Origin of the sequence: Streptomyces sp. NRRL WC-3605 (assembly GCF_001509795.1) — a bacterium.
Taxonomy (GTDB): domain Bacteria; phylum Actinomycetota; class Actinomycetes; order Streptomycetales; family Streptomycetaceae; genus Streptomyces; species Streptomyces viridochromogenes.
The window spans coordinates 112,127-225,096 of the sequence record NZ_LLZN01000002.1; the positions used below are offsets into that span (position 1 = coordinate 112,127).

94 protein-coding genes and 1 pseudogene (2 of these 95 running past the window's edge) are annotated in these 112,970 nt (G+C 72.9%); 35 read left to right on the forward strand and 60 right to left on the reverse strand.

The window, feature by feature from the left end; genetic code table 11:
- The 5 genes from ADL34_RS02600 to ADL34_RS02620 form a co-directional block, all read right to left on the reverse strand.
- Nucleotides 1–261, reverse strand: the 5' portion of a protein-coding gene (locus ADL34_RS02600; protein ID WP_062669820.1) for a DUF5947 family protein. 336 nt of this gene lie to the left of the window's left edge; 261 of the gene's 597 nt are visible here — the first part of the coding sequence; its start codon is at nt 259–261; the stop codon falls past the left edge of the window.
- Nucleotides 258–821: a NifU family protein gene (locus ADL34_RS02605; protein ID WP_062669822.1), complete on the reverse strand. Its 564-nt coding sequence runs from the start codon at nt 819–821 to the stop codon at nt 258–260. Before ADL34_RS02605 ends, ADL34_RS02600 begins: the two co-directional genes overlap by 4 nt.
- A complete protein-coding gene (locus tag ADL34_RS02610; RefSeq protein WP_062669824.1) occupies nt 814–2,607 on the reverse strand; it encodes a nickel-dependent hydrogenase large subunit in 1,794 nt (597 codons plus the stop codon). Before ADL34_RS02610 ends, ADL34_RS02605 begins: the two co-directional genes overlap by 8 nt.
- A 67-nt stretch (nt 2,608–2,674) precedes the next feature.
- Nucleotides 2,675–3,763 (reverse strand): hydrogenase expression protein HypE, encoded by a 1,089-nt coding sequence (locus ADL34_RS02615; protein ID WP_062669827.1) that lies wholly within the window; start codon nt 3,761–3,763, stop codon nt 2,675–2,677.
- A 1-nt stretch (nt 3,764) separates the two neighbouring features.
- Nucleotides 3,765–5,204 (reverse strand): hypothetical protein, encoded by a 1,440-nt coding sequence (locus ADL34_RS02620; RefSeq protein WP_062669829.1) that lies wholly within the window; start codon nt 5,202–5,204, stop codon nt 3,765–3,767.
- A 222-nt stretch (nt 5,205–5,426) separates the two neighbouring features.
- Between ADL34_RS02620 and ADL34_RS02625 the strand changes: the two genes are divergently transcribed.
- Nucleotides 5,427–5,687, forward strand: coding sequence for an EF-hand domain-containing protein (locus ADL34_RS02625; RefSeq protein WP_062669831.1), 261 nt, complete (start codon nt 5,427–5,429; stop codon nt 5,685–5,687).
- A gap of 76 nt (nt 5,688–5,763) precedes the next feature.
- Here ADL34_RS02625 and ADL34_RS02630 read toward each other — a convergent pair whose 3' ends face one another.
- Nucleotides 5,764–9,138 (reverse strand): pyruvate carboxylase, encoded by a 3,375-nt coding sequence (locus ADL34_RS02630; RefSeq protein WP_062669833.1) that lies wholly within the window; start codon nt 9,136–9,138, stop codon nt 5,764–5,766.
- Nucleotides 9,139–9,374: 236 nt separating this feature from the next.
- On the opposite strand from ADL34_RS02630, the gene ADL34_RS02635 reads away from it, so the two are divergent.
- Together ADL34_RS02635 and ADL34_RS02640 are read left to right on the forward strand one after the other, a co-directional pair.
- Nucleotides 9,375–11,447, forward strand: coding sequence for a SpoIIE family protein phosphatase (locus tag ADL34_RS02635; protein WP_079034285.1), 2,073 nt, complete (start codon nt 9,375–9,377; stop codon nt 11,445–11,447).
- A 174-nt stretch (nt 11,448–11,621) separates the two neighbouring features.
- Nucleotides 11,622–14,072 carry a SpoIIE family protein phosphatase gene (locus ADL34_RS02640; RefSeq protein WP_062669835.1) on the forward strand — a complete coding sequence of 817 codons (2,451 nt, stop codon included), beginning with the start codon at nt 11,622–11,624 and terminating at the stop codon, nt 14,070–14,072.
- Between the two features lie 75 nt (nt 14,073–14,147).
- On the opposite strand, the gene ADL34_RS02645 is transcribed toward ADL34_RS02640, so the two are convergent.
- Nucleotides 14,148–15,782 carry a sigma-70 family RNA polymerase sigma factor gene (locus tag ADL34_RS02645; RefSeq protein ID WP_062669837.1) on the reverse strand — a complete coding sequence of 545 codons (1,635 nt, stop codon included), beginning with the start codon at nt 15,780–15,782 and terminating at the stop codon, nt 14,148–14,150.
- A 388-nt stretch (nt 15,783–16,170) separates the two neighbouring features.
- Here ADL34_RS02645 and ADL34_RS02650 point away from each other — a divergent pair, with 388 nt between their 5' ends.
- Nucleotides 16,171–16,962, forward strand: coding sequence for a thioesterase family protein (locus ADL34_RS02650; protein WP_062669839.1), 792 nt, complete (start codon nt 16,171–16,173; stop codon nt 16,960–16,962).
- Between the two features lie 13 nt (nt 16,963–16,975).
- Here the strand turns inward: ADL34_RS02650 and uppS are convergent, their stop codons facing one another.
- Together uppS and ADL34_RS02660 are read right to left on the reverse strand one after the other, a co-directional pair.
- Nucleotides 16,976–18,742, reverse strand: a complete 1,767-nt coding sequence (gene uppS, locus ADL34_RS02655; RefSeq protein ID WP_062669841.1) for a polyprenyl diphosphate synthase — start codon at nt 18,740–18,742, stop codon at nt 16,976–16,978.
- Between the two features lie 433 nt (nt 18,743–19,175).
- Nucleotides 19,176–20,159 carry a helix-turn-helix transcriptional regulator gene (locus ADL34_RS02660; protein ID WP_062669842.1) on the reverse strand — a complete coding sequence of 328 codons (984 nt, stop codon included), beginning with the start codon at nt 20,157–20,159 and terminating at the stop codon, nt 19,176–19,178.
- Between the two features lie 225 nt (nt 20,160–20,384).
- Here ADL34_RS02660 and ADL34_RS02665 point away from each other — a divergent pair, with 225 nt between their 5' ends.
- Together ADL34_RS02665 and ADL34_RS02670 are read left to right on the forward strand one after the other, a co-directional pair.
- Complete coding sequence (locus tag ADL34_RS02665) at nt 20,385–23,777, forward strand: S8 family serine peptidase (protein ID WP_234374934.1); 3,393 nt, start codon at nt 20,385–20,387, stop codon at nt 23,775–23,777.
- Between the two features lie 239 nt (nt 23,778–24,016).
- Nucleotides 24,017–25,402, forward strand: coding sequence for an MFS transporter (locus ADL34_RS02670; protein ID WP_062669846.1), 1,386 nt, complete (start codon nt 24,017–24,019; stop codon nt 25,400–25,402).
- Nucleotides 25,403–25,459: 57 nt separating this feature from the next.
- On the opposite strand, the gene ADL34_RS02675 is transcribed toward ADL34_RS02670, so the two are convergent.
- From ADL34_RS02675 to lnt, 4 genes are all read right to left on the reverse strand, one after another.
- Nucleotides 25,460–27,400: a helix-turn-helix domain-containing protein gene (locus tag ADL34_RS02675; protein ID WP_062669848.1), complete on the reverse strand. Its 1,941-nt coding sequence runs from the start codon at nt 27,398–27,400 to the stop codon at nt 25,460–25,462.
- 89 nt (nt 27,401–27,489) lie between these two features.
- A complete protein-coding gene (locus ADL34_RS02680; protein ID WP_062669850.1) occupies nt 27,490–28,299 on the reverse strand; it encodes a 3-hydroxybutyrate dehydrogenase in 810 nt (269 codons plus the stop codon).
- Nucleotides 28,300–28,354: 55 nt separating this feature from the next.
- The gene (locus ADL34_RS02685) at nt 28,355–28,834 is read right to left on the reverse strand and encodes an NUDIX hydrolase (RefSeq protein WP_062669852.1); all 480 of its coding nucleotides are present in this window, start codon (nt 28,832–28,834) and stop codon (nt 28,355–28,357) included.
- A 72-nt stretch (nt 28,835–28,906) separates the two neighbouring features.
- Complete coding sequence (gene lnt / locus ADL34_RS02690; protein ID WP_062669854.1) at nt 28,907–30,517, reverse strand: apolipoprotein N-acyltransferase; 1,611 nt, start codon at nt 30,515–30,517, stop codon at nt 28,907–28,909.
- Nucleotides 30,518–30,776: 259 nt separating this feature from the next.
- On the opposite strand from lnt, the gene ADL34_RS02695 reads away from it, so the two are divergent.
- Nucleotides 30,777–31,844 (forward strand): O-antigen ligase family protein, encoded by a 1,068-nt coding sequence (locus ADL34_RS02695; RefSeq protein ID WP_062669856.1) that lies wholly within the window; start codon nt 30,777–30,779, stop codon nt 31,842–31,844.
- A 10-nt stretch (nt 31,845–31,854) separates the two neighbouring features.
- On the opposite strand, the gene ADL34_RS02700 is transcribed toward ADL34_RS02695, so the two are convergent.
- Both ADL34_RS02700 and ADL34_RS02705 read right to left on the reverse strand, forming a co-directional pair.
- Nucleotides 31,855–32,397 (reverse strand): hypothetical protein, encoded by a 543-nt coding sequence (locus ADL34_RS02700; protein ID WP_062669857.1) that lies wholly within the window; start codon nt 32,395–32,397, stop codon nt 31,855–31,857.
- Nucleotides 32,398–32,502: 105 nt separating this feature from the next.
- The gene (locus ADL34_RS02705; protein WP_062669859.1) at nt 32,503–33,288 is read right to left on the reverse strand and encodes a glutamate racemase; all 786 of its coding nucleotides are present in this window, start codon (nt 33,286–33,288) and stop codon (nt 32,503–32,505) included.
- Nucleotides 33,289–33,327: 39 nt separating this feature from the next.
- On the opposite strand from ADL34_RS02705, the gene ADL34_RS02710 reads away from it, so the two are divergent.
- Nucleotides 33,328–34,521 (forward strand): glycosyltransferase, encoded by a 1,194-nt coding sequence (locus ADL34_RS02710; protein WP_062669861.1) that lies wholly within the window; start codon nt 33,328–33,330, stop codon nt 34,519–34,521.
- Nucleotides 34,522–34,533: 12 nt separating this feature from the next.
- Here ADL34_RS02710 and ADL34_RS02715 read toward each other — a convergent pair whose 3' ends face one another.
- A complete protein-coding gene (locus ADL34_RS02715) occupies nt 34,534–35,829 on the reverse strand; it encodes a TerD family protein (protein WP_062739758.1) in 1,296 nt (431 codons plus the stop codon).
- Nucleotides 35,830–36,128: 299 nt separating this feature from the next.
- On the opposite strand from ADL34_RS02715, the gene ADL34_RS02720 reads away from it, so the two are divergent.
- The 4 genes from ADL34_RS02720 to ADL34_RS02735 all read left to right on the forward strand — a co-directional run bounded on the left by ADL34_RS02720 (nt 36,129) and on the right by ADL34_RS02735 (nt 40,712).
- A complete protein-coding gene (locus tag ADL34_RS02720) occupies nt 36,129–36,566 on the forward strand; it encodes a DUF6643 family protein (protein WP_062667811.1) in 438 nt (145 codons plus the stop codon).
- Nucleotides 36,567–36,607: 41 nt separating this feature from the next.
- A complete protein-coding gene (locus ADL34_RS02725; protein ID WP_062667812.1) occupies nt 36,608–37,435 on the forward strand; it encodes an MOSC domain-containing protein in 828 nt (275 codons plus the stop codon).
- A 123-nt stretch (nt 37,436–37,558) separates the two neighbouring features.
- Entirely contained in the window at nt 37,559–38,164 is a 606-nt protein-coding gene (locus ADL34_RS02730) for a hypothetical protein (RefSeq protein ID WP_062668173.1), read from the forward strand.
- Nucleotides 38,165–38,273: 109 nt separating this feature from the next.
- Nucleotides 38,274–40,712 (forward strand): right-handed parallel beta-helix repeat-containing protein, encoded by a 2,439-nt coding sequence (locus ADL34_RS02735; RefSeq protein WP_062667813.1) that lies wholly within the window; start codon nt 38,274–38,276, stop codon nt 40,710–40,712.
- A gap of 26 nt (nt 40,713–40,738) precedes the next feature.
- Here the strand turns inward: ADL34_RS02735 and ADL34_RS02740 are convergent, their stop codons facing one another.
- The gene (locus tag ADL34_RS02740; protein ID WP_062668174.1) at nt 40,739–43,066 is read right to left on the reverse strand and encodes a hypothetical protein; all 2,328 of its coding nucleotides are present in this window, start codon (nt 43,064–43,066) and stop codon (nt 40,739–40,741) included.
- Between the two features lie 289 nt (nt 43,067–43,355).
- Here ADL34_RS02740 and ADL34_RS02745 point away from each other — a divergent pair, with 289 nt between their 5' ends.
- Nucleotides 43,356–44,183 carry a DeoR/GlpR family DNA-binding transcription regulator gene (locus ADL34_RS02745; RefSeq protein WP_062667814.1) on the forward strand — a complete coding sequence of 276 codons (828 nt, stop codon included), beginning with the start codon at nt 43,356–43,358 and terminating at the stop codon, nt 44,181–44,183.
- Between the two features lie 60 nt (nt 44,184–44,243).
- Nucleotides 44,244–44,723, forward strand: a complete 480-nt coding sequence (locus ADL34_RS02750; protein WP_062667815.1) for an SRPBCC family protein — start codon at nt 44,244–44,246, stop codon at nt 44,721–44,723.
- 19 nt (nt 44,724–44,742) lie between these two features.
- Here ADL34_RS02750 and ADL34_RS02755 read toward each other — a convergent pair whose 3' ends face one another.
- Nucleotides 44,743–45,867, reverse strand: coding sequence for a PLP-dependent cysteine synthase family protein (locus tag ADL34_RS02755; RefSeq protein ID WP_062667816.1), 1,125 nt, complete (start codon nt 45,865–45,867; stop codon nt 44,743–44,745).
- Between the two features lie 324 nt (nt 45,868–46,191).
- Between ADL34_RS02755 and ADL34_RS02760 the strand changes: the two genes are divergently transcribed.
- Nucleotides 46,192–46,515, forward strand: a complete 324-nt coding sequence (locus ADL34_RS02760) for a hypothetical protein (RefSeq protein ID WP_062667817.1) — start codon at nt 46,192–46,194, stop codon at nt 46,513–46,515.
- 184 nt (nt 46,516–46,699) lie between these two features.
- Nucleotides 46,700–47,242, forward strand: a complete 543-nt coding sequence (locus ADL34_RS02765; protein ID WP_079034126.1) for an ATP-binding protein — start codon at nt 46,700–46,702, stop codon at nt 47,240–47,242.
- Nucleotides 47,243–47,283: 41 nt separating this feature from the next.
- On the opposite strand, the gene ADL34_RS02770 is transcribed toward ADL34_RS02765, so the two are convergent.
- The 4 genes from ADL34_RS02770 to ADL34_RS02785 all read right to left on the reverse strand — a co-directional run bounded on the left by ADL34_RS02770 (nt 47,284) and on the right by ADL34_RS02785 (nt 50,316).
- Nucleotides 47,284–47,565, reverse strand: a complete 282-nt coding sequence (locus ADL34_RS02770; protein ID WP_062667820.1) for an SHOCT domain-containing protein — start codon at nt 47,563–47,565, stop codon at nt 47,284–47,286.
- A 122-nt stretch (nt 47,566–47,687) separates the two neighbouring features.
- Nucleotides 47,688–48,131: an RpiB/LacA/LacB family sugar-phosphate isomerase gene (locus tag ADL34_RS02775; RefSeq protein WP_062667821.1), complete on the reverse strand. Its 444-nt coding sequence runs from the start codon at nt 48,129–48,131 to the stop codon at nt 47,688–47,690.
- Nucleotides 48,132–48,303: 172 nt separating this feature from the next.
- The gene (locus ADL34_RS02780; protein ID WP_079034127.1) at nt 48,304–49,548 is read right to left on the reverse strand and encodes an ROK family protein; all 1,245 of its coding nucleotides are present in this window, start codon (nt 49,546–49,548) and stop codon (nt 48,304–48,306) included.
- Nucleotides 49,549–49,674: 126 nt separating this feature from the next.
- Nucleotides 49,675–50,316, reverse strand: a complete 642-nt coding sequence (locus tag ADL34_RS02785) for an alpha-ketoglutarate-dependent dioxygenase AlkB family protein (RefSeq protein WP_062668176.1) — start codon at nt 50,314–50,316, stop codon at nt 49,675–49,677.
- Between the two features lie 80 nt (nt 50,317–50,396).
- On the opposite strand from ADL34_RS02785, the gene ADL34_RS02790 reads away from it, so the two are divergent.
- Nucleotides 50,397–51,530 (forward strand): methyltransferase, encoded by a 1,134-nt coding sequence (locus ADL34_RS02790; RefSeq protein ID WP_062667822.1) that lies wholly within the window; start codon nt 50,397–50,399, stop codon nt 51,528–51,530.
- A 6-nt stretch (nt 51,531–51,536) separates the two neighbouring features.
- Here the strand turns inward: ADL34_RS02790 and ADL34_RS02795 are convergent, their stop codons facing one another.
- Together ADL34_RS02795 and ADL34_RS02800 are read right to left on the reverse strand one after the other, a co-directional pair.
- Nucleotides 51,537–52,406, reverse strand: a complete 870-nt coding sequence (locus ADL34_RS02795; protein WP_062667823.1) for a class II fructose-bisphosphate aldolase — start codon at nt 52,404–52,406, stop codon at nt 51,537–51,539.
- Between the two features lie 144 nt (nt 52,407–52,550).
- The gene (locus ADL34_RS02800) at nt 52,551–53,432 is read right to left on the reverse strand and encodes an SIS domain-containing protein (RefSeq protein WP_062667824.1); all 882 of its coding nucleotides are present in this window, start codon (nt 53,430–53,432) and stop codon (nt 52,551–52,553) included.
- A gap of 131 nt (nt 53,433–53,563) precedes the next feature.
- On the opposite strand from ADL34_RS02800, the gene ADL34_RS02805 reads away from it, so the two are divergent.
- Both ADL34_RS02805 and ADL34_RS02810 read left to right on the forward strand, forming a co-directional pair.
- Nucleotides 53,564–54,343, forward strand: coding sequence for a DeoR/GlpR family DNA-binding transcription regulator (locus ADL34_RS02805; protein WP_062667825.1), 780 nt, complete (start codon nt 53,564–53,566; stop codon nt 54,341–54,343).
- An 89-nt stretch (nt 54,344–54,432) separates the two neighbouring features.
- Nucleotides 54,433–56,268, forward strand: coding sequence for a glycoside hydrolase family 15 protein (locus ADL34_RS02810; RefSeq protein ID WP_062667826.1), 1,836 nt, complete (start codon nt 54,433–54,435; stop codon nt 56,266–56,268).
- 3 nt (nt 56,269–56,271) lie between these two features.
- Here ADL34_RS02810 and ADL34_RS02815 read toward each other — a convergent pair whose 3' ends face one another.
- Complete coding sequence (locus tag ADL34_RS02815) at nt 56,272–57,237, reverse strand: hypothetical protein (RefSeq protein ID WP_062667827.1); 966 nt, start codon at nt 57,235–57,237, stop codon at nt 56,272–56,274.
- A gap of 197 nt (nt 57,238–57,434) precedes the next feature.
- Between ADL34_RS02815 and ADL34_RS02820 the strand changes: the two genes are divergently transcribed.
- Nucleotides 57,435–57,650, forward strand: coding sequence for a heavy-metal-associated domain-containing protein (locus tag ADL34_RS02820; RefSeq protein ID WP_062667828.1), 216 nt, complete (start codon nt 57,435–57,437; stop codon nt 57,648–57,650).
- Between the two features lie 62 nt (nt 57,651–57,712).
- A pseudogene (locus ADL34_RS02825) lies at nt 57,713–59,974 on the forward strand (heavy metal translocating P-type ATPase).
- A 66-nt stretch (nt 59,975–60,040) separates the two neighbouring features.
- Here the strand turns inward: ADL34_RS02825 and ADL34_RS02830 are convergent.
- The 8 genes from ADL34_RS02830 to ADL34_RS02865 all read right to left on the reverse strand — a co-directional run bounded on the left by ADL34_RS02830 (nt 60,041) and on the right by ADL34_RS02865 (nt 69,196).
- Nucleotides 60,041–60,493, reverse strand: a complete 453-nt coding sequence (locus ADL34_RS02830; protein WP_062667829.1) for a phospholipase — start codon at nt 60,491–60,493, stop codon at nt 60,041–60,043.
- Nucleotides 60,494–60,674: 181 nt separating this feature from the next.
- Complete coding sequence (gene polX, locus ADL34_RS02835; protein WP_062667830.1) at nt 60,675–62,438, reverse strand: DNA polymerase/3'-5' exonuclease PolX; 1,764 nt, start codon at nt 62,436–62,438, stop codon at nt 60,675–60,677.
- A 77-nt stretch (nt 62,439–62,515) separates the two neighbouring features.
- A complete protein-coding gene (locus ADL34_RS02840; protein ID WP_062667832.1) occupies nt 62,516–63,757 on the reverse strand; it encodes a DegT/DnrJ/EryC1/StrS family aminotransferase in 1,242 nt (413 codons plus the stop codon).
- 168 nt (nt 63,758–63,925) lie between these two features.
- The gene (locus ADL34_RS02845) at nt 63,926–65,053 is read right to left on the reverse strand and encodes a GNAT family N-acetyltransferase (protein WP_062667833.1); all 1,128 of its coding nucleotides are present in this window, start codon (nt 65,051–65,053) and stop codon (nt 63,926–63,928) included.
- Nucleotides 65,054–65,246: 193 nt separating this feature from the next.
- Nucleotides 65,247–65,657: a VOC family protein gene (locus ADL34_RS02850; RefSeq protein ID WP_062667835.1), complete on the reverse strand. Its 411-nt coding sequence runs from the start codon at nt 65,655–65,657 to the stop codon at nt 65,247–65,249.
- Nucleotides 65,658–65,751: 94 nt separating this feature from the next.
- Nucleotides 65,752–67,650: a molecular chaperone HtpG gene (gene htpG / locus ADL34_RS02855; RefSeq protein WP_062667837.1), complete on the reverse strand. Its 1,899-nt coding sequence runs from the start codon at nt 67,648–67,650 to the stop codon at nt 65,752–65,754.
- A 103-nt stretch (nt 67,651–67,753) separates the two neighbouring features.
- Nucleotides 67,754–68,464, reverse strand: a complete 711-nt coding sequence (locus ADL34_RS02860; protein WP_062667839.1) for a class F sortase — start codon at nt 68,462–68,464, stop codon at nt 67,754–67,756.
- A gap of 117 nt (nt 68,465–68,581) precedes the next feature.
- Nucleotides 68,582–69,196, reverse strand: a complete 615-nt coding sequence (locus ADL34_RS02865) for a hypothetical protein (protein ID WP_063892250.1) — start codon at nt 69,194–69,196, stop codon at nt 68,582–68,584.
- 315 nt (nt 69,197–69,511) lie between these two features.
- Between ADL34_RS02865 and ADL34_RS02870 the strand changes: the two genes are divergently transcribed.
- On the forward strand, nt 69,512–70,609 hold the full coding sequence (locus ADL34_RS02870; protein ID WP_062668177.1) for an acyltransferase family protein: 1,098 nt from the start codon (nt 69,512–69,514) through the stop codon (nt 70,607–70,609).
- 12 nt (nt 70,610–70,621) lie between these two features.
- Here the strand turns inward: ADL34_RS02870 and ADL34_RS02875 are convergent, their stop codons facing one another.
- The 3 genes from ADL34_RS02875 to ADL34_RS02885 form a co-directional block, all read right to left on the reverse strand.
- On the reverse strand, nt 70,622–71,218 hold the full coding sequence (locus ADL34_RS02875) for a TetR/AcrR family transcriptional regulator (protein ID WP_062667843.1): 597 nt from the start codon (nt 71,216–71,218) through the stop codon (nt 70,622–70,624).
- A 19-nt stretch (nt 71,219–71,237) separates the two neighbouring features.
- Complete coding sequence (locus tag ADL34_RS02880; protein ID WP_062667845.1) at nt 71,238–73,301, reverse strand: discoidin domain-containing protein; 2,064 nt, start codon at nt 73,299–73,301, stop codon at nt 71,238–71,240.
- A gap of 144 nt (nt 73,302–73,445) precedes the next feature.
- Nucleotides 73,446–74,222, reverse strand: a complete 777-nt coding sequence (locus ADL34_RS02885) for a class I SAM-dependent methyltransferase (protein WP_062667847.1) — start codon at nt 74,220–74,222, stop codon at nt 73,446–73,448.
- 256 nt (nt 74,223–74,478) lie between these two features.
- On the opposite strand from ADL34_RS02885, the gene ADL34_RS02890 reads away from it, so the two are divergent.
- Nucleotides 74,479–76,362, forward strand: a complete 1,884-nt coding sequence (locus ADL34_RS02890) for a glycoside hydrolase family 5 protein (protein WP_234374929.1) — start codon at nt 74,479–74,481, stop codon at nt 76,360–76,362.
- Here ADL34_RS02890 and lpdA read toward each other — a convergent pair.
- From lpdA to ADL34_RS02910, 4 genes are all read right to left on the reverse strand, one after another.
- Entirely contained in the window at nt 76,352–77,764 is a 1,413-nt protein-coding gene (gene lpdA / locus ADL34_RS02895) for a dihydrolipoyl dehydrogenase (RefSeq protein WP_062667851.1), read from the reverse strand. The two genes, ADL34_RS02890 and lpdA, sit on opposite strands and share 11 nt — an antisense overlap.
- A 145-nt stretch (nt 77,765–77,909) precedes the next feature.
- On the reverse strand, nt 77,910–78,794 hold the full coding sequence (locus ADL34_RS36000; protein WP_062667853.1) for an SCO2400 family protein: 885 nt from the start codon (nt 78,792–78,794) through the stop codon (nt 77,910–77,912).
- 178 nt (nt 78,795–78,972) lie between these two features.
- Entirely contained in the window at nt 78,973–80,451 is a 1,479-nt protein-coding gene (locus ADL34_RS02905; protein WP_062667855.1) for a glutamate-cysteine ligase family protein, read from the reverse strand.
- 198 nt (nt 80,452–80,649) lie between these two features.
- Complete coding sequence (locus tag ADL34_RS02910) at nt 80,650–81,813, reverse strand: VanZ family protein (protein WP_062667857.1); 1,164 nt, start codon at nt 81,811–81,813, stop codon at nt 80,650–80,652.
- A 303-nt stretch (nt 81,814–82,116) separates the two neighbouring features.
- Here ADL34_RS02910 and ADL34_RS02915 point away from each other — a divergent pair, with 303 nt between their 5' ends.
- The gene (locus ADL34_RS02915) at nt 82,117–83,415 is read left to right on the forward strand and encodes a sensor histidine kinase (RefSeq protein ID WP_079034130.1); all 1,299 of its coding nucleotides are present in this window, start codon (nt 82,117–82,119) and stop codon (nt 83,413–83,415) included.
- A gap of 37 nt (nt 83,416–83,452) precedes the next feature.
- On the opposite strand, the gene ADL34_RS02920 is transcribed toward ADL34_RS02915, so the two are convergent.
- Both ADL34_RS02920 and ADL34_RS02925 read right to left on the reverse strand, forming a co-directional pair.
- Nucleotides 83,453–84,109 (reverse strand): response regulator transcription factor, encoded by a 657-nt coding sequence (locus ADL34_RS02920; RefSeq protein WP_062667859.1) that lies wholly within the window; start codon nt 84,107–84,109, stop codon nt 83,453–83,455.
- A gap of 82 nt (nt 84,110–84,191) precedes the next feature.
- A complete protein-coding gene (locus tag ADL34_RS02925) occupies nt 84,192–84,926 on the reverse strand; it encodes a DUF3152 domain-containing protein (protein ID WP_234374930.1) in 735 nt (244 codons plus the stop codon).
- 222 nt (nt 84,927–85,148) lie between these two features.
- On the opposite strand from ADL34_RS02925, the gene ADL34_RS02930 reads away from it, so the two are divergent.
- Both ADL34_RS02930 and ADL34_RS02935 read left to right on the forward strand, forming a co-directional pair.
- Nucleotides 85,149–86,366, forward strand: coding sequence for an MFS transporter (locus ADL34_RS02930; protein WP_079034132.1), 1,218 nt, complete (start codon nt 85,149–85,151; stop codon nt 86,364–86,366).
- A 111-nt stretch (nt 86,367–86,477) separates the two neighbouring features.
- Entirely contained in the window at nt 86,478–86,762 is a 285-nt protein-coding gene (locus tag ADL34_RS02935) for a DUF6332 family protein (protein ID WP_062667863.1), read from the forward strand.
- Here ADL34_RS02935 and ADL34_RS02940 read toward each other — a convergent pair.
- The 3 genes from ADL34_RS02940 to ADL34_RS02950 form a co-directional block, all read right to left on the reverse strand.
- Nucleotides 86,723–87,388: a response regulator gene (locus ADL34_RS02940; RefSeq protein ID WP_062667865.1), complete on the reverse strand. Its 666-nt coding sequence runs from the start codon at nt 87,386–87,388 to the stop codon at nt 86,723–86,725. The two genes, ADL34_RS02935 and ADL34_RS02940, sit on opposite strands and share 40 nt — an antisense overlap.
- On the reverse strand, nt 87,385–88,650 hold the full coding sequence (locus ADL34_RS02945; protein WP_107115626.1) for a sensor histidine kinase: 1,266 nt from the start codon (nt 88,648–88,650) through the stop codon (nt 87,385–87,387). Before ADL34_RS02945 ends, ADL34_RS02940 begins: the two co-directional genes overlap by 4 nt.
- Before the next feature lie 92 nt (nt 88,651–88,742).
- A complete protein-coding gene (locus tag ADL34_RS02950; RefSeq protein WP_062667869.1) occupies nt 88,743–89,435 on the reverse strand; it encodes a TetR/AcrR family transcriptional regulator in 693 nt (230 codons plus the stop codon).
- A 171-nt stretch (nt 89,436–89,606) separates the two neighbouring features.
- Here ADL34_RS02950 and ADL34_RS02955 point away from each other — a divergent pair, with 171 nt between their 5' ends.
- A complete protein-coding gene (locus ADL34_RS02955; RefSeq protein WP_062667871.1) occupies nt 89,607–90,056 on the forward strand; it encodes a nitroreductase family deazaflavin-dependent oxidoreductase in 450 nt (149 codons plus the stop codon).
- 19 nt (nt 90,057–90,075) lie between these two features.
- Here the strand turns inward: ADL34_RS02955 and ADL34_RS02960 are convergent, their stop codons facing one another.
- Nucleotides 90,076–91,314, reverse strand: a complete 1,239-nt coding sequence (locus ADL34_RS02960) for a geranylgeranyl reductase family protein (protein ID WP_062667873.1) — start codon at nt 91,312–91,314, stop codon at nt 90,076–90,078.
- Between the two features lie 133 nt (nt 91,315–91,447).
- Here ADL34_RS02960 and ADL34_RS02965 point away from each other — a divergent pair, with 133 nt between their 5' ends.
- The gene (locus tag ADL34_RS02965) at nt 91,448–92,803 is read left to right on the forward strand and encodes a dipeptidase (protein WP_062667875.1); all 1,356 of its coding nucleotides are present in this window, start codon (nt 91,448–91,450) and stop codon (nt 92,801–92,803) included.
- A gap of 41 nt (nt 92,804–92,844) precedes the next feature.
- Here ADL34_RS02965 and ADL34_RS02970 read toward each other — a convergent pair whose 3' ends face one another.
- The 3 genes from ADL34_RS02970 to ADL34_RS02980 form a co-directional block, all read right to left on the reverse strand.
- The gene (locus ADL34_RS02970; RefSeq protein WP_062667877.1) at nt 92,845–93,888 is read right to left on the reverse strand and encodes an NUDIX hydrolase; all 1,044 of its coding nucleotides are present in this window, start codon (nt 93,886–93,888) and stop codon (nt 92,845–92,847) included.
- A gap of 145 nt (nt 93,889–94,033) precedes the next feature.
- Nucleotides 94,034–94,363, reverse strand: coding sequence for a hypothetical protein (locus ADL34_RS02975; protein WP_062667879.1), 330 nt, complete (start codon nt 94,361–94,363; stop codon nt 94,034–94,036).
- A 31-nt stretch (nt 94,364–94,394) separates the two neighbouring features.
- The gene (locus ADL34_RS02980; RefSeq protein ID WP_062667881.1) at nt 94,395–95,387 is read right to left on the reverse strand and encodes a TIGR01777 family oxidoreductase; all 993 of its coding nucleotides are present in this window, start codon (nt 95,385–95,387) and stop codon (nt 94,395–94,397) included.
- 183 nt (nt 95,388–95,570) lie between these two features.
- On the opposite strand from ADL34_RS02980, the gene ADL34_RS02985 reads away from it, so the two are divergent.
- On the forward strand, nt 95,571–97,583 hold the full coding sequence (locus tag ADL34_RS02985; protein WP_199835514.1) for an NPCBM/NEW2 domain-containing protein: 2,013 nt from the start codon (nt 95,571–95,573) through the stop codon (nt 97,581–97,583).
- 51 nt (nt 97,584–97,634) lie between these two features.
- On the opposite strand, the gene ADL34_RS02990 is transcribed toward ADL34_RS02985, so the two are convergent.
- On the reverse strand, nt 97,635–98,588 hold the full coding sequence (locus ADL34_RS02990) for an ROK family protein (protein ID WP_062667883.1): 954 nt from the start codon (nt 98,586–98,588) through the stop codon (nt 97,635–97,637).
- A 173-nt stretch (nt 98,589–98,761) separates the two neighbouring features.
- On the opposite strand from ADL34_RS02990, the gene ADL34_RS02995 reads away from it, so the two are divergent.
- Nucleotides 98,762–99,859, forward strand: a complete 1,098-nt coding sequence (locus tag ADL34_RS02995; protein WP_199835515.1) for a LacI family DNA-binding transcriptional regulator — start codon at nt 98,762–98,764, stop codon at nt 99,857–99,859.
- 6 nt (nt 99,860–99,865) lie between these two features.
- Complete coding sequence (locus ADL34_RS03000) at nt 99,866–100,699, forward strand: hypothetical protein (RefSeq protein WP_062667884.1); 834 nt, start codon at nt 99,866–99,868, stop codon at nt 100,697–100,699.
- A 147-nt stretch (nt 100,700–100,846) separates the two neighbouring features.
- Here ADL34_RS03000 and ADL34_RS03005 read toward each other — a convergent pair whose 3' ends face one another.
- From ADL34_RS03005 to ADL34_RS03025, 5 genes are all read right to left on the reverse strand, one after another.
- A complete protein-coding gene (locus tag ADL34_RS03005) occupies nt 100,847–102,145 on the reverse strand; it encodes a DUF6986 family protein (RefSeq protein ID WP_062667887.1) in 1,299 nt (432 codons plus the stop codon).
- Nucleotides 102,146–102,341: 196 nt separating this feature from the next.
- Nucleotides 102,342–103,304 (reverse strand): electron transfer flavoprotein subunit alpha/FixB family protein, encoded by a 963-nt coding sequence (locus ADL34_RS03010; protein ID WP_062667889.1) that lies wholly within the window; start codon nt 103,302–103,304, stop codon nt 102,342–102,344.
- Between the two features lie 51 nt (nt 103,305–103,355).
- Complete coding sequence (locus ADL34_RS03015) at nt 103,356–104,144, reverse strand: electron transfer flavoprotein subunit beta/FixA family protein (RefSeq protein WP_062667891.1); 789 nt, start codon at nt 104,142–104,144, stop codon at nt 103,356–103,358.
- 242 nt (nt 104,145–104,386) lie between these two features.
- Complete coding sequence (locus tag ADL34_RS03020) at nt 104,387–104,896, reverse strand: flavin reductase family protein (RefSeq protein ID WP_062667894.1); 510 nt, start codon at nt 104,894–104,896, stop codon at nt 104,387–104,389.
- A 209-nt stretch (nt 104,897–105,105) separates the two neighbouring features.
- Nucleotides 105,106–105,519, reverse strand: coding sequence for a thioredoxin family protein (locus ADL34_RS03025; RefSeq protein WP_062667896.1), 414 nt, complete (start codon nt 105,517–105,519; stop codon nt 105,106–105,108).
- Between the two features lie 76 nt (nt 105,520–105,595).
- On the opposite strand from ADL34_RS03025, the gene ADL34_RS03030 reads away from it, so the two are divergent.
- Nucleotides 105,596–106,012, forward strand: coding sequence for a DUF4395 domain-containing protein (locus ADL34_RS03030; protein WP_062667898.1), 417 nt, complete (start codon nt 105,596–105,598; stop codon nt 106,010–106,012).
- A 187-nt stretch (nt 106,013–106,199) separates the two neighbouring features.
- Nucleotides 106,200–106,934 carry a lysophospholipid acyltransferase family protein gene (locus ADL34_RS03035; RefSeq protein ID WP_062667900.1) on the forward strand — a complete coding sequence of 245 codons (735 nt, stop codon included), beginning with the start codon at nt 106,200–106,202 and terminating at the stop codon, nt 106,932–106,934.
- A 232-nt stretch (nt 106,935–107,166) separates the two neighbouring features.
- Here the strand turns inward: ADL34_RS03035 and ADL34_RS03040 are convergent, their stop codons facing one another.
- The 3 genes from ADL34_RS03040 to ADL34_RS03050 are packed head-to-tail and all read right to left on the reverse strand — an operon-like array spanning nt 107,167 to nt 110,431.
- Nucleotides 107,167–108,237 (reverse strand): threonine aldolase family protein, encoded by a 1,071-nt coding sequence (locus ADL34_RS03040; protein ID WP_062667901.1) that lies wholly within the window; start codon nt 108,235–108,237, stop codon nt 107,167–107,169.
- The gene (locus ADL34_RS03045; RefSeq protein WP_062667903.1) at nt 108,234–108,983 is read right to left on the reverse strand and encodes an SDR family oxidoreductase; all 750 of its coding nucleotides are present in this window, start codon (nt 108,981–108,983) and stop codon (nt 108,234–108,236) included. Before ADL34_RS03045 ends, ADL34_RS03040 begins: the two co-directional genes overlap by 4 nt.
- A 50-nt stretch (nt 108,984–109,033) precedes the next feature.
- Complete coding sequence (locus ADL34_RS03050) at nt 109,034–110,431, reverse strand: DUF6421 family protein (protein ID WP_062667905.1); 1,398 nt, start codon at nt 110,429–110,431, stop codon at nt 109,034–109,036.
- A gap of 389 nt (nt 110,432–110,820) precedes the next feature.
- On the opposite strand from ADL34_RS03050, the gene ADL34_RS03055 reads away from it, so the two are divergent.
- Entirely contained in the window at nt 110,821–111,504 is a 684-nt protein-coding gene (locus tag ADL34_RS03055; RefSeq protein ID WP_062667907.1) for a glycerophosphodiester phosphodiesterase, read from the forward strand.
- Between the two features lie 24 nt (nt 111,505–111,528).
- On the opposite strand, the gene ADL34_RS03060 is transcribed toward ADL34_RS03055, so the two are convergent.
- Nucleotides 111,529–112,080: a GNAT family N-acetyltransferase gene (locus ADL34_RS03060; protein WP_062667909.1), complete on the reverse strand. Its 552-nt coding sequence runs from the start codon at nt 112,078–112,080 to the stop codon at nt 111,529–111,531.
- A gap of 71 nt (nt 112,081–112,151) precedes the next feature.
- On the opposite strand from ADL34_RS03060, the gene ADL34_RS03065 reads away from it, so the two are divergent.
- Nucleotides 112,152–112,544 carry a VOC family protein gene (locus ADL34_RS03065; RefSeq protein ID WP_062667911.1) on the forward strand — a complete coding sequence of 131 codons (393 nt, stop codon included), beginning with the start codon at nt 112,152–112,154 and terminating at the stop codon, nt 112,542–112,544.
- A gap of 6 nt (nt 112,545–112,550) precedes the next feature.
- Here ADL34_RS03065 and ADL34_RS03070 read toward each other — a convergent pair whose 3' ends face one another.
- Nucleotides 112,551–112,970, reverse strand: the 3' portion of a protein-coding gene (locus ADL34_RS03070; protein WP_062667913.1) for a MarR family winged helix-turn-helix transcriptional regulator. 117 nt of this gene lie beyond the right edge of the window; only the last 420 of its 537 coding nucleotides appear in the window; its start codon lies beyond the right edge, outside the window; its stop codon occupies nt 112,551–112,553.

Consider the following 112,970-nt stretch of genomic DNA (forward strand, 5'->3'; position numbering starts at 1 on the left):
GAGGACGTCCGTGGCGACCTCGGGAAGCCGGACCCGGCGGCGCGGGACCAGCCGGTACCGGCCCTCGCCCGCGCCACCCCGGTCGAACAGCACCGAGCAGGGGCCGCAGACGCAGCGCACCCGCTCCTCGTCGGCGTCGTGGAGGTGCGGGTGGTCCTCGGGGACCGGCGCCGCGCACAGCTCGCACGCCTCCGCGTCCGCCGAGGCCGCGCGGGCGGCCGTGGTGCGGATGAGCCGGGCCAGGGCGCCGCCGCTGGTCACGGCGCGCTCCGGTGGGTCAGGGTGGCCAGCGGCACGAAGGCGGGCGCGGACCGTTGTGCGGCGGGGTCCGGCACCGGTTCGACGTCCGTCAGCTCCGGGGCGGCGGCGAGCACGGCGGCCCGTACGGCGCCGGTGACGTCGGCTCCGCCGCTGCCGCAGCCGGAGCCGCAGCCGCCGCCCTCCGTCAGCCGCACCCGGGCGACGCCGTCCTCCACGCCGGCCCACTCGACGTCGCCGCCGCGTTCGCGGACGGCGGGGCGCAGCCGTTCGACGGCGCGGGCCGCCCGGCGTTCGGGGGGTTCGGGGTGGATGTCGTGCAGCACCAGCAGGTGCCCGAGCAGTTCGTCGTCGGCGAGGCGTGCGGCGAGGGCGGCGTCGGCGAGGTCCAGGACACGGGCCAGCGCCTCGCCGTAGACCTCGGTCAGCAGGCCCACCGCCTCGGTGGCGGGGCGCGTGACGGGTCCGGGCGTGGACTCCAGGCCCTCCAGGAGTTCGTCGAGCCGGGCGAGGCGGGCCTCGACGTCCGGGTCGGCCAGCCGGGCCGCGCCGGGCTCATCCATGGCTCGCCCCGTAGGTCGGGGAGTGCATCGTGGTCAGGGTCTTGCCCTTGCCGACGTACATGTGGACGCCGCACGGCAGACAGGGGTCGAAGCTGCGGACGGTGCGCATGATGTCGACGCCCTTGAAGTCGTCGGGGCCGTTCTCCTCGAAGATCGGCTGTCCCTGGACGGCGTCCTCGTACGGGCCGGGGGTGCCGTACATGTCGCGGGGGCTGGCGTTCCACGGGGTGGGCGGGTACGGGTGGTAGTTGGCGATCTTCTTGTCCTTGATCACCAAGTGGTGGGAGAGGACGCCGCGCACCGCCTCGTGGAAGCCGCAGCCGATCGCCTCGTCGGGCACCTCGTAGTTCTCGAACACCTTGGTGTCGCCGGAGCGGACGAGGCCCATGGCCTCCTCGAGGAACTGCAGCGACATGGCGGCCGCGTAGGCGACGAAGTAGGGCCGGGCGCGGTCCCGTTCGATGGTGTTGCTCCACTTGGGGATGCGCCATTCCAGCGTGGTCTCCGGCAGGCTCTCGCCCTTGGGCAGGGAGATGCGGACGCTGTCGCCGGTGGCCTTGACGTACGGGGTGTCGACGATGCCGCTGAGCGCGGTGGACCACAGACGGGCCAGCGGGCCGCCGCCGGTGTCCAGGGCGAGGTGGTCGCCGGTGCGCGGGTCGAGCCAGCGCGGGCTCATCACCCAGCTGTAGTTGCCGTCGAAGTCGCGCTTCTGCGGGACCGGGACGGTCGTCTGGTTCCAGGGGTGGCGCATGTCGACGGGGTTGCCGAGCGGGTCGCGGGTGACGAAGGGGTCCTCGTTGACCCAGTCCTCGTAGAAGGAGCTGCCGAGCATGATGCGCAGGCCGAGGTTGATGTCGACGAGGTTGTTGGTGACGAGTTCGCCGTCGACGACGATGCCGGGGGTGACGTACATCGCCTTGCCCCAGGTGTTCATCGTCTCGTAGCGGTAGTCGACGACCTTGGGGTCCTGGAAGGCGCCCCAGCAGCCGAGCAGGACGCGGCGGCGGCCGACCTCCTCGTAGCCGGGCAGGGCCTCGTAGAAGAAGTCGAAGACGTCGTCGTTGAGGGCGACGGCCTTCTTGATGAAGTCGATGATCCGCATGAGCCGGCTGAGGTAGTCGGTGAACGCGGTGGGCTGGGGCATCGTGCCGACGCCGCCCGGGTACAGCGTGGAGGGGTGGACGTGCCGGCCCTCCATCAGGCAGAACATCTCGCGGGTGACGCGGCTGACCTTCAGGGCCTCCTTGTAGATCTCGCCCTCGAAGGGGTTGAAGGCCCGCATGATGTCGGCGATGGTCCGGTACCCGTGGATGTCGCCGCGGGGCGCCGCGGTGCGTTCGGCGCGGGCCAGGACCCCGGGGTTGGTGGCCTTGACCATCGCCTCGCAGAAGTCCACGAAGACCAGGTTGTCCTGGAAGATCGTGTGGTCGAACATGTACTCGGCCGCCTCGCCGAGGTTGACGATGTGCTCGGCGAGCATCGGCGGCTTGACTCCGTAGGCCATCTGCTGGGCGTAGTCGGAGCAGGTGGTGTGGTTGTCGCCGCAGATACCGCAGATGCGGGACGTGATGAAGCCGGCGTCGCGGGGGTCCTTGCCCTTCATGAACACCGAGTAGCCGCGGAACAGCGACGAGGTGCTGTGGCATTCGACGACTTCCCGGTTGGCGAAGTCGATCTTCGTGTAGATGCCCAGGTTCCCGATGATGCGGGTGATCGGGTCCCAAGACATGTCCACGATCTGTGGCGGCTTGCGCTCCGTCGCGCGGGCCTCGGTGGTCGTCATCTGCGGTACTGCCCCTCGCTGTCGGTGTTCGTGAGTGGGTGGTGGCGGGTCGGGGGGTGACCCGGTGTCAGGGCCGCCAGTGCGGGTCGTAGCCGCTGGTCAGCTTGCGCTTGTTGTGCCGCCACCTGGGTTCGTGGTTGACGAGTTCGTTGGTCATCCCGCGCAGGCGGCGGATGACGGCGCCGTACGGCTTGATGGCGAGCGAGGACAGGGTGCCGCCGGGCGGCTCGTCCATGAACGGCATGAAGGCGTCCGGGAAGCCGGGCATCGTGCAGCCGATGCAGATGCCGCCCACGTTCGGGCAGCCGCCGATGCCGGCCATCCAGCCCCGCTTGGGCACGTTGCAGTTGACGACCGGGCCCCAGCAGCCCGTCTTGACCAGGCACTTGGGCGAGTTGTAGTCCTTCGCGAAGCTCGCCTGCTCGTAGTACGAGCCTCGGTCGCAGCCCTCGTGGACGGTCTTCCCGAACAGCCACTGCGGGCGCAGCATGTGGTCGAGCGGCGGCGGGGGCGCCGAGCCGGCCGCGTGGTACAGGACCCAGACCAGGGTCTCCATGAAGTTCTCCGGCTGGATGGGGCAGCCGGGCACGTTCACCACGGGGAGGCCGCCCTGCGAGCGGTAGTCCCAGCCCAGGTAGTCGGCGAGGCCCATGGAGCCGGTCGGGTTGCCGGCCATGGCGTGGATGCCGCCGAAGGTGGCGCAGGTGCCGGCCGCGACCACCGCCCACGCCTTGGGCGCGAGCTGGTCGATCCACGAGTTCAGGGTCTGCGGCTCGCCGGTCTCCGGGTCGTTGCCGAACGACGTCCAGTAGCCGTCGCCCTCGATGATGTTCTGGTTGGGGATCGACCCCTCGATGACGAGGATGAACGGGGCCAGGTCGCCGCGCGCCGCCGCCCGGTAGGGGGCGAGGAAGTCCTCACCGCCCAGGCTCGGCGAGAGCACCTTGTTGACCAGGTTGACCTTCGGCAGTCCGGGGATCAGGCCCAGCACCAGGTCCTCGATGGACGGCTGGTCGGCGGCGGTCAGGGAGACCGTGTCGCCGTCGCAGCTCATGCCCTCGGAGATCCACAGGATGGTGATCTCGTCGAAGCCCTGCCGGTCCTCGCCGCGCGCGGGTTCGCCCGCGACCTCGGTGGTGCTGCTGTGCGTCGTCATGTCATGCCTCCGCCGCTGGGGTGTCGGACGGTGCGGGCTCCAGCGGCTCGAGTTCGTCGGGCCGGAAGTAGTGGAAGCGGCCGTACCAGGTGTGCAGTTCGGATGCGGGATCGTCGTCGAGGGTGACGGCGAGGTGCACGCTGCCGTCCACGTCGTGGAAGACGGCGGCCACCTCGGCCGTCCGGCCGGCCAGGAACATGTCCTGCGCGTCCGCGCCGCGTCCCCGGGGGCGCAGCCGCACCCGGCTGCCGCCGCCGAGGCACACGCCGTCGACGAGCACGGTGTCGGTGGCCGGGGACAGGCCGTCGTCGCCGCCCTCCTGCCACCACGCCGGACGCTCGCCGGGCGGGGCGGCCGGGCGGGCCGGGGTGAGGGAGCGGACGGCGCCGTGCAGCCGGGCGAAGACCTCCGGCGGCATGGTGTCGACCCGGTCGAGGATCGCGGCGGCCCTGGGGTCGGTGGCGCGTGCCTCGCGCTTCTCCTCGTCCGTCAGCAGCATGGTGCGCAGGGTGAGGATCTCGTCGATCTCGGCCGCGTCGTGCAGGTCGCCCGGGCTCTCCGGTGCCACCTGCGGGTGGTCGGGCAGGATGATCGGCGCGGACAGCACGACGCGGGCGGTGGGCGGGTCGTCGCCGAGGACGGGGAAGGTGAACTCGTTGCGGCAGGCGCGGGCCTCGTCGTGCAGGGCGGCGGGCGGGTCGATCAGGGAGACGAACTCGACGCCGTCGCCGCCGATCAGCGTGTGGGTGGCGATGAACGCGCCGCGCAGGGCCTCGTCGCGCCCGGTCCGGGGGCTGAGGGCGACTCCCGTGTGGGTGGTGCGCACCTGGAGCCGGACCAGGTCGGGGGCGATCCGCTCGGCGGTGACGGTCACGGTGCCGCGCAGTTCCTCACGGACGCGCACCACGCGCCCGGCGTCCCCGGGCAGCGGTTCGGTGTCCGTGCCGCCGGGGGCGCCCACGCGGACGGTGGTGCCCTGGACGGCCCGCTCGTCGAGTCTCAGGGTGAGCGCTGCCTCGCGAGGCACGGCCTCGTCGAACGTCAGGTGCACGGTGCCGTCGCCGGTGCGAAGGGACGGCACGTCCCGGTGCGCGCCGTCCGGGCCGGTCTCCTGGACCTGTTTGCGCCGCATCTGCAGGAAGCGCAGCCGGACGTGCACCGACGCGTCCGGGCGCGTGGTGCGCAGCAGGCACTCGGTGCGCTGGTACCAGGAGTCGGCGGAGCCGGACACGGTCGGTGTGACGGGGCCGTCGGCCTCCACCCAGTCGCGGGGGAAGAGCACGCCGAACTGCCAGCGGACCCGGTTCTTGGCGGAGGACCGGCGGTACGGGTAGAGCAGGTAGCCCTCGTAGAGGACGGCGTCGGCGACGGCGCCGATCCGCTCGAAGTCCTCCTGGGGCGCGGTCGCCGTGACGGTGCTCGCCACCGGTCCGTCCGCCATCCTGCCTCCTCGGGTGCGGGTGCACGCGGATCCCTTCCACCACGGAAGCACCGCTCACCCGGCCTCGCCCCTCCGGCTCACTCCAGGAGGGGCATTCGGGTGACGCGGGGGCCGGCGGCCGGGGCGCGGCCCGATACCCACGGGAGCAACCGGCGGGCGGGGGAACACGTCTTCGTACGGGCGAGGGACCGTCCGGCTCCCCGCGACAGGAGGACGTGCACCATGAGCGACAAGGCACGGCGGCTGTTCGAAGCTCTCGACCTCGACGACAGCGGGACGCTGACCCGCGCGGAGGTCATCGTCGCGCTGCGGTCCAAGGGCCCTTCGCTGGCCGCGTCGGGGGATCTGCCGCCCTGGGGCCTGGGGGACGAGAACGCTTCGTCCGCGCTGTTCGACGCAGCCGACCTGAACGGCGACGAGGTGGTGACGCTGGAGGAGTTCGCGGCGGTGGTCGACCGCCGGTTCGGCTGGCGGGACCAGTGACGGCGGCGCCCCGCGCGGGATGACTCCCCGCGCGGGGCGCTCGGTCGTACGGCGGTACGGCGGTACGGCGGTACGGTCAGGCGAGTTCCACCAGCAGGTCGCCGCCCTCCACCTGCTGGATCCTGCCGATGGCGAGCCGCGCGACCCGGCCGGACTTCCCGGCGGTGATCGACGCCTCCATCTTCATGGCCTCGATGGTGGCGACCGTGGCGCCGGCCTCCACCTCGTCGCCCTCGCTCACCGTGAGGGTGACCACGCCCGCGAACGGGGCCGCGACATGGCCCGGGTTCGACCGGTCGGCCTTCTCCGTCACCGGGACGTCCGAGGCGGCGGCCCGGTCCCGGACCTGGATGGGCCGCAGCTGGCCGTTCAGGGTGGACATCACGGTGCGCATACCGCGCTCGTCGGCGTCGCCGACGGCCTGCAGCTCGATGAGCAGCCGCACCCCGCGCTCCAGGTCGACGGCGTACTCCTTGCCCGGCCGCAGGCCGTAGAAGAAGTCCTTGCTGTCCAGGACGCTGGTGTCGCCGTAGGAGTCGCGGTGCGTCTCGAACTCGCGCGTCGGGCCGGGGAACAGCAGCCGGTTCAGTGTGGCGCGCCGGTCCTTGGCCAGGCCCTCGCGGTCGTCGGCGCCCAGTTCCGCGACCGGCTTGGCCTCGGCGCGGCCCTGGAGCGCCTTGGTGCGGAACGGCTCGGGCCAGCCACCGGGCGGGGTGCCCAGCTCGCCGCGCAGGAAGCCGATGACGGAGTCCGGGATGTCGAAGCGGTCGGGCGACGCCTCGAAGTCGGCCGGGGAGACGCCGGCGCCCACCAGGTGCAGCGCGAGATCGCCGACGACCTTCGAGGAGGGGGTGACCTTGACGAGCCGGCCGAGCATCCGGTCCGCGGCGGCGTACATCGCCTCGATCTCCTCGAAGCGGTCGCCGAGTCCGAGGGCGACGGCCTGGGTGCGCAGGTTGGAGAGCTGCCCGCCGGGGATCTCGTGGTGGTAGACCCGGCCGGTCGGCGAGGCGAGGCCGGCCTCGAAGGGGGCGTAGACCTTGCGGACGCTCTCCCAGTAAGGCTCCAGGTCGCCGACCGCCTGGAGGTCGAGGCCGGTGGGCCGCTCGGAGTGGTCGGTGGCGGCGACGATCGCCGACAGCGACGGCTGGGAGGTGGTGCCCGCCATGGACGCCACGGCCCCGTCGACCGCGTCGGCGCCCGCCTGGATCGCGGCGAGGTAGGTCGCGAGCTGGCCGCCCGCGGTGTCGTGGGTGTGCAGGTGCACCGGCAGCTCGAACTCGCGGCGCAGCGCCGACACCAGCTTCGCCGCGGCCGGGGCCCGCAGCAGTCCCGCCATGTCCTTGACGGCCAGGACGTGCGCGCCCGCCTCCACGATCTGCTCGGCGAGGCGCAGGTAGTAGTCCAGGGTGTACAGGCGCTCCGACGGGTCGGACAGGTCGGAGGTGTAGCACAGCGCCACCTCGGCGACGGCCGTCCCGGTCTCCCGTACGGCCTCGATGGCCGGGCGCATCTGGGAGACGTCGTTGAGGGCGTCGAAGATGCGGAAGATGTCGATGCCGGTGGCCGCCGCCTCCTGCACGAACGCGTCGGTGACCTCGGTGGGGTACGGCGTGTAGCCGACGGTGTTGCGGCCGCGCAGCAGCATCTGCAGGCAGATGTTCGGCACGGCCTCCCGCAGGGCCGCCAGCCGCTCCCACGGGTCCTCGGCGAGGAAGCGCAGCGCCACGTCGTACGTCGCGCCGCCCCAGCACTCCAGGGACAGCAGTTGCGGCAGGGTGCGGGCCACCACGGGGGCCACGGCGAGCATGTCCTTGGTGCGCACCCGGGTGGCGAGCAGCGACTGGTGGGCGTCGCGGAACGTGGTGTCGGTGATGCCGATGGTCGGTGAGGACCGCAGCCAGTGCGCGAATCCCTCGGGGCCGAGTTCTGCGAGCTTCTGGCGGGAGCCCGGGGCCGGGTCACCGGCCGGGAGCGGGGGCACCTTGGTCAGCGGGTCGAGCAGGTCGGGGCGTTCGCCGTGCGGCTTGTTGACGGTGACGTCGGCGAGGTACGTGAGCAGCTTCGTGCCGCGGTCGGCGGAGTGGCGGGCGGTGAGCAGGTGCGGGCGCCGCTCGATGAACGACGTGGTGACCCGGCCGGCCTGGAAGTCGGGGTCGTCGAGGACCGCCTGCAGGAAGGGGATGTTGGTGGCCACGCCGCGGATGCGGAACTCGGCCACGGCGCGCCGGGCGCGGCCCACGGCGGCAGGGAAGTCCCGGCCCCGGCAGGTCAGTTTGACCAGCATGGAGTCGAAGTGGGCGCTGATCTCCGTACCGGCGTGGGTGGTTCCGCCGTCGAGCCGGATGCCGGAGCCGCCCGGTGAGCGGTAGGCGCTGATGCGGCCGGTGTCGGGGCGGAACCCGTTGGCGGGGTCCTCGGTGGTGATCCGGCACTGGAGGGCGGCGCCGCGCAGGGTGATCGTCTCCTGGGCGAGGCCGAGGTCGGCCAGGGTCTCGCCGGCGGCGATGCGCATCTGCGACTGCACCAGGTCGACGTCGGTGACCTCCTCGGTCACGGTGTGCTCGACCTGGATGCGCGGGTTCATCTCGATGAAGACGTGGTTGCCGTCCCGGTCGAGCAGGAACTCCACGGTGCCCGCGTTGCGATAGCCGATCTGCCGGGCGAAGCGGACGGCGTCGGCGCAGATGCGGTCGCGCAGCTCCGGGTCGAGGTTGGGCGCGGGAGCCAGCTCGATGACCTTCTGGTGGCGGCGCTGCACGGAGCAGTCCCGCTCGAACAGGTGGATGACGTCGCCCTGGCCGTCGGCGAGGATCTGCACCTCGATGTGGCGGGGCTCGACGACGGCCTTCTCCAGGAAGACGGTGGAGTCGCCGAACGCCGACGCCGCCTCGCGGGACGCCGCCTCGATGGCCTCGCGCAGCTGGGCGGGCTCCTCGACGCGGCGCATACCGCGCCCGCCGCCGCCGGCGACGGCCTTGACGAAGACGGGGAAGCCGACGTCGTCGGCGGCACGGACGAGTTCGTCGACGTCGGTGGAGGGCGCCGACGAGCCGAGCACGGGGACGCCGGCCTCGCGGGCGGCGGCGACCGCCCGGGCCTTGTTGCCGGTCAGCTCCAGGATGTCCGCGCTGGGGCCGACGAACGTGATGCCCGCCTCCTCGCAGGCCCGCGCCAGGTCGGGATTCTCGGACAGGAAGCCGTAGCCGGGGTAGACGGCGTCCGCTCCGGCGCGGCGCGCGGCGCGGACGATCTCCTCGACGGAGAGGTAGGCGCGCACCGGGTGCCCGGGCTGTCCTATCTCGTACGCCTCGTCCGCCTTCAGCCGGTGCAGGGAGTTGCGGTCCTCGTGCGGGAAGACGGCGACGGTGCGCGCGCCCAGCTCGTAGCCCGCGCGGAACGCGCGAATCGCGATCTCCCCGCGGTTGGCGACCAGCACCTTGCGGAACATTCTTGATCCCTTCGGCCGGAGACTGAGCACCCATGGTGTCGGGGCGATCGTTTCCACGCTATGTGAGCCGGGCCACTGAGGGGCGGCCCGGCACCGGCCGGCCGGCATGCCCGTACGCGAGGGACAGGACCGGCCCCGGGGGTGTCCGATGCCGCGAGCCAGGCATGAATTGTCGGATACGCCCTACTCTGTTCCTGAGCCTCCTGTCGTCGCGGGAGGTGTGAGCGAGGTGCCTCATGGCCGGCGCGATTGACCACGGTGTGCCGACGCACGGCGCGATCGGTGACCCGACGGGAGCGCTCACGTCCGCGACCGGCCACGCCGGTGTCTTCGGGGACCTGCTTCCGCTGGCCCTGTGGGTCGCCGACGGCGACGGGCTCCTCGTGGAGTGGTCGCTGGCCGCGCAGGATCTGCTCGGGCACACACCGGAGCAGATGCTGGGGCGGGACGCCAAGCTGGCGCTCGTCCCCGAGGAGAACCACCGGCTCGCGGACCGGCTGGCCGGCTCGGTGCGGACGGGCGCGGCGGTGGTGGCGCGGCTGCCCGTGCGCCACCGCGACGGCAGCCTCGTCGACATGGAGATGTGGCACTGCCCGATCCCGGACGCCCACGGCCGCACCGGCGTCCTGGCCATCGCGGCGGACACCTCCGCCGTGGAGGGGATGCGCGACGCGCTGGCGGCGCTGGAGGGGCTCTTCGAGCAGTCCCCCGTCGGGCTGGCGATGCTCGGACCCGATCTGCGGTTCCTGCGGGTCAACGAGGCGCTGGCCCGGATGGACGGTGTCCCGGCCGCCGACCACGTCGGCCGGAGCGTCACGGACGTCGCGCCCGGAGCTGCCGCTCTGGAGACGGTGATGCGAGGAGTCCTGGAGAGGGGCGAGGCGGTGGTGGACCACCGGCACACCTCGTCCGCCGCGGACCCGGCACGGCGGCGGACCTGGTCGTGCTCCTACGCGCCGCTGCTCGGCACGGCCGGCCGGCGGGTCGGCGTGATCGCCTCGCTGATCGACGTGACCCGTGAGCAGCGCGCCCAGCTGGAGGCCGGGCGGGCCCGGCGGCGCCTGGACCTGCTCGCGGAGGCGGGCGCGCAGATGGGCTCGACCCTGGATCTGCGGCAGACGGCCGAGGAGGTCGTCCGGGTGCTGGTGCCACGGCTGGCCGACTCCGCGGACGTCCAGCTGCTGGAGGAGACGCTCGCGCCCGACGAGACGGCCGCGTCCGCGCACGGGGTGGTCCGCCGGGCGGCCGCGTCCTTCACCGATCCGCTGGCACCGGCGGAACAGCTCGCGGTCGACATGATGCAGCAGGTCCCGCGCGGCTCGGTGTACGAGCAGGTCATCGAGGCCGGCCGGGCCATGAACCTGTATCTCGCCGACATCGGGCCGCTGATCCCCGCGCCGGAGGCCGAACCGCTGCGCGCGTACCTGCACGCCAGGGTGGGCTCGGCGCGGCTGGTGCCGCTGGTGGCCCGCGGGACGGTGCTCGGCGCGGTGATCGTGACGCGGACGAGGGACCGCGAGCCGTTCGACGACCAGGACACGCTGCTGATCGACGAGCTGATCGCGCGGGCGGCGCTGAACATCGACAACGCCCGCATGTACAGCCGGGAGCGGGACGCCGCGCTCACGCTGCAGCGCAGCCTCATGGACCCCTGTCTGCCGGACGTCGACGGCCTGGAGCTCACCGGTCGCTATCTGCCGGCCGGCGAGCACGAGGTCGGCGGGGACTGGTTCGACGCGATCGCCCTGTCGGGCGGGCGGACCGCGCTGGTGATCGGGGACGTGATGGGGCACGGCATCCACGCGGCGGCCGTCATGGGCCAGCTGCGCACCGCCGTACGGACCCTGGCGCGCCGCGGCACCGCCCCCGAACAGGTGCTGCGGTACCTGGACGCCGTCGTGGCCGATCTCGGCGAGAACGAGATGGCCACCTGTCTGTACGCCGTGCACGATCCGGTCTCGGGGCACTGCCTGATCGCCAGCGCGGGGCATCCGCCGCCGCTGGTGGCGGACCGGGGCACGGTCGCCTTCCTGGACGGCCCGGCGGGCCCGCCGCTGGGTGTGGGCCGGCAGGACTGGCGGGTGCAGCATCTGCGTCTGGAGCCGCGGAGCCTCCTGCTGGCGTACACCGACGGGCTGATCGAGACGCGGGGCACCGACCTGGAGCAGGGCATGGGACGGCTGGCGCGGGCGGTGCGCGATCCCGGCCGGCCGCTGGAGCGGATCTGCGACGACCTCCTGGCGGACCTCGTGCCCGGCACGGCCGACGACGACGTGGCCGTGCTCCTCGCGCGGGCCCTGCCCAGGTGAGACGGCACGGACCGGCCGTCACCCGACCGAGGCAGCCCGGCTGTCGTGATCAAGCACGGGGTGGACACTCGGCTGATACTGAGAGGGAACGCTGCAAGGCCAGGCATACGGAACGGCAGCAGCGCCCGTGCGCCGGGGCCTCGGGCCCCGCGTACGGCGCGAGATGGGTGGGCGATGCACGACACATCCCCTACGTCGCTCAGTGAGAGTCCGGAGGACCCGTTCTCGGTGCTCCGGTCCGCAGCGGCCGTGCTGGACCGGCGTGGACGGGTGGTGGCCTGGAGCGAGCAGGCGACCCGGCTGCTGGGGTACGGGGCGGACGAGGCGCTTGGCCGGCACGTGTGGGAGTTCCTGGTCGACGCCGGTGACGAGGGTGTCGTCGCGGAGGCCGCCCGCTCCTGTCTGCGGGAGCACGGCTGGTTCGGGCTGCTGCCCGTGCTGCACCGCTCGGGCCGCCGGCTGCACGTGGGGTTCCGGGCCCGGCGGGTGCAGCGGCTGGGCGGCGGGGACGAGTGGCTGCTGGTCGGCTCGCTCGCCCATGAGATCACCCAGTGGGAGATCGACCGAGCGGTGCTGGACGGCTTCTTCCTGCGCTCCCCGATCGGGGTGGTGGTGCTCGGGCCGGATCTGCGGGTGCTGCGGGTGAACCAGGCGATCGCCCGGTTCGGCGGGCTGCCGGCCGACGCCTACCGGGGCCGGCGCGCCGGCGAGTTCCTGCTCGGTCCGGTCGCGGACTGGGTGGAGGGCAAGCTCCAGGCCGTCCTGGACACCGGCCGGCCCCTGATCTTCGCGGAGCAGCGGTGCCGGCTGCTCGGCGAGCCCCACAAGGAGATCGTGATCTCCGTCTCCGCCTTCCGGATGGAGGACCCGACCGGCCGGGTGCTGGGCGTCACCGAGATCGTCGAGGACGTCACCGACCGCCACCGGGCCCGCCGGCGGCTCGCCCTGCTCAACCAGGCCGGCACCCGGATCGGCAGCACCCTGGACGTGGCCCGTACGGCGCGCGAGCTCGCGGAGGCGGCAGTGCCGGAGCTGGCCGACGCCCTCTCGGTGGATCTGCTGGAACCGGTGACGCGCGGCGAGGAACCGGAGCCGGACAGCATGGGTCCGCTGCGCCGGATGGCGGCCCGCGCGGTCCGGCCCGAAGGAGTGCGGCTGATGTACCCCGAGGGCCACCAGTTCTTCTTCCCGCCGGACACCGCTCCGCACCGCTGTCTGGCCGAGCGGCGGCCCGTGCTGCTGCCCGCCCTGGAGTCGGGCTCGGGCTGGATCACCTCCGAGCCGGAACGGGCCCGGCATGCGCTGGAGGCCGGTGTCCACTCGCTGATCGTGGTCCCGCTCGCCGCCCGCGGTGTGGTGCTCGGCGTGGTCTGCCTGTGGCGCTCGCAGCGGCCCGAGCCCTTCGAGGCGGACGACCTGACCCTCGCGGAGGAGTTCGCGGCCAGGGCCGCCGTCTGCATCGACAACGCCCGCCGCTACACCCAGCAGCACCAGGCCGCCGAGGCGCTGCAGCGCAGTCTGCTGCCCGGCGAGATGCCGGAGCAGCCGGCCGTCGAGACCGCGCACCGCTATCTCCCGGCGCGGGCCTCGACCGGGGTGGGCGGCGACTGGTTCGACGTCATCCCGCTCTCGGGGCTGCGCGTCGCCCTGGTGGTGGGCGACGTCGTCGGGCACGGCATGCACGCCTCCGCCACGATGGGGCGGCTGCGGGCCGCCGTGCACACCCTCGCCCATCTCGACCTGGCGCCCGACGAGGTGCTGTCCCGGCTGGACGACCTGGTGGACCACCTCGCCACCGAGCAGCGGCAGGCGGACGCCAACGCCCCCCAACTCGTGGGCGCCACCTGCCTGTACGCCATCTACGACCCGGTCTCCCGGCACTGCGCGATGGCGCGCGCCGGGCATCCGCCGCCGACCGTGCTGGGCCCGGACGGGGAGGTGCGGGACGTCGCCGTGCCCGCCGGACCGCCGCTCGGCCTCGGCGGGCTGCCGTTCGAGAGCGCCGAGTACGAGCTGGCGGAGGGCAGCCTGATCGCGCTGTGCAGCGACGGCCTGCTGCTCGCCGGCGACCGCGACATCGACGAGGGCCTGGACCTGCTGCGGACCACGCTGGCCGGCGCGTCACCGTCGCTGGAGCACACCTGCAAGGCGGTGGAGGACGCCATGCTGCCCGGCCGCCCCGACGACGACGTCACCCTGCTGCTGGGCCGCACCCGCGTCCTGCCGGACGGGAACGTGGCCACCTGGGAGCTGTCGGCCGAGCCGACGGCCCCCGGGGACGCCCGGGCGCTGGTGCGGGGCCGGCTGGCCGAGTGGGGCCTCGACGAGGAGCTGGCGTTCACCACGGAGCTCATCGTGAGCGAACTGGTCACCAACGCCTACCGGTACGCCGGCGGTCCCGTGCAGCTGCGGCTGATCCGGGACGGGCACCTGATCTGCGAGGTCTCCGACTCCAGCAGCACCTCGCCGCATCTGCGCCAGGCCAGCAGCACCGACGAGGGCGGGCGCGGCCTGTTCCTGGTGGCCCAGCTGGCGGAGCGGTGGGGCACCCGCTACGGCCGCAACCGCAAGACGATCTGGACCGAACAGCCCCTCACCGCGAACGGCGGCGCGCTGAGCCTGTGACCGGGTCCGGCGGTCTGCGAACTGCGGGCTGCGGGCTGCCGACTGCGGGCTGCGGACGCCGAGCTGGGGCCGCAGTCAGAGCTTGGCGCCGAAGTTCTGGGTCCACCACGGACCGCCGGGACCCTCGTGGACGCCGATGCCGATGTCCTTGAACGAGCAGTTGAGGATGTTGGCCCGGTGACCGGGGCTGTTCATCCAGGACTCCATCACGGCTTCGGGGGTCTGCTGCCCCATCGCGATGTTCTCGCCGTACGTGGACCAGCGGTAGCCGGCGGCCGTGATGCGCTGCCCGGGGTCGGCGCCGTCGGGGTTGGTGTGGTCGAAGAAGCCGCGGGCCGCCATGTCCTCGGAGTGCCTCTGCGCCGACTTGTCGAGCAGGGAGTCCTCGGCGAGGGGGCCGCATCCGGCGGTGGCCCGCTCCTTGTTGACCAGGGCGACGACCTGGGCGACCGTGCCGGACGGGGCCTCCTGCGCCTGGGGGGCGGCGGCCGCCTTGCGGGACGCCCGGGTGGGAGCCTGAGTGGTCGGCGCGGCCTGCTCCGTCTTCTTCGCGGACGCGGAGGGGGACGCCTTCTTCGAGGGCTTGGCGGACGCCGACGGAGACTTCGAGGCCGAGGCGGACGCGGACGCGGAGTCGGAGGTGTTGACCGGGCTGGGCTCGACGAGCTCGTCCGGTACGGCGGCGCCGGCTCCGCGCGCGGCGGCCGGTTCCTCCCGGCCGGTGCCGGGGACGGAGTCGAAGTACCAGAGGCCGCCGCCCGCCACGCAGGCGGCCACGACGGCGCCTCCGACGGCGCGGCGCCGGTTGCGGCGGCGCCTGCGGACCTCGCTGCGGGAGGCGGTCCGGCTGCCCGTGGCCCGATGCCCGCCGTGTCCGGTGGAGCCGAGCGTGGAGGCCGATCCGGCCGGGACCAGATCGGCGGCCGAGCGGACGCGGTCGAGCAGCGCGGGGGCCGCGGCCACCAACGCCAGTCCGGCGAGGAGTCCTTCGGCGGGCATCAGCCCGCTCCACAGTCCGGAACAACGCGCACAACCCCGGGCATGCCGGGCTATTCGCTTGCGCCACAGCGCCGAGGGACGGCCGTCCCAGGACGCGAGCAGGCCGTGCAGCTCCTCGCACCGGGGGCGCGAGTCGAGTGCGCGCACGACCACGCGGGCGGCCTCCAGCTGCGCCTTCATCCGCTGCACCCGTACCGCCGTGTGCTGCGGGGACAGCTCCAGCGCCTGCGCCACCTCCGCGCGGGTCAGCTCGCCGGCGCACTCCAGCCACCAAAGCGACAGCAGGCCCCGGTCGTCGGGCTCCAGCCAGCGCGTGGCGCGCGCGGTCTCCCGGCGCTGCCCGGACAGCTGGAGCCGCACCATGGTCAGGTCCACGAAGTCGGCGCCCGGGTCGGCGAGTTCCCGCGCCTCCTCCACCCCGCCGGGGGCGCCCTGCCGGGCGTGCCAGTGGGCGCGCACCTGGTTCATGGCGATCGCCACGAGCCAGGAGCGGAAGCTCTCGGGCGTACGCAGCCCGTCGAGGGCGTCGAGGGCGCGCAGCATGGTCTCCTGCACGACGTCGTCGACGTCGACGGAACCGTTCAGAGCACGGCCCACGATGTTGTAGACCAGCGGGAGGTACGCGCCGACCAGGGCGTCCTGGGCCTCCGGGTCGCCGTCGCGGGCAGCGGTGACCAGGGCCGTCAGTTCCCTCGTGCGCTCTGTACTCATCAATGCTTCCCTGTCCTCGACGCCGGACGGTGGTGTCCGATACCTGGGAGATCGCTCGGCGGGCCTCGGATAACGGTTCTTCGAGAAGATTTCGCCGGACCGTTCTCCGGACGGGGCTCGGTGGGACTGGAAGGTGTCGGACGGTTCAGGCCGCGCGCTGTCCGAGAGACTCACGAGCGCCGCCCGGACGCGCAATGGGCAACATCACACCGGGGGCGGAGTACACGGGAACGTCATCGAATCTCCCGAATGAGGCGGTCGGCAGCGCGGTTTCCGATATGCGCACCCGGCCGGGAGGGGGCCCGACGGGTGCGAACTACGCTGACCGCACACCGGCTTGCCGAGCCTGGACCCGGCAGCCCCTCGCACCCTGGGGAGCAGACCCGCTGTGACGCCCGACAGCTACTTCGAAGCCATCGACGACCGCCGCTACAAGCCGACGCCGCACGTGGGCGGCGCCTGGCACCGCGACGAGCAGCACTTCAGCCCGCTGGGCGGGCTCGTCGTGCACGCCCTCGACCGGTATCGCGCGGCGTCGCCGGACGACGGTCTGGTACTCGCCCGCATCAGCTACGACATCCTGGGCCGGCTCGCCGTGGACGAGTGCGAGATCGAGGTGGAGACGGTCCGTCCCGGGCGCACCATCCAACTGCTGGAGGCGGTCGTGCGGATCGCCGGCCGCCCGGTGCTGCGGGCCCGCGCCTGGTACCTGCTGGCCCTGGACACCTCCGAGGCCGCGGGCGGCACGGCCGACCCCCTCACCCCGCCCGGGACGCTAGAGCGGTGGCCGATGTCCGAGCTGTGGTCCGGCGGCTACATCGCCTCCCTGGACGTCCGTCCCGTCGCACCGCCCCGGGCGGGCCGGACGACGGCCTGGGTGTCCACGCCGCTGGACCTGGTGGCCGGGGTGCCCGTCAGCCCTCTCGCCTCGTATCTGGCGCTGGTCGACACCGCCAACGGCATCGCCGTCCTGCGGCCGCCGTCGGAGTGGATGTTCCCCAACGTCGATCTGACCGTCCATCTGCACCGGCAGCCGCGCGGCCGCTGGACCGGGCTGGACACCACGGTCTCCTTCGGCCCCTCCGGGCAGGGGCTGACCAGCACCGTCCTGCACGACGTCGACGGCCCCGTCGGCACCGCGCAGCAGATCCTCACGGTCCGGCCCCAGCCCGGGACTTGAGCCCCGCCGTGCCTCAGGCGCCGTCGCGGGGAGCGGTGGCGGGCGCGCGGGGCGCGGGTTCGGCGGCGCCGTGCCGGCGCTGGCGGCGCGTGTACTCGACGACGGCCCGCCACAGGTCGCGCCGGTCGACGTCGGGCCAGTGGTCCGGTGTGAAGTGGAGTTCGGCGTAGGCCGCCTGCCAGGGCAGGAAGTTCGAGGTGCGCTGCTCGTTGCCGGTGCGCCACAGCAGGTCGACGTCCGGCATGTCCGGCCGGGGCAGGTGCTCGGCGAAGTCCTTCTCGCCGATCAGGTCCGGGTCGAGCCGGCCGCTGCGCACCTGCCGTGCGAGGGCCGCGGCGGTCCGGGCGATCTCGTCACGGCCGCCGTAGTTGACGCAGGTCGTCACCGTCAGTCCGGTCCGGTCCCGCGTGCTGCGCTCGCGCATGTCGAGCAGGTCGACCAGGTCCTGCGGGAGGCTGTCGGCGCGGCCGTGCCAGCGCATCCGGACGTCGAGGTCCTCGAAGGGGTAGGCGCGGGTCTCCTGGCGCAGGAGGTCGAGGATCGCGCCGGTCTCCTCGGGGTCGCGTTTCCAGTTCTCGGTGGAGAAGGCGTACAGCGTCAGATGCCGCAGGCCGATCTCCAGGGCGCCGTGGACGACTTCGCGCACGGCGGCGGCCCCGGCGCGGTGCCCCTCGTGCCGGGGCAGGCCGTGGCGCTGCGCCCAGCGGCCGTTGCCGTCCATGATCACGGCCACGTGCGCCGGCATCCGGTCGGCCGGGATCTGCGGCGGCCGCTCCCCGCTGGGATGCGGTGGCGGGCTGCGGAAGGCCGGGCGGCGCAGGGGGCGGGGAGGGGCCGACGAGAGATGCGGCTCGACACAGCGCGCGGGCGGCGCCTGCACGGGGGTCAGGGACCAGGCGAGGGCCGCGCGCGCCCGGGCGGGGGCGAGCAGGCGGGCGGTGGTGAGCAGCGCGGGCCGGGGCCGGGCGCGCAGCAGGGCGGGGCCGGCGGCGTCGACGGCGTCGAGCTGGGCGAGCAGCAGGTCGGCCATGGCGCCGACGACCGTCGCGGGGCCGGGGTGCATCCCGCGGGTCAGCGCGGGCTGGGTCACCCACTGACGGCCGAGCTCCGTGAGGTGGGCGACCAGGTCGGCGACGGCGGGGCTCCAGCGCAGGCCGGCGAGGTCCTCCTCGGCTCCGGGGCAGCGGTCGAGGGCTTCGGCGGGCAGCAGGAGGTCGCCCTGCGGGAGGTCGGCGGACAGGTCGGTGAGGATGTCGGTGAGGCGCATCCCGTCGAGGAACCACTCGTAGGACTCCTGCCTGTCCAGGCGCAGGGCGACGGGCACGCCGGCCCGGTCGGAGAGGTCACGGACCTGCTCGAACCAGGGCAGCAGATTGCCCCGGCCCCAGGCGCGCCAGCCGCTCCAGTCGGTGAAGCGGCGGCCGTGCGCGTCGACCGCGACCTCGGTCATGGCGTCGTGCAGCCCGGTCAGGTCCAGTCGCCAGCGGGACGCGGTGTCCACCAGGGCACGGCGGACCGGGTCGGGGCTGGTCCCGGTGGTGAGTTCGCGCTGCAGGGCGTCGATCCACCGCCGGGTCCGGGCGGCCCGCTCACCCGCGGTCGCCGTACGGTCGTCGGCGAGGTCGTCGATGGCGTTGGCGGCGGCCCACAGGGCCCAGCAGGCGGGGCGCAGCGCGGCGGGCACGAGCTGGATCAGCGCGTACTCCGCCGGGTCCTCGCGCCGGGTGCGCTCGCGGCACAGCCGGTACGCCGACCGCAGCGCCGGGTCGTCACCGATCACCGCCGCTACGGATCTGGTCGAGCGGTGGGCCGTTCGCGGGGCGTGCCGCCGCCGGCCTGAGAAGGTGAAGAACACGCAGTTCCCAACGAGAGCGGCACGCCGAGGTTTTTCCGCCGCCCAACGAGGTCTGGGTGGGCGCGAGTTGTCAGGGCGGGCGGGAGGCGGGGGCGGCGGCCGGGGCCGCGGGTGAGGGGCGCGGAGGTCGGGCCGGGCGCGAGCCGAGGGCTTAGGGCAGTGGAGCCCGGGCCTGCACGACCTGTGACGGCGACACGCGCAGGGCAAGCATCCGCACCCTCACCGCACCGCACCGCACCCGTCGGCTGCGCGGTGCCGGGACGCCGTTGGCGCCGTGGACGCCGTGATCGACGTCGTCGCCGTGACCGCCGGTGTCGCCGTCACCCCGGTTCCCCGGGACGGACCCGTGTTCCCCAGCTCAGATCCAGCCCCGGCGTGTGGCCTCCATGGCCAGTTGGAAGCGGGTCTGCGCGCCGAAGCGCCGCAGGAGCCGGGTGATGTGCCGCTGCACGGTGCGTTCGCTCCACCCCAGGGCGCGGCCCGCCGACTTGTCGGTGGCTCCCGAGGCCAGCAGGGTCAACAGTTTCTCCTCCTCCGGTGTCAACCGCTCGGGGAGGTCCTCGGCCGTGGGCGGTGCCGACGGCCGGATCTGCACGCTCCGTTCCCACACCGCCTCGAACAGGGCGACCAGCGCGTCGAGCAGGGGCGACGGATGGATGACGTAGGAGGCGGTCACGGCGTTGTCACCGGGGCGCAGCAGGGGGAGCATGGCGATCCGTTCGTCGGATATCGCGAGCTTGGTCGGCAGTCCGGTGGCGATACGGGCCTGCTCCCCCAGGCGTATCCCCGCCGACACGTCCTCCAGCCACCCCGGTAGCTCCAGCACCGAACTGTCGTAGAGAACGCGGTACTTGACGCCCCTGGCGAGCAGTTCGAGCTCGACCGGGTTGGGTTCGGAGTGGCCGGCCGCCGCGGCGTACGGCGGGCAGTCGAAGCCCCGTACCTGCGTGCGGGTCGCCCGCTGCATCTGCGCCCAGTTCCGGTTGACCTCGTCGCGGCCGGAGATGACCTCCACGAGTTCACCGGGGTGCGCGAAGCGGCTGCCCGCGCGATACAGGGACATCAGTCCCGAGAGATGGGAGCGTACGCCGTTCAACGCCCGCTCCCGCTCACGCAGTACGGCCTCCAGGGCGCTGTCGGGCGGCAGCGCGGCATAGACGACGGGACGTCCCTGCGCGGTGGAGGCGAGACCGAGGTCGACCAGGGACCGCAGGGCCCGGGCGGTGACGCGCGGGGGGAGGTTGCAGTCGGCCGCGAGGTCGGCGGCGGTGGCGCGGGCCCTTCGGATCAGGGCGTCGTACACGGCTTCGTCCCGCTCGTCCAGGCCGATCGACTCGAGCACGGCGTGTGCCCTCCCTCCCTGTTGCCGACACCTGTCGTCTTCCTGCCGGCTGACGCAAAGTCGCCGCCGGACGATCTTGTCAGGAGTTCACGGCGGATGTCAGCGTTCTCGAGCCACGTGATCGGCTCGACCCCACGACGCGGACACGCGTCGCAGAAGGAGTGCCCCATGCCGCTCCCGGCCCGTCCGCCCCGCGGGCAACACCGGTACAGATCGCTGTTGTCCGTGCTCGGCATATGCGCCACCGCACTGACCGCCGCTCCTGCGATGGCGCAGGACTCCCCTCCCGGCCCGTCCGCCGCGGCGGCCGCCCGATCGAAGATCGACCCCGCGGTGCTCAAGCGGATGAACGCCGCCGAAGCACGCGGCGACGGACGCGTCGAGGCGGCCGTCGTCCTGCGCGCGAGCACCGCGAAGCTCGCCTCGGGCGCCACCGGCGCCGAAGTGCGCCGCGCACTCGCCCGGGACACGAAGACCGGCCAGGCACCGGTGACCGACCTGGTCGAGGCCCGGGGCGACCGGGTGCTCAACACGTTCTGGCTCAAGAACATGATCCTGGTGAAGGCCACGCCGGACACGCTGCGCGAACTCGCGGCGCTCTCCCCGGTCGAGCGGGTCATCCCCAACTTCACCCTGGAGACCCCGCCCGGTGAGACCGTGGACAAGGGCGCCAAGGCCGTCGCCCGTGCCACGACCGGGGCCACCACCTGGGGCCTGGCCAAGATAGGCGCCGACAAGGTGCGGTCCGACGGCAGGATCACCGGCGCCGGAGTCCGCGTCGCCGTCCTCGACACGGGCATCGACGCCGGCCATCCCGATCTCGCGGGCAAGCTGACCAGCGCCGACCCCACAGACCCCACCCACCCGGGCGGCTGGATCGAGTTCGACGCCGACGGCCGGCCGGTTCCCGGTTCCGTGCCGCACGACAGCGCGTACCACGGCACCCATGTGGCCGGTACCGTCGCCGGCGGTGACGCCTCCGGCACCCGCATCGGCGTGGCACCGGGCGCCGATCTGATGGGCGGGCTCGTGATCCCCGGTGGCCGCGGCAGCCTCGCCCAGGTCATCGCCGGCATGCAGTGGGCGATCGCCCCCTACGCCGCCGACGGCACCCCCGCAGGGAAGCCCGCCGACGTGGTCAGCATGTCCCTCGGCTCCGACGGCTACGCCGACGAACTCGTCGAGCCGGCCCGCAACATCGCGCGCGCCGGCATCTTCCCGGCGTTCGCCATCGGCAACGAGTGCCTCCAGGGCTCGGCCAGCCCCGGCAACGTCTACGAGTCCGTCTCGGTCGGCGCGACCGACGCCGACGACAACGTTGCCGACTTCTCCTGCGGCGAGGTCGTCCACAAGAGCAACTGGAGTGCGCCGCCCGCCGAGTGGCCCGACACCTATGTGGTGCCCGACGTCTCCGCCCCCGGTGTCGACGTCCTGTCGGCGCTCCCCGACGGCGGCTACGGCACGCTCGACGGCACCTCGATGGCGACCCCGCACGTCTCCGGGACCGTCGCCCTGATGCTCCAGGCCCAGCCGGACCTGACCGTCGACGAGGCTCTCGCCATCCTGTCCGGCACCTCCCACGCCGACGACCGCTACGGCACGCTGCCCAACCCCCGCTACGGCCACGGCCGTATCGACGCGTACGCGGCGGTGAACGAGGCCGCCCTGCGCAGCGGGGTCCGCGGCACGGTCACCGACGAGCGCAGCGGAAAGCCTCTGGCGGGCGTCACCGTGGCGCGCGCCGACACCGGCCGCACGGTCACCACGGACGCATCGGGCCGCTTCTCGCTCCGCCTCGCGCCGGGCACCCACGAACTGAAGCTGTCGCGCTTCGGGTACGTGGACACCACGACCCGGCAGCGGGTGCGCGCCGACCGCTACACCGACGTCGCTCTGGAGCTGACCCGCACCCGGTGGGCCACGGTCAGCGGGACGGTGACGTACGGCCCGACCGGGACGACCGTGCCGGGCGCCACCGTGACGGTCCAGGACGTACCGGACACGCTGTCGGCGGTGACCGACCGGAAAGGCCGCTACACCATCCACGACGTGCCCGCCGGTGAGTACCAGGTGGCGGCGACCGCCCCCGGCATCTCCCGGTCCCGGCCGCTGGCGGTGACCGTGGACGGCCGTTCCGGCGCCCGGCACGCCGATCTGGCGCTGCCCCGCCCGCCGGCCACCGAACGCGTGTCCGTGACGAGTCAGGGCAAGCAGCCGAACAGTGACGCCTGGTGGGCCGACCTGAGCGACGACGGCCGGGTCGTCGCGTTCGCCAGCCCCGCCTCCAACCTGGTGCCCGATGACACCAACGGCACGCTCGACATCTTCGTCGCCGACCGGGACAAGCAGACCACCGCACGCGTGTCGGTGGCCTCGGACGGCACCCAGGGCGACGACTTCTCCCTGACCCCGACGCTCAGCGCGGACGGCCGGTACGTCGGGTTCAGCAGCGGCGCCACCAATCTGGTGCCGGGCGACACCAACCGGGAGACGGACGCCTTCGTGCACGACCGGACGACCGGGGTCACGGAGCGGGTGTCGGTGGCCTCCGACGGCACGCAGGCGAACGGCCTGACCTCGGCCCCGTCGCTCAGCTCCGACGGGCGCTACGCCGTCTTCAACAGTGAGGCCGACAACCTGGTGGCCGGGGACACGAACGACACCACCGACGTGTTCCTCCACGACCGCAAGACCGGCACCACCGTCCGTGTCTCCGGAACGGCCGACGGCGCACCGGGCAACGGCCCCTCCCGGGAGCAGACCATCAGTGCCGACGGCCGGTACGTCGCCTACCAGAGCACCGCGGACAACCTCGTCCCGGGCGACACCGACGGCACCGCCGACATCTTCGTGTTCGACCGCCTGACGGGCACCACGACCCTGGTCGACGGGCCCGACGGCGCGAACACCGCGCCGCGCATCAGCGGCGACGGCAGCACGGTCGCCTTCGACAACGACTGGCGGCTCCTCGTCCACGACCTGCGCACGGGGAAGAACGAACGGGTCGACGTCGCCGGCGACGGCACCCCGGGCGACCAGTGGGCCTTCGCGCCCTCCCTGAGCGCGGACGGCACGAAGGTGGCCTTCTACAGCTACGCGTCCAACCTCGCCCCCGGCGACGCCAACGGGCAGACGGACGTGTTCGTGCGCGACCGGAAGGCGGGCACCACGATCCGGGTGTCGGACGGTCCCGACAAGGCGGGCGGGGACGGCATCTCCGCGCTTCCCGCCCTCAGCGGGAACGGGCGGTACGTCGCCTTCGAGAGCACGTCGGCGAACCTCGTCGGCGCCGACACCAACCGCCACTCGGACGTCTTCGTCCACGACCTGGTCGCCGGCCCCGAGGCCCGCTTCGCGCCGAACGACCTGTCGGTGACGCCGTCCCGGGCCCGCCCCGGGGCACCGGTGCGGGTGTCCGCCCGGGTGAAGAACGTGGGCGAGGCGAAGGGGACGTACACCGCGGTCCTGACGGTGGCGGGTGAGCCGGAGCAGCGGCAGGCCGTCACGGTCCGTCCCGGTGAGGAGGTGACGGTGCGGTTCACCGTCCGCCGCGACACCGTGGGCACCTACTCCGTCGGAATCGGCGCCCTGACCGGAGAGTTCGCCGTGCAGCGCTAGCGCGGCCGGCGGCTCCTGACGCGGCACCGACTGCCGCCCGCGACCATCGGTCGCGGGCGGCAGTCATGTGTATGTGGTATCGCCGACGCGGTCACGAGCTCCCCGTCCGCTCCGATATGGCGACCGCGCGCATAGCTCGACCGGAAACTATGGGGTCCTACCACATACGCCTCTGACCTGCCCGTTCCTACGGTGTGGCGACACGTAAACATCCCGTCGAACGTCAGGAAGTGGTGCCGATGTCGTCGCCCGCGACTGCTCCGCCCGCCCCGAACAACCTCAAGCGCATCGTCGCCGCGTCCCTCATCGGCACCACCATCGAGTGGTACGACTTCTTCCTCTACGGCTCCGCCGCCGCCCTCGTCTTCAACAAGCTGTTCTTCCCCGAGGAGGATCCCCTGGTGGGCACCCTCCTCTCCTTCCTCACCTACGCCGTGGGCTTCGCGGCCCGGCCGCTGGGCGCACTGGTCTTCGGGCACTACGGCGACCGGCTGGGCCGCAAGAAGCTGCTCGTGCTGAGCCTGCTGATGATGGGCGGGGCCACCTTCGCGATCGGTCTGCTGCCGACGCACGCGAGTGTGGGCAGCGCGGCCCCCGTGCTGCTGACGGTCCTGCGCCTGGTGCAGGGCTTCGCGCTGGGCGGCGAGTGGGGCGGTGCGGTACTGCTGGTGTCCGAGCACGGGGACGCGCGCCGGCGCGGCTTCTGGGCGTCGTGGCCGCAGACCGGGGCGCCCGCCGGGCAGTTGCTGGCGACCGGTGTGCTCTCGCTGCTGACCGCGGTGCTGTCGGAGAGCGCCTTCGGCAGCTGGGGCTGGCGGGTGCCCTTCCTGCTCTCCGGCGTGCTGGTGATGGTCGGTTTGTGGATTCGTCTCTCTGTCGACGAATCCCCGGTGTTCAAGCAGGCGTTGGCGCAGGCCGAGGCCCGCAAGAGCTCCGCGGCCGCCACGGCGGAGAAGATGCCGCTGGTCGCCGTGATGCGCCATCACTGGCGGGACGTACTGGTGGCGATGGGCGCGCGCATGGCGGAGAACATCAGCTACTACGTCATCACCGCGTTCATCCTCGTGTACGCCACGACGTCGGCCGGCGTGTCCAAGCAGACCGCGCTGAACGCGGTGCTGATCGCCTCCGCGATCCACTTCGCCGTGATCCCGGCCTGGGGCGCGCTGTCCGACCGGCTCGGCCGCCGTCCCGTCTACCTGATCGGCGCGGTCGGGGTGGGCCTGTGGATGTTCCCCTTCTTCTCCCTCATCGACACCGGCGGTTTCGGCAACCTGCTCCTCGCGGTGACCGTGGGCCTGGTGCTGCACGGCGCCATGTACGCGCCGCAGGCCGCGTTCTTCTCGGAGATGTTCGCGACCCGGATGCGCTACTCCGGTGCCTCCATCGGCGCCCAGTTCGCCTCGGTCGCGGCGGGCGCGCCCGCTCCGCTGATCGCCACCGCGCTGCTGAAGGAGTACGACAGCTCCACGCCGATCTCCCTGTACGTCATCGCGGCCGCGCTGCTGACGGTGGTCGCCATCGTCGTGGCCAAGGAGACCCGCGACCGGGATCTCACGGACCTCGATCCGTCGGACGGACAGGTGCCCGCCAAGGCCCCGGCGGCCGGCGCGCCCCTCGTCTGACACGGTCGACGCCCTGTCGGGCCGGCCCCCGTACCCCGCACGCCGGGGGTACGGGGGTCAGCGCCGTGCGGGTCCGGATAGGCGGTGCAGCCGCAGCGCCAGCTGGATCTCCAGGGCGCGGGCCGGGCTCTGCCAGTCGTCGCCGAGGAGACGGCCGACGCGCTCCAGGCGCTGGGCGACGGTGTTCACATGGACGTGCAGGTCGTCCTTGGTGCGGGCCGGGCTCATCCCGCAGGCGAAATAGGCGTCGAGGGTGCGCAGCAGGTCGGTGCCGCGGCGTTCGTCGTAGGCGACGACCGGGCCGATCGTGCGGCCGACGAAGCCCGCGACGTCCCGGTCGCCGGCGAGGAGCAGTCCGAGGAACCCGAAGTCCTCGGCGGCGGCGCCGTCCCCGGGGCGGCCGAGCAGCCGCAGGGCCTCCAGGCAGCGGCGGCCCTCCTCGTAGCCGGCGGCCACGGCGTCCGGGTGGGCGGCCAGGTCCTCGACCGGGGCCGACGCCCCGACGGTGACCGCCTCGTGGACGGCCGTGCCCAGGTGGCGAGCGGTGCGGCGGGCCAGAGCGGTGGCGGTGTCGTCCCCGGTGAGGGGGAGCAGGAGCACCGTGCCGCCGTCGCGGGCGGCGGCCAGGCCGTGCCGGGTCGCGGCGAGGTGGGAGGCGGCGGACCACAGGCGCCGGCGGGCGTCCGCCTCCTGTTCGGCGTCGGCGGCGACGGCGTCGAGGCGGGCAGCGAGGACGACGTGCCGGGCGTCGAGGTCGGCGTGCAGCCGGGCGGCGCGCTCGCGCAGCAGGCGCGGGTCGCGGTCGCGGGCGTCGAGCAGGTCGTCGAGCAGTTCGCCCCGGACGCGCTGCTCGGCCTCGGCGGCGGAGCGCCGGGCGAGGAGCAGCAGCGAGGTGACGGTCGCCGCCCGCTCCAGGGTGCTCTGGTCGACGGGGTCGAGGCCGGGCTGACCGCGCAGCACGAGGGCGCCGAGCAGTTCGCCGCCGGCCACGACCGCCGCGATCCAGTCGTCGCCGTACCGGACGGCGTGCCCCTCGGCGCGGGACGCCTCCAGGGCGGTGGCCGGGACGGCGGTGGCCTCGGTGAAGTCGACGGTGCCGTCGAGCACTTCGGAGACGGCGGCCGCCACGTCGTGCACCCCGCCGCCGTGCAGCACGAGCTGCGCGAGCCGGTCGTGGACGTCGGAGGCCCGCTCGATGACTCCGCTGCGGTCCCGGATGATCTCGTTGGCCCGCTCCAGGTCGGCGAGGGCCGAGCGGGTCTCGGAGAGCAGGTTGGCCGTGTCGATGGCGGCCGCGGCGAGCGCGGCGAAGGAGCCGAGCAGCGCGATCTGCTCGCGTTCGAAGACCCGGGCGCGCCGGTCGGCGGCGAAGAGGACGCCGATGACGTGGTGCCCCAGCGTCAGCGGGACGCCGAGGATGGCGACCAGTCCCTCGTCGCGGACCCCGGCGTCGATGGCCAGGGTGTGCTGGAACCGGTCGTCCTTGAAGTAGTCGTCGGTGACGTAGGGACGGGCGGTCTGGGCGACGAGCCCGCCGAGGCCCTCCCCCATGCCGAGCCGCAGCTGCTGGAAGCGGGCCGCGACCGAGCCTTCCGTCACTCTCATATAGGTGTCGCCCCGGGCCGGGTCGTTGAGGCTGAGGTAGGCGACGTCTGTGCCGAGGAGGGACCGCGCGCGCTGCACGATGGCCTGGAGGACGGCGTCGAGGTCACGCAGCCCCGCGAGGTCGTGGGCGGTCTCGAAGAGGGCCGACAGCTCGGCCTCGCGTCTGCGCCGGCCCTCCAGCTCCGAGCGCACGCGCAGCGCGAGCAGCTTGGCCTGTTCCAGGGCGACGATCTGCTCGGTGGGCCGGCCCTCGGCGCGGGCGAGCAGCACCGGCTGCTCGTAGGCGTCGGCGGACGCGCCCCTGGCCAGCAGTTCGAGATACGGGGTCTCGGCACCGGCCGGGGGCGCTCCGGCGGCGGAACGCTCGGTGGGCTGCACGTGATCGCGGGACATGCCGACAGGATTGCTCATCGCACCGCCACCTCGTCAGCCCTGTGGACAACTCCGGTTTCCGCCGGTCCGGGGCGTCGCCGTGCCACGGCTCAGTGCGCGGTCCAGCCGCCGTCGATGACGAGCGAGGTCCCGGTGACGAAGGACGCCTGCGGGGTGCACAGGTACGCCACCGCCTCGGCGACCTCCTCCGGTTCGATGAGCCGCTTGACCGCGCTGTCCTGGAGCATCACCTCGGCCAGGACCCGCTCCTCGGGGATGCCGTGCGCCCGGGCCTGGTCGGCGAGCTGCTTCTCGACCAAGGGGGTGCGCACATAGCCGGGGTTCACACAGTTCGAGGTCACCCCGTGGGAGGCGCCCTCCAGGGCCGCGACCTTGGACAGGCCCTCCAGCCCGTGTTTTGCGGCCACATAGGCCGACTTGAACGCGGAGGCGCGCAGCCCATGGACGGAGGACACGTTCACGATCCGGCCCCAGCCCTGCCCGTACATATGAGGCAGGGCGCCGCGGATGAGCCGGAACGGCGCCTCCAGCATCACGGTGAGCACGGTGTGGAAGGTGTCCGGCGGGAACTCCTCCAGGGGGCGCACCAACTGGAGCCCGGCGTTGTTCACCAGGACGTCGGTGTCGGCGGCGGCCTGCTCGGCGGCGGCGAGGTCGGTGAGGTCGAGGACGTGGGGCTCGACGGCACCTCCCAGGTCCTGGGCGTGTTCGGCGAGCGACTCCAGGCCGGCCGCGTCCCGGTCGACCGCTCTGACCTTGGCCCCCGCGGCCGCGAGCCGGAGCGCGCAGGCGCGCCCGATGCCGCCGGCGGCACCGGTGACCAGGGCGGTGCGCCCGCCGAGGTCGAGCGGGGAGGGCGGGGTCGAGCCGTGGGCGGGAGGGATGCTGGGCGGGGTCATGGGCTCGACCCTAGGCAGCGCCCTCCCCCGGCCACATATGGCCGCGGCCCATACTTCAGTCGGATTCCATAGGTTCGAACCACGTGGGTTCGTCGGCCAGGGCTTGTTTGATCCGGAACAGCTGGCTCTCCTTCATCCGGGGCAGGGCGTCCACCTCGAACCAGCCCACCTCCAGGGACTCGTCGTCGTTCACCCTTGCCTCGCCGCCGAGCGCACGGCAGCGGAAGGTGATGTCCATGAACTGGCACATGTCGCCGTTGGGGTAGGTGACCTCCTGGCCGGACCGGACCAGGACGACCCGTTCGGCGACGCACCGGACGCCGGTCTCCTCGTACACCTCGCGCACGGCGGCGGCCGCGGGCTGCTCGCCCGGTTCGGGGATGCCGTTGACCACCGTCCACTGCTGGTTGTCGGCCCGCTGCCCGAGCAGGACCCGCCCCTCGTCGTCGAACACGACGGCGCTGACGCCGGGGAGCCACAGCAGCTGGTGTCCGGCGGCGGCGCGGATCGTCCGGATGAAGTCAGGAGTAGCCATGCCCCGACCCTAACGGCGCCGCCCCCGCCCCCGGGGGCGCCGGGAGCGGGGGCGGGACGGAGAAAGGTGCGGTCAGGTGGTGCGGGCGCGCCGGGCGCGGACGCCTGCGCCGATCGCCCAGCCGAGTCCGCCCGCGGCGACCAGCACCAGGGCGATCTCGGGCAGGACGCCGAGCCGGGTGGCCGGGGTCTCGGTGGAACGCAGCGGCACCTTCTGGACGAGGGAGTCGGCGACGAACATGCCGGTCCGCTGGGTGATGGTCCCGTCCGGCATGATGATCGCGCTGACGCCGCTGGTCACCGGGACGGTGACGGTCCGGCTGTGCTCGACGGCGCGCACCCGGGACATGGCGAGCTGCTGGTAGGTCATCTCGCTGCGGTCGAAGGTGGCGTTGTTGCTGGGCACGGAGATGATCTGCGCGCCGTCCTCGACCTCGGAGCGCACCGCCCAGTCGAACGCGGCCTCGTAGCAGGTGACGAGGCCGACCCGGGTGCCGGCCATGGTGAACACGCCCGGTTCGCCGCCGCGGCTGAAGTCCTTGCGGACCATCGAGGTCCAGTCCTCGTTGATGGCCCCGACGAGCGAGCGCAGTGGCAGGTACTCGCCGAAGGGCTGGATCTGCCGCTTGTCGTAGGTGTCCACGGGCCCCTTCTCCGGGTCCCACAGGATCTGCTCGTTGAGCAGCCTGCCGTCCCGTTCGACGACACCGCCGACCGAGACGGGCACGCCGATCGCCTTGGCGGCCGTGTCGATGACGGCGCGGGCGTCGGCGTTGGCGAAGGGGTCGATGTCGGAGGAGTTCTCCGGCCACAGCACGAAGTCGGGCCGGGGGACCTTGCCGGCCTTCACCTCGGCCGCCAGGCGCTCGGTCTCCCGGGCGTGGTGGTCGAGGACGGCCCGGCGCTGGGCGTTGAAGTCGAGGCCGGCGCGGGGCACGTTGCCCTGGACGACGGCGACGGTCGCGGTGCCGTCCTGCGCCGTGTCACCGACCAGGGGCCGCGCGGCCAGGGCGCCCACCACGGGCACGGCCACGCTCAGCAGGGCCACGGCCGCGGCGGGTCGCCGTACCGTCCGGGTGCGGCGGCCGTCCACGGCGAGCCGCACGACCTCGTACAGGCCGAAGCCGCACAGGACCACGGCGAAACCGAGCACCGGGGTGCCGCCCACGGCGGCCAGCGGCAGGAAGACGCCGTCGGCCTGGCCGAACGCGATCTTGCCCCAGGGGAAGCCGTTGAACGGCGCCCGCGCGCGGGCCGCCTCTCCGGCGATCCAGAGGGCGGCCGCCCAGAGCGGCGAGCCGGGGAGCTTCGACACCGCGGCGATCCCGGCGCCCACCAGCGCCACGAAGACCGCCTCGATGGCCACGAGCGCGAGCCAGGGTCCGGGACCCACCTCCACACCGGTCCACACCAGCAGCGGCAGCAGGAAGCCGAGGCCGAACAGGTAGCCGAGGCCGAGTCCCGCCTTCCAGGTGCGGCCGCGCAGCACCCAGCCGAGGCCGGCGAAGGCAGGCACGGCCAGCCACCAGAGGGTGCGGGGCGGGAAGCTGACGTAGAGCAGCACTCCGGAGAGCGCGGCGGTGAGGGCCGGAACCAGACGCATGAGCCGTGCCGCGCGCGGCGAGGGCGCGATCGGCGGCTTGAGCTGGTCCGACTCGTCCACGGAGGTAGCGGTGACGGTCACTCCCGGAGTGTACGGCGGCCGGGCGCGCGGCCGACAGCGCGGCCGGGGCGGCGGGCGGCCCACCGGCCTGGCGCGCTCCCCCGCCGCCGGGCCGGCTTCCGTGCATCTCGGCGGATGACCCGTGCACGAGACGTCCACAAAACGCCCGCGTGCCGTTACGGTATGCCGCAGCCCCGGTCACAGCCGGTTCAGGTCCGGTGGGACGGGGTCCGTCACAGGTCGGGGGACCAATGCGGGGGGCGGGGTGGGTTCCACGGGGATGACGTCCGGGACGTGTCCGGACGAGGACAGCGACAGACGAAACGTTTCTGACGCGACGGGCATCGTGGTGCTGGGCGCCTGCGCCGCCTGGGCGCTGATCTCGGCGGCCGTCCACGGCGGGCGCCCCGAGGGCGTCCTGTTGGCGGTGCTCGCGGTCGCCGCCGGTTACGCGGTGGGGCGGATCGGCGGCGCGCTGCTGCCGGTCGCCGCACCCTGCGCCGGCGCGCTGGCCGGGGTGACGCTCACCCTGGCCGTCCCGCGGCTGGCGCCCGGCCCCCAGCCGCTCCCGCCGCTGGGCCACACGGGGGCCACGGCGGCCGTTCTGACCCTCTCGGCGGGCGCCGCCTGCTGCGCGGCCTGGTCGGCGAGGTCCACGCCACTTCGCCTGGGCCTTCGCGTGCTGGCCGCCGGGATCGCGGTGACGGCGGGCGTGCTGGGCTCCACCAGCGGCTTCGTCCTCTGCACGGCCGTCCTGCTCTGCTCGCTCGCCGCCGCACAGGTGCACCGGGGGGTAGGCATCGCGGGGCTGGCCGTGGCGGCGCTCGCGGTGACCGGGCTCACCTGGGCCATCGCGGGGAAGGCGGTGCCGGGCGGGCTCGGCGGCTGGCTGGAGGGGCAGCTGACCCGGCAGCGGGTCGAGCTGTGGCACGACGCCCTGCGCCTGGCCGGCCACGATCCCGCGCTGGGCATCGGGCCGGGCCGTTTCGGGGAACTCGGCGGGCCGGCCGGCGGCATGGTGCTCGCGGACACCAGACCGCACTCGGCGCCGTTGCAGCAGGCCGCGGAGCAGGGAATCGTCGGTCTGCTGCTGCTCGCGGCGGCCTTCTGCTGGATGCTGTTCGCCCTGTGGCGCACCCGGCGGCCGACGCCCGTCGCCCTCACCGCCGGCGCGACGCTGACGGCCGTGGCCGCGATCGCCGCCGTCGGCAACGCGCTCAGCTTCACGGCGGTGTCGGTGGGCGCGGGGCTGCTGGCGGGGCTGGCGACGGCACGGCCCCTGACGCTCGAATCGTCCCGGAGCCGCGAGTCCCCGTCCCGCGCGCGGGACGGTCATCCCGTGCCGTGAGCGCCGGGGCTCAGAGCGCGGTGCCCGCCGTCCGGGCGCGCAGTCGGTCCTCGATGACCCGGACGGCCGCCTCCGCGTCGTCCACGGTCACGGTGAAGGAGTGCCCGTCCCCCAGCCGCAGGACCAGCCCCTCACCTCGGCGTACGACGACGGCGGTGCCCTTCTCCGGCCGCCACCGGTAGCCCCAGCCGCCCCAGTGGCGCGGGGTGACCAAGGGCAGGAAGTCGGCGCCGACGACCTGGGAGAGGGGGATGCGGCGGCGGGGCACGCCGATGTGGCCGCAGCGCACCTCCAGACACTCCTGGTCGACCTTGAGCGCGACGTGCACGAAGGCGAGGGTGCCGAACAGGACGAGCAGTCCGGCGGCGATGCAGCCGACGACGGCCATGACGAGGGGGGCGAGGCCACCCGTCCACGCGGAGTCGACCGCCAGCTCGATACCGAGCGCCATACAGGCGGCGCCGACGAGCGCGAGCAGCCACTGGACCCTGTTGGTCGCCCGCCCGGTCCAGACGTCGGGATGCGGCTTCCTGCCGTGGGGGTGGTCCCTCATGGCTATGAGGTTACTCAGATTCCGCTGAGGTGGTACCACGCTGCACAGCGTGACTGCTCCGACCGGACGAGAGCGGACCGGACCGGTCCGCCCGGCGGCGGGCGGTCAGCCGGCGGGGCTGGTCGCCTTGAGGAGACGGCCTTCCGCGTACGTGAGGGCCGCCTCCGGCAGGGCTCCCTCGCGGCCGCTGAGCAGCACGGTCAGGGTGCCGGTGGTGGCGGCCCGCGGGGCGGGCTGCTCGCCGAGCCGGCGCAGCGCCTGCGCGGCGACCGCCCCGGCCGAGCCGTGCAGGACGAGCGGCGGGAAGCCGGGGCGCTGCACGGCGGCGCGGATGCGCTCGGCGACCAGCTCGTAGTGGGTGCAGCCCAGGACGACCGTGGTGACGTCCTCGGGGGTGAGCGCGGCGGCCGCGGCGACGGCGGCGTCGATGGCCGTCTCGTCCGCGTGCTCGACGGCCTCGGCCAGCCCGAAGCAGGGGACCTCGGTGACGTGCACACCGTCCGCGAAGTCCGTGATCAGTCCGCGCTGGTAAGGGCTGCCGGTGGTGGCGGGGGTGGCCCAGATGGCGACGGGGCCTCCGCCGGCGGCGGCCGGCTTGATCGCCGGGACCGTGCCGACGACCGGTATGCCGGGTTCGAGACGGGAGCGCAGGGTGGGCAGGGCGTGCACGGTGGCGGTGTTGCAGCCGATGATCAGGGCGTCCGGCCGGTGCGCGGCGGCGGCCTCGGCGACGGCCAGGGCACGCGCGGTGAGGTCCTCGGGGGTCCTCGGTCCCCAGGGCATGCCGTCGGGGTCGAGGGAGAGGACGAGATCCGCGTCGGGTCGCAGCCGCCGTACGGCGGCCGTCGCCGCCAGCAGGCCGATTCCGGAGTCCATCAGCGCGATCTTCACCCGGCCACGATAGACGATGGGCCCTTACGGGCGGCTGCCGTGGGGCAGACTGCGCGCGTGAGCGCCTTCGCGTGGATCGCCGCCTGCTCCCTGTCCGCCTGGCTGTGGTTGCTGCTGTGCCAGGGCTTCTTCTGGCGCACGGACGTCAGGCTTCCGCGGCGTACCGATCCCGGGGACTGGCCGTCCGTCTGTGTCGTGGTCCCCGCGCGGGACGAGGCGGCGGTGCTGCCCGCGAGCCTGCCGTCGCTGCTCTCCCAGGACTATCCGGGGCGCGCGGAGATCTTCCTCGTCGACGACGGGAGCGGCGACGGCACGGGCGAGCTGGCCCGGCGGCTCGCGCGCGAGCACGGCGGCCTGCCGCTGACCGTGGACTCCCCCGGCGAACCGCCGGCCGGCTGGACCGGCAAGCTCTGGGCGGTGCGCCACGGCATCGGGCTGGCCCGCGCGCGGGAGCCGGAGTACCTGCTGCTGACGGACGCGGACATCGCGCATGCCCCGGACAGTCTGCGGGAGCTGGTGGCGGCGGCCCGCGCGGGCGGCTTCGACGCCGTCTCCCAGATGGCCCGGCTGCGGGTGGACAGCCTGTGGGAGCGGCTGGTGGTGCCGGCGTTCGTGTACTTCTTCGCGCAGCTGTATCCGTTCCGCCGGATCGGCCGGAGGGGGACGCGGACGGCCGCGGCGGCGGGCGGCTGTGTGCTGCTGCGGGCCGAGACCGCCGTCGGGGCGCGGATCCCGGACGCCATCCGGGGCGCCGTGATCGACGACGTGGCGCTCGCGCGCGCGGTGAAGCGCGGCGGGGGCCGGATCTGGCTGGGGCTGGCGGACCGGGTCGACAGTGTGCGGCCGTATCCGCGGCTGGCCGACCTGTGGCAGATGGTGTCGCGCAGTGCCTACGCGCAGCTGCGGCACCAGCCCCTGCTGCTGCTCGGGACGATCGCCGGGATCGCACTGGTGTATCTGGTGCCGCCGGCGGCCCTGGCCTGGGGGGCAGCTGCCGGAGACGGCATGACAGCGGCCTTGGGCGGCCTGGCGTGGCTGGTGATGACCGCGACGTACGTGCCGATGCTCCACTACTACCGGCAGCCGCTGTGGCTCGCTCCGCTGCTGCCGGTGACGGCCTTCCTCTATCTGCTGATGACGGCGGACTCCGCCGTCCAGCACTACCGGGGGCGCGGCGCGGCCTGGAAGGGCCGCACCTACCCGCGTCCCGGCACGGTGCCCGACGAGGGCTGAGGCCCGCGCCGGCTACTTGCGGCCCGGGGTCCAGTTCATGCCCCAGCCGTAGGCGTGGTCGACGGTGCGCTGGGGGCTCACGCCGCGCTCGGGGACCAGGTAGCGGGCCTCACGCTGGACGACGAGGTCGTCGCCGTTGCGGGTGATCAGGGCGAGGGCGCACACCGTGGAGGGGACGGTGCACTCGTCGAGGGAGAAGTCGACCGGGGCGCCGTGCTGCGGGGTGAGGGTGACCGTGGCGTTGAGGTCGGCGAAGGAGCGCGCGCCCTGGTAGATGGTGACGAAGACCAGGATGCGGCTGAAGGCCTGCTTGTGGTCGAGGTTGATGGTGAGGTTCTCGCCGCTCGCCATGGCGCCGGTGCGGTCGTCGCCGTCGAGGTGGATGTAGGGCGGCTGGTGCAGTGCCCCGTAGGCGTTGCCCAGTGCCTGGATGACGCCCTTGCGTCCGTCGGACAGCTCGTACAGGGCGCACAGGTCGAGGTCGAGGTCGTCGTGCATGGCGACCGGGCGGCCGAGTTTGCTCGCCCAGCCGGAGAACTGCTTGCGCACCTGCCAGTTGAGGTTGACGCGCATGGCTCCCGAGGTGCCGCCCTGCTTGGTCAGGGAGACGGAGGGGGACGCCTTGGTGAGCGTCACCTTGCTGAGGCTGACCGGGGGCGCCTGGGGGACGGGCGGCGGGACCGTCGGCATGGCGGGCGGGGTCGCGGTCACGGGCGGCGGGGGCATCGTGACGGGCGAGGCGGGTGGGGGCGGCGTCATGGGGGCCGCGGCCGGGGGTGCGGCCTGCTGGGGTTCGTCGACGGTGATGCCGTAGTCGGTGGCCAGACCCGCGAGGCCGGTGTCGTAGCCCTGGCCGACGGCGCGGAACTTCCAGGCGCCCTGGCGCCGGTAGAACTCGCCCAGGACGAAGGCCGTCTCCACGGTGGCGCCGGTGCTGTCGAAGCGGGCGGCGACGGTGCCCTGCGCGGCGTCCCTGACCTCGATGTAGAGGTCCCGCACCTGACCGAAGGACCCGCCGTCCGCGGACGCGGCGAGGATGACGGTCTCGATCGCGGGCTCCACGCGCGGGAGGTCGACGACGAGGCGGTCGGTGACCTGGCCGCCGGCGTTCGTCCTGCCCTCGTGCCGGACGGCTCCGGAGGCGTGCGCGGGCTGGTTGTAGAAGACGAAGTCGGCGTCGGAGCGGACCTTTCCGCCGACGAGCAACAGGGCCGAGGCGTCGACGTCGGGTGTGCCCGGCGCCGAGTGCCAGCCCAATTCGACCGTCAAAGCCGTGGCCGGCACCGGAACATTGGACCCTTTCGACATTGTCATGTCCGCCCCCATCACTTGATCTTCGCGCACCGAGGGTGTCCCCGGCGGCCCGTCGAGTTCTACAGGGTCAACCTATTCCGCGCACCCGGGAACCCTGGAGAGGGGGAGGAGAAGACCTGAGGTCAACCGCCGGTAACGCCCTCGGAACTCGGCCTTTACCGGATCTGAACGCCGATTGCCGTCCCTTTTTGCCAAGTTCGCTCGCATTGGGGATCCGGCGTCACTGGGGAACCGTAAAACAACCCTCTTATCGGTCTCCCCAACCAGCACATCGTGGGCTTACCTTATGTGCCATGACCTCCCCCCGCTCCACGTATGGCGGCGGCTACTACTCCGCCTCCTTCCCGGACACCCCGATCTACGACTCGCTCGTGGCCGAGCGGGGCACCCCGCAGATCGCCCCGATCCGGGTCCCCGCCGCGTACGACAGCCCGGCCAGTCATCTGCCCGCGCTGCCGTCCGCGCTCCCCGCCCTCCCGGCGGGCCCGTCCCAGCCCTCCTACGGTTACCCGCAGGCGCCGCAGCCCTCTCCGCTGCAGCAGGCGCCCGCGGCGTACATCCCGCAGCAGGCCGCCCCGCGGGGATACCCCGGTCCGCAGGCTCCGCAGCAGCCTCGCCCGGTGGCTCCCGGCGGCATGGGCTACGAGGCCATGCGCCCCGCCGCCCCCCGGCCCGCCGCGCAGCAGTACCAGGACCCGTACAACAACCAGCAGCAGTACCGCGGCTACTGATCCGTCCCCGGGTCGTCGGCGCCACCTGGCACGATGACCCCATGGGACACCCACAGCTGCAGTCGATCCACGTCCACCCGGTCAAGGCGTTCCGGAGCATCGAGCTCCGGGAGGCTGTCGTGGAGCCCTGGGGGCTGGCCGGCGACCGGCGCTGGGCGCTGATCGACGCTGGGGGAAAGGTCGTGACACAGCGCCGGCATCCGCGGCTGGCGCGCGCCGCCGCCGAGCCGATGCCCGGCGGCGGCGTCCGCTTGTCCGCGCCCGGCATGGAGACCCTGACGGTCGCCGTGCCGCGCGCGGACGGCACCGTGCCGATGGACATCTTCGGCGACAAGGTGGAGACGGTCCCCGCCGAGGACGACGCCGCGCACCGCTGGTGCAGCACCTATCTCGGCACACAGGCGCGCCTGGTGCACCTGGACTCCCCCGCGACGCGCCGGCCCGTCGACCCGGAGCACGCCCTGCCCGGCGAGACGGTGAGCCTGGCCGACGGCTACCCGCTGCTGCTCACCACCACGGCCTCCCTCGACGCCCTCAACTCCCTCATCGCCCGCGGTGAGCACGCCGCCGAGGGGCCGCTGCCCATGAACCGCTTCCGGCCGAACGTCGTCGTCGCGGGCACCGCCGCCTGGGCCGAGGACGACTGGACCCGCGTCGCCATCGGGGAGGTCACCTTCCGGGTCGCCACGATGTGCGGGCGCTGCGCGGTCACCACCACCGACCAGCGCACCGGCGACCGCGGCAAGGAACCCCTGCGCACCCTCGGCGGACACCGCCGCATGGGCGGCAAGCTGGTCTTCGGCCAGAACCTGGTCCCCCTGGGCCCGGGCACGATCCGGGCCGGTGACCCGGTCGACGTCCTCGGCTGAGAAGATCTGTGCGAGTCCGGTGCTTCACGGGAACCGGGGCGGAGGGGCCGCGCGTTGGGCATGCTGTGAGATGTGTGTGAAGCGCGCGGGGGCGTGACGGAGCCGGAAGGGGGGTGACCGATGATGCGGGCGATCGCGGGACTGTGGCGCTGGCGGCACAATCCGCTGCGCCGTCGGACCGACGTGGCCGAGGGCTGGGTGGCCCTGCTGGCGATGCTGCTCATCGCCGTCGCCGCGCCCACCGCCGGCTCCCTGGTCGGCGGCGTCGCCCAGGAGTCCCTCCAGGACTCCGTGCGGCAGCAGCGCGCGTCCCGGCACCAGGTGTGGGCGACCGTGGTGCGCACCCTCGACGGGCCCCGGCTCGACCTCGACCCCGAGACCACCGCCGGACGCGGGGTCCGCGCCCGCGTCCTGGCCGACTGGACCGCCGCGGACGGCACCGCGCGCCACGGCGCGGTCACCGTCGATCTGAACAGCCCGGAGCCGGGCACCCGCTTCCCGCTGTGGACCGATCGTCAGGGCCGGGTCGCGGCCCCGCCGCTGGACTTCGCGACGGCGTCGGCGCACGCCGTGATCGCCGGGTTCGGTGCCGCGCTGCTCGCGATCGCCCTGATAGAGGCCGCCAGACGCCTGATCGTCTGGCGCATGGTCCGCGGCAGATACCTGAGTTGGGACCGCGCCTGGGACAAGGCCGGTCCCGACTGGGGCCGGACCGGCGCCGGCAGCTGACCGCCTTCCGGCTCTGGTCAACCCACCGTCCGCGCGCACGCTACGGTGGACCGGCCGAGGTCCTCGGCAGGCAGACCCGCGTACTACGAGGTGGGGGCACGTCAACACCATGGCACAGGGCACGGTCCAGGTGACGCACACCGGCACTTCGCGGTGGCGGCGCCGCACGGGTGAGTACGCGTCGCTCGCCGCGGCCCTGGAGGCCGCGGCCGACGGGGACGTCCTCACCGTCGCGCCCGGCACCTACCGGGAGAACCTCGTGGTGCGGCAGGCGATCACCCTGCGCGGACCCGAGGGCTCCCCCGGCTCGGTGCGCATCGCGCCCCTGGACGGCGTGCCGTTGACGGTCCGCGCCTCGGCGGTGGTGCTGGACCTGCATGTGGAGGGCCAGGACGCGGCGGCGCCCGCGCTGCTGATCGAGGAGGGCACCCCGGAGCTGTCCGGCATGCGGATCGTCACACGCTCGGCGGCCGGTATCGAGGTGCGGGGCGGCGCCCGGCCCACGGTGCGGCGCTGCACCGTCGACAATCCGGCGGGCGTCGGCATCGCCGTGCTCGACGGCGGTGGCGGGGTGTTCGAGGAGTGCGAGGTCGTCGCGGCCGGACAGGCCGGCGTCGCGGTGCGCGGCGGCGGGCATCCCCGCCTGGACCGCTGCCGGGTGCACCACACCTCGGGCTCCGGCCTGACGGCGACCGGGGACAACTCCGCGCTGGAGGCGGTCGGTTGCGAGATCTACGAGGTGCGGGGCTCCGGGGTGCAGATCACCGGCCGGGCCACCGCCCACCTCACCGACTGCGACGTGCACCGCACCACGTCCGACGGGGTCACCCTCGACACGGACGCCGTGCTGACCCTGGCGGACTGCCGGATCCACGACATCCCGGAGAACGCGGTCGATCTGCGGTCGCGCTCGGTGCTCACCCTCACCCGTACGACGGTGCGTCAGTTCGGGCGCAACGGCCTGTCGGTGTGGGACCCGGGCACCCGCGTCGACGCCAACCAGTGCGAGATCTTCGACAGCACCGGCGACTACCCGGCGGTGTGGGTCAGCGACGGCGCCACCGCGGTGCTGGACTCCTGCCGGGTGCACGACGTGCCGGACGCGCTGTTCGTCCTCGACCGGGGCTCCCGCGCGGACGTCGTGGACAGCGACCTGTCCCAGGTGCGCAACACCGCGGTGTCGGTGAGCGACGGCGCCACCGCCCAGCTCGACGACTGCCGTATCCGGGACGCCGCGACGGGTGCCTGGTTCCGTGACCACGGCAGCGGCGGCACGCTCAACAACTGCACGGTGGACGGCACGCAGACCGGGGTGATCGTCACCAAGGGCGCCGACCCGACGATCGAGCGCTGCACCGTCGACTCCCCGGCGGAGGCCGGCTTCTACGTCTCGGCGGGCGGCCGCGGCACCTTCCTGAACTGCCGGGTCCGGGGCAGCGCGGGCTACGGCTTCCATGTGATCGACGGCTGCCGTACGACGCTGCGCAAGTGCCGGACGGAGCGCTGTGCGCGCGGGGGCTACGAGTTCGCGGAGGGCGGCGGCGACGGGCCCGGGTCGGGCCCGGACGTCGAGGACTGCACGAGCGACGAGAGCGTGAGCCTGCGGCAGCAGCCCCCGATGCCGGAGCCCGTGGTGCAGACGGCGCACCAGGCGCCCGGCGGTCTCCTTGGCTCCGTCCCGGTGCCGCGCGGCGTCGAGGAGGAGGCGGCCGGCGTCCCGCTGCCCGGGCAGGCGTCCCGGACCTCGCAGGACGTCCTCGGTGAACTGGACGCGCTGGTCGGCCTGGAGAGCGTCAAGCGCGAGGTGCGCGCGCTGACCGACATGATCGAGGTGGGCCGGCGCCGCCGCGAGGCCGGGCTGAAGGCGGCCTCGGTCAAGCGGCATCTGGTCTTCACCGGTTCCCCCGGCACCGGCAAGACGACGGTCGCCCGTCTCTACGGCGAGATCCTCGCCTCCCTGGGCGTGCTGGAGAAGGGGCACCTGGTGGAGGTGTCCCGGGTCGACCTGGTCGGCGAGCACATCGGCTCCACGGCGATCCGCACCCAGGAGGCGTTCGAGAAGGCGCGCGGCGGTGTGCTGTTCATCGACGAGGCGTACGCGTTGTCCCCGGAGGACTCCGGCCGGGACTTCGGCAAGGAGGCCATCGACACCCTGGTGAAGCTGATGGAGGACCACCGGGACGCGGTCGTCGTGATCGTGGCGGGCTACACCGCGGAGATGGAGCGCTTCCTCCAGGTCAACCCGGGTGTGGCGTCCCGTTTCTCACGGACCATCACCTTCAGCGACTACGGGCCCGAGGAGCTGCTGCGGATCGTGGAGCAGCAGGCGGAGGAGCACGAGTACCGGCTGGGCCCGGGAGTCGCCGAGGCGCTGCGGAAGTACTTCACGGTGCTCCCGAAGGGCCCCGCGTTCGGCAACGGCCGTACGGCCCGGCAGACCTTCGAGGCGATGGTGGAGCGGCACGCGGGCCGGGTGGCCCAGCTCCCGGAGCCCAGCACGGACGATCTGACCCTGCTGTACACGGAGGACCTGCCCGAGCCGGCCTGACCCGGGCGGGGCCCGGCCTGCGCCGGTCAGCTCTCGGGGCGCTGCCCCGGCACCTCCGGGTGCAGCCGGCCGAGCAGCCGCTGCCGTTCCTCCGCGAAGGCGGGGTCGGCCTGGTAGTCGCTGTGGCCGTGGATGGGTGCGGGCAGCGGGTGTTCGGCGGTGCGCCCGTAGGCGAGCGGGTCCCTGAGGGCCTCGCGGTCCACGGCGGGGCCCGCGTGGCCGGGCAGCCGGACCGGCCCGCCGATGGGGTCGGTGCGCCGGTACAGGTTGCGCCAGCAGTCCACCTCGGCGTGCAGCGAGGCGAGCGCGTCGGGGCCGAAGTGGGCGGGGAACCATCGGCCGTAGAGGCGTTCCAGCGGGGAGCCGTAGGTGAGCAGCGCGACCCGTCCGCGGTCGGCCGGGGTCAGCTGCCAGGCGGCGGCCGCGGCGAGGACGCTGCCCTGGGAGTGCCCGGAGAGGACCAGGCGGCGGCCTTCCTCGGCGCGGGTCCAGGTGGCGATCCGCCAGGTCAGGTCGGGCACCGCGCGTTCGGCGTAGCAGGGTGGCGCGAAGGGGTGTGCGGCGCGCGGCCAGAAGGTGCCGACGTCCCAGAGGATGCCGATGGTGCGGCGGGCGGAGGCGTCCTTGTAGGCGCGCCGGCCCCAGGTGACGAACAGTATGAAGCCGAAGCCGATGAGCCAGGAGCCGAGGGCCTGCGCGGTCTGCGCGGCGCCGTGCACGACGGCGTAGGTGCCCGCCGCCGTCTCGCTCGGGGTGTCCCCGGTGGTCAGCGCGCCGGCGAGGGCTCCGGCGCCGAGCAGCAGGGTCGCGGCGGCGGTGACGGCGACGACGAGGGGCGCGCGGTCGGTGAGGGTGGCCATCGCGCGGGTGCTCGCGATACGGCGGGTGCGGACGAGGTCGTGGGGCTCGTCGGCGTAGTCGGCCTCGACGGCGGCGAGTTCGGCGCGGCGCAGCCGCCAGGCCCTCCGCGCCAGCAGGCCGAGGAGCAGCAGCAGGAGCACCAGCAGCGGGGGGATCACGGACGCCTGCCAGGTCAGCAGGACGGGCGGGCCGGGAATCGACGCGCCGGTCCCGTCCAGCCAGTCGGCGACGCGCTGGGAGACGCCGCCGGACATCACACCGCCGAGCGCGCAGGCCAGCATCACGACGGCGGGCCCGCCGAGGCCGCGCATCGCGGCGCGCGGGTCGGGTGCCGTGCGGTGCAGGAGGTGCGCGACGACGGCGAGGGTGACGGCGGTCAGGCCCTGGAGGAGGGCGATGGCGCCGAAGGTGGCGTCGCCCGGGAGGCGGCCCGCCGACTGCCAGCCGGGCCGCTCCCAGCCGGCGTAGACGAGGGTGAGGACGAGCAGCGCGAGGGCGGCGAGCGGAAGGCGGCGGACCAGATGGGCGTCGAGCTCGCGGTCCAGCCGGTTCTCGCTGCGGCCCCGGCGGCACACCACCCACACCACGGCGGCCGCGCCGACGACGAGGGCCGCGTCGAGGAGCCGGCCGAGCGCGTCGAGCAGCGGGGGGCCGCCCGGGCGGCGGTCGAAGCGGGCCGCGGCGGAACCGACGGCGGCGGCCACCGTCAGCAGTCCGGCGGCGGTGTGCGCGGCCCGCAGCCGGGCGACGAGTCGGCGGCCGTACCAGAAGCCGGGGCGCCCGAGGGCGGTGCCGCCGGCCGTCTCGTCGGGTTCGGGCTGCCGGGCCATCGGCTGCTGGGACTCGTAGGCGCTCCAGGTGCGCCGGGAGAGGTACCAGAGCAGTCCGGTGAGGGTCGTGGGCACGACGGCGGCGAGGGCGAGTCGGCGGCCGGGTCTGCTCCACCAGCCGCCGTCCGACAGGAAGCCCAGCCAGCTGTGCCGGCCGGCGCAGGCGTCGGTGCCGGCGCACTGCCAGGCCGTGAGGTCCAGGGCGACCTCGCAGGCGGCGGCGACGAGCAGCACGGTCAGCGTGAGACCCGCGAGCCGGACGAGCACGCCGTACACGCGGACCGTGCGGGCGCGGTCACGGGCGGCGGGGCGCATCCAGTGGGCGAGGTTCACCACCATGAAGGGCAGGAGCAGCAGCCATAACGCGCGGGCGCTGTTGCCGGAGGTGAGGTTGCACCAGACGTACGCCTCGGGGACCGGCCGGCCCCGGTGGTCGCCGGGGCGGCTCTCGGCGTCGACGTCGTCGGCGCGGCGGAAGACGGCGGCGGTGTCGTCGCCGGTGATCCGCTCGGTGCGCGGGTCGTCGAGCATCTGCTGCGGTGTGGTGCCGCCGACGCCGTGGACGAGGAGTTCCAGGGCGATCCTGGCCTCCCCCGCGTTACAGGTGTCCGGCGGCGCCGTGTCCTCTTTGTGCGTCGAGGCGTGTTCGCGCGCACGTCCCATCTTCGGCACCTCCCCCGTGACGAGCCCTCGCGTGTGTCCGTGCGGGCACAGGATCTCCGTTCCGGGGCCCTCGTACACCTCCCGTCACGGAATCTCCCCGGAGCGTGTGCGGCGCGGGCCGACGGCCGACCCGGAAAGTGGCATGCACGCGTCGGGGCGGCCGGTGGCGCGGGTGGGGGCGGCCCGTGCGAGGATGGGTCGTCCCGCGCCCGGGCAGGGGCGAGAATGTCCTTGTCGGACAGGGTGGCGGGGCAGGTCGGACGGCAGCGGCGAGAGGACCGGAGCGTACGTGAGCGAGAATCAGAACCTCCTCGCGGAGCAGCGACGCGCCCTGATCCTGGACGAGGTACGGCGCCGAGGCGGGGTGCGGGTCAACGAGCTCACCCGCAAGCTCGGCGTGTCGGACATGACGGTGCGCCGGGACCTCGACGCGCTCGCCCGGCAGGGCGTGCTGGAGAAGGTGCACGGCGGCGCCGTCCCGGTGGTCGAGGCGAGCACGCACGAACCGGGCTTCGAGGCCAAGTCGGGATTGGAGCTGACGGCGAAGGAGGACATCGCGCGGGCGGCGGCCGAGTTGGTCGCGCCGGGCAGCGCGATCGCCCTGTCGGGCGGCACGACGACGTTCGCGCTGGCGCATCGGCTGGTCGACGTCCCCGATCTGACGGTGGTCACCAACTCGGTGCGGGTGGCCGACGTCTTCCACGCCGCGCAGCGCACGACCGGCCCCCGGCAGGGCGCGGCCACGGTCGTGCTCACCGGCGGGGTGCGCACCCCGTCCGACTCGCTGGTCGGCCCGGTCGCCGACCAGGCGATCGCGGCGCTCCACTTCGACGTGCTGTTCCTCGGTGTGCACGGGATATCGGCCGAGGCCGGGCTGTCCACGCCGAATCTGGCGGAGGCCGAGACCAACCGGCGTCTGGTGCAGTCGGCGCGGCGTGTCGTGGTGATCGCCGACCACACCAAGTGGGGTGTGGTGGGGCTGAGTTCGTTCGCGACGCTGGAGCAGGTCGACACGCTGGTCACGGACTCCGGGCTGGACGCGGGCGTCCGCGCGGAGATCGCGGAGCATCTGCGGCTGGTGGTGGCGGGCGAGCCCGATGAGGGTGCAGACATCTGACGAAGCGCCAACTAGGGTGACGCTGCCCGGTACAGCATCACCCACAGGGGGTTGTCGTCCATGGCTCATCTGCTGCGTGAAGTGGGACTCGACTTCGTCGGGGCCGCTCCCGTACGGCACGTCTTCGCACGGGAGACGGCCGCGCCGCCCGAGGCGGTGTTCACGGCGCTCGCCGAGGACGTGGCCGGGTGGACGCAGTGGTTCTCGGCGGTGACCCTGGCCCGGCCGCTGGACGGCGGGGCGCGGCGCGAGATCCGGCTCAAGGGCGGTGGGCGCTTCGAGGAGACGGTGCTCGCGGCCGAGCGCCCCGAGGTGTACGCCTATCGCGTCGACCTGACGAACGCGCCGGGGTCGCGGGCGATCGTCGAGGAGTGGCGGCTGACCCCGTCCGGTGCGGGCACCCGCATCCAGTGGACCGTCGCGGTGGACGGCACGGCCCCCTTCCGGACCTCGGTGCGGCTGGCGCGCGCGGGTCTCGGCCGGGCGTTCCGGGGCGCGGTGACCTCCCTGGACCGGCGGCTGGCCGCCTCGGCGTCCTGAACCGGCGCCCCGAGCGCGCTCACTCGGGCCAGACGCCCGTGGCGAGCAGCTGCTCGAGGGCCGCCGCGTACGGCCTGACGTCGAGGCCCTGCTCGGCGAGCCAGGCGTCGGAGTAGTACTTGTCGAGGTACCGGTCCCCCGGGTCGCACAGCAGCGTCACCACGCTGCCCCGCCGCCCCTCGGCCACCATCTCGGCGACGATCTTCAGCGCGCTCCACAGGCCGGTGCCGGTGGAACCGCCCGCCTTGCGGCCGATGGCCCCCTCCAGGGCGCGTACGGCGGCGACGCTCGCGGCGTCCGGCACCTTCATCATGCGGTCGACGGCGCCGGGCACGAAGCTCGGTTCCATCCGGGGCCGGCCGATGCCCTCGATCCGGGAGCCGCAGTCACAGGTGACATGGGCGTCACCGGTCGTCCAGCCCTCGAAGAAGCAGGAGTTCTCCGGGTCGGCGACGCAGATACGGGTGTCGTACTGCATGTAGTGGACGTAGCGGGCGAGGGTCGCGGAGGTGCCGCCGGTGCCGGCCGTCGCGACGATCCAGGCGGGCTCCGGGAACCGTTCGAGGCGCAGCTGGCGGAAGATGGACTCGGCGATGTTGTTGTTGCCGCGCCAGTCCGTGGCCCGTTCCGCGTACGTGAACTGGTCCATGTAGTGGCCGCCCGTCTCCACCGCGAGGCGGGCCGACTCCTCGTACATCCGGCGGGAGTCGTCCACGAAGTGGCACCGGCCGCCGTGGAACTCGATGAGACGGCACTTCTCGGCGCTCGTCGTGCGGGGCATGACCGCGATGAAGGGCACGCCGATCAGCTTGGCGAAGTACGCCTCGGAGACGGCCGTCGAGCCGCTGGACGCCTCGATCACCGGGCGGTCCGGCCGGATCCAGCCATTGCAGAGGCCGTACAGGAACAGCGAGCGGGCCAGCCGGTGCTTGAGGCTGCCGGTGGGGTGCGTGGACTCGTCCTTGAGGTACAGATCGATGCCCCACCGCTCGGGCAGCGGGAAGCGCAGCAGGTGGGTGTCGGCCGAACGGTTCGCGTCCGCCTGCACCTTGCGGACGGCGTCTTTCAGCCAGGCGCGGTAGGCGGGGTCGCTGCGGTCGACGTCGAGGGTCACGCCGGACGGGGTCTGCTGGACGGTGCTCACGGCGCTGCTCCTCGTGCTCCCGGCAGCGGCGGATCGCGCTGCCGTCCCTTCGAGCATAAACATCTTCCGTACGCTTCTCACCTGCATAAACACACCTTTGAGACACCCAAAGGCACCCCTGGGTGGGCGCGCGCGGCGCACCCGGTGGGGGCGCATCCGCGCGAGTGCTCCGAGCGCCCCCGGCGAGGGGCACGCGCGCACTGGTGCGCGACGCGGGACGGGGGCAGACTGCACCCGACAGGGTGCACACTGGATCACGACCGGGACCCGGGCCGGTCCCCGCGCGGAGCGGGCCGGCCACCGGGACGCACGAGGGGGCGGGGCATGGCGGAGGACGAGTTCACGGCCAAGGGCGTGCGGATCGGGAAGCGGCTGCGCTCCCTGACCCGGGCCGGACAGGTGCGGATCAGCGACGGCCGGGTGCAGCTGCTCACCAGCTACGGCACCGAGATCGACAGCGCGCCGGTGCAGGCGGTCCGCGCGTCCCGGCCCTGGTTCGCGCCGGACGACCGCGCCCTCGCCGACCTCAACGGCAAGCGCTACTCACTGACGTTGGGGGATCACGACCCCGCGCCGGGCGAGCCCGGACCGCCCGCCGCGCGCCGGTTCATCGAGGCCGTACGAAGGGCTGCGGGGCGTAACGGCTGAGTCACCGCGAGTTGCGTTACCGCGCCTCCTGCGCCACGCTGGTCTCACGTCACTCTGGGTTTACCGGCGACAACGCTGCGAACCAGCCCGCCGGCCACGACAGCAGGCGGCCGTTTCCTTCAAGCACCCTGCTGGATCCGTACTCCGTGTTCTTCCGGACCTCTTCAGTCGGGGAGTCGCAGCCGTGATCAGATACCCAAGCAGGCACTGCGCGGTGGAGCTCCAAGCCCTGCCGTCGCGGATCGGCCAGGTCCGCAGAATCGTATCGGCGCAGTTGCGCTACTGGCATCTGGACCCGTTGATAGACCGCGCCGCGCTCGGCGTGACCGAGCTGTTGACCAACGTCCATCAGCACGCACGGCCGGACAAGACGTGCACCGTGGAGATCGAGCTGCTGCTCGACCGACTGACGGTGTCCGTGCACGACCACGACCCGCGGCTTCCGGTCGCCGCCGACCCCGGGGACACCGAGGCGCTCGCCACCTGCGGGCGCGGGCTCGCGATGGTCGCGGCCCTCAGCGAGAGCTGGGGCGTGCGGCCGGAGGGCGAGTCCGGCAAGGTCGTGTGGTTCTCGCTGCCGACGCCCGGTGCCGCGCCGTCGGCGGCCGCGCGGCCGCCGCGTCGCGTCACCGTGGAACAGCCCGTGCGCCGTCTCGCGGCGGTCGGTCCGCCGGTCGACCTGCGTCGCCCGGAACGCGCTCCCGCCCGGTCGGCCGTTGCCGGCTGACCGGGCGGTGAGGGGGACTTGAGGGCGGCCGGGCGAGGGTGTCACACGGGGCCGTCCCTGCCCGTGCGGCCGAACTCCTCGTTCAGGACGGACAGCCGGCGCCAGTACTCGTCCTCGTCGATCTCGCCGGAGGCGAACCGGTGCCCGAGGACGGTGATCGGCGAGCTGTCGTCGGGACGGGTGGGCCGTGGGCCACGGCGGCCGCGCCAACCCGTGCGGCGCAGCAGCGTGATGCCGCCGATCACGACGGCCGCCCAGATCAGCGGGAACAGCAGGATCCACGGGCCGGGCCCGCCGTCGGCGAAGTGTGCGAGGGTCTGCATCTCGAGTCATCTCCCGGGTCGCTCCGGACGTTCTGCGGTGATGACTCGAGCCTCGCCCCGCGAGGGGGTCCGCGTCGTCGTTCGGCCGGCGGCACCGTGCGTACCCCCCGGGGAGTACGCCGTCAGGTCCCGGCGGGCCCTTCGAGGTACGCCACGTTCTCCCGGTCCTCGGCGTCGGGGCCGGCCCCGGTGGTGAACCAGGCGTCGAGGATCTCCTTGAGCAGCGGCTCCGAGGTCAGACGCAGGCTGAGGGCGAGCACATTGGCGTCGTTCCAGCGGCGGGCGCCCTGCGCTGTGTAGGCGTCGGCGCACAGGGCCGCGCGGACACCCGGCACCTTGTTCGCGGCGATGGACGCGCCGGTGCCGGTCCAGCAGCACACCACGGCCTGGTCGGCCGTCCCGGCCGCGACCTCGCGGGCCGCCGCCTGCGAGCAGACGGCCCAGCGCGCGTCGTCGCCGGGGCTCAGCGCGCCGTACGCCAGCACGTCGTGGCCCCGGCCGCGCAGCTCGGCGACGAGGAGCCGGGCGACGGGTTCGTCCATGTCCGAGGAGACGGCGATCCGCATGGGAGGAAGTCTAGGGGGCATCCTGTCGATCAGGCCGGATCAGCGAGCGGCGTCCGGTGCCGTGCATCGCAAGACGGAGGCGGGAGTCGATGCGGAGCTTCGGCGATTGACGACAACGCGGCGAGGTGCGGTGCCGGACGCCGGGAGCCCGGCATGATCAGCGAGACGCCGCCTACGACGCCAGCGCGGTGAGCGGGTCGTCGAGCACCGGCTGCCACGCCAACTCGGCGGCGCCGACGAGGCTGTTGTGGTCGAGGCTGCACGCGAGGATCGGGACGCCGCCACTCTGGCCCCACAGACTGCGGTCGGCGACGACCGCGCGCAGCCGTCCGGGGTCGGCGTCGAAGAGGGTGCCGTGCAGCCCGCCGAGGATAATGCGGTCGGGGTTGAGGATGTTGACGAGGCCCGCCAGGCCGAGGCCGAGCCGGTCGATGAGGGCCTCGGTGGCGGTGCGGACCGCCGGGTCGTCGTAGTGGCCGCGGATCAGGTCGTTGGCCTGCTGGAGCAGCGACACCACGGGGCCGGGTTCGCGGCCGGCCGCGGTGAGGAGGGCCAGCGGGTCCGCCTCGACGTCCAGGCAGCCTCGGCTGCCGCAGTGGCAGGGCCGGCCCTCCGGATTCACGGTGAGGTGGCCGACCTCCAGGGCAAGGCCCGAACTGCCGGTGTGCAGACGGCCGTCCAGGACGAGCGCGCCGCCGACACCCCGGTGCCCGGTGGCCACGCACAGCAGGTCGCGGGCGCCCCGCCCTGCTCCGTGCCGGTGCTCGGCGAGCGCGGCGAGGTTGACGTCGTTGCCGGCGAACGCGGGTCCGGTGATCCCGGCCGCGCGCACGCACTCGGTGAAGATGCGGCGGACCGGGGCGCCCGCGGGCCACGCCAGGTGCAGCGGGTTGAGGGCGAGGCCGTCCGGCTCGGCGACGGCGGACGGGACGGCGAGCCCGGCCCCCACGCACCGCCGGCCGGTCTCGCTCAGCAGGTCCGCGCCTGCCTCGACGACCGAGCCGAGCACCTTGGCCGGGTCGGCGTCCACGGTCTCGCAGCCCGGAGCGGTGGCGACGATACGGCCGCCGAGGCCGACCAGCGCCGCCCGGAACCCGTCGGCGTGCACCTGGGCGGCGAGGACGACCGGGCCGTCCTCGGCGACGGACAGCCGGTGCGAGGGCCGCCCCTGGGAGCCGGCCGCGGCGCCCGGCCGGGCGTCGACCCTGATCAGACCGAGCGCCTCCAGCTCGGCGGCGACCACTCCGGCGGTCGCCCGCGTGACGCCCAGTTCGGCGGTGAGGACGGCGCGTGTGGGGGCGCGTCCGGTGTGCACCAGCTCCAACGCGGGCCCGAGCGCACCGCGCCCGCGCTCCAGTCGCGTCCTCGGGGTGGTGGTCCCTTCCCCCGCCGGCCGGGGGTCCGCCTTGCCGCTCATGAGGGCGAGTCTCCCATGATCCCGGAACGCGGTGACCCAGGTGACCCAGGGTCTCTCGTCCGGATCCTGCCGGGCTCGCGGGGTCTGGCACCGCACCCTGATCCGGCCTGATCCAGGCGAAAGACCCTAGAGCCCGCTCACTCTCAGCGTGACGTTCAGCCGCCCCGTCAGCCCCAGCTCCGGGGGCGCCGTGCCCGGGTGAACCCTGGGAACGCCGTGGTAGGCGAGCCGCGAGGGACCGCCGAACACGAAGAGGTCGCCGCTGCGCAGTTCGACGTCCGTGTACGGCCGGGTCCGGGTCGCGGTGTTGCCGAAGCGGAAGACACAGGCGTCGCCGAGGCTCAGGGACACCACGGGTGCCGTGGACTGCTCGTCGGCGTCGCGGTGCATGCCCATGCGGGCGTCGGAGTCGTAGAAGTTGATCAGCGCGATGTCGTACGGCCCGGCCTCCTCGCCGAGGGCGTCGCGCACGGCGCGCCGGGCCAGGGTGCCGAGCCGCTCGGGGAAGGGCTTGACCGGGGCGCCGTCGCCGTCGACGACGGTGCGGGCGTAGGCATACGGGTACCAGTGCCAGCCGAGGCACACCTGCCGGGCCGTCATGGTGCCGCCGCCGGGCGTGCGTACGGTGCGCAGTCCGGCCGGGGGGCGGGCCCAGCCGCGGCAGGCGTCCAGCAGCCCGCGCTGCGCCTCCGCGTCGAGCCAGTCGGGCACGTGCACCGCGCCCGGCGCGACGACGGCGCGCTCGCGCGGGAACAGCTCGGCCTCCATGTCCCCCATCCTCCCCCACCGTCCTCGGGTGCGGGCGGGCGGCCGTGGTCGCTTAGCCTTGACGCACGATGAACGACCGGATGACGACGCCCTGGGGCGATCTCGCGCTGACCCGCTTCCCCGAGGACCCCCGCGACAGGCTGCGCGCCTGGGACGCCTCCGACGAGTACCTCCTCGCGCACCTCGCCGAGCAGGACGTCCCGCTGTCGGGCACGGTCGTGGTCGTCGGAGACCGCTGGGGCGCCCTGGTCACGGCGCTGGCGGCGCACCGGCCCACCCAGATCACGGACTCGTGGCTGGCCCAGGAGGCCACCCGGGCCAACCTCGCCCGGCACGGCGTCGAGCCCGGCGCGGTCCGGCTGCTCACCACGCAGGACCCGCCGCCGGACCGGGTCGACGTCCTCCTGGTGCGGGTGCCGAAGAGCCTGGCGCTGCTGGAGGACCAGCTGCTGCGGCTGGCGCCCGCGGTGCACGAGGGCACGGTCGTCGTGGGCACCGGCATGGTGCGGGAGATCCACACCTCGACGCTGGAGCTGTTCGAGCGGATCCTCGGGCCGACGCGGACCTCGCTGGCGAAGCGGAAGGCCCGGCTGATCCTCTGCACGCCGGAGCCGTCGGCGGAGCGGTCCGCGAACCCGTGGCCGTACACCTACACGCTGCCCGACGGGGTCGGGACGGCCTCCGGGAGCACGGTCGTCAATCACGCGGGCGTGTTCTGCGCCGACCGGCTCGACATCGGCACCCGGTTCTTCCTGGCGCATCTGCCGGGCGGGCGGGGCCCGCGGCGGGTGGTGGACCTCGGGTGCGGCAACGGCGTCGTGGGGACGGCGGTGGCGCTGGCGAACCCGGAGGCCGAGGTGCTTTTCGTCGACGAGTCCTTCCAGGCCGTCGCCTCGGCGGAGGCGACGTTCAAGGCGAACGGGGTGCCCGGGCACGCCGAGTTCCGCGTGGGCGACGGGATGGCGGGCGTGCCGGACGGCAGCGTCGACCTGGTGCTGAACAACCCGCCGTTCCACTCCCACCAGGCCACCACCGACGCGACGGCCTGGCGGATGTTCACGGGGGCGCGGCGGGCGCTGCGGCCGGGCGGCGAGCTGTGGGTGGTCGGCAACCGGCACCTCGGCTACCACGTGAAGCTGCGGCGGCTGTTCGGCAACAGCGAAGTCGTCGCCTCCGACCCGAAGTTCGTGGTGCTGCGGGCGGTCCGCCGGTAGGCGGTGTCAGGGGGCGCCGCTCCGCGCGCCCGCCAGCACCGTGATGATCCCGGCGACCGTGCGCGCCATCGCCTCCCGGCCCACGCTGAGGTACGTGCGCGAGTCGACGGCGTCCGGACGGGCGGCGAGGAAGTCGCGGATCGCGTTCGTCATCGCGAGGTTGAGGGCGGTGCCGACGTTCACCTTGGCGATGCCGCCGACGACCGCCTGCGTCAGCTCGCCGTCGGGGACGCCGGAGGAGCCGTGCAGGACGAGCGGGACGTCCAGCGCGGCGGACAGGCGCTTGAGCAGGGCGTGGTCGAGGGCGGCGGTGCGGGTCGTCATGGCGTGCGAGCTGCCGATGGCGACGGCGAGGGCGTCCACACCGGAGTCGGCGACGAACGCGCTCGCCTCGGCCGGGTCGGTACGGGCGCCGGGGGCGTGCGCGTCGAGCGGCGGCTGTCCGTTCTTGCCGCCGACGCACCCCAGTTCGGCCTCGATCCACAGGCCCTGGGCGTGTGCCCAGTCCGCGGCGGCCTTGGTCGCGGCGAGGTTGTCGAGGTAGGGCAGGCGGGCCGCGTCGTACATGACGGAGCTGAACCCGGCGGCGGGCGCCTGGCGCAGCAGGTCGTCGCTCTGGACGTGGTCCAGGTGCAGGGCGACGGGGACGGCGGCGCGTTCGGCGGCGGCGACGGCCGCGCGGGCGAGCGGCATGAGACGTCCGTGGCGGAACGTGACGGCGTTCTCGCTGACCTGGAGGACGACGGGGGAACCGGTGCTCTCCGCGCCGGCGACGACCGCCTCCACGTGCTCCAGGGTGATGACGTTGAACGCGGCGACGGCGGAGCGGTCGGCGGCGGCGCGGGTGACGAGCTCGCCGGTGGTCACGAGGGGCACGGCCTGTCCTTTCTGGGCGGGCGGCGGACGACGGGCGACAGACGCCGGACGGTGCGGGCGGGTCGGGGGCGGCGGCGACAGAGGGCGGTGCCGTCAGGGAGTCCAGGGAGCTGGAGCTCAGGGAACTCAGGGAGCTCAGGGAACTCAGGGAGCGAGGATCACCGAGCGGGTGAGGTGGCGCGGCCGGTCGGGGTCGAGGCCGCGGGCGGCGGCGACGGCGACGGCGAGCCGCTGGGCGCGGACCAGTTCGGCGAGCGGGTCGAGCCGGCCCTCGATCCACCGGGCGCCGGTGGCGCCGACCTGTGCGGCCAGCCCTTCGGGGGCCTCGCCGAACATCCAGGTCGCGGTGCCCGTGGTGGTGACGCTGATCGGGCCGTGCCGGTACTCCATCGCCGGGTACGCCTCGGTCCAGGACAGGGACGCCTCGCGCATCTTCAGGGCGGCCTCGTTGGCGAGGCCGACGGTCCAGCCGCGGCCCAGGAAGGTGAACTGCGCGCATCCGGCGAGTTCGCCGGGGAGGGGGTCGGTGAGCGCGGTGCGCGCGTCGGCGACGGCGGCCTCGGGGTGGAGTCCGAGGTGGGCGCGGAGCAGGGTGAGCGCGGTGGTGGCGAAGCGCGTCTGCACGACCGAGCGTTCGTCCGCATAGTCGAGGACCACGAGGTCGTCGGCCGCCGACAGGACGGGAGTCTCGGGGTCGGCGGTGATCGCCGTGGTGCGGGTCCGCCCCTTCGCGCGCCCCAGCAGGTCCAGGACCTCGGTGGTGGTGCCGGAGCGGGTGAGTGCGAGGATCCGGTCGTAGGCGCGCCCGGCCGGGAACTCGGAGGCGGCGAAGGCGTCCGTCTCGCCCTGACCTGCCCCTTCGCGCAGCGCGGCGTACGCCTGCGCCATGAAGTACGAGGTGCCGCAGCCGACGACCGCGACCCGCTCCCCCGCCTCCGGCAGCCTCCCGGCGGTGGCGGACGCGTCCGCCGCGGCACGGGTCCAGCACTCCGGCTGGCTGTTGAGCTCGTCCTCGACATGCGTCATGCCGTCACCCTCCCGACCCTGCGGCCTGAATGCTCGTTCTTGCAAGATAGAGCCAGCTTTCGAGCAGAATCAAGCAAAGTGACGGGGCGAGCGTGCGCTAAGGTCGCGGGAGATCGAGGAATGGAGGGCGGATGTCGCGCGACGCCCGCTGGAAGGCGCTGCTGGATCTGCTCGTGGAACGGGGCCGGCTGGACGTCGAGGAGGCGGCCGCCGAGCTGGAGGTCTCCGCCGCCACGATCCGCCGCGACCTCGACCAGCTCGCCGCGCAGCAGATGCTGGTCCGCACGCGTGGCGGCGCGGTCGTGCACGGGGTGTCGTACGAGCTGCCGCTGCGCTACAAGACCGCGCGCAACGCCTCGGAGAAGCAGCGCATCGCCGGTGCGGTGGCGGATCTCCTCGCGCCGGGCGAGGCGGTCGGGCTGACCGGCGGCACGACGACGACCGAGGTGGCCCGCGCCCTCGCCGTCCGCGGCGACCTCACCTCGGGCACGCCCGCGCTGACCGTCGTCACCAACGCGCTCAACATCGCCAACGAGCTCGCCGTACGGCCCCAGTTCAAGATCGTGCTGACCGGCGGGGTCGCGCGTCCGCAGTCGTACGAGCTGATCGGGCCGCTCGCGGACGGTGTGCTGTCGCAGATCACCCTCGATGTGGCGGTGCTCGGCGTGGTGGCCCTCGACGTCACGCACGGGGCCGCCGCGCACGACGAGGCGGAGGCGGCGATCAACCGGCTGCTGTGCGAGCGCGCCGAACGCGTGATCGTGGCGGCGGACTCCAGCAAGCTCGGCCGGCGGGCCTTCGCCCGGATCTGCGCCGTGGACACCGTGGACACCCTGGTCACCGACACGGCGGCCGACCCGGAGCTCGTACGCGGCTTCGAGGAGGCCGGCCTGCGGGTCCTCACCGTCTGAGCGCCCCGGCCGCCCCCCGTCCGGCCAGGCCCGTCCGCCCGATTCCTTCTACCCTGGGAGCGAGCACATGGCGGGCCGAGGAGGCTGCGATGAGCACGACTCCCATCGAGGCGGACGCACCCGGGGCGAAGGGGTACGTGCCGATCGCCGACCACGGGCTGATCGGTGATCTGCGCAGTGTGGCCCTGGTGGGCATGGACGGCACGATCGACTGGTACTGCTGCGGGGCCTTCGACTCCCCCAGCGTCTTCGCCGCCATCCTGGACACCGAGCGCGGCGGATGCTTCGAGCTGGCGGCCGCGATCCCGGCGCGGACCAAGCAGTTCTACTTCCCCGACACCAATGTGCTGATCACCCGGTTCTTCACCGAGGACGGCGTCGGGGAGATCCAGGACTTCATGCCGGTCGGCACGGGGCCGGCCGAGGCGGACCGGCACCGGCTGATCCGGCGTGTGGTGTGCGTCCGCGGGTCGATCCCGTTCCGCACCCGTATCGCGCCGCGCTTCGGCTACGGGGCCGACCGGCACACCGTGCGCATGATCGACGGCGTGGCGGTCTTCGAGTCCCCGAAGCTGTCGCTGGGGCTGACCTCGACCGTGCCGCTGGAGATCGACGGACCCGACGTCTACGCCGAGTTCAAGATCACCGAGGGCGAGGGGGTGGTGTTCGCGCTGGACCAGGTCGGCGGCGAGGTGACCCCGCGGCGCTGTGCGTGGGCCGAGGCCGCGGAGGACCTGCACGACACCGTGGCGTACTGGCGGCGCTGGCTGGCCTCCTCCCGGTACCGGGGCCGCTGGCGGGAGATGGTGCACCGCTCGGCCCTGACCCTGAAGCTGCTCACCTACGCCCCGACCGGCGCCATCGTGGCCGCGCCGACCACGAGCCTGCCCGAACAGGTGGGCGGCGAGCGCAACTGGGACTACCGGTACACGTGGGTGCGCGACGCCGCCTTCGCCGTGTACGCGATGCTGCGGCTGGGGTTCACCGACGAGGCCGAGGCTTTCATGCGGTTCCTGAGCCGGCACATCACGCCGGGCGACGGCCGGGGCTCGGGGCCGTTGCAGATCATGTACGGCATCGACGGTCGCGCGGACATACCCGAGCGGGAACTCCCGCACCTGGAAGGGCACTTGGGGTCGGCGCCGGTCCGGGTCGGCAACGCCGCCGTCGACCAGCTCCAGCTCGACATCTACGGCGCGCTGATCGACTCCATCTATCTGTACGACAAGTGGGCGCAGCCGATCTCCAGCGACCAGTGGGACGACGTGTGCGCACTGGTCGACTGGGTGTGCGCACACTGGGACCAGCCCGACGAGGGGGTCTGGGAGACGCGCGGCGGGCGCAGGAAGTTCCTCTACTCCCGGTTGATGTGCTGGGTGGCGATCGAGCGGGCCATCCGGATGGCGAACCGGCGCGGTCTGCCCGCCGACCTGACCCGCTGGCAGGGGTGCCGGGACACCATCTACCGGCGGATCATGAGCCACGGCTGGTCCCCGGCCCGTCAGGCCTTCGTCCAGCACGAGGACACCGACGTCCTGGACGCGGCCGTCCTGATGATGCCGCTGACGAAGTTCATCGCGCCGACCGACCCCAAGTGGCTGTCCACGCTCGACGCCCTCACCGGGGAGCTGGTCTCCGACTCGCTGGTCTACCGGTACGACCCCCGGATCAGCCCGGACGGGTTGCACGGCGCCGAGGGCACCTTCTCCATCTGCTCCTTCTGGTACGTGGAGGCACTGGTCCACGCGGGCCGGCTCGACGAGGCCCGGCTGGCCTTCGAGAAGATGCTCACGTACGCCAACCATCTGGGCCTCTACGCCGAGGAGATCAGCCACACCGGCGAGCAACAGGGCAACTTCCCCCAGGCGTTCACACACCTGGCACTGATCAGCGCCGCGTACAACCTGGACCGGGCGCTGGGCTGAGCGTCAATGCCCGTGCCCGGACGCGTCCTCGTGCGGTGCTGGGTGGTCCTCAGCGGGCGCCGGGGTGCCGGTGCGGACCGTGAAGGCTGCCGTGTGGACCTTGCCCTCGTGCTTGAAGTCGAGGTAGAGCCGGTAGGTGCCGCCGCTCGGGGCCGTGGCCGTGAAGGAGACGTCCGGGCCGGGCTTCGTGGTGCCGTCGCCGGGTTCGCCGTTGGGGTGGACGTGCAGGTAGGCGAGGTCGCCGGAGCGCAGGGCGACCAGGTGTCCGTAGGCGCCGAGGTAGGGCTGGAGGTCGGTCACCGGGCGGCCGTCGCGGGAGACCTTCAGCTTCAGCTCGCCGGCCGTGCCCGGTCGCAGGGCGCCGTCGAGCCGGACCTCGTAGTCGTGGACCTTCGCGGTGCGCCGCGGCGCGGGCAGCGGCTGCGGCTCGTACGGGCCGGAGGCCGCCAGGTCCGCGCCCAGGGTGAGGTTCTCCGCGCCCTTCCCTCCCGGGGTGAAGTCGGCGAAGACCCGGTAGCCGCCGGCGCGGGGCAGGTCGACCGGAATGCTCCAGGTGCCGTCGCCGGCGCGGGTGGGGTGCAGGTGGCGGTAGGTCCCCAGGTCGCGTGAGGCCACGATGAGGTGCAGTTCCTTGTCGTGCTCGCGCTGGTAGGCGGTCACGGCGCGACCCGCGCTGTCCCGGATGACGAACCTCAGCTCGGAGCGCTTGCCGGCGGTGACCCGCGCGGTGGTGAGGTCGAGGGTGTAGCCGCCTTGGGAGATCTGGAGTCCCCCGGCGGGCTCCGCTTCGTGTCCGCCGTGGCCGCCACCCTCGCCCTCCGGCTCCGCGGAGGCGCGCGGGTGGGTGTCGTGGCGGGCGGGCGCGGGGTCGTCGACGACGGGGTCGAAGGCCTGGCCCACGCCGTAGGCGGTGCCGAAGGTCGCGGCCAGCGCGGCGGTGAACGCGGTGATCCTCAGTCCGGCATGCATGGCGGTCTCCTGCGGGTCAGGTGGGGCGTCGTGGTCGTCCGATGCACTTCACAATACCCCTAGGGGGTATCAAGTCAAGCCGGGGCGAGACTTGCCTCCGTTACCCCCCAGGGGTATACATGGACTCCCGCAAAGGTACCCCCACCCCGTACCGGGGCCGAGGCCGGCCCGCCGATCACCGAGCACAGGAGGACCGCATGTCCACCACCACGTACGCCGTCTCCGGGATGAGCTGCGGCCACTGCCGGGCCACGCTGACCGAGGCCATCGGCGGACTGGACGGCGTCACCGGCGTCGACGTCGATCTCGCCACCGGTCGCGTCACCGTCACCAGCGCCGCCGAGCCGGACGACGCCCGCATCGCCGCGGTCGTGGACGACGCCGGCTACGAGCTCACCGGCCGCGCCGCCTGATCCGCCCCTCCCCGGGGCCCGGACACGCCGGGCCCCGACCGCATCCCGCACCAGGAGCAGCGATGACCACCACCGCGACCGGCCCGACGAGTGACGTGGAGCTCGTCATTGGCGGCATGACGTGCGCCTCGTGCGCCGCGCGCGTCGAGAAGAAGCTGAACCGCATGGAGGGTGTGAGCGCCACCGTCAACTACGCGACCGAGAAGGCAAAGGTCAGCGTCGTCGCCGGGGTCACCGTCCCGGATCTGATCGCCACCGTGGAGGCGACCGGGTACACCGCCCGGGAGCCCGCGCCTCCCGCGCCCGAGGCGCCGGCGGACCAGGGACGCGACGAGGACGACGGGCTGCGGCCGCTCAGGCAGCGGCTGGTGACCGCGGTGGTCCTGGCGGTGCCCGTGGTCGCGATGGCGATGACCCCTGCACTCCAGTTCGACTACTGGCAGTGGCTGTCCCTCACTCTGGCGGCGCCCGTCGTGACCTACGCCGCCTGGCCCTTCCACCGGGCCGCGTTCACCAATCTGCGGCACGGCGCCGCCACCATGGACACTCTGATCTCGGTCGGTACGTCGGCCGCGTTCCTGTGGTCGCTGTGGGCACTGTTCCTGGGCACGGCGGGCGAGCCGGGCATGACCCACCCCTTCGAGCTGACGATCGCCCGCGGCGACGGCTCGGGGAACATCTACCTGGAGGCGGCCGCCGGTGTCACCGCCTTCATCCTGGCCGGGCGCTACTTCGAGGCCCGCTCCCGGCGCAAGGCGGGCGCGGCCCTGAAGGCCCTGCTGGAGCTGGGCGCCAGGGACGTCACCGTGCTGGGCCCGGACGGCACCGAAACGACCCGCCCCATCGCGGAGTTGGCCGTGGGCGACCGGTTCCTGGTCCGTCCCGGGGAGAAGATCGCCACCGACGGCACGGTCGTGGAGGGGTCGTCCGCGGTGGACGCCTCGATGCTGACGGGCGAGTCCGTGCCGGTGGAGGTGACCGCGGGCGACCCGGTCACGGGCGCGACCCTCAACGCGGGCGGCCGGCTCGTCGTCGAGGCGACGCGCGTCGGGGCGGACACCCAGCTGGCGCGGATGGCCCGGCTGGTGGAGGACGCGCAGAACGGCAAGGCCGCCGCCCAGCGGCTGGCGGACCGGATCTCCGCCGTGTTCGTGCCGATCGTCATCGCCCTCGCGCTGGGCACCCTCGGCTTCTGGCTGGGCAACGGCGCCGGCCCCGCCGCCGCCTTCACGGCCGCCGTGGCCGTGCTCATCATCGCCTGCCCCTGCGCGCTGGGGCTGGCCACGCCGACCGCGCTCCTGGTGGGCACCGGGCGCGGCGCCCAGCTCGGCATCCTGATCAAGGGGCCGGAGGTGCTGGAGTCCACGCGCCGGGTCGACACCGTCGTCCTGGACAAGACGGGCACCGTCACGACAGGCCGGATGACGCTGCTCGCTGTGCACACCGCCGCCGGCACCGCGGAGGAGGACGTCCTGCGGCTGGCGGGGGCGCTGGAGCACTCCTAGGAGCACCCGGTCGCCCGCGCCGTGGCCGACGGGGCCCGGACGCGACTCGGATCGCTCCCGGCCCCCGAGGACTTCGCGAACGTGCCGGGGCTCGGCGTCCGGGGCGTGGTCGAGGGGCACGCGGTGCTCGTGGGCCGCGAACGGCTGCTGGCGGAGCGGGACGTGAGGCTGCCGGAGGAGCTGCGGCAGGCGCGGGAGAACGCCGAGGCGGCCGGCCGTACCGCGATCGTGGTGGCCTGGGACGGGGCGGCGCGGGCGGTGCTGGAGGTCGCCGACGCGGTGAAGGAGACCAGCCGGGAGGCCGTCGCGCGGCTGCGGGCCCTCGGTCTGACGCCGATGCTGCTGACCGGTGACAACCGGCGCGTCGCGCAGGCGGTCGCCGGTGAGGTCGGCATCGCGGCCGAGGACGTGATCGCCGAGGTGCTGCCGCAGGACAAGGCCGACATCGTCAAGCGCCTTCAGGGCGAGGGCCGTTCGGTCGCCATGGTGGGCGACGGCGTCAACGACGCGGCCGCGCTGGCCCAGGCCGACCTGGGGCTCGCGATGGGCACCGGCACGGACGCGGCGATCGAGGCGGGTGACCTCACCCTGGTGCGCGGCGACCTGCGCGCGGCCGCCGACGCCATCCGCCTCGCCCGCCGTACGCTCGGCACGATCCGGTCGAACCTGTTCTGGGCGTTCGCCTACAACGTCGCCGCGCTGCCGCTGGCCGCGGCCGGACTGCTCAACCCGATGATCGCGGGGGCGGCGATGGCCTTCTCCTCGGTCTTCGTGGTCGGCAACTCCCTGCGGCTGCGGTCCTTCCGGGCCGCGGACTGAGCGGGCCGGGAGCGAACGGAGGGGCGCCGCGTCCGCGGCGCCCCTCCGCCGTGTGCCGGTGGCAACTCAGCCGAAGGCCTTCACGGCCTGGTAGTAGGTCCACGCCGTGCTGTTGCAGGCGGTCTTGGAGGCACCGCTGTAGCCGGCGCACACACGCTTGAGGTCTTCGTAGAAGGCGCTGTCCAGACGGGACTTGTTGGCGCTGAACGTGCCCTGTGCCTTGTAGTTGCGGTAGCCGAAGTCATGGCGCGCACAGGACGTGGAGAACGGGAAGCCGAAGGGGTTGTCCGGGGACGTGGAGCAGTAGTCGGTGGACCAGTCGAAGGCGTAGGCGGCCCAGGCGGACTGGTTGGAGCGGGCGGCGACCCAGGCGTTGTAGCTGGACGCGGACGTCTGCGTCCAGCTGGACAGTACCTGGGGCTTGTCCGCGGGGGCGGCCTGGGCGGCCGGTGCGAGGACGACGAGAGTCGCGACGGACACGGCCGAGGCGGCGAGAGCGGTGGTGAGCGTGCGGGGCATTACCACACCTCCATGAGGCTGCGGCCCGCCCATCGGGCCGCAGGTTCATGACAAGATGATTGACGCCGGAACGGTCGTTTACTCCGTGAGCGCTCAACAAACCGTCGACTCGCGGTGTTGACAGGGGGTCCTAGGGGGTCGGCGCCCCCTCGTCGATCGCGGCCGCCAGGGGTCGTAGGGGTCAGCGCGCACCCGTGGGGCGCCGCCGCCCCCGGTCCGCCGTGCCCGCGCGCTTGTCCAGGAACCGCCGCAGCCGTTCCAGCGGCCAGGCGTTGACGACGTCGTCCGCGGTGAGCCAGCCGCGCTGGGCCGTGCCCACGCCGAAGCGCAGGTTGCCCAGGTGGGTCACGGCGTGGGCGTCGCTGTCGACGGCGAACCGCGCCCCGTGCCGCCGCGCCCGCAGGATGTCCTCGTCCCGCAGGTCGAGCCGGTCCGGGTGGGAGTTGATCTCCAGCGCCGTGCCGGTGCGGGCGCAGGCCGCGAACACCGCGTCGAGGTCGGCGTCGATGCCCGGACGCCGGCCGATGAGGCGGGTGGTGGGATGCCCGATGAGGTGGACGTGCGGGTTCTCGCAGGCCCGGACGAGACGGCGGGTCATCGTGTCGCGGTCCTGGTCGAAGTGCGAGTGCACCGAGGCCACGCACACGTCGAACCCGGCCAGGAAGTCGGCGGGCCAGTCGACCTCACCGTCGGGGCCGATGTTCAGCTCCTCGCCGTGCAGCAGCCGCATCCCGCCGTACGTGCCGTCCAGCGCGCGGACCCGTTCGCGCTGGGCGAGCATGCGCTCGGCGGTCATGCGCTGCATCGCCATGTCCGGACCGTGGTCGGTGACGGCGTAGTAGGCGTATCCCCGCGCGGCGGCCGCGGCGGCCATCTCCTCCAGCGGGGCGAGTCCGTCGGTCAGGTCGGTGTGCGTGTGCAGATCGCCCCGGAGGTCCTTCTCCTGGAGCAGCGCGGGCAGTTCGCCGCGCAGTCCGGCCTCGATCTCGCCCCGGTCCTCGCGCAGCGGGGGCGGGATCCAGGGCAGCCCGAGCCGGGCGTAGACCTCCTCCTCGGTCTCGGAGACGATCCGCACACCGCTCTCGACGTCGAACAGCCCGTACTCGGACAACTTGAGCTTCTGCCGGACGGCCAGTTCGCGGGTGCGGATGTTGTGCGCCTTGGAGCCGGTGAAGTACTGCATCGCCGCACCCCAGGACTCCGGCGGGACGACCCGCAGGTCGACCTGGAGGCCCTGGGCGGTGCGCACCGACGTCTTCTTCTCGCCGCGCGCGACGACCTCCCGGACGTCGGGCAGCGCGGTGAAGGCCCGCATGACCGGGCCGGGTTCGGCGGCCGCGACCAGGATGTCGACGTCGCCGATCGTCTCGCGGACGCGGCGCAGCGAGCCCGCGTAGGCGCAGCGCTCGCAGCCGGGCAGCCCGGACAGCGCGGCGACGACGTCCTCCGCCAGGTCCAGGGCGACGTCGATCCGGACCCGGCCGCCGAAGGAGCGCAGCAGGGCGATGCCGTGGAGGATCTTCTCCTCCGTCCGGGGCCCGAAGCCCTTGAGGCCGCGCAGTCTCTCCCCGGCGATGGCGTCGGCGAGTTCGTCGACGGTGGAGATGCCCAGTTCCCGGTGGAGGACGAGGGCCTTCTTCGGGCCGAGCGTCGGGATGGCGGTCAGCTGCCGGACCCCGGCGGGGACGCGCGCCCGCAGTTCCTCCAGGGCCGCCACCCGGCCGGTGGAGAAGTACTCGACGACCTTCTCGGCGATGGACCTGCCGACGTTCGGGATCTCCTTGAGCCCCTGGACGTCGAGCGTGGACACGTCGGCGGGGTGGGCGGCCAGGGCGCGGGCCGCCTTCTCGTGGACGCGTGCCCTGAACGCGTCGCCTCCGGTGAGCGGGATCAGGTCCGCGTACTCCTGCAGGAGCGCGGCCACCTCGTCGTTGGACCGGGCCACCTCTCCAGCGTAGGCACGGAGGCACCCGGGCGGCACGGGGGGGGAGCCGCGCGCCCCGCCGCCCGGCGGCCTCGCGGTCACTGGCCGAGAGGGGCGGGCGGTGTGGGCGCCGCGTCCGCCTCGCCCGCGCGGGACGTGAGCGGCGGGTGGGCCGGGGTGACCCGCTCCCTGGTCAGGGCGGCGGCGATCCCGCGGGCCAGGAGGGGGTCGGCCGGCAGGACGTGGCCGGCGAACCAGCGGGCCGCCGTCGGTTCCGGGGACGGCTCCACGAACTCGGCGCCCGCGTAGTCGTCGAGCGGCGGGTCGTAGATGTACCCGGTCACCACACCGCGGTCGACGAGGCGGTCCACCAGCGCGTCGCGGTCGTGGACCAGGAGCGGGACCCGGAAGAGGGCGGGCGGGCCGTCGTGCGCGGTCCGCTCCCGCAGCGCCGGACTGGCCCAGGTGGTGCCGGCGAGCCGGGAGACTCCGTCCCGGCGCCGGGCGAGGTCGCCGTCGAGCAGGGCCATGCGCAGTTCCAGCTGCCCGCGCACCAGCGCGCCGTGCCGGGCACGGAAGCCGTGCAGGTCGACCCGGACCCAGGGCTCGTAGGCGGCCAGGCTGGGGGCGCGGCGGGCGCTGGCGGTGAGGCGGGAGGCGTGCAGTGCCATCCGGAAGTCGTCGCGCTCCATCAGACCGAGCCGTTGCATGGTGCGCCACACGGGCCGCACCAGGTGGAGGGAGCGGACCGCGGACCGTGCCAGGGGGCGCAGGGTGACGGTCAGGTCGGCCCGCAGCCTGCGCGGGGTGAGCAGGTCGTCGCGCAGCCGTTCCAGTTCGCGCCGGGTGCGCGCGTCCTCGACGGCGAGGAAGCCGCCGGCCGTCGCCGCGACGTGCTTGGAGAGGCTGAACGCGGCTGCCGTGCCGAAGGTCCCGATGGGCTGCCCGTCCACGTGGGTGCCGATGGCGTGCGCGGCGTCCTCGATCAGCGGGATGCCGAGTGCCTCGCAGCGGCGTCCCAGCTCGACGACGCGGTCCGGCAGACCGTACAGGTTCGTGGTCAGGACGGCGTCGATCCCGCGCCAGGTCGACTCCGGCACGGCGTCCGGGTCGATGTTGCCGTCCCAGCGGGAGACGGGGGCCTGCACGGGGCGCAGTCCGGCCGCGAGGACGACGAAGAGGATCACGTCGTCGTTGACCGGGGACATCAGGACGCGTCCGCCCGGCCGGCACCAGCGCCGCAGCGCCAGGTAGAGGGCGAGTCGGGCCGAGGGCGTGTAGACGCATTCGCGTCCGACGCGCCGCGTCATCATCGCGGCGAGCCGCGATCCGTACGGCATGGTCACCTCTTCCGTGAGAGCTTCGGCGAAGGTCCGCCCCGGGGCGGGCGATGCGGGCTGTCGGGTACTGCCGGGCCGTCTCGTGGGGGGTGTACGAGGGCGTGCCCGGCCAGGGCCGCGGCGTCCGGGACGGCCGGACGGCGGCGGTGGACGGGGTGGGGGCTGCGCTCAGCGGGTGCCGGAGCCGGTGCCTCTCGTGCGCGACGTGACGGAGGTGCGCAGACCGCCGGCGGTCTTCAGCAGCCGGTCGGCGGGGTCGCGCAGGGCGGGGTGGGCCAGCACGGTGTTCCGCAGGCCGCGTACCGGTCTGCGCCACATCCGCTGGGCCGCCGCCACCGGGTGGGGGCGTGTGGCGAACCCTTCGGCGACGCGCAGCTCACGGGTCTTGAGCCAGTCCTTGTACTCCTTCTCGCCGCGCCCCATGTCCATGAGGGTGACGCCGTCCCGGCCGGCGGCGTACGCCATCCGCAGGTGCATCATCAGGCCGGGCGAGTAGTAGGAGAATTCGGGGTCGTAGGCGGTGAACCAGGCGGCGAGCACCGTGCGCGAACGGGGTCCGAAGTGCGCGGCGACGGGCCGGTCGCCCGCGTACACCACGGACAGGATGCCGGTGAAGTGGTCCTCGCGGACGTGGAGGAGATGGTCGACGAGGCCGACGATCCACGGGCGGGAGAACCGGTCCATCCGGCCCGTCCTGCGGTACTGGGCGGACTTCCAGCGCATGAGGGTGCGCAGCACGCGCGGGTCGCGTTCGTCGTACACGAACCGGACCTCGCCGGCGTCCCGGCCGAGCCGGCGCTCCTTCTTCAGCGTGGTCTTGGCCTGCCCCGGGTAGGTGGCCCGCAGCCAGGCCGGATAGTCGCCCTCGGCGGGCTTGAGGTCGAGCACGGGTGAGGCGAACGTGCCGGTGACGTACGGCGCGAACGGCCGCTGCTCGTCGACGAGGTGGTCGAACTCGAGGACGGACAGGCCGCAGGCCCGCAGCAGTTCACGGGTGTCCCAGGTGACGCCGGGCCGGTGCACCAGGGCCTGGCAGTCGGACAGCCCGAGGCCGATGGCCCGGCCCACGCCGAGCGCGTTGCGTTCGTAGGGGAGGAAGCCGACGGCCTCCCCCTGCCGGTGCAGCACGGCAACCCGGGCGCCCGCGCGGTGACGGCCGACGCCGAGCGCGAACTCCGGCGACAGGAACGGGTTGGCGTACTCCGGCGACTCGTCCATGGCCCGGTGCCACGCCGCGCGGAGCGGGCCGCTCAGGTCCTCGGGTCTGTGAATGGTGATGGCGTTCGTGGATCGCATGGCGACCGCTCCCCCCAGATGTCCCCCCGGACGCGCTTGCCCGCGCGTCGCCACCGTCTCCCCCGATGTCGAACTTCGTGGCGAGGGTCAAACGTCGCGAAGCAGTACACGCACTGTCAAGGTACGAGAAGAATCCTTTAGCAGTACTTGGGGGTCGGCCGCCGCCGGGCCGGTGCGGTCCGGCGGCGTGCGCTCAGCCGTCCTGACCGGCGATGTTCACCATCCAGGTGATGCCGAAGCGGTCCGTGCACATGCCGAAGACGTCGCCCCACATCTGCTTCTCCAGCGGCACACTCACCGTGGCGCCGTCGGACAGCTTCTCCCAGTAGCCGCGCAGCTCCGGCTCGTCGTCGCCGCTGAGGCTCACGGAGATGTTGTTGCCGGGGCGGTGGTCCTCCGTGGGGTTGTCGGCGCACATGAGGGTGAAGCCGCTCGGGGTCTCCAGCATGCCGTGCATGATCTTGTCGGCCAGCGGGGTGTCCTTCTGGCCGAACGCCGCGTAGGTGTTGACGTCGACGGTGCCTCCGAAGACCTGCTGGTAGAACTCCAGCGCCTGACGGGCGTCACCGGCGAACGTGATGTAGGGGTTGAGTCGTGAGGCCATGATTCCTCCTGGAGTGAGGGAGCCGACTCCGAGGAACGTAACGCGGGCCGCTGACAGCGGCCCGCGCTCACGGCCGTACGGGGCACGCGACCGGTTACAGGGTGCGTTCCATGCGCTCGGCGACCAGCTTCACGAACCGCGCGGGGTCCTTGGCCTGGCCGCCCTCTGCGAGCACCGCCAGCGTGTGCAGCAGCTCGGCGGACTCGGCGAGGCGCGCCCGGTCGTCGTCGTTCTTGAACGCCTGGTTCATGCCCTTGACCAGCGCGTGCTCGGCGTTGAGCTCCAGGATGCGCTTGGTGCGCGGCACCTCCTGGCCCATGGCGCGGTACATCTGCTCCAGGGCCGGGGTCAGGTCCTGCGCGTCCGAGACGACGCAGGCGGGCGAGACCGTCAGCCGGGTCGACAGCCGGACCTCCTTGATGTCCTCCTCCAGCCGCTCCCGCATCCAGCCGAGCAGTCCGGCGTAGTCCTCGGCCTGCTTCTCGCGCTCCGCGTCCGCCTTCTCGTCGCCCTTGGCGTCCAGGTCGATCTCACCCTTGGTGACGGACCGCAGCTTCTTGCCCTGGTACTCGCCGACGGCGTCGACCCACACCTCGTCGACGGGGTCGGTGAGCAGCAGCACCTCGATGCCCTTGTCCCGGAACGCCTCCATGTGCGGGGAGTTCTCGATGCTCTGCCGGGACTCACCGGTGATGTAGTAGATGTCCTTCTGGTCGTCGCCCATCCGTTCGACGTACTGCGCCAGGGTGGTCGGCTCGTCCTCGGAGTGGGTGGTCGCGAACGAGGCGACGGCGAGGATGGCCTCGCTGTTCTCCGAGTCGGTGACCAGACCCTCCTTGAGGACCGTGCCGAACTCCCGCCAGAACGTGGCGTAGCGCTCGCTGTCCTTGGTCATGATCTCCTTGACCGTGGACAGCACCTTCTTGGTGAGCCGGCGCTGCATCATCCGGATGTGCCGGTCCTGCTGGAGGATCTCGCGGGAGACGTTCAGGGAGAGGTCGGCCGCGTCCACGACGCCCTTGACGAAGCGCAGGTAGGGCGGGAGCAGCGCCTCGCAGTCGTCCATGATGAACACGCGCTTCACGTACAGCTGGACGCCGCGCTTGTGGTCGCGGGTGAACAGGTCGTGCGGGGCGTGCGCGGGCAGGAACAGCAGGGCCTGGTACTCGAAGGTGCCCTCGGCCTGGAGACGGATGGTCTCCAGCGGTTCGCGCCAGTCGTGGCTGATGTGCTTGTACAGCTCGTGGTACTCGTCGTCGGTCACCTGGTCGCGCGAGCGCGCCCACAGGGCCTTCATCGAGTTCAGCGTCTCGGGCTCGGGCGTGCCGTCGCCGGCGGCGTTCTCCGGGACCATGCGGATCGGCCAGGTGATGAAGTCCGAGTACCGCTTGACGATCTCCCGGATCTTCCACGGCGAGGTGTAGTCGTGGAGCTGGTTCTCGGGGTCGGCGGGCTTCAGGTGCAGGGTGACGGAGGTGCCCTGGGGAGCGTCCTCGACGGTCTCCAGCGTGTACGTGGCCTCGCCGCGCGACGACCAGCGGGTGCCCTTGGCCTCGCCGGCCCGCCGGGTCACCAGGGTCATCTCGTCGGCCACCATGAAACCGGAGTAGAAGCCGACGCCGAACTGGCCGATCAGGCCCTCGGCGCCCTTCTCGTCCTCCGCCTCCCGCAGTTCCTGCAGGAAGGAGGCGGTGCCGGAGTTGGCGATGGTGCCGATGAGCCGCCCCACCTCGTCGTACGACATCCCGATGCCGTTGTCCCGCACGGTGAGGGTGCGGGCCTCCTTGTCGACGTCGATGACGATGTGCAGGTCGGACACATCGGCGTCGAGCGCGTCGTCCCGCAGTTTCTCCAGGCGCAGCTTGTCGAGCGCGTCGGAGGCGTTGGAGACGAGTTCGCGGAGGAAGACATCCTTGTTCGAGTAGACCGAGTGGATCATCAACTGGAGCAGCTGACGGGCCTCTACCTGGAACTCAAACGTCTCGGTCGGCATGGTTCGCGACTACCTCACAGGTTCGTTCACCGGAACTGGTAGCAGTCACTGTAAGACACGAGGTCAGCGCGGAGAGCGGGACCGGGGAACGTCCCCGGGAGGCTCAGACGAGGTGGGCGAAGACGACGAGGTTGGCGGTGTAGTCCCTGACCTGGCGGTCGTAGTCGCCCGCGCACGTGATGAGCCGCACCTGGGCGGAGGGGGTGTCCTCGTACACGCGGTCGCTCGGGAAGGTGTCCTTGTCGTAGGTCTGCGTCTCGTCGACCTCGAAGACGGCCTTGTGTCCGTCGGCGCGCAGCACCTCGAAGCGGTCGCCCTTCGTCAGCCGGTACAGCTCGGCGAAGACGGCGGCGGACGTCGCCGTGTCGACGTGCCCGGCGATGATCGACGTCCCCGTCTCGCCCGGCGAGGCGCCCTTCGCGTACCAGCCGACGAGGTTGGTGTCGTGGGCGGGCGGGGGCTGGAGACGTCCGCCGGCGCCGATGGCCAGGTCGGTGAAGGGGGCGTCGACCGAGATCTTGGGGATGCGCAGGCGCACCGGGTGGGACCGGGGCAGGTGCTTGCCCCGGGGGCGCGCGTCGGGGCCGGCGGGCTCGGCCGTCGCGGGCGCGGAGGAGGCGGCGGGCGGGGCGTGGGGCGCGTCGACGCTTCCGCCGTCCTCGGTCCCGCCGCCGGAGTACATCGTGAAGAGGACGGTGGCGGCGATGGCGGTCCAGAACACCACGGCCACGCGTCGCGTCCGCCGCGAGTGCGGGGACGGGGCGTCGGGACCGGCCGGGTCGGGCTGGGGGACGGAGGGACGGCCGGCGTCCATCGGGGAACCACCTCACTGGGACGGAGCAGCGGACGGGCTGGAGGGGGAAGGGCGGGGCCGCCGCGACGCGCGGGGCACGTGCGGCGGCCTCGACGGCCTGGTCGGACCGGGGGTGGCTCAGGCCACGGACCCGGCCTTCCTGCGACGCATCGCGTACATGCCGGCGCCCGCGACACCGAGGACGGCCAGGCCGGCGGTCGTCACGCCGGGCGTGGCGAGGCCGCCGCCGCCGGTGTGCATCCCGCCGCGCGGCTTGCCGTGGTCACCGCCGCCGCCCCACGACTCCTCCTCGTGGTCGCCGCCCCAGGAGTCGTTCCCGTGGTCATCGCCGCCCCACGAGTCGCCCTTCTCCTCGGACTTCCAGTCCTTGCCGTGGTCTTCCTTGTTCCGGTAGGTGTCCGGGTCGTGCTTGGGGTTGTCGCCGCCCCAGGCGTCGCCGTTCATGACGGAGCCGAGGGCTCCGCCACCGGTGTGGACCCCGCCGCGCGGCCCGTCGTGCTTGCCCTCCTCGTCGTGCTCCTTGCTGTAGGACTGGTCGTGGTCGTCGGACTTCCCGTGGTCCTCGGACTTTCCGTGCTCGGACTTACCGTGGTCCTCGGACTTGTGCTCCTTGCTGTGGGACGTGTCGTCGTTGTTGTCCCAGTCACCGGTGGTGACGGCGTGAGCGGCGGGTGCGATCGCCAGCGCGGCCGTGGCCGTCGCGGTGGCGAGCAGCATGCGAACAGGGCGCATAGGTGGTTCCTCCCGTCACGGCCTGGGCGGCTGACGCTTCATCACCACTGGAGCCAGGCCTTGACGTGATCCACCGTCAGCCATGTCCAGCGGGCGCACCATTCGAAGCGATCACATGGGTTAAGCACCCACCCTGACGGCCGTACGACCGGCCGCCCTTACCCCTGTGACCAGCGGCATCCCACTCTGCGTGTTTGGATCACCCGGAAGTGGTGAGACGCGGGGGATGCCGAAGCACAGCGTCCGTCCCGTCCTGCCCCGGAGAGCCGCCGGCACCCGGCCGGGGTCCGCGCGCGCCGTCCGGGAGGCGGTGTGGTGAGCCAGGCGACCGAGACCCTTCCCGACCGGGCCGCACCGCCCCGACCTGCGGTTTCCCGGCAGCGGGACGCGTTCTTCGACAACGCCAAGTACGCGGCGATCGTGCTGGTCGCCGTGGGGCACGCGTGGGAGCCGCTGCGGGACGGCAGCCGGACCGTCAGCGCGCTGTACATGCTCGTGTACGCGTTTCACATGCCGGCCTTCATCATCATCTCGGGCTACTTCTCGCGGAGCTTTGAAGCCCGTCCGGAGCAGCTGAAACGGCTGGTCACGGGTCTGCTCGTGCCGTACGTGGTCTTCGAGACGGCCTACACCCTCTTCACCCGGTGGACGGACGGGGAGCCCGATCGGCCGATCAGCCTGCTGGACCCCCTGTATCTGACGTGGTTCCTGGCGGCGCTGTTCGTGTGGCGGCTCACGGCGCCGATGTGGCGGCGGCTGCGGTACGCCGTTGCGGTGGCGCTCGGCGTGGCGATGCTGGCCACCTTGTCGTCGTCCATCGGCGACGACCTGGATCTGCAGCGCGTCCTGCAGTTCCTGCCGTACTTCGTGGTGGGGCTGCTGCTGCGGCCGGAGCATTTCCAGTGGGTGCGGCGCCGTGCGGTGCGGATCGCCGCGGTGCCCGTGTTCGCGGGCGCGCTCGCGGTGGCGTACTGGGCGCAGCCTCGGATGGCCGCCGGCTGGTTCTACCACCGGGACAGCGCCGAGGAGCTGGGCGCGCCGGCGTGGGCCGGGCTGGGGATGACGCCGGTGCTGTTCGTCTGCGCGCTGGTGCTGGTGGCCGCCTTCCTGTCCTGGGTGCCGGGGCGGCGGATGTGGTGCACGGCGCTGGGCACGGGCACCCTGTTCGGCTATCTGCTGCACGGGTTCGTGGCCCAGGCGGCGGGGCACTTCGGCTGGTACGACCCGGCGTGGGTGCGGGGGCCGCTCGGGCCGCTGGTCGTGACCGCCGTCGCGGCGACCGTGGTGACGCTGCTGTGCACTCCGCCCGTGCGGCGCGCCCTGCGCTTCGTGGTCGAGCCTCGGATGGCGTGGCTGTTCCGGCGGGACGCGGCGGAACCGGTCGGGGACCGGGGCGCGCCCGCGCGCGGCTGAGCCGTGCGGGCGTCAGGGCTCGCGCACGAGGGACGCGACGTGGGCGGTGACGGTGTCGAGGATGCCGGTCCAGGCGGCGTCGTCGCCGAGCACCAGGTAGTTGAGGGTCAGGCCGTCGGTCATGGCCGCCAGATAGCGGGCGAGGACCGGGACGGGGACCCGCAGGCGCAGGCCCATCGTGTCGTGCAGCTGGTCGATCAGCTCGGTGTACGTGGCGGCGTACAGCTCGTACTGGTGCCGGGCCAGGTGCTCGAAGCCGGGCTGGCGCAGGGCGTACTGGGTCAGCTCGTAGGTGAGCATGTGCTCGTCCGGGTGGGCGCGGACGTGGTCCCAGTACGCCTGGAAGCCCGCGCGGACGGTGTCCTCGAGGGTGGCGCGGGGGCGCAGGGCCTCCTTCACCAGCCGCGCGTAGTGGCCGGTGATGGTGGTGATGACGGACTCGATCAGCTCCTGCTTGGAGTCGAAGCAGTAGTGGAACACGCTCAGCGAGACATCCGCCTCGGCGGCGATGGACCGGGTCGTCGTCCGCGGGACGCCGTCCCGGGCCATCGCTCTGATCGCCGCCTCGGTGAGCTGTCGCCGCCGCTCCGCGGACGGCAGTCGTGCCATGGAGACCCTTTCGTGGGTGTCAGCCGCTGTGGACGCCCACCTCGTACAGGGAGTAGCCCCAGTCGGTGCCCCGGTCCAGGCCCTGGACGCGGACGTAGCGGGCCGGTGTGCCGGTGAATCCCGCGGTGTCGAGGCCGCCGTCGCCGGACGCCGTGGACCAGGCGGTGCGCCAGGTGGTGCCGTCGGTGGACAGGTCGATGCGGTACGCCTTGCCGTACGCCCTCTCCCAGTCGAGGGTCACCTTTCCGACCAGTTGGGTGGAGCCGAGGTCGACGGTGAGCCACTGGTCGTCGTTCCAGTCGCTGGCCCAGCGGGTGCTTCCGTCGCCGTCGACGGCCCGGCCGGGCTGGTAGCTGGTGAACAGGCTCCACTCGGAGGAACTGGCCGTCGTCCTCGCCCCGCGCGCGAGATCGGTCCCGGCCGCGTGCCGCTCGGAGGCGGACCAGGTGCCGAGGTAGGACTCGGCGCCGCGGAAGAGGTCGTCCACGGTGTCCTGGCCGCCGACGCGCCGGATGTCCTCGATCCAGTCCGGGACGAGGCCGTAGTGGGAGGCGCCGTCGGTGTTGATGTCCCAGGTGCGCTCGCCCGTGGTCTGGCGGTCGATGACGGAGCCGCCGTCGACGCTGCGGAACGGGTAGGTCACCTTGTTCGGGGCGTCCGCGCCGCGTGGGGCCGGCCAGCCGCCGACGCCGTTCATGTCGGTGCCGTAGCCGTAGCCGACGCCGTACTTGTCGCGCAGTGCCTCGGTGCGCTTCGCCTCGGCGACGAAGTGCTCGGAGCCGTTCATGTACTGGGCAGTGAAGCCTCCGAGACCGTACACGCGCTCGGTCCACTCGCGGTCCATCCAGCTGTGCGAGGACAGGATGCCGGGGTAGGACGCGGACTCGAAGATGTCGAGGACGCGGCCGACGGACTTGACGCTCATGTGGTCGACCTCGAGCATCATCTTGCGTTTCATCATGCCCCGGACGGCGTATTCGCCGAGCGAGGTGAGCCCGCGGACGTTGCACTGGGCGTCGGCGCTGTACGCGGGGACGTCGGTGCCCGCCGGGAGCTTCTTCTCGGCCTCGGCCGCGGTCGCGTCGCCGATCGGGTTGTCGGCTTGCGGGCCGGTGCACTTCTCGGTCTTCCAGAAGGTGCCGGTGGACAGGAACTGGCCGACGTTGATGGCGGTGCCGAGCGTGCCCGAGTCGAAGCGCACGCCGCACAGGGCGTTGTCGAACTTGTGGCACAGGAACATGCTGCGCACGCCCAGTGCGTGGAGTTCGTCGAGGCCCTTGTCGATGTCCTCCTTGTCGCACTGCGCGATGTCGAGGATCTGCTTGCAGCCGAACGGCTCGGAGGTCTCGACGCCGAGGACGACCGCGAGTTTGCCCTGCTGGATGACCTGGCGGGCCTGCGCGCTGTCGGTGACGATCCGGAACCAGCCCTTTCCGGGGCCGCCGTACATCCGGTCGATGTACGCCTGGAGGTCGTACGTCAGCTTGGCCTGCAGCCGGATGGACGTCATCTCGTCGCAGGAGCGGTCCTTGAAGAAGTACACGGAGCAGATCACGCCGTTGGTGACGAGGTCGTTGACGAGGACGCGCTGGCCGCCGCGCCAGGCCCGTTCGATCCAGGCGTAGTAGTTCTGCTGGTGGGTCAGCGAGTCGTGGGCCGGCCAGTCCTTGAAGGTGGGCCAGCCGACGGGGTCGTGCCGGCCGTCGCCGCCCTTGGTGATGAAGTCGAAGACGGCCAGCGAACCGTCGGGGTAGTGCTCGGGGCAGTCCTTGAGGGCGTCCGCCACGCCCTTGTCGGAGAAGGGCTTGCCGCAGATCAGGCGCCCGCCGAAGGCCTCGTTGGCGAAGATGTGGTCGTGGGCGTCGACGAAGCCGCGCACGTCGCCGCGGGCGTCGGTGCCGGTGAACGGCTCGCCGGTCACCCCGATGCCGGAGTCCGGTGCGGGCCGGGCCGTCGGGTTCCACCAGTCGGTGCCGGCCGCGGCGCTCGGCGCGGGACCGAGCGCGAGGGACAGCACGAGCAGGAGGAGCGACACGACGGTGACGTTCTTGCGTCTGCGGTACGGGCGTCCGGCACTGGTCACGGCCCACGTCCCTCGGTCGGCGTCGGGGCGAGGCCGTGTTGTCATGACCCCGCTCAATGTGCGACGAGGATCGCGAGTACCGCCGAACGAGTCAATAGTCCGGGACGGATGACCTACTGGAGTCGCCGGCGGGGAACCGGCGCCTCACACCGGGTGGCTCACGCGGATCTTGGACTGCCCGTGCGGAAGCCGCTCCCAGTCCGCCATGAAGCGGGCCCGCAGCCCGTGCTTCTCTGCCAGCCCCAGCAGGGTCTCGGCGCGGTAGTAGAAGTCCTCCCGCAGCACCTGGTGCTCGGGGCCCTCGGTGCGGTCGAAGGTGAAGTCGAACCAGCCGCCCGGCGCCAGCACCCGTCCGACGTGGGCGAGGCACTGGTCGATGACGGGCAGCGGCGAGTGCGAGAAGACACTGTGGGCGTGCACCACGTCGAAGTGGGCGTCCGGCAGGAACGCGAGGCTGAGGTCGCGCACGGGGGTGAGGGTCGGCAGCCGGTCCTGGAGGCCCATCTCCACGACGGTGTCCTGGGCGGCGAACAGGATGTCGGGCGAGATGTCGATGCCGTAGTAGTGGCCCGGCTCCAGATGGCGGATGAACCGCCAGCCGCCGCGCAGATTGCCGCAGCCGATCTCCAGCAGCCGGTGCTCGGGGCGCAGGCCGTGGCCGACCAGGTAGTCGAACTGCAGTGCGCCGAGGGCCAGCCACCGCTCCCGGCTCGCGCTGCCGACGGCCGCGTCGGGGTCGGTGCGGGTGTCGGAGCGCATCACGGCGCGGTAGTAGGCGACGTGGTCCCGGTGGCGGCGGCGCAACCACAGGTCGCGGGCCGAGCGGACCAGGTGGCGGGGCACCCGTTCGGGGTGGTGCAGGGCGTAGCGCAGGCGGTGGCCGAGGGCGGCGCGGTTGGCGGTGAGGTTCTTGGCCGGCATGGGGTTCGTGCCTCCCTGGGGTCGCGTCACCACCGAGGATGCGCACTGTGGCGGCCGTCCGCCACAGGGGCGGCTCCGGGCGCCGACGGCACACGCGTTCCGGGAGTTCGCCCGCGGCGCGAACTCCTCGGTGCCGTACGGCTGTTCCTGCACTACCGTGGCCCCGTCGAGCAGGTGTGACGCAGTCATGCCAAAAGGCGGGAGGGTGGCCGTGCGCGGTTCCTTGGTGAGGGCGGCGTGCGCCGCGGTGCTCCTGATGGCTCCGGTCACGGTCGTGCGCGAGGCACAGGCGGCGGAGCCCGCCGTCGACGCGGCCGTCTCCCCCGCGACCGTGGCGGAGGACTGGACGCCGCCGCTGAGCACCCGGGGCCGCTGGATCGTCGACGCGGACGGTGACCGCTTCAAGCTGCGCTCCGGCAACTGGCACGGGGCGAGCGGCACGTGGAACGGCTCGGGCGACGTGGAGGACGACGCGAACCACCACGCCGGCGAGAACTCCGGCCGGATCCCCCTCGGTCTCGACCGCGCGCCGATGGCCGAGATCATCGCCGGTTTCCAGGAGATCGGCATCAACAGCGTACGGCTGCCCTTCTCCAACGAGATGGTCCACGACACCCGTCCCGTGACGGACGACGCCGTCGCCGCCAACCCCGGCCTGCGCGGGAGGACCCCGCTCCAGGTGTACGACGCCGTGGTGCGCGCCCTCACCGACGCCCGGCTGGCGGTGATCCTGAACAACCACACCAACACCACCCGGTGGTGCTGCGGGGTCGACGGCAACGAACGCTGGAACGCGAGCCGTACGACGGCCGACTGGGAGGCGGACTGGCTGTTCATGGCCCGCCGCTACCGGGACAACCCCCGGGTCGTCGGCGCCGACCTGTACAACGAGGTGCGCCGCACGGTGTGGGACGACCCCAACTGGGGCCTCGGCGACGACCACGACTGGTTCGCCGCCTCCCAGCGGGTCGGCGACCGCATCCTCCTGGAGGCGAACCCCGACCTGCTCATCGTCGTCGAGGGCATCAACTGGACCGGCATCCCCGTCGACGGCCTGCCGCACGAGCGCCCCACCCTGGAACCCGCCCGGCACCTCTCGCACACGCTCGTCGACTCCGGCAAGCTCGTCTACTCGGCCCACTTCTACGACTACACGGGCCCCCGGCACAGCGGCGCCAGCGGCATCGGCGAGACCAGCGACCCCCGCTACCGCGACCTGAGCCCCGACGACCTCGTCGCCGTGCTGAACCGCCAGGCCTTCTTCGTCTCCGCCGAGCAGGACCAGCACTTCACCGCCCCCCTCTGGATCAGCGAGTTCGGCGTCGGCGGCCGCGCGGAGACGGCCGCGAAGCCCCGCGCCTGGTTCGAGAACTTCGTGGACCGGCTCATCCGCGCCGACGCCGACTTCGCCTTCTGGCCGCTGGTCGGCTGGCACGAGAACCGCGGCGGCAACGGCTGGGCCCTGCTGCACTGGGACTCCGCCGGGCACCGGATGGGGGTGTACGACGGCGACGACTGGCGGGCCCCGGCGTGGCGGCGGCTCGTCGAGGCGGGCGGCCGCACCGGACCGGTTCCCCGGGCCGCCGAGTGGTCCCAGCTCAGCCCCGACCACGGCGACTTCGTGCAGTCCCGGCGGATGCGCGCGCTGCCCGACTTCGACCCGGGTGCCCGCAAGGCCGTCTGCCCCGACGGACAGCGGCTGCTCGGCCTCGCCCACACCGGGAACCGCGGCCTGTGCTCGGACGTGACCACGGGCGCCCTGGGCGGTCCGGCCCTCGGGCACGAGGTGGTCCGCGACGAACGGCACGTCCGGCCCGGCGGCGACTGGGCGTCCGGGTACACCAAACTGCAGTGCGCCGACGGGCAGTTCCTCGCCGGGTACAGCGTGCGCGGGGCGGCGGTCTCGGCCGCCCTGTGCGCGACCGCCCCGGCCGGCACGCTCGGCACCGGCGGCCGTACGGTCTGGTTCGACCGGGGGGACGCGCGCGGGACGGCGCCCAAGGGCGGCGACTTCGCGTACGGCCGCTACAAGGGGCAGTGCGCCGACGGCGAGTACGCGGCCGGGATCGCGTACACCGGCCGCATCGGCTCGGCACGGACCCCGGACGCGCTGTACTGCCGTCCGCTGGCTACAGGTTGATCATGTGCCCGGACAGGCCGTGGATCGCCTCCTGCAGGGCCTCGCCGAGGGTCGGGTGGGCGTGGACGTTTCGGGCGACCTCGTGGACGGTGAGGTCCCACTTCTGGGCCAGGGTCAGTTCGGGCAGCAGCTCGGTGACGTCCGGGCCGATGAGGTGCCCGCCGAGGAGTTCACCGTACTTGGCGTCGCTGATCAGCTTGACGAAGCCGGTGGCGTCGCCGAGGCCGTGCGCCTTGGCGTTCGCGGTGAACGGGAACTTCGCCACCTTCACGTCGAAGCCGCGCTCGCGCGCCTGTTCCTCGGTCCAGCCGAAGCTGGCGATCTGCGGCTGGCAATAGGTGGCGCGCGGGATCATCGTGTAGTCGAGCTCCATCGTCTCGGCGTCCGCGATGGTCTCGGCGGCGATGACCCCCATCGCCTCGGCGGCGTGCGCGAGCATCAGCTTCGCCGTCACGTCACCGATGGCGAAGAGGTGCGGGACGGACGTACGGCAGCGGCCGTCGACGTCGATGGCGCCGCGCTCGGTGACGCGCACGCCCGTGTTCTCCAGGCCGTAGCCGGAGACGTTGGGGGCGAAGCCGATCGCCTGGAGCACCTTGTCGGCCTCCAGAACCCGCTGGGCGCCGTCCTTGCCGGTGACGGTCACGCGCACCTGGTCGCCCGAGTCGTCGACGGCGTCGACGCGGGTGGAGGTGAGCACGTCGATGCCCAGCCGGCGGTACTGCTTGGCGAGTTCGGCGGAGACCTCGGCGTCCTCCAGCGGGGTCATCCGGTCCAGGAACTCGACGATGGTGACCTTCACGCCGTAGTTGTGCAGCACGTAGGCGAACTCGACGCCGATCGCGCCGGCGCCGGCGATGACGATCGAGCGGGGCAGCTCGTCGGTGAGGATCTGCTCCTCGTAGGTCACCACGCGGTCGCTGAGCCGGGTGCCGGGCAGCAGCTTGGTCGTGGCGCCGGTGGCGATGACGCAGTGGTCGAAGCCGATGGTGCGGGTGGAGCCGTCGGGGCCCGCCACCTGGAGGGTGTGCGGGTCGAGGAACGTGCCGCGGCCGTCGATCTCCGTGATCTTGTTCTTCTTCATCAGGTAGTGGACGCCCTTGACCCGGCCGTCGGCCACCTTGCGGCTGCGCCTGAACGCCTCGCCGTAGTCGAAGCTGATCTCCCCGTCGCTCCTGATGCCGAAGGTCTTCGCCTCGCGGGTGACGATGTGCGCCAGCTCGGCGTTGCGCAGCAGCGCCTTGGTGGGGATGCAGCCCACGTTGAGGCAGACACCGCCCCAGTACTTCTCCTCCACGACCGCGACGCGCTTGCCCAGCTGCGCGGCGCGGATCGCGGCGACGTAGCCGCCCGGTCCGGCGCCGAGGACCACGACGTCGAAGCGATCGTCCTGCTCGACCATGGGGAGTTCCCTCCTGAGTGCCACCAACTGCTCCTGCGGGTGCCGGGCGCGCCGGGACGGCGGCCGGCTCCTTCCAGCATGACCTCAGGCGCGCGGTTTCGCGGCGTCACCGGTACGTGACGGTGATCTCAGGAGGGTGCGGGGGTCAGCCGAGGCAGAGCAGGCCGAGGACGCAGAGCTGTGCGGGCGAGGTGTCCTGCGGTGCCTGGGGGTTGTCCGGCTCCTGCGTGGCGCCGGTGCCCGTGCCGTCCGTGGGGGCGGGGTCCGGCGTCTGCTGCTGCCCGCCGGACGAGGAGCCGCCGCCGGTGCCGGGTGCCGTGGTGGAGGGCGGGGAGGTCGGCTGTGTGCGGGGCGCCCGCGGAGTGTCCGAGCCCGGGGTGGAGGCGGCGTCCGGGCGGGTGAGCTGCCGCGTGGTGTGCGAGGACGACACGGGTTCCCGCGCCACGTCGGTGGTCGACGGCCGCGTGGCCGGGGTGCCGGCGCGCGGGGCCCCGGAGCCGTCGGGGACGCTCGCCGCCGGGTGGGTGGGCTCGATCTGCCGCTGCTCGGGCAGGTCGGTGTGCGGCTGTTCGGGTGCCGTGGCCGCCTGGGCCCGGTCGCCGGACTGGCGGTCCAGGGAGGTGAGGGTGAGTCCGCCGCCGACGAGGGCCACGGCGGTGGCGACCACGGCCCGGCGCTGGTTCTTCTTCCAGCGGGCCCGCCGGCGCCGCCGGGCCGCCCGGCCCTGGGGCGCGGCGGTCACCGCGTCGGCGGCCTCGGCGTCCTCGGGTATGTCCGGGGCGTCCTCCGCCGGGCCGGCGGCACGCGCGGTCCCGTCGTGGAAGGAGGCGTCGAACCAGGGCCCGGTGTCCGCCTGCCCGGCGAACGACGCCTGCCCGGCGGACGGATGCCTTCCGGACGCCGCCGGGCCGGGCGTGGCCGGCTGGGCGGGGCCCGCCACGGAGGGAGCGATGTCCGGGGCGTAGGCGCCGCACCCGGGGCACACGAGAGCCCCGTTGAGGTGGCGGCGGCACGAGGAGCAGTAGTCCATCGGTGTCTTCCTGGGTTGGCTGCGCCATCGGGCTCTGCCGCGGCCTGGTCGTGTTCGCGCCGGGGGCCGAACGGCCAGAACGCTAACGAGACCATGGACGGGCTGTGTGCAGCCTGAGTGATGGCCCTGCGCAGATCCGGCGGGAACTGTGCGGGCACCGGTGTCCGCGGCGGGCCGGTCAGTCGACCGGCCAGGTGTGGGCGGCCGCGTTGAGATGCATGTAGTCCATGTACGACGTGGTCATCCGGCGCAGGGCCTCCCGCCGGTCGGTGGAGGCGCCCTTCTCGAACTGGTGCACCGTCTCGGCCTGCCAGAGGGCGCCGTTGCGCCCGGTGACACAGCGCTGCTCGATGATGCCGAGCAGCGGCTCCCGCCACGCGGTGTCCAGCCCGGCCAGCTCCAGGCCACGGTGGGCCAGCGGCAGCAGCCTTCTCAGCACCAGTTCGGTGACGGGGACCTCGCCCACGCCAGGCCAGTACAGGCGTGCGTCGATGCCGTCGCGGGCGGCGGTGTGCAGGTTCTCCTCGGCCGCCGCGAAGGACATCCGCGACCAGACGGGCCGGTCCTCGTCGACCAGGGCGCGGGTGAGGCCGTAGTAGAAGGCGCCGTTGGCGATGGTGTCGGAGACGGTGGGTCCCGCGGGCAGGACGCGGTTCTCGATGCGCAGGTGCGGTCCGCTGTCGGTGACGGCGTAGACGGGCCGGTTCCAGCGGTAGATGGTGCCGTTGTGCAGGGTGAGCTCACCCAGTTCGGGGGCCCGGCCCTGTTCGTGCAGCGCGCGCGGGTCCTCGTCGTCGCACAGCGGCAGCAGGGCGGGGAAGTAGCGCACGTTCTCCTCGAACAGGTCGAAGACGCTGGTGATCCACCGCTCGCCGAACCACACGCGCGGCCGCACGCCCTGTGCCTTGATCTCGACCGGACGGGTGTCCGTGGCCTGCTCGAACAGCGGGATCCGCGTCTCGCGCCACAGTTCGCGGCCGAAGAGGTACGGGGAGTTCGCGGCCAGGGCGATCTGGACGCCGGCGATGGCCTGGGCGGCGTTCCAATAGGCGGCGAAGTCCTTCGGCGCGACCTGGAGGTGGAACTGGGTGCTGGTGCAGGCGGCCTCGGGGGTGATCGTGTCCGCGTACGTGGAAAGGCGCTCCTCGCCGTCCACGGCGATGCGCAGGTCCTCGCCTCGGGCCGCGAAGATCTGCTCGTTGAGCAGCCGGTAGCGCGGGTCGCCGGAGAGCGCTGCCTCGTTCACGTGCTCCTCGCCGAGGGTCGGCAGGATGCCGATCATGATGAGGTGGGCGCCGACCGCCGAGGCACGGTCCTCGGCGTGGTTCAGGGCGTCGCGGATCGCCTGCTCCCAGGCGCCGGGGCCGCCGGTGGTCAGTTCCCGGGGCGGGATGTTGATCTCCAGGTTGAAGCGGCCCAGCTCGCTGTCCCAGGCGGGGTCGGCGATGGCCTGGAGCACCTCGGTGTTCCGCATCGCCGGCAGTCCGTCGTCGTCCACGAGGTTGAGTTCGATCTCGAGCCCGACCCGCGGGCGCTCGCTCTCGAACGTCGACTCGCGCAGCATCTGCGCCAGCACGTCGAGGCAGGTGTGCATCTTCTCCCGGTAGCGGCGGCGGTCCTCCCGCGTGAACACCAGGGCCGGCACATCGCGTCCCATGGGGCCCTCCCGAGTTCCCTCGGCGGTCACCTTTCCGGTCCCAGAGTCCCACCTCGGACGCCACCCGGACAGCCGACGGCGTGGGAGCCGTACGGCAGAGCGCTTGAGCGGGTTTTGTGCTGGACGGAAACAAAGAGAGGGGTGGGTCACGGAGGAGTTGGCCTGGTCGACCAGGCTGGTGGTGATCTGGCCGGCACGTCAGGGGCACAGCCCCCGGCTGACTCCCGTCTTGCTCCCCTCGGAGCCGGGCCGGCGGCCGGGCGGCGTGGCCGACAGGTGGACGGACAGCAGACGGCCGCTGCCGTTGACGGTCACCCGGAGTGCGTTCATGCCGGGCAGACGGTCGTCGTGGAGCGGATAGGCGACCGTCCACGTCGTCCACGATCCCTGGCCCTCCCGGTCCACCGCCGACCGTGCCCCGTCGGCCGAGCCGGGGAAGCGGGCGGCGACGTACCGGTCCGCGGTCCGCCGTGCCGCCGAGGCGTCGTGCACCGGTCCCGCGGCGCCCGGTATCCGGCGTCCGGCCGGCGCTCCCCCGGACGCGAACCGCTCCCACACCTCGATGCCCACGCTGCTCCGGTCCGGCCAGGGCATGAGTACCGCTCCGCCGGGCTCCAGTTCGGCCGACACCGTCTCGTTCACCCCGTCCAGGCCGCACGGCGTCACGTCCGACACCTTGGTGATCCTCACGTCACCGCCCAGCGCCCGGTCGACGATGTCGGTGATCACGGCACGCTGCTCGGCGGTCGCGGCTCTCGCCGGTTCGGCATGGTCGACGACTCTCAAGTCCACGGTGGCCGCCAGCACGCAGGCGATCACCGCGAAGCCCAGGCCGGCCGCGGCCGGTACGCGCCGGCGACGCACGCCCCGGGACAGCGGACGTCCGCCCGCCAGGCGGACGGAGACGAACCCGAGACCGGCTCCCACGATCGCCCCGGCGCCATTGGCGACCACGTCGCTGGTGTCGCAGTAGCGGCCGATGGCCGGAACGACGGCCTGGACGGTCTCGATCCCGCAGCTGAGCAGTGCAGCCGACACCAGGGGGAGGACCGGGCGTCGCACCGCCCGCAGCCCGAAGAATCCGACCGGAACGAACAACGCGAGGTTCATCCACCCCTGGGCCACGCCGAAGGGCTCCAGCACGTCCTTGCCGACGATGCACATCATGGAGCCGGTGGCGACCGTTTTGGCCCAGAGCGTCAGACAGAGCGCGGCCGTCGTGGACGCCGCCCAGGCCGCGTACTCCCAGGGCCGTGCGAGACGCCGGCGCAGGCCGACTCCGGCGGTGACCAGGACACCCGCCGAGACGAGGACGACAAGGACGACGTACATCAGGTGCCGTCCGAAGACGAGATCGAGCAAGGCCTGCCCTTCCGGTGACGCGTGACGCGTGACGCGCGGTGTCGAGCGGAGCGGACGCACCGGGACGACCGTGACGCGCTCCGCGCTCTCCGCGGGTGGGCCAGGTCCGCCGGCCCACTTGTGCGGAGCCAACCAGGGCCGATGTGAGCCGGGGGTGAGCGGCGCTCCTGGGCACCACGTTCTCCGGCGCGGGACCGCGGCGCGGTCGCCGGAGGAGCTTCACGCCCCGCTCACACCGGATGCGGATACTGAAGGAGCCGGCTGCCGGGGGGCCGGACGAGCGAACAAGCGGGAGGATGACCGATGCGCCCTGCGACGGCCGAGGAGGAGGCGTACGGAACGGTCGGAGGGGCCACCGTGCGAGCCGGGATCGAGGGCCCGGGGCGAACCAGGTCTGTCGTCCGACGGCTCGCCGGGCAGCGAGGAAGCCTCCGCCTGCGGCTCACCGTCGTCTTCGGCCTGCTGTTCTTCCTCGCCGCCGCCGCCGTGCTCGCGGCCACCGTGCTCCTGGTCCACCGTTACCGGCAGTACCACCCCCCGGCCCAGCCGATGCTGAAGTTCGATCCGCCGCTGACGGCACAGCAGCGCGCCCAGGCCTTCGGGTACTGGAGCGACCTCTCGGTCGTCGCGCGGCAGGACGCCCATGACGACGTGATGTGGATGCTGAAGTGGGGCGCCCTGATCGTCACGGGCGTCGGGGTCGTCGCCACGGCCGTCGGCTGGGTGGTGGCCGGGCGCCTGCTGCGTCCGCTCAGCCGCATCAGCCGTATCGCCGAACGCGTGGCGGGACACACCCTGCACCAGCGGATCGCCCTGCACGCTCCGCCGGGCGAGGTCAAGACGCTCGCCGACTCCTTCGACCGCATGCTGGAGCGCCTGGACGAGTCCTTCGCGGGCCAGGGCCGCTTCATCGGCAACGCCGCCCATGAACTCAAGACCCCGCTGGTCCTCAACCGCACGCTGGTCGAGGTGGCGATGAACCGTCCCGACGCCCCACCGCAACTGCGCCGCCTGGGCGAGAGCCTGCTGACGGTCAACACCCGTCACGAACGGCTCATCGACGGCCTGCTCGTCCTGGCCCGCTCCGAGAACGACCTGGCGGAACGTCTTCCCGCCGATCTGCGTCCGGCCGTCGAAGCCGTGCTGGAGTACGCCACGCCCGATGCCGAACGCGGCGGAATCAGTCTGCGCACGGACCTCGGGCCCGCCCCGCTGCGCGGCGATCCGGTCCTGCTGGAGCATCTGGCGCGCAACCTCATGGACAACGCCGTGCGCTACAACCGACCGGGCGGCACCGTGCACGTGACGACCCGCACGGTCCCGGAGGGCGTGCGGCTCAGCGTCTCGAACACCGGGCCCGCCATCGACCCGGCCGAGGTCCCCACGCTGTTCCAGCCCTTCCGCCGGCTCACCGACCGGATCGGCTCCGCCGAGGGAAGCGGTCTGGGCCTCTCGATCGTGCGGGCCGTCGCCCGGGTCCACGGCGGTGACGTCCACGCCACGGCCCTGCCCGGAGGCGGCCTCGGCGTCACCGTCACCCTGCCCGGCGCGCCACACGTGCCGCCGCCGCCCCGCAGCGCGCCGCCCGGCCTGCCCCACTGACCGTGGTCACACCCGGACCGGGCCGGCCGCCATCGGCTCACCGGACGCGGTAGCCCACTCCCGTCACCGTCTCCACGATCCCCGGCTCGCCCAGCTTGCGACGCAGGCCCCGGATGGTCACCCGGACGATCGTGGTGAACGGGTCGATGTTCTCGTCCCAGACCCGTTCCAGCAGCGTTTCCGCCGACACCGGGCCGCCCTGCGCCCGCAGGAGCTCCTCCAGGACCGCGAACTCCTTGCGGGAGAGAGGGACGTGCCGTCCGTCCCGGTAGGTCTCGCGCAGATGGGGGTCGAGCCGGATGCCGGAGCGTTCCAGGACGGGCGGTGCCGGCGGCCGTACCCTGCGGCCGAGCGCCCGGATGCGGGCGACGAGTTCGGCGAAGGCGAACGGCTTCGCCAGGTAGTCGTCCGCGCCGAGGCTGAGCCCGGCCACGCGCTCGGCGACCGTCGTCGACACCGTAAGCATCAGGATCCGCACGTCGGCGCCGGCCGCGGCCGTGCGCCGGCAGACCTCGTCGCCGTGCAGCTTCGGCAGGTCCCGGTCGAGCAGCATCACGTCGTACTCGTTGACCGCCAGCCGCTCCAGAGCGGCCTCGCCGTCATGGACGACGTCCACCGCGAAGGTCTCCTGTCTGAGTCCCTCGGCCATCGCGTCCGCGAGCATCTGCTCGTCCTCCACGACCAGTACCCGCACCGCGCACACTCCCTCGCCTGTCTGTGTGCACAGTCTGGGTGAGGTGGTGTTAAAGCGGCGTGAGACGCCCGTGGACGGTCTTTCAGGGCACGGCCGGCCCGGTGATCAGGCTTCCGTTCGCGTCGTGGGGCCAGGCGTTGGCGACGCAGCCGTGAAGGCCCTTGATCTGCTGCATCATCGCGGGCGCGGGCCGCCCGGGGCCGGGACAGCCCCGGTGCCCGTACCCGAGCCGGTGACCGACCTCGTGATTGATGATCAAGGCGTGATACTCGGCAGGCCGGTTCGGGTAGTACGGGCTGAGCAGCACCCAGCGTCTGAGGTTGACCACCACGTCCGTGCCGACCGCGCAGTTGACCTCGCCTCCGGTGTCCAGGCCGTACGCGCCGCACAGCCTGTCCGTGGTGTCCGGTGTCGCCAGCCGCACCCGGAAGTCGTAGGGCGGTCCGGCGACCCGTCGGAAGGCGGCTCCGCCGTGGGTCCAGCCGCGCGGGTCCCCGAGGATGCGGTCGACCTCGGCTGCCACGGACCGGGCGGAGACACCCGTGCCGTCCTCGGCCTCCACCACATAACGCAGGGGCTTGCCGTGCCCGAACGTCCGCGAGCCGGCGGGGGCACGCGTGAAGGTTCCGGCGCCGTGCTGGGTCACGTGCGCGGACTGCGAAGGCGAGGGACCGGGCCGCGGCGCCGACGAGGCGTCGGCCGGGCGACGGTGGTGACCGGGCGAGGCGTCTGCTCCCTGGACGGCTTCGGCGGCCTCTCCATCGACGCCGCCGCGTACCACCACGAACAGCATCGCGAGACACGCCCCGACGATCATGACGCAGGCCCCTATGAGACACGACCGTGGCTTCATCACTCTGTGCTGCTTGGGGCGACGGTGATTCATGCGTCTCACTCCACCGGCCGGCGCGTGAACCGGAGGTGAGCCTCGGTGCTCACCTCCGGCTCACGCGGCCGCGGTCATGCTGACGCCTACTGAGGGCGAACCCACAGGTCGGAGGGGATTGCCCCCTGCCGGGGACCCGCCTAGCCTGCATTTGTGCCGCAAATAAACAAATCACGGTCGCACAGCGTCGTGCGCCGCCCCCTCAGCCCGCTCAGCCGTCTCCGTGTCGCCGTCACCGTCTTCTTCGCCCTCGACGGCTTCCTCTTCGCCGGCTGGGTGGTCCGCATCCCCGCCATCAAGCAGCAGACCGGCGCCTCCGCCAGCGCGCTCGGCCTGGCGCTCCTCGGCGTCTCCGCCGGGGCCGTGGTCACCATGGTGTTCACCGGGCGCCTGTGCCGCCGCTACGGCAGCCACCAGGTCACCGTCGTCTGCGCGGTATTGCTCAGCCTCAGCGTCGCCCTGCCCCCCCTGACCCATTCGGCACTCGCCCTCGGCGTCGTGCTCCTGCTGTTCGGCGCCGCGTACGGCGGCATCAACGTGGCCTTCAACAGCGCCGCCGTCGACCTGGTGACCGCACTGCGCCGGCCCGTCATGCCCAGTTTCCACGCGGCCTTCAGCCTCGGCGGCATGGCCGGCGCCCTGCTCGGCGGGCTGGTCGCCGGGGCCCTTTCCCCCACGCGGCACCTTGCGGGCCTCACCGTCGTCGGGCTGCTGGTCACCGCCGTGGCGGGCCGGACCCTGCTGCGGCACGACCCGCCGGCCGGCGCGGCACCGGACCGGCCGAGCGCCACGCCCGGCCGCCGGGACCCCCGCACCCGCCGGCTGGTGATCGTCTTCGGCCTGATCGCCGGCTGCACGGCCTACGGCGAGGGAGCCATGGCCGACTGGGGCGCGCTGCACCTGGAGGAGGACCTGGGGGCCACGCCCGGGATCGCCGCGCTCGGCTACTCCTGTTTCGCGCTGTCCATGACGGTCGGCCGGCTCACCGGCACGACCCTGCTCGAACGACTCGGCCACGGCCGGACCGTCGTCGCGGGCGGCGCGACCGCGGCGGCCGGGATGCTCCTCGGCTCCCTCGCCCCGTCCCTGTGGGCGGCCCTCCTGGGCTTCGCGGTCACCGGGCTCGGACTGGCCAACCTCTTCCCGGTCGCCGTCGAACGCGCCGGCACGGTCGCGGGGCCTGGTGGCGTGGCCCTGGCCTCCACGTTCGGCTACAGCGGCATGCTCCTGGGGCCCCCGGCCATCGGCTTCATGGCGGACTGGCTCTCCCTGCCCGTGGCCCTCACCAGCGTCGCCCTGCTGGCGGCGGTCGCCACGCTCATCGGGGCCGGGACGCGGCGCGCGGTACCGGAGCGGCCGGGCGCGGCGTGAGCCCTGAGCCGTGAGAGTCGAGCCGTGAGAGTCGAGCCGTGAGAGTCGAGCCGTGAGCCGTGAGCCGATGGTCCGCTTGTTCCGGGCCGCCTCCGGTGTGAGGCTCACGCCATGAGCGACCACGGGGGACGGCGCGGGCAGGCCGAGCGGGACGCGATCACCGTCGAGATCGGCTACGCGCTGTGCAGCGCTGCGTTCGCGGCGGCCGCCGTGTGCGGTGCCGTCGTCGGACCGGTGCTCGTCTTCGACGTGCCGGCCGGTGTGCGCCGCGCCGTCCTGGCCGTGGGCGCCACCGTCGCCGCGGTGCTGTTCGCCGTCCGGGTCGTGAGCGTGCTGGCGCGGTTCCGGCGCGGCGCTCAGCCCAGCCAGCCCGGCCGCACCAGGCCGGACTCGTAGGCCAGCACCACCAGTTGGGCCCGGTCGCGGGCTCCCAGCTTCACCATCGTGCGGCTGACGTGGGTCTTCGCGGTGAGCGGGCTGACCACCAGGCGGCGGGCGATCTCCTCGTTGGACAGGCCGATGCCGACCAGCGCCATCACCTCGCGTTCCCGTTCGGTCAGCCGGGCCAGGGCGTCGGCGGCCGCGGGCTCCTTGGAGCGGGCCGCGAACTCGGCGATCAGCCGCCGGGTCACGCCCGGCGACAGCAGCGCGTCCCCGTCGACCACCGCCCGGACCGCGCGCAGGAGTTCGTCCGGCTCGGTGTCCTTCACAAGGAACCCCGAGGCGCCCGAGCGGATCGCCTCGAAGACGTACTCGTCCAGCTCGAAGGTGGTGAGCATGACCACCTTCACGTCCTCCAGCGCGCTGTCCCCGGTGATCCGGCGGGTCGCGGCGAGCCCGTCGAGCACGGGCATCCGGATGTCCATGAGGACCACGTCCGGGCGCAGTTCACGCACCGCGCGCACCGCCTCCTCGCCCTCGGCGGCCTCCCCGGCCACCTCGATGTCGGGCTGCGCGTCGAGCAGGGCCCGGAAACCGGCCCGCACGAGCGACTGGTCGTCGGCGAGCAGTACGCGGATCACCGGTCCTCCTCCTGAGGGGTCGTGTTCTTCGCGCGTTTCGACGCCGTGAGCGGCAGGACGGCCAGCACCCGGAAACCGCCGTCGCCGCGCGGGCCCGCCTCGATCGTGCCACCGAGCGCGGCGGCACGCTCCCGCATTCCGGCCAGCCCGTTGCCGCTGCCGCCCGCGTCGGTTCCGGTCGCCGGCCCGTCGTCGTCGACGCACAGCCTGAGCGTCGGCCCGTCCATCTGCTCGAACCGCACGCGCGCGTGCCGCGATCCCGAGTGGCGTACGACGTTGGTGAGGGCCTCCTGGACGATACGGAAGGCCGCGAGGTCCGTGGCCGGCGGAAGGTGGGGCGGCTCGCCCCTGACCTCGACGGTGAGGCCGGCGCCGGCCGCCTGAGCCACCAGTTCGGGCAGCCGGGCGAGGCCGGGGGCGGGGGCGCGCGGGGCGGCGCCGGGCGCCCGCAGGGTGTCGAGGACCTGGCGGACCTCGCCGAGCGCCTCCTTGCTCTGGGCCTTGATGGTGGTGAGCGCGGTGCGCGCCTGCTCGGGGTCGGTGTCGAGGAGGGCGAGGCCGACCCCCGCCTGGACGTTGATCACCGAGATGCTGTGGGCGAGGACGTCGTGCAGTTCGCGGGCGATCCGCAGCCGCTCCTCGTCGGCACGCCGCCGCGCCGCCTGGGCCCGTTCGGCCCGCTCCCTCGCCCACTGTTCGCGGCGGACCCGCGCCAGTTCGGACACGGCCACGACGGCGGCGACCCAGGCGGCGACGACCGCCTCCTGCCCCCAGGGCGCGGGCCCGTCCCCGGCGGGGGGCAGCCAGCGGTACAGCCAGTGGCCGACGAGGACGTGCCCCGCCCACAGCGCCCCGGCGGCCGTCCAGGCGGCCCATCGGTGCCCGGTGACGACGGCGCTGAAGCAGGCCACGGCGACGGGCAGGAAGACCGGCCCGTAGGGGTAGCCGGCGGCCAGATAGAGCAGGGCGGCCGCCGCGGTGCCGAAGGCGACCGGTACCGGGTACCGCCTGCGCCACAGCAGCAGGCCCGACGCCACGAACAGCAGGACCCGTGCGAACGGGTCGAGGTCCTGACGCCCGTCGTGCTGTCCGCGGGCCGCGAACGAGGACCCGACGAGCACGACGACGGTGACCAGCACGGTGGAACGCCAGGGCCACCGGGGAGCGCGCTCCCCGCCTTCGTCCCAGCGGTTCCACCACGGCGGCCCGTGCCGCCACCACGCCGGTGGACCGCCGGGCCGGTGCGCCTGCTGCTCGTCCATGGTGGCCACGCTAGACGCGTGGGCCGCGGGGCGGCGTCACCCCCGTGTGGTGATCACGCGTACTCCCCGCGAAGTACGCCCCGGAGGGCCGCTCAGCGCAGGCCGACCCCGTGGGCGATCCGGATCGCCGCGTGCCGGAAGAACGGCGGCCGGTCCTCCACGACCCGGTTGAACTGGCCGAAGAGCTCGAAGCCGACCAGCCCGAACAGCTCCGCCCAGGCGGCGATGAGGGCGACGACCGTCGCCGGGGGCAGGTCGGGGGCGAGGTCGGCGGCCATGCGCCCGGCCTCGGCGACCAGGTCGTCCGGCAGCTCCGGCGCGTCGGCGAGGACGCCCTCGTGGTGGGCGTCGCGAACGATGGCGATGAACAGCAGCCCCACGCGTGAGGCGGCCGGGACCGTGGTCATCGGAGCGGTGTAGCCGGGCACCGGCGACCCGTAGATCAGCGCGTACTCGTGCGGGTGCTCCAGCGCCCAGACGTGGACGGCCTCCGCGACCGCCGTCCAGCGTTCCAGCGGTGCGGCGTCCCCGACCTGTTCGTTCGCCGCCTCGGCGGACGCGCCGAGGGAGTCGTAGGCGTCGATGATGAGAGCGGTCAGCAGGTCGTCGCGGCTCGGGAAGTAGCGGTAGAGCGCGGAGGAGACCATGCCGAGGGTACGGGCGACAGCGCGCAGCGAGAGCCGGGCCGCGCCCTCCTGCGCGAGCTGTCTGCGCGCCTCGTCCTTGATGGCGGCGGTGACTTCCATCCTGGCGCGGGCCCGTGCGCCCTGTGCGGTGCTGCTCATGACGCGCAGTCTCGCACGAATTCCAGAGCGGTGCACACATTCGAGAGCACTGCTCTTGCTCTGGATCGGTGTTCTCGTGCAGACTGCTCTCAAGCGAGAGCAGTGCTCTCGAAACCGGTCTCCCGGCCATCCGAAGGGGTGCCGGTCTTCCGGCCATCCGAAGGGGTCACCATGTCGTCGCCGTACTACCTCAAGGGCAGCCCGCTCAACGTCCGCTTCAACAACGTCGTCGGCTGGCTCGCCCGGCACGGCCTGAGCATCGCCGGCACGGCGGAGTTGTCCGTGCGCGGCCGCAAGAGCGGAAAGATGCAGCGCGTCCCGGTCAACCCGCACGTCCTGGACGGTGTGCGGTACCTCGTCTCGGCCCGCGGGCACTCCCAGTGGGTGCGCAACATGCGCGCCGCCGGCGGCGGTGAGCTGCGGGTCGGGCGCAAGGTGCGCCCGTTCACCGCGGTGGAGATCCCCGACGAGGAGAAGCTCCCGATCCTGCGCACCTACCTGGAGAAGTGGGGCTGGGAGGTCAACCAGTACTTCCAGGGCGTGACCGCGAAGTCCACCGACGAGGAGATCGTCGCGTGCGCCCCGGACCACCCCGTCTTCCGGATCACGGTCGACGGGTGAGGTCCCCGGGCGACCGGCGTCAGGAGGACGGCTGCTCGTCCGGGGACGTCTGCCGGCGGTCCATCGCGCTCAGGGCGCGGTGGGCCATGGGGTGGGTGCGCACGATCTCGGCGAGGGTCGTCGAGCCGCGGGTGATGTCCGTGAACGCCTTCCAGGCCGGCCGGAACCCGGTCAGCACCGCGTGGAGGATGCCGGGCCGGCGCTCGAACACCGTCAGCATCCGCTTTCCGACGCTCATCTCCACGCCGAGGCCCGCCTTGACGGCGAACGCGTAGTTCAGCGCCTGGCGCCGGGCGTCGACGGCGTCGTGCGCCTCGGCGACGCGCACCGCCCACTCCCCCGCGAGCCGGCCCGACCGCAGCGCGAAGGAGATGCCCTCGCGGGTCCACGGCTCCAGCAGGCCCGCCGCGTCACCGCACACCAGCACCCGCCCGCGCGAGAGCGGCGAGTCCTCCGCGCGGCAGCGCGTCAGATGGCCGGAGGAGATGCTCGGTTCGAACCCGGCGAGCCCGAGCCGCCCGATGAACTCCTCCAAGTACCGCTTGGTCGCGGCGCCTTCGCCGCGGGCCGAGATGACGCCGACCGTGAGCGTGTCGCCCTTGGGGAAGACCCAGCCGTAACTGCCGGGCATCGGGCCCCAGTCGATGAGCACCCGGCCCTTCCAGTCCTCCGCGACCGTGTCCGGCACCGGGATCTCCGCCTCCAGACCGAGGTCGACCTGGTCCACCTTCACCCCGACGTGGGCCCCTATGCGGCTGGCACTGCCGTCCGCGCCCACCACGGCCCGGGCGAGGACGGTCTCCCCGCCCTGCAGGACGAGGGCCACGGTGCGCCGGTCCGGCACGGCCGAGCCGTGCTGCTCGACGCGCTGCACGGTGACTCCGGTGCGCAGCTCGGCGCCGGCCTTCTGCGCGTGCTCGACGAGCTGCTGGTCGAACTCGGGCCGGTTGACGAGCCCGAACAGCGTCCGCCGGGAGCGGCGGGTGCGCGCGAAGCGGCCGTTGTGGGAGAAGGTCACCGCGTGCACCCGATCCCGCAGTGGGAGCTCGAAGCCGGGCGGGAGGGAGTCGCGCGAGGGGCCGATGATGCCGCCGCCGCACGTCTTGTACCGGGGCAGTTCGGCCTTCTCCAGCAGCAGCACGCGCCTTCCGGCGACCGCCGCCGCGTAGGCGGCCGAGGCACCGGCCGGACCCGCACCCACCACGACGACGTCCCAGACCTGCCGCATGTCGTCCGCCGAAGAGTTCTCGCTGCTCACGATGGCCTACTGCTCCCGCTCTGTTCGCCGCCCGATGCTGTCCCCCGCATCCTACGGCGGGCGTCGTCGCAGGCCACTGTGGGAGGATCACAGCACTCACGCGTACAACGTCGCACCCACAAGGAGCGTGCCCATGTCGTCGATTCCGGTCACCGAGACCGTCGCCTCGCTGATGCCGCGGGCGAAGGCGGAGCTCACCGAGCTGGTGGCCTTCAAGTCGGTGGCGGACTTCGACCAGTTCCCGAGGAGCGAGAGCGAGGGAGCGGCCCGCTGGGTCGCCGACGCGCTGCGGGCGGAGGGCTTCGAGGACGTCGCCCTGCTGGACACCCCCGACGGCACCCAGTCCGTGTACGGCTACCTGCCGGGCCCCGAGGGCGCGAAGACCGTGCTGCTGTACGCCCACTACGACGTGCAGCCCCCGCTGGACGAGGCGGGGTGGGACACCCCGCCCTTCGAGCTGACCGAGCGCGACGGCCGGTGGTACGGGCGCGGGGCCGCCGACTGCAAGGGCGGCGTGATCATGCATCTGCTGGCCCTGCGCGCGCTCAAGGCGAACGGCGGCGTCCCGGTGCACGTGAAGGTGATCGCCGAGGGCTCCGAGGAGATGGGCACGGGCGGCCTGGAGCGGTACGCCGAGGCGCACCCGGAGCTGCTGACGGCCGACACCATCGTGATCGGCGACTCGGGCAACTTCCGGGTCGGTCTGCCGACGGTCACCACGACGCTGCGCGGCATGACCATGGTCCGCGTGCAGATCGACACGCTGGCCGGCAACCTGCACTCCGGCCAGTTCGGCGGGGCCGCGCCCGACGCGCTGGGCGCCCTGATCCGGGTACTGGACTCGCTGCGCGCCGAGGACGGCTCGACGACCGTCGACGGGCTGACCGGCGTGTCCGCCTGGGAGGGACTGCAGTACGACGAGACGCAGTTCCGCGCCGACGCCAAGGTGCTCGACGGCGTGGAGCTGATCGGCTCGGGGACGGTCGCCGACCGGATCTGGGCCCGCCCGGCCGTGACGGTCCTCGGCATCGACTGCCCGCCGGTGGTCGGCGCCACGCCGTCCGTGCAGGCGAGCGCCCGCGCCCTGGTGAGCCTGCGGGTGCCGCCGGGCGTCGACGCGGCCCACGCCACCAAGCTGCTCCAGGCCCACCTGGAGGCGCACACGCCGTGGGGCGCGCGGGTGAGCACCGAGCAGGTCGGGCAGGGCCAGGCGTTCCGCGCCGACACGACCAGCCCGGCGTACCAGGCGATGGCCGACGCGATGGCGGTGGCGTACCCGGGCGAGGAGATGCAGTTCGCCGGCCAGGGCGGCTCGATCCCGCTGTGCAACACGCTGGCCTCGCTCTACCCGGAGGCGGAGATCCTCCTGATCGGTCTGAGCGAGCCCGAGGCGCAGATCCACGCCGTGAACGAGAGCGTGTCCCCGCAGGAGCTGGAGCGGCTGTCGGTCGCCGAGGCGCTGTTCCTGCGCAACTACGCCGGAAGCTGAGCGGGCCACGGTGGGGGGCACGCCGGTGCCCCCCCACCCGTTCAGGACGGTGCCGGGGTCCCCGCCTCGAGGTACAGCGCCGAGCCGCGCTCACGGGCCCGCAGGGCCCACCGCAGCCGTTCGTAGCGCACCGGCGGCAGCAGGTCGGCGGCCTCGGCCTCGGTGACGAAGCGCCAGTCCCGCAGCTCGGGTCCGGGCAGCACCAGCCGCTCGGCGTCAGCGGAGTCCAGCCGCCCGCCGTCGAACAGCAGCCGCAGACCGCCGTAGCGGGGCGGTTCGGGCCGCTCCCAGTCGACCACCAGGAGCCGCGGCACGTCCCGCAGCCGTATCCCGGTCTCCTCCGTGACCTCGCGCATACCGCCGCGCGCGGGCGCCTCGCCGGGTTCGACGACGCCGCCGGGGAACTCCCAGCCGGCCTTGTACGTGGGATCGACCAGCAGGACGCGGTCCTTCTCGTCGAAGAGCAGCACCCCGGCGGCGAGGGTCTCGGCGGTGGGCTCCGGTGTCTGCACGATGTCGCAGACCGGCACCTCGCCGCTGCCGACCGCCCCGGCGATCCGCACGGCGGTCTCGTACGGCGTCAGGCCGCTGTTGTCGACCGGGTGGGCGTCCGCCACCAGCCACGCGGCGAGCGCGGCGCGGTACGGCTCGATGTGGTCGTAGGACCACTGCCGGACGCGTATCTCGGCGTCGGGCGGGTCGGGCGGTGTCTCCCGCTCCGCTATCCGGGCGCGCAGGATCGTTTCCGCCGGGGCGAGGAGGACGTGCTGGACGGTGATGCGGCGGGCGGCGAGAGCGCCGAAGATCTCGTCGCGGTATTCCTGGCGGAGCAGGGTCATGGGGACCACGAGCGTCCCGCCGAGCTCGGCGTGCAGCGCCGCCGCGGTGTCGATCACCAGGCGCCGCCAGATCGGCAGGTCCTGGAAGTCGCCGACCTCGGCCAGGTGTTTGGGCGGCAGCAGGTGCGTGAGCGCCGCGCCGATGACCTCGGGGTCGAAGAGCGTGCTGTTCGGGATCAGCTCGATCAGTTCCCGTGCGGTGGTGGTCTTCCCCGCACCGAACGCGCCGTTGATCCAGACGATCACGTTTCCCCCTCTTCTGTTGGCCCCCTGTGGCTTGCCCGCTCCACACTGCCACGGAAACCACTCCCAGGAGAGGGCGCATGACGACGGCGCCGCCCTCCGCTCGGGAGCGGGGGTGCGGCGCCGTACGGACGGGCCCGAGGGGCTGTCAGCCCTTCTTCCCGGAGCCGCGGTGCGGGGCGTCGTTCACGGCCCGGTCCGCTTCCCGGTTGACGGCCTGGCCGAAGGTCTCCAGGGCCTGGTCCACATCGACCCCCGCCAGCTTGGTCGCACCGGCCGTGCTGAGACCGTCGATCTTCTTGCCGCTCACATCCACCCCGGCGGCCTTGACCTGTCCGCCGGTGAGACCCGGAAGCCCGGTGTCGGGAGCGCCGGTTCCGGGAGGGCCGGCCAGCTCAGCCGAGTGCGACGGGGTGACGGCGGCGACGACGAATCCGGTGGCCAGGGAGGCGATGGCGAGCATGCTGCGCTTCTTCATGGCCGGTTCAACTGCGAAAACGGCCGGACGGTCACGCCCCGGCCCGGGACGGATCGTACGAGGGCCCGGACCCGGACGCACGCCGGACCTCGCGGCGCCGCCCGACGAGCTCGCGGGCCGCGCCAGGCCAGTCCGGGTGGGTGAAGCCGAAGCCCGCGTCGAGCAGCCGGCCGGGGACCACCCGGCGGCTCTTGAGCAGCAGTTCGGTGTCGGAGCGCAGCACGAACGCGCCGATCTCGGCCATCGCCTTCGTCGCGGGCAGACCGACGGGGACGCGCGCGGCGGAGCGCAGGGCGCTCATGAACCGGCGCTGCGGCAGCGGTTGCGGGGCGGCGAGATTGACCGGCCCGGACAGGTCGTCGCGGGCGATGAGGAACTCGGCGGCGCGGACGAAGTCGTGCTCGTGGATCCAGGAGACGTACTGCCGGCCGCCCGCGACGGGTCCGCCGAGCCCCAGGCGCGCCAGCCGCAGCAGGACGTCGAACACGCCGCCCCGGTCGGGGCTCATGACCATCGCGGAGCGCAGGGCGACCTTGCGGGTGTGCGGGGTGTCGGCCTCGTCCAGGGCCCGCTCCCAGGCCTTGGCGATGTCGACGCTGTAGGACCAGTAGCCCGGCACGTCGGGTTCCCGCCCGCCGATGACACCGGTCGCCTCGTCGTGGGGTGCGTCGAAGCGGTGGGCGTAGACGGTGGCCGTGCTCATCTGGAGCCAGACGCGCGGTGGCCGGGCGGCCTTCGCTATCGCCTCGCCGACGATCCCGGTCGAGCGCACCCGCGAGTCCATCATGGCCTTGAGGTTGGGCGCGGTGTAGCGGCAGCTGACGCTGCGTCCGGCCAGGTTGACGACGACGTCGCTGCCGTCGATCTCCGCCCCCCACGGCCCCAGGGTGGTGCCGTCCCAGCCGACCTCGCCCGCCCGGGCCGGACGCCTGGTCAGGACGACGACCTCGTGCCCGGCCGCGCTCAGCGCGCGCTTCAGGACCGTGCCGACCTGCCCGGTGCCACCGGGGATCACGATCTTCATGGGGTTCCCCTCTCGTACGGGATGACCCTAGCGCATATTTGAACGCGTTCAAAAGACAGGGACGCGCCCCTCGGGCACGAGTTCAGGCCCGACCACTTTCCAACACAGTCCGACACGTTCTAACGTGAGCGAACTATGACGCGTACATGATGTCTCCCTTTCCAGGGACGGAGGAACGTGACCATGCGTCACCTTCACACCCGCACCATCCGGACGAGGCTGATCGGGACCCTCGGCGCGGCACTGCTCTGCGCGGCCGGACTCGCCGCCCCCGCCGCGGCCGCCCCTCCCCCGGCTCCCGCCGTGGACGACGGTCTCGCCCTGACCCCGCCCATGGGCTTCAACAACTGGAACTCCACCCACTGCCGTGCCGAGTTCGACGAGGCCATGGTCAAGGGCATCGCCGATCTCATGGTCGAGAAGGGGCTCAAGGACGCCGGCTACCAGTACGTCAACCTCGACGACTGCTGGGCGCTGCCCTCCCGGGACGCCGACGGCAAGCTGGTGCCCGACCCGGCCCGCTTCCCGCACGGCATCAAGGCGGTCGCCGACTACGTCCACGCCAAGGGGCTGAAGTTCGGGATCTACACGAGCGCCGGCACCAAGACGTGCGACAGCACGGGATTCCCGGGCGCCCTCGGCCACGAGTACAGCGACGCTCGGCAGTTCGCCGATTGGGGCGTCGACTACCTGAAGTACGACAACTGCAACAACCAGGGCGTGGACGCCCGGCAGCGCTACACGACCATGCGCGACGCGCTGCGGGCCACCGGCCGCCCCATCGTCTACAGCATCTGCGAATGGGGCGAGAACAAGCCCTGGGAGTGGGCCGCCGACGTGGGCCACCTGTGGCGCACGACCGGCGACATCAGCGACAACTGGGGTTCGATGCTGTCGATCCTCAAGCAGAACCTGCCGCTCGCGGACCACGCGGGCCCCGGCCACTGGAACGACCCCGACATGCTGGAGGTCGGCAACGGCGGCATGACCGGCACCGAGTACCGCTCGCACTTCTCCCTGTGGGCGATCATGGCCGCGCCGCTGCTCATCGGCGCCGACCTGCGCACCGCCTCCGCGGAGACCTTCGAGATCCTCGGCAACCGGGAGGTCATCGCCGTCGACCAGGACCCCCTGGGCCGGCAGGGCAGGGTCGTCTCCTCCGAGGGCGGGCGCTGGGTGGTCGCCAAGGAGATGCAGGACGGCAGCCGCGCCGTGGCGCTGTTCAACGAGTCCGACACCGCCCGGCGCGTCACGACGACCGCCGAGGATGTCGGGCTGCCCGCCGCCGGCGCCTACACGCTGCGCGACCTGTGGCGGCACCGCACCTTCAACACGGCGGGCACGATCTCCGCGACGGTTCCCGCGCACGGCACCGTCCTGGTCCGCGTCGCCGCCGACGGCCGGTGGGCCCAGCACCCGCCCGCGGTCGAACTCGGCCTGGACGGCGGCCTGCTGTTCGAGCCCGGCCGGACGGCCCCGCTGACCTCCACGGTCACCGACCTCGGGCGTACGGCCGCCCGGGGCGTGTCCGTGTCCCTGTCCGGGCCCGAGGGCTGGTCCCTGCGGCCGAAGACAGCGGCCACCTCGCCCGCGCTGCCCACGGGCCGCACCCTGCGCACCCGATGGGAGATCACGGTGCCGCGGGGCACGCCCACGGGACCGTACGCGATGACGCTCACCGTGCGGCACCGCTCACCGGCCGGCGACCGGGTCGAGACCGCGCTGCCGCTCACCGCGACCGTGGTGAGCGCGCCGCCTGCGGGGACCTCGGAACTCGGTGACCTGCCCTGGCTGTCGGCCACCAACGGATGGGGGCCGGTCGAACGCGACACCAGCAACGGCGAGAGCGGCGCGGGCGACGGGAACCCGATCACCATCGGCGGGGTCGTGTACGACACCGGGCTCGGCGTCCACGCCGAGAGCACCGTCGGCTACTACACGGGCGGCGCCTGCGAGACGGTGACGGCACACGTCGGCGTCGACGACGAGGAGGGCGCGGACGGCACCGTCGCCTTCGAGGTCTGGGCGGACGGTACGAAGGCGGCCTCGACCGGCGTCCTCACCAACGCCATGCCCGCCCAGCAGCTCACCGCCGACGTGACCGGCGCCCAGGTGGTCCGGCTCGTCGTCACCGACGGCGGCGACGGCATCACCTCGGACCACGGGGACTGGGCGCGGGCGCGCCTGAGCTGCTGAGCTGGTCAGACACCCCCTAGAGCCTTTCGTCGGTCGTGTCCGACCCAGGGCTCAGACCCCCGCCGCGGCCACGCCCGTCCGTCCGGCGAGCGCGGCCGCGGCGGCGCCGACCAGCCCGGCGTCCGTGCCCATCCGGGCGGGCGCGACGGTCAGGCGCCGCACGAAGGAGAGGGTGGCGTAGTCGGCGAGCGCCTTGCGCAGGGGCGTGAAGAGGACGTCGCCGGCCTTGCCGACACCTCCGCCGATCACCGCTATGTCGATCTCCACGAGGGTCGCGGTGGCCGCGATCCCGGCGGCCAGGGCCCGTGCGGCCCGCTCGAAGGAGGCCACGGCGACCGGGTCGCCCTCGCGCGCGGCGGCGGCGACCGCGGCGGCGGAGGTGTCGCCGTCCGGACCGGGCCGCCAGCCGGCGTCCAGGGCCCGGCGGGCGATGTTCGGGCCGCTCGCGATGCGCTCCACGCAGCCGCGCGAGCCGCACGGGCACAGATCGCCGTCGAGGTCCACGCTGATGTGCCCGATGTGGCCGGCGTTGCCGGTGGGTCCGGGATGCAGCCGCCCGCCCAGCACCAGACCGCCGCCGACGCCCGTGGAGACGACCATGCACAGCGCGTTTTCGTGCCCCTGGGCGGCCCCCTGCCAGTGCTCGGCCGCGGTGATGGCCACGCCGTCGCCGATCAGCTCGACGGGCAGCCCGCCGGTCGCCTCCCTGACCCGGCGCACCAGCGGGTAGCCGCGCCAGCCGGGGACGTTGACGGGGCTCACGGTGCCCGCCGAGGCGTCCACCGGTCCCGCGCTGCCGATCCCGAGCGCCGAGACCCGCCCCCACGAAGGAGAGGCGGCGAGCTCCTGGACGACCTCCTCGACGGCCCGCATCACGGTCTCGCCGTCCTCCTTGGCCGGAGTCGGGCGCTGCGCCCGGACGGCGATGGTGCCGTGACCGTCCACCAGCGCTCCGGCGATCTTGGTGCCGCCGATGTCGAGCGCAGCCACGAGGTCGTTGTGCATCAGATTCAGTTCTCCCCGTCAACCATTCGGAACTCCCCGCCGCCCAAGGGCGGGAATCGGACGCGCCGGTCTGGCGGTGGGGGCGCAGGCCGGAGATTGCGGTGGACAGTGTCTCCCGGATCTGACAACGTTGTCCAGGCTCTATGCTCGACGCCACATCCTCATACAAGGCCATGGACCGACGCATCCCCGTGGACGAGAACAGGACAGGACACCGCATCGTGCCCGAGACCATCCGCCGTTCCGACCGACTTCCCGAGAGCCGCTACGGCAACCGGCCGACCATGAAGGACGTCGCGGCGCGTGCCGGAGTCGGTCTGAAGACCGTCTCGCGCGTGGTCAACGGAGAGCCCGGAGTCACACCGGAGACGGAGCGCCGCGTCCAGGAGGCCATCGACGCCCTGGGCTTCCGCCGCAACGACAGCGCCCGTGTGCTGCGCAAGGGCCGCACGGCGAGCATCGGCCTGGTCCTGGAGGACCTCGCGGACCCCTTCTACGGCCCGCTGAGCCGCGCGGTGGAGGAGGTGGCGCGGGCGCACGGCGCCCTGCTCATCAACGGCTCCAGCGCCGAGGATCCCGACCGTGAGCAGGAGCTGGCGCTCGCGCTGTGCGCGCGGCGCGTGGACGGACTGGTGGTCATCCCGGCCGGTGACGACCACCGCTATCTGGAGCCCGAGCTGAAGGCCGGCGTCGCGACCGTGTTCGTGGACCGCCCGGCCGGGCAGATCGACGCCGACTGCGTCCTGTCGGACAACTTCGGCGGGGCCCGCGACGGCGTGGCCCACCTGATCGGCCACGGGCACCGGCGGATCGGCTTCATCGGCGACATGCCCCGCATCCACACGGCCGCCGAGCGGCTGCGCGGCTACCGGGCCGCCATGGAGGACGCGGGGATACCGGTGGAGGACGCCTGGATGTCCCTCGGGGTGACCGACCCCGAGCGGGTGCGCCGGGCCGCGGAGGACATGCTCAAGGGCCCCTCCCCCGTCACCGCGATCTTCACCGGCAACAACCGGGTGACGGTCACCGTGATCCGGGTGCTCGCGGCGCAGCACCGCCGGGTCGCCCTCGTCGGCTTCGACGACATCGAGCTCGCCGACCTGCTGCAGCCCGGAGTCACCGTGGTGGCCCAGGACGCGGCGGCCCTCGGGCGTAAGGCCGCCGAGCGGCTGTTCAGCCAGCTGGACGGCACGCTGGTCGCCCCCGAGCGCATCGAACTGCCGACCAGGCTCGTCACCCGCGGCTCGGGCGAGCTGCCGCCCGAGGACTGACCGGCCATGGACGGCAGGTCCGAGGCGGGTCCGGCGGCGGACGACGACCGCACGCTGGAGGCGCTGGGCCTGGCCGAGGCGCCCCACGACCATCCGCTGCTCTACCCGGGCGCCTGGCCGGCCGACTCGGCGCTCCTCGACGGTGACCGGCTGCTGCCGCTGGAACGCCTGGTGCACGACGACCGGGCCCCGGTCCTCGCGGTGGGCTCCAACGCCTGCCCCGCCCAACTGCGGCGCAAGATGCGGGCGTTCGGGATCGACTCCCCCGTGCCGCTGGTGAAGACACGGGTGACGGGTCTCGCCGTGGGCGTCTCCGCCCATGTGAGCCGCCTCGGGTACCTGGCCGCCGCGCCGTTCCTCGCTCCCGGCCGGGTCACCGAGCTGTTCGTGACCTGGCTGGACGACGAGCAGCTCGCGGTGATCGACGCCAGCGAGGGCGTGCCCCGGGCCGACGGCAACTACGCCCGCGCGTGGCTGCCCGCGCCGGACGTGCGGATCGGCCTGGCGGACGGCACGACGCTGCCGGGCGCCTACGTCTACGTGAACCGCCACGGCGTCCTGCGCGACGGCACGGGAGCACCGCGCACGCATCCCGGCCAGCGTCCGCTGCTCACCGAGCTGCTGTCGGGGTCGGCCCGGCTGCGGGAGCTGTTCGGCGTCACCCCCGAGGAGTTCAGCGCGCGGGTACGCGCGGACGTGCGCCTGTGCGCGCTGGGCACCGCTGTGTTCGCACGGGAGAAGCGGGTGACGGCGTCCGGCCTTGAGCCGTACGTCGGGGTCCGGCCTCAGCAGACGGGGAGGCCGGGGACCGGTGCGTCGTTGTCGCCGCCCTCGATGTAGACGTCGCTTACGAACACCCCGGTGTTCCCGCTGTCGTCGGTCTTCGCCCACCAGACGTTGGTCGCTGGGCACCGCCGGCGGGCGCCCGGGGTGCCCCGCGGGCGGCGGGCGTGCGCCGGCGCGATCGTGGGCGGCCGGGCGCGGGACTCAGCTCCCGGACGCCGTCAGGTCGCCGCGGCGGGGTGCGGCGTAGCCCTCCAGGTCGGCGCGGGTCAGACCGGTGAGCCGGGCCACCTCGCCGATGTCGAGGGCGCCGCAGTCCAGGCCGCGCAGCAGATAGCCGCTGAGGGCCTTGGCGGTGGCGGGCTCGTCCATGACGTCGCCGCCTGCCCGGTTGGCGTACCGGGCGAGCCGGGCGGCTGCCTGCTCGAACCCCTCGCGGTAGAAGGCGAAGACGGCGGCGTAGCGGGTGGGGATGTGGCCGGGGTGCATGTCCCAGCCCTGGTAGTAGGCGCGGGCCAGCGCGCGGCGGGTGAGGCCGTAGTGGAGCCGCCATGCCGCGTGGACCTGCTCGGTGGGGCCGACGGGCAGGACGTTCGTCGAGCCGTCGCAGACGCGTACGCCGGTGCCGGCGGCGGCGACCTGCATGATCGCCTTGGCGTGGTCGGCCGCCGGGTGGTCGCTTGCCTGGTGGGCGGCGGACACGCCGAGGCAGGCGCTGTAGTCGAAGGTGCCGTAGTGCAGCCCGGTGGCCCGGCCCTCGGCGGCCTGGATCATGCGGGCGACGGTGGCGGTGCCGTCGGCGGCGAGGATGGCCTGACTGGTCTCGATCTGGATCTCGAAGCCGATCCGGCCGGCGTCCAGGCCGTGCGTCTTCTCGAACGCCTCCAGGAGCCGCACCATGGCGGTGACCTGCTCGGGATACGTGACCTTGGGCAGGGTGAGGACCAGTCCGCCGGGCAGGCCGCCGGCCTCCATCAGGCCGGTGAGGAAGATGTCGAGGGTGCGGATGCCCCGGGCGCGGACGGGCGCCTCCATGCACTTCATGCGGATGCCCATGTACGGGGCGGCCGTCCCGTCCCGGTACGCCTGGGCGATCAGCCGGGCCGCGCGGGCGGCGGCCTCGTCCTCCTCGGCGCCGGGGCGGGAGCCGTAGCCGTCCTCGAAGTCGACGCGCAGGTCCTCCACGGGCTCGCGCTCCAGCTTGGCGCGGACCCGCGAGTACACCGGCTCGGCGAGTGCGTCGGAGAGGCCGAGCACGGCGGCGAGGGACGCGGCGTCGGGGGCGTGTTCGTCGAGGGCCGCGAGGGCGCGGTCGCCCCAGGAGCGCACGGTGTCGGCGGCGAAGGCGTCGCCGGGGACGTAGACGGTGTGGACGGGCTGACGGGTGCCGGGGTCACCGGGGTAGCGGCGCTCCAGTTCGGCGTCGACGGGGGCGAGGGAGGCGTCGATCTCCTCGCCGACGGCGCCCGCGAGGCTCGTCGTCACCTTCTCCTGCTGGCCCATTCCCGCACCCTCCGCTTCCGCCGCTTCCACCCTACGGATTCAACAATCTGTTGAATGACGGTATCCGGAGTGCTTCACGCTGGTCAACACCGTGTCCGCGGGCGGCCGGTCCCCGCCCTCTCCCCCATCATGCGACGCACGAGGCCCCCGCGACCGTCGGAAACGGTCACGGGGGCCTCGGTGTGCCGGGTGGGGATCAGCCCTTGCGGGCCTTGATCTCCTCGGTCAGGGCCGGGACGACGTCGAACAGGTCGCCGACGACGCCGTAGTCCACCAGCTCGAAGATCGGGGCCTCGGCGTCCTTGTTGATCGCCACGATGGTCTTCGAGGTCTGCATGCCCGCGCGGTGCTGGATCGCGCCGGAGATGCCGGAGGCGATGTACAGCTGCGGCGAGACCGACTTGCCGGTCTGGCCGACCTGGTTGGTGTGCGGGTACCAGCCGGCGTCGACCGCGGCACGCGAGGCGCCGACGGCCGCGCCGAGGGAGTCGGCGAGCGCCTCGATGATCGAGAAGTTCTCGGCGCCGTTGACGCCACGGCCGCCGGAGACGACGATCGCGGCCTCGGTCAGCTCCGGGCGGCCGGTCGACTCACGCGGCGTGCGCGCGGTGACCTTGGTGCCGGTGGCCTTGTCGGAGAAGGTCACCGACAGGGCCTCGACCGCGCCGGCGGCCGGGGCGGCCTCCACGGCGGCCGAGTTCGGCTTGACCGTGATGACCGGGGTGCCCTTGGAGACACGGGACTTGGTGGTGAAGGACGCGGCGAACACCGACTGGGTGGCCACCGGGCCCTCGTCGCCGGCCTCGAGGTCGACGGCGTCGGTGATGATGCCGGAGCCGATGCGCAGCGCCAGACGCGCGGCGATCTCCTTGCCCTCGGCGGAGGACGGGACGAGGACGGCGGCCGGGGAGACGGCCTCGACGGCGGCCTGGAGGGCCTCGACCTTCGGCACGACCAGGTAGTCGGCGTACTCGGCGGCCTCGTGGGTGAGGACCTTGACGGCGCCGTGCTCGGCGAGCGTGGCGGCGGTGTCACCGGCGCCGTTGCCCAGCGCGACGGCGACCGGCTCGCCGACACGGCGGGCCAGCGTCAGCAGCTCCAGGGTGGGCTTGCGGACGGCACCGTCCACGTGGTCGACGTAGACGAGAACTTCAGCCATGGGATTGCTCTCCTGCGAAACGAAGTTGAGGGGCGGTCGGCGTGTCGAGCCTTAGACGAACTTCTGGCTCGCGAGGTACTCGGCGAGCTGCTTGCCGCCCTCGCCCTCGTCCTTGACGATCGTGCCGGCGGTGCGGGCCGGACGCTCGGCCGCGCCGTCGACCACGGTGTAGGCACCCTCGAGACCGACCTCCTCGGCCTCGATGTCGAGGTCCGACAGGTCCCAGGACTCCACCGGCTTCTTCTTGGCGGCCATGATGCCCTTGAAGGACGGGTAGCGCGCCTCGCCCGACTGGTCCGTGACGGACACGACGGCCGGCAGGGAGGCCTCCAGCTGCTCGGAGGCGGCGTCGCCGTCACGGCGGCCCTTGACCGTGCCGTCCTCGACGGAGACCTCGGACAGCAGGGTGACCTGCGGGACGCCCAGGCGCTCGGCCAGCAGGGCCGGGACGACGCCCATGGTGCCGTCGGTGGAGGCCATACCGGAGACGACCAGGTCGAAGCCGGCCTTCTCGATCGCCTTGGCCAGCACCAGCGAGGTGCCGATGGCGTCGGTGCCGTGCAGGTCGTCGTCCTCGACGTGGATGGCCTTGTCGGCACCCATGGACAGCGCCTTGCGCAGGGCGTCCTTGGCGTCCTCGGGGCCGACCGTCAGGACGGTGACCTCGACGTCGTCGTCGGAGTTCTCGGAGATCTGCAGCGCCTGTTCGACCGCGTACTCGTCGAGCTCGGAGAGCAGACCGTCCACGTCGTCCCGGTCGACGGTCAGGTCATCGGCGAAGTGCCGGTCGCCAGTGGCGTCGGGCACGTACTTCACAGTGACAACGATCCTCAAGCTCACGCCGGCTCTCCTACTGCGTCGACATTTCTCTGCTGCCTCTTGCAGGCAGCATAGGCGCCCCAAGCGGCCGATCCCGATCGGGGCGACCCGCGCTCCGAGCGAAATATTACTCGTCAGTACACCCAGTTCGTTCCCGCTAAGCAAGCGCTTTGAACTGTGACCTTCGCAACGCAGCGTAATCGGAATCCGACGGCTCCGCAGAACACGCGGAGCGCCTGTTCGGTCACACGGCCCCGGTGACCTCAGTCACGCAGCCCGTTGAACCGGCCCTGGTGGTACAGCAGGGGGCGCCCCTGCCCCGAGGGGTCGCCGAGGACGACCTCGGCCAGCACGATGCGGTGGTCGCCCGCCGGCACGCGCGCCACCACCCGGCACACCATCCACGCGAGCACCCCGTCCAGCACCGGCACCCTCTCGGGGCCCTCGCGCCAGACGGTGGGCGCGCCGAAGCGGTCGGCGCCGCTTCGTGCGAAGGTCGCGGCCAGGTCCTGCTGATGCTCGCCGAGTACATGGACGCCGACGTGGTCCGTCGCGGCGATGGCCGGCCAGCTGGAGGCTCCGGCACCGACGCCGAAGGAGAGCATCGGCGGGTCCGCGGAGACGGAGCTGAGGGACGTCGCCGTGAAGCCCACGGGTCCGCTCTCACCGCGGGCGGTGATCACCGCCACACCGGCGGCGTGGCGACGGAAGACGGAGCGGAGCAGATCGGGGGAGGCGAGCTGAGCGGAGTCCAGGCCGGGGGTGGCCGTCATGGAGTTGTCCTTCTGCGAGGGGAGTCGGGGCGGTCCGTGGCGCTTCAACAGCCCGGACAGCGCGCGCCCACGGTGCGGGCCGGTACGGCCGGGGCCCGTCCGAAGAGAAGGAGTTCCTCACACATACAGTCAGACTGACGATAGGTGGTCCACACAGTCAAGTGCGTTCCGGCATGTGGGAGATGACTCACCCTCGGCATCACGGCCCCTCAGACCGCCTCGCCCAGAGCCGCGATCACGTCGGCCTTGCGGGGCTGCCCGGTGGCCCGCCGCACCACGGCGCCGTCGGCGTCGAGGACCAGCACGGTCGGCGTCTTCAGGATGTCGAGCCGCCGCACGAGGTCGAGGTGCTCCTCGGCGTCGATCTCGATGTGCCGCACGCCCGGCACCATGCGGGCGACCTCGCCCAGCACCCGCCGGGTGGCCCGGCAGGGGGCGCAGAAGGCGCTGGAGAACTGCACGAGCGTCGCGCGCTCGCCGAGTTCGCCGCCCAGCTCGCCCGCGCCGAGCCGCTTCCCGTCGTCGCGCCCGCGCACCCGTACCCTCCCGCTCCGCCGCCGCTGCAGCACTCCGTAGGCACTCGCCGCCGCGAGCACCGCCACACACACCACGAGTCCGGTCATCACCCTGCTCAAGCATTCACAAGACTGCAAAGATTCCCGCCGCCCGGAAGCCTTTCCCCTGCGGAATGCTTGATTCATGGACATCGACGTGAGAGGGCCGCGCTTCGGGGCGGCCGTGACGACCGTGGTGCTGGCGGTCGTCCTGGTCACCGGGAACCCCTGGCTGCTGGCCTGGCAGACGCTGGCGTTCGCGCTCGGCGCCGCGGGCGGGGTGGGGCGTTCGCCGTACGGCGTGCTGTTCCGGCGGGTCGTACGGCCGCGGCTCGGGCCGCCGACCGCCTTCGAGGCGCCCGAGCCACCGCGCTTCGCCCAGGCGGTCGGGCTCGTCTTCGCGGGCCTCGGGCTCGTGGGCTACGCACTGGGACCCGAGTGGCTGGGCCTGGCCGCCACCGGCGCCGCGCTGGCGGCCGCGTTCCTGAACGCCGCCTTCGGGTACTGCCTGGGGTGCGAGATGTTCCTGCTCGTACGGCGGCTGACGGTGCGCGCCGGGTAAAGGACGATCAAAAGCACGAGGTGGATCAAGGGGTGGACGTGACGAGGATCTCGCGGCTTCCGGGCACTTGGGCTTGGCCCTCGGCCGTTCTTCGGGCACGATCGGCGACAAGCCGTAAACCTACGGCTGCGTAACTTCACTCTGGGAGCTTCCTTCCCAGGCACTGGAGGAAGGGTCCACCCCGTCCATGGCAGAGCTTGTCTACCGTCCTGTCGTCGGTTTCGCCCAGACACTGTTCAAGGTGTGGGACCTCAAGATCGACTGCCAGGGATCGGAGAACATTCCGCGCTCGGGCGGCGCCGTGCTGGTGAGCAATCACATCAGCTACCTGGACTTCGTCTTCAACGGCCTGGCGGCGCTCCCCCAGAAGCGGCTCGTGCGCTTCATGGCCAAGGAGTCGGTGTTCCGGCACCGGATCTCCGGTCCGCTGATGCGGGGCATGAAGCACATCCCCGTGGACCGCAAGCAGGGTGAGGCGGCGTTCGCGCACGCGCTGGACTCGCTGCGGTCCGGCGAGGTCGTCGGGGTCTTCCCGGAGGCCACCATCTCGCAGTCCTTCACGTTGAAGAGCTTCAAGTCCGGCGCCGCCCGGCTGGCCCAGGAGGCCGGCGTGCCCCTGATCCCGATGGCCGTCTGGGGCACCCAGCGGCTGTGGACGAAAGGCCACCCTCGCAACTTCAAGCGCAGCCACATCCCGATCACCATCCGGGTCGGCGAGGCCATCGAGGCGTCCCGCGAGAAGTACGCCGGGGCCATCACCCGCCAGCTGCGCGAGCGCGTCCAGGAGCTGCTGGAGGCCGCCCAGCGCGCCTACCCGGTGCGCCCGAAGGACGCGAACGACACCTGGTGGATGCCGGCGCACCTCGGTGGCACCGCCCCCACCCCGGAGCAGGTCCGTGCGGCGGAGGGCGCCGCGGGCTAGGCAGGCGGCCCTCTCCGAACCGGGGGCCACAGCAGAAAAGAGGCCGGCGTCATGACGACGCCGGCCTTTGTCCTGTCCTCGATGAGCCCTAGGGTCTTTCGTTTGGATCAGGCCGGATCAGGGAGCGGGGTCTGGTGCCGTGCATCGCAAGGCGGAGGAGGGCGCCATGGCGGAGCCATGGCAACCGACGGTGCCAGACCCCGCGAGCCCGGCATGATCCAAACGAGAGGCCCTAGCGAGCCATCTCCTCCTTGAGCGCCGCGACGAACGCGTCGACGTCGTCCTCGCGTGTGTCGAAGGAGCACATCCAGCGCACGACGCCGGCCGCCTCGTCCCAGAAGTAGAAGCGGAACTTCTTCTGCAGCCGCTCCGCCACATCGTGCGGGAGCTGCGCGAAGACGGCGTTCGCCTGCACCGGATGGAGGATCTCCACGCCGTGGACGGCGCGTACGCCCTCCGCGAGCCGCTGGGCCATCTCGTTGGAGTGGCGGGCGTTGCGCAGCCACAGGTCCTTGGCGAGCAGAGCCTCCAACTGCACCGACACGAACCGCATCTTGGAGGCCAGCTGCATCGACAGCTTGCGCAGATGCTTCATGTGGCGGACGGCGTCGGGATTGATGACGACGACGGCCTCACCGAAGACGGCGCCGCTCTTGGTGCCGCCGAGGGAGAGGAGGTCGACGCCGACCGCGTTGGTGAACGTCCGCATGGGCACGTCCAGCGACGCGGCGGCGTTGGCTATCCGGGAGCCGTCCAGGTGCACCTTCATGCCGCGGGCGTGGGCGTGCTCGCAGATCGCCCGGATCTCGTCAGGCGTGTAGAGGGTGCCGAGCTCCGTGCTCTGGGTGATGGAGACGACCTGCGGCATCGCCCGGTGTTCGTCGTCCCAGCCGTACGCCTGCCGGTCGATCAGCTCGGGCGTGAGCTTGCCGTCCGGGGTGGGCACCGTGAGCAGCTTCAGTCCGCCGACCCGCTCGGGCGCCCCGCACTCGTCGACGTTGATGTGGGCGCTCTCCGCGCAGATCACCGCGCCCCAGCGGTCGGTGACCGCCTGGAGCGCGACGACGTTGGCACCGGTGCCGTTGAACACCGGGAACGCCTCCGCCGTGGCACCGAAGTGCCCGCGGACGACCTGCTGGAGGTTCTCGGTGTAGGCGTCCTCGCCGTACGCCACCTGGTGCCCGCCGTTGGCCAGGGCCAGGGCGGCGAGCACCTCGGGGTGGGCGCCGGCGTAGTTGTCGCTGGCGAAGCCGCGGACGTCCGGGTCGTGGTGACGGCGGGCGTCGGTCTTCGGAGGGTTCACGGCTTCTCGGTCAGCCACAGGCGCTTTCCGTTCACTTCGGCGGCGGACTGGTCCCAGACGCCCACGACCGCGTCGGCCAGGTCGTGGACGTCCGTGAAGCCCGCGAACTTCGCGTTGGGGCGGTCGGCGCGCATCGCGTCGTGCACCAGCGCCTTCACCACCAGGATGGCAGCCGCCGAGGTCGGGCCCTCGGCGCCCCCCGCCTTGCGGAAGGCGTCGGCCAGCGCGAGCGTCCACGCCTCGGCGGCGGCCTTGGCGGCGGCGTACGACGCGTTGCCCGCGGTCGGCCTGGTGGCCCCGGCCGCGCTGATCAGGACGTAGCGGCCCCGGTCGCTGCGCTGGAGCGCCTCGAAGAAGGCCAGCGACGTGTGCTGCACGGTGCGGATCAGCAGCAGCTCCAGGAAGTCCCAGTCGTCGAGGCTGGTCTTGATGAAGGTCTCGCTGCCGCGCCAGCCGCCGACGAGGTGGACCACGCCGTCGACGCGCCCGAACTCCTTCTCGGTGCGCAGCGCCCAGTCCCGCGTGGACTCCAGGTCGAGCAGGTCGACCGTCTCGCCGGTCACGGCCGCCCCGCCGGAGGCGTAGCGCGCCGCGTCCACGGCCTCGGCGAGGCGCTCCGGGTCGTTGTCCGCGCCGACGACGGTGGCGCCCGCGTCGGCGAGCCGCCGCAGCGCCGCCCGGCCGGCGGGCCCGCCCGCTCCGGCCACCGCGATCACCGCACCGTTGAGTGCACCGTTCCCCACCATGCGCCTCGCCTCCTGGGCAGCCTGAGCCGTGTTGCCTGTGTCCTGGTCGCTCACGCGGCGATCCGCTCGGCGTCGTCCGCGGTGATGCCCCGGGTCGAGGCGATCACGTTCTTGAGCTTCTTGGACAGGGCCTCATAGAACATGCTCAGCGGAAACTCGTCCGGAAGCACGTCATCGACGAGCTTGCGCGGCGGCTGGCTCAGGTCGAGGGCGTCGGGGCCCTTGGCCCACTTGGATCCCGGGTGCGGGGCCAGGTAGGTCGAGACCAGCTCGTAGCCGGCGAACCAGTGGACGAGCTTCGGGCGGTCGATGCCGTCGCGGTACAGCTTCTCGATCTCGGCGCACAGCTGGTTGGTGACCTGCGGGGCGCGGTCCCAGTCGATGTGCAGCTTGTTGTCGGTCCAGCGGACCACGTCGTGCTTGTGCAGGTAGGCGAAGAGCAGCTGGCCGCCGAGGCCGTCGTAGTTGCGCACGCGCTCACCGGTGACCGGGAAGCGGAACATGCGGTCGAACAGCACGGCGTACTGCACGTCACGGGCCTGCGGGACGCCGTCCGCCTGGAGCTTGACGGCCTCCTTGAAGGCGGTCAGGTCGCAGCGCAGCTCCTCCAGGCCGTACATCCAGAACGGCTGGCGCTGCTTGATCATGAACGGGTCGAACGGCAGGTCGCCGTGGCTGTGGGTGCGGTCGTGGACCATGTCCCACAGGACGAACGCCTCTTCGCAGCGCTTCTGGTCGTGGACCATCGCGGCGATGTCCTCGGGCAGCTCCAGGCCCAGGATGTCCACGGCGGCGTCGGTGACGCGGCGGAAGCGGGCGGCCTCGCGGTCGCAGAAGATGCCGCCCCAGGTGAAGCGCTCGGGCGCCTCGCGCACGGCGATCGTCTCCGGGAAGAGGACCGCGGAGTTGGTGTCGTAGCCCGCGGTGAAGTCCTCGAACTTGATGCCGCAGAACAGCGGGTTGTCGTAGCGGGTGCGCTCCAGCTCGGCCAGCCAGTCCGGCCAGACCATGCGCAGGACGACCGCCTCGAGGTTGCGGTCGGGGTTGCCGTTCTGCGTGTACATGGGGAAGACGACCAGGTGCTGGAGGCCGTCCGCGCGGCTCGCGGCGGGCTGGAAGGCCAGCAGCGAGTCGAGGAAGTCCGGTATCCCGAAGCCGTCCTCGGCCCAGCGGGTCAGGTCCTTCACCAGGGCCTGGTGATAGGCGCCGTCGTGCGGCAGGAGCGGGGAGAGCTCCTCGACGGCCTCGACGACACGCCGTACGGCTGCCTCGGCGTCACCGCGTCCGGGCGCGCCCTCGGCCGAGAAGTCGATCGACCCGTCCTTGGACTGCCATGGCCGGATCCGCTCCACGGCATCCTTGAGCACCGGCCATGCCGGGTGCTCCACCACCCTGGTCACGGGAGGAATCTGGTCCCCCGAAGCCGCCTGCACAAGAATTTCCGTCATGTCCCATCCTCCACGGGAGAACCTCGCGTAAAGAGACCGTATACATACGAGGTTCCTCCCAGCAAGGGAGGGCTCGGGAAATTATCCTGCGCACCCCCAAGGCCACCGCACTTTTTCCTGCCGAACGCCGGGAGCGCGATTCAGACGCCGTCGAGTGGGCATATGCACCTCCTACCCAGGGAGCCCCGGTCAATCCCCACGAGACTCGCCCACCCCAGGGTGACCGCCCGGAGCCGCGTGTGCCAGCCGTGCCATGTCACGCAGCGCGAACCCCGCGCACATGTGGGGTTCATCACGCGCAGCGCCCATTAGGCTGCGGGCTGCCACGCGAACAGTGCCCTCCGGTTCGCCTGCGTGCCGAGCCGCCGTCGACGGAAGCGAGTTGAGTCTTGAACTTCCTTACCATCGGTCACCGCGGAGTCATGGGTCTCGAACCCGAGAACACCCTCCGTTCCTTCGTCGCCGCCCAGCAGGCCGGCCTCGACGTCATCGAACTCGACCTCCACCTGAGCAAGGACGGCGCCCTCGTCGTCATGCACGACACCGACGTGGACCGCACGACCGACGGAACCGGCGCCATCGCCGACAAGACCCTCGCCGAGCTGCGGACCCTGGACGCGGGCCGCGGGGAGCGCGTACCGGTGTTCGAAGAGGTGCTGGACGCGGTGCCGACGCCGCTGCAGGCCGAGATCAAGGACGTCGCCGCCGCCCGGGCGCTCGCCGAGGTGATCACGCGGCGCGACCTCGTCTCCCGTGTCGAGGTGTCCTCGTTCCACGACGACGCCGTCGCGGAGATCGCGCGCCTGGTGCCCGGTGTGCGCACCGCGCTGATCGCCAGCCGCTACGGCACCGACGTCGTGGACCGCGCCGTGGCCGCGGGTGCGGCGACGGTCTGCCTGAACATCCGCCGCCTCACCCTCGAGGTGGTCGAGCACGCCCGCAAGGCCGACCTCAGGATCATCGGCTGGGTGGTCAACACGCAGGACCATCTGCGGCTGGTCCGGGCCCTGGAGCTGGACGGCGCGACCACCGACTACCCGGAGATCAAGCGCACCGGCCGCTTCACCGCGTAGCCGGTCCCGCGGAGCGCGTGCCGCTCAGCCGAGCTCCTTGACCAGCAGCTCGAACTGGAGGTCGTCGCGCTGCGGGATGCCGAAGCGCTCGTCGCCGTACGGGAACGGCGTCATCCGGCCCGTACGGCGGTAGCCGCGCCGCTCGTACCAGGCGATCAGCTCGTCGCGCACCGAGATCACCGTCATGTGCATCTCGGTCACGCCCCAGGTCAGCCGGGCCTGCCGCTCCGCCTCCGCGATGATCACCTTGCCGAGGCCGGCGCCCTGGAGTGCCGGGCTCACCGCGAACATCCCGAAGTAGGCGTAGGTCCCGCGGTGCTCCAGGTGGCAGCAGGCCATCACGCCGCCGTCGCGCTCGACGGTGAGCAGCCGGCTGTCGGGCGACTTGATCACCTCCAGCACACCCTCGGGGTCGGTGCGCTGCCCTTCGAGGATGTCGGCCTCGGTCGTCCAGCCGGCGCGGCTGGAGTCCCCCCGGTAGGCGGACTCGATCAGCGCGACCAGCGTGTCCACGTCGGCGTCGGTGGCGTCGCGGAAGACGAGTCCGGCACGGGCGTCGGGCGCGGCGGTGTCCATGGTGCGTTCTCCCCCATCTCGGGCGCGGCTCGGGCATCGCAGAGCCTAACCCGCCGTTAGTGTGCGGCCGCATGGTGCATGTACTGAGCGGCAGGACACTCATCCACCCCACCGACCCCGAGCGGTCCCGGGCCTTCTACGGCGAGCAGTTGGGGCTCGCCGTGTACCGCGAGTTCGGGACGGGTGCCGAGCGCGGCACCGTCTACTTCCTGGGCGGGGGCTTCCTGGAGGTCTCCGGGCGCTCCGAGACGCCGCCCTCGCCAGCCGTGCGGCTGTGGATGCAGGTCGCGGACGTGGCGGCCGCGCACGAGGAGCTGGCGGCGAAGGGCGTCGCGATCGTCCGGCCGCCCCGGCAGGAGCCGTGGGGGCTGATCGAGATGTGGATCGCCGACCCGGACGGCCTGCCGATCGTGCTGGTCGAGGTGCCGGTGGAGCATCCGCTGCGGTACCGCCCCGGCATCTGACGCCGGTCAGGCCCGCAGGCCGCCGAGGCGGCCCTCCAGACGGATGAGCAGGTCACCGAGGAGGGACGCCAGCTCCTGCCGGCCGTCGGTGTCGAGGTCAGCCAGGACGGACGTCTCGTAGGCGAGCTGTTCGGGCAGGATGCCGTCGACGAGGTCCCGGCCGGCGTCGGTGAGGCGGACGTGGGCGACCCGGCGGTCGCGGGTGTCGCCGCGCCGTTCGACCAGTCCGCGCTCGGTGAGCGCCTTGAGGCGCTTGGTGACGGCGGCCCCGGAGGAGAAGGTCTCGCGGGCGACCTCGCTGGGGGTGAGTTCGTGGCCGGTGCGCCGCAGCGCGCCCAGCAGGTCGAACTCGGCCCGGCTCAGACCGGCCCGGCGCAGCGGCGCGTCCTCGGCCTGCTGGAGCAGGGCGGAACAGCGGTTGATCCG

What these genes read in the sequence shown, in the direction of transcription:
- ADL34_RS02605 (WP_062669822.1), bottom strand. Translation starts at nt 821, where the DNA reads ATGGATGAGCCCGGCGCGGCCCGGCTGGCCGACCCGGACGTCGAGGCC.
- ADL34_RS02610 (WP_062669824.1), bottom strand. Translation starts at nt 2,607, where the DNA reads ATGACGACCACCGAGGCCCGCGCGACGGAGCGCAAGCCGCCACAGATC.
- ADL34_RS02615 (WP_062669827.1), bottom strand. Translation starts at nt 3,763, where the DNA reads ATGACGACGCACAGCAGCACCACCGAGGTCGCGGGCGAACCCGCGCGC.
- ADL34_RS02620 (WP_062669829.1), bottom strand. Translation starts at nt 5,204, where the DNA reads ATGGCGGACGGACCGGTGGCGAGCACCGTCACGGCGACCGCGCCCCAG.
- ADL34_RS02625 (WP_062669831.1), top strand. Translation starts at nt 5,427, where the DNA reads ATGAGCGACAAGGCACGGCGGCTGTTCGAAGCTCTCGACCTCGACGAC.
- ADL34_RS02630 (WP_062669833.1), bottom strand. Translation starts at nt 9,138, where the DNA reads ATGTTCCGCAAGGTGCTGGTCGCCAACCGCGGGGAGATCGCGATTCGC.
- ADL34_RS02635 (WP_079034285.1), top strand. Translation starts at nt 9,375, where the DNA reads ATGGCCGGCGCGATTGACCACGGTGTGCCGACGCACGGCGCGATCGGT.
- ADL34_RS02640 (WP_062669835.1), top strand. Translation starts at nt 11,622, where the DNA reads ATGCACGACACATCCCCTACGTCGCTCAGTGAGAGTCCGGAGGACCCG.
- ADL34_RS02645 (WP_062669837.1), bottom strand. Translation starts at nt 15,782, where the DNA reads ATGAGTACAGAGCGCACGAGGGAACTGACGGCCCTGGTCACCGCTGCC.
- ADL34_RS02670 (WP_062669846.1), top strand. Translation starts at nt 24,017, where the DNA reads ATGTCGTCGCCCGCGACTGCTCCGCCCGCCCCGAACAACCTCAAGCGC.
- ADL34_RS02675 (WP_062669848.1), bottom strand. Translation starts at nt 27,400, where the DNA reads ATGTCCCGCGATCACGTGCAGCCCACCGAGCGTTCCGCCGCCGGAGCG.
- ADL34_RS02680 (WP_062669850.1), bottom strand. Translation starts at nt 28,299, where the DNA reads ATGACCCCGCCCAGCATCCCTCCCGCCCACGGCTCGACCCCGCCCTCC.
- ADL34_RS02685 (WP_062669852.1), bottom strand. Translation starts at nt 28,834, where the DNA reads ATGGCTACTCCTGACTTCATCCGGACGATCCGCGCCGCCGCCGGACAC.
- ADL34_RS02695 (WP_062669856.1), top strand. Translation starts at nt 30,777, where the DNA reads ATGACGTCCGGGACGTGTCCGGACGAGGACAGCGACAGACGAAACGTT.
- ADL34_RS02700 (WP_062669857.1), bottom strand. Translation starts at nt 32,397, where the DNA reads ATGAGGGACCACCCCCACGGCAGGAAGCCGCATCCCGACGTCTGGACC.
- ADL34_RS02715 (WP_062739758.1), bottom strand. Translation starts at nt 35,829, where the DNA reads ATGTCGAAAGGGTCCAATGTTCCGGTGCCGGCCACGGCTTTGACGGTC.
- ADL34_RS02720 (WP_062667811.1), top strand. Translation starts at nt 36,129, where the DNA reads ATGACCTCCCCCCGCTCCACGTATGGCGGCGGCTACTACTCCGCCTCC.
- ADL34_RS02725 (WP_062667812.1), top strand. Translation starts at nt 36,608, where the DNA reads ATGGGACACCCACAGCTGCAGTCGATCCACGTCCACCCGGTCAAGGCG.
- ADL34_RS02730 (WP_062668173.1), top strand. Translation starts at nt 37,559, where the DNA reads ATGCGGGCGATCGCGGGACTGTGGCGCTGGCGGCACAATCCGCTGCGC.
- ADL34_RS02735 (WP_062667813.1), top strand. Translation starts at nt 38,274, where the DNA reads ATGGCACAGGGCACGGTCCAGGTGACGCACACCGGCACTTCGCGGTGG.
- ADL34_RS02740 (WP_062668174.1), bottom strand. Translation starts at nt 43,066, where the DNA reads ATGGGACGTGCGCGCGAACACGCCTCGACGCACAAAGAGGACACGGCG.
- ADL34_RS02750 (WP_062667815.1), top strand. Translation starts at nt 44,244, where the DNA reads ATGGCTCATCTGCTGCGTGAAGTGGGACTCGACTTCGTCGGGGCCGCT.
- ADL34_RS02760 (WP_062667817.1), top strand. Translation starts at nt 46,192, where the DNA reads ATGGCGGAGGACGAGTTCACGGCCAAGGGCGTGCGGATCGGGAAGCGG.
- ADL34_RS02770 (WP_062667820.1), bottom strand. Translation starts at nt 47,565, where the DNA reads ATGCAGACCCTCGCACACTTCGCCGACGGCGGGCCCGGCCCGTGGATC.
- ADL34_RS02775 (WP_062667821.1), bottom strand. Translation starts at nt 48,131, where the DNA reads ATGCGGATCGCCGTCTCCTCGGACATGGACGAACCCGTCGCCCGGCTC.
- ADL34_RS02780 (WP_079034127.1), bottom strand. Translation starts at nt 49,548, where the DNA reads ATGAGCGGCAAGGCGGACCCCCGGCCGGCGGGGGAAGGGACCACCACC.
- ADL34_RS02785 (WP_062668176.1), bottom strand. Translation starts at nt 50,316, where the DNA reads ATGGAGGCCGAGCTGTTCCCGCGCGAGCGCGCCGTCGTCGCGCCGGGC.
- ADL34_RS02790 (WP_062667822.1), top strand. Translation starts at nt 50,397, where the DNA reads ATGACGACGCCCTGGGGCGATCTCGCGCTGACCCGCTTCCCCGAGGAC.
- ADL34_RS02800 (WP_062667824.1), bottom strand. Translation starts at nt 53,432, where the DNA reads ATGACGCATGTCGAGGACGAGCTCAACAGCCAGCCGGAGTGCTGGACC.
- ADL34_RS02805 (WP_062667825.1), top strand. Translation starts at nt 53,564, where the DNA reads ATGTCGCGCGACGCCCGCTGGAAGGCGCTGCTGGATCTGCTCGTGGAA.
- ADL34_RS02810 (WP_062667826.1), top strand. Translation starts at nt 54,433, where the DNA reads ATGAGCACGACTCCCATCGAGGCGGACGCACCCGGGGCGAAGGGGTAC.
- ADL34_RS02815 (WP_062667827.1), bottom strand. Translation starts at nt 57,237, where the DNA reads ATGCATGCCGGACTGAGGATCACCGCGTTCACCGCCGCGCTGGCCGCG.
- ADL34_RS02820 (WP_062667828.1), top strand. Translation starts at nt 57,435, where the DNA reads ATGTCCACCACCACGTACGCCGTCTCCGGGATGAGCTGCGGCCACTGC.
- ADL34_RS02830 (WP_062667829.1), bottom strand. Translation starts at nt 60,493, where the DNA reads ATGCCCCGCACGCTCACCACCGCTCTCGCCGCCTCGGCCGTGTCCGTC.
- ADL34_RS02840 (WP_062667832.1), bottom strand. Translation starts at nt 63,757, where the DNA reads ATGCCGTACGGATCGCGGCTCGCCGCGATGATGACGCGGCGCGTCGGA.
- ADL34_RS02845 (WP_062667833.1), bottom strand. Translation starts at nt 65,053, where the DNA reads ATGCGATCCACGAACGCCATCACCATTCACAGACCCGAGGACCTGAGC.
- ADL34_RS02850 (WP_062667835.1), bottom strand. Translation starts at nt 65,657, where the DNA reads ATGGCCTCACGACTCAACCCCTACATCACGTTCGCCGGTGACGCCCGT.
- htpG (WP_062667837.1), bottom strand. Translation starts at nt 67,650, where the DNA reads ATGCCGACCGAGACGTTTGAGTTCCAGGTAGAGGCCCGTCAGCTGCTC.
- ADL34_RS02860 (WP_062667839.1), bottom strand. Translation starts at nt 68,464, where the DNA reads ATGGACGCCGGCCGTCCCTCCGTCCCCCAGCCCGACCCGGCCGGTCCC.
- ADL34_RS02865 (WP_063892250.1), bottom strand. Translation starts at nt 69,196, where the DNA reads ATGCGCCCTGTTCGCATGCTGCTCGCCACCGCGACGGCCACGGCCGCG.
- ADL34_RS02875 (WP_062667843.1), bottom strand. Translation starts at nt 71,218, where the DNA reads ATGGCACGACTGCCGTCCGCGGAGCGGCGGCGACAGCTCACCGAGGCG.
- ADL34_RS02885 (WP_062667847.1), bottom strand. Translation starts at nt 74,222, where the DNA reads ATGCCGGCCAAGAACCTCACCGCCAACCGCGCCGCCCTCGGCCACCGC.
- ADL34_RS02890 (WP_234374929.1), top strand. Translation starts at nt 74,479, where the DNA reads ATGGCTCCGGTCACGGTCGTGCGCGAGGCACAGGCGGCGGAGCCCGCC.
- lpdA (WP_062667851.1), bottom strand. Translation starts at nt 77,764, where the DNA reads ATGGTCGAGCAGGACGATCGCTTCGACGTCGTGGTCCTCGGCGCCGGA.
- ADL34_RS36000 (WP_062667853.1), bottom strand. Translation starts at nt 78,794, where the DNA reads ATGGACTACTGCTCCTCGTGCCGCCGCCACCTCAACGGGGCTCTCGTG.
- ADL34_RS02905 (WP_062667855.1), bottom strand. Translation starts at nt 80,451, where the DNA reads ATGGGACGCGATGTGCCGGCCCTGGTGTTCACGCGGGAGGACCGCCGC.
- ADL34_RS02915 (WP_079034130.1), top strand. Translation starts at nt 82,117, where the DNA reads ATGCGCCCTGCGACGGCCGAGGAGGAGGCGTACGGAACGGTCGGAGGG.
- ADL34_RS02925 (WP_234374930.1), bottom strand. Translation starts at nt 84,926, where the DNA reads ATGATCGTCGGGGCGTGTCTCGCGATGCTGTTCGTGGTGGTACGCGGC.
- ADL34_RS02935 (WP_062667863.1), top strand. Translation starts at nt 86,478, where the DNA reads ATGAGCGACCACGGGGGACGGCGCGGGCAGGCCGAGCGGGACGCGATC.
- ADL34_RS02945 (WP_107115626.1), bottom strand. Translation starts at nt 88,650, where the DNA reads ATGGACGAGCAGCAGGCGCACCGGCCCGGCGGTCCACCGGCGTGGTGG.
- ADL34_RS02950 (WP_062667869.1), bottom strand. Translation starts at nt 89,435, where the DNA reads ATGAGCAGCACCGCACAGGGCGCACGGGCCCGCGCCAGGATGGAAGTC.
- ADL34_RS02955 (WP_062667871.1), top strand. Translation starts at nt 89,607, where the DNA reads ATGTCGTCGCCGTACTACCTCAAGGGCAGCCCGCTCAACGTCCGCTTC.
- ADL34_RS02965 (WP_062667875.1), top strand. Translation starts at nt 91,448, where the DNA reads ATGTCGTCGATTCCGGTCACCGAGACCGTCGCCTCGCTGATGCCGCGG.
- ADL34_RS02975 (WP_062667879.1), bottom strand. Translation starts at nt 94,363, where the DNA reads ATGAAGAAGCGCAGCATGCTCGCCATCGCCTCCCTGGCCACCGGATTC.
- ADL34_RS02980 (WP_062667881.1), bottom strand. Translation starts at nt 95,387, where the DNA reads ATGAAGATCGTGATCCCCGGTGGCACCGGGCAGGTCGGCACGGTCCTG.
- ADL34_RS02985 (WP_199835514.1), top strand. Translation starts at nt 95,571, where the DNA reads ATGCGTCACCTTCACACCCGCACCATCCGGACGAGGCTGATCGGGACC.
- ADL34_RS02990 (WP_062667883.1), bottom strand. Translation starts at nt 98,588, where the DNA reads ATGCACAACGACCTCGTGGCTGCGCTCGACATCGGCGGCACCAAGATC.
- ADL34_RS02995 (WP_199835515.1), top strand. Translation starts at nt 98,762, where the DNA reads ATGGACCGACGCATCCCCGTGGACGAGAACAGGACAGGACACCGCATC.
- ADL34_RS03000 (WP_062667884.1), top strand. Translation starts at nt 99,866, where the DNA reads ATGGACGGCAGGTCCGAGGCGGGTCCGGCGGCGGACGACGACCGCACG.
- ADL34_RS03005 (WP_062667887.1), bottom strand. Translation starts at nt 102,145, where the DNA reads ATGGGCCAGCAGGAGAAGGTGACGACGAGCCTCGCGGGCGCCGTCGGC.
- ADL34_RS03010 (WP_062667889.1), bottom strand. Translation starts at nt 103,304, where the DNA reads ATGGCTGAAGTTCTCGTCTACGTCGACCACGTGGACGGTGCCGTCCGC.
- ADL34_RS03020 (WP_062667894.1), bottom strand. Translation starts at nt 104,896, where the DNA reads ATGACGGCCACCCCCGGCCTGGACTCCGCTCAGCTCGCCTCCCCCGAT.
- ADL34_RS03025 (WP_062667896.1), bottom strand. Translation starts at nt 105,519, where the DNA reads ATGACCGGACTCGTGGTGTGTGTGGCGGTGCTCGCGGCGGCGAGTGCC.
- ADL34_RS03030 (WP_062667898.1), top strand. Translation starts at nt 105,596, where the DNA reads ATGGACATCGACGTGAGAGGGCCGCGCTTCGGGGCGGCCGTGACGACC.
- ADL34_RS03035 (WP_062667900.1), top strand. Translation starts at nt 106,200, where the DNA reads ATGGCAGAGCTTGTCTACCGTCCTGTCGTCGGTTTCGCCCAGACACTG.
- ADL34_RS03045 (WP_062667903.1), bottom strand. Translation starts at nt 108,983, where the DNA reads ATGGTGGGGAACGGTGCACTCAACGGTGCGGTGATCGCGGTGGCCGGA.
- ADL34_RS03050 (WP_062667905.1), bottom strand. Translation starts at nt 110,431, where the DNA reads ATGACGGAAATTCTTGTGCAGGCGGCTTCGGGGGACCAGATTCCTCCC.
- ADL34_RS03060 (WP_062667909.1), bottom strand. Translation starts at nt 112,080, where the DNA reads ATGGACACCGCCGCGCCCGACGCCCGTGCCGGACTCGTCTTCCGCGAC.
- ADL34_RS03065 (WP_062667911.1), top strand. Translation starts at nt 112,152, where the DNA reads ATGGTGCATGTACTGAGCGGCAGGACACTCATCCACCCCACCGACCCC.